Source organism: Chloroflexota bacterium (genome assembly GCA_016887485.1).
Classification (GTDB): domain Bacteria; phylum Chloroflexota; class Anaerolineae; order Anaerolineales; family Anaerolineaceae; genus Brevifilum.
On sequence record CP069395.1, the window covers coordinates 1 to 115,343 of the forward strand.

A 115,343-nucleotide genomic window follows, 5' to 3' on the forward strand; every position below is an offset into this window, starting at 1 on the left:
AGTGCCGGCGAAATGGTTAAACAGGTGTGTTTTGAGGTGGAAGAGTATTTTCATTGGGTAGACCTTGGTGAGTTCCAAGTCATGCCGAATCATCTTCACATCATTATAAAACTTGGACTTTCAGACTCGATAGAAAGTACTATTAGGACAAGAGCCAAAACATTGGTGGAAAATAGGGAAGGTCAAATCTCGTTAATTGATGTGGTTGGCCGGATTAAATCCATCACAACATACCGGTATATCCAAGGTGTACGGAATCGCCAATGGCTCAGCTTTTCTGAGCGATTATGGCAGCGAAGTTTTTATGATCATGTGATCCGAGATGAACGGGATTATGAGAGGATTATGGATTATATTGCGTCCAATCCGATGAATTGGGCAGATGATGAAGAAAATCGTGAGGAATAGCAATGGAGATAATTCGGAGTAATTAAAAAGGGTGCCTACTTTCGGGCACCCTTAGGATATTTATTTTTAAGTGGCTTTACACTTCTCCTGCCTTCACCAATTGATCCAACCGGTCCACATAACTTGCCATGACCTCAAAAGCCTTTTCCACAGGTTCTGAACTGGTCATATCCACACCGGCGGCTTTGAGTGCCTCCAGAGGGTAAACCGAACCGCCGGCGCTGAGGAAGCCCAGATAGCGTTCCACTTCCGCCGGGCCGCCTTCCTGGACGCCCTTGGCGAGTGCGTGGGCGGCAGAAATCCCCGTGGCATATTGATAGACGTAGAAATTCATGTACATATGCTGGAACTGCGCCCAGGTGATGCCCACGCGGTCGTGATCATAAACCACGCCATCACCGTAGCCTTCACCGAACAGATTGGCGCACATATCGGTCATGATATCCGCGGTAAGCGGCTTGCCGGCCTCGGCTCGTTCATGAACGGCCAACTCCCAGCGTGCCAGGGTGGGCATGATGAAGAAGTAGCGGTGGAAGTTGGACATGGCTTCTTCGATCAGGGCCAGCTGGAAGGCGGGGTCGGTTTGGGTCTTGAAGAGATAATCCCGCACCATCGCCTGGTTGAAATTGCTGGCAACCTCTGCCACGAAGAGCGAGTAGTGACTGTAGATAAAGGGCTGATGCTTCCGGCTGTAGAGGGAGTGCATCGAATGGCCTAACTCATGCGCCAGGGTGCTCAGACTGAACACATCGTTGGCATAGCTCATCATCACAAAGGGGTTGGTATCATAAACACCGCTTGAGAAGGCACCCAGACGTTTGCCCTTATTGCGGGCCCGGTCCACCCAGCGGTCTTCCAGCGCACCCTTACGTACGGCTGCGACATATTCCTCACCGAGAGGCGCCATCCCTTCGCAGATCCAGCCGATGGCCTGTTCAAAGGGGACATCAGGTGAATTTTCTGAGAGGGGCGCTTTGATATCGTAGACATGGAACTTATCGAGCTTGAGAGCCTCTTTGCGCACCTTCCAATAGCGGTGCCAGGTGGGGAGGTGCTTCTTGAAGGTCTCAATCAGCGCATAGAACACGTCGGTGGGGATATTACTGTTGGCCAGTGAGGCGGATAGCGAGGAGCCGTAGTTGCGGGAACGGGCGTTGAAGACATCGTTGTGGATGCCGCCAACCTGAATAGCTGCGATGGTGTTCTTGAACGCCAGATAGCCATCGGCATAATTCTCGAACCCGGTCTGGCGGACCTTGCGGTCCTTGTGCGTGATCAGGGAGTTGATGCTGCTCTGGCCGACTTCCAGTGAGCGACCATCCTCAGCGGTGGCGTCCTGGAACTTCAGGTCAGCATTGACAATAGCGTTGTAGGCCCGGTAGAAATCGCTCAGGGGCTCTCTGGCCATCGCTAGTACCTGTTCCACCTCGTCGGAGCGAATATGTTCCTTCTGCCGCTCCAGTTCATCAATATAGTGCCCCAAATCGGCCAATTGGAGGTTCTCCGTCATCCACTGGCGGAGAGTATTGAAGCCTATGCCCATCAGTTCAGGCTCCAGAAACGCACAGGCTGAACTCAACTGCACAATCACGCTCTGTCCTTCACCGGCCCGGGCTTGGGCTTCCTGGTTGGTGTTATCCACCGAAATTTCCATGTTGCCGTAGAGCATCACCCGCAAAGCCAGGCGCAGGGCGGTTTCATAGGCATCAAAAAACTCGCCCAGGACGGCAGGGCTCTCCGCGAGCCGGCCCTTATAGGCTGCCAGCAGGGGGATTTCGGCTAAAACCTGCTCCTTGCCTACTTCCCAGGCGTCAATGTCAGTGAATATTGAGGTGAGGCTCCATGTTTCTTCAACAGGAACATCCGAGCGGGGAGGTAATGTTTTTTTCTCCATGTGTGGATCTCCTAAATCCAAAGGTGAGGTGTTGTTTGAGTTAATTTTCTCTCATTACGAAGTAAATGCAAACTTTGTTAACTGATCCGATCTTTAAGTGCTTCTTTGACATCCTCTTGCGCCTTAAACACGCCATGAACGGTGATGGATTGGATCGTGTCGAGAGCCAATTGGGGGGTGATGTCGTCGGCCAGGATCAACATGCCGACCACCCGGATATTAACCATCTCGTTGGCCTCTTTTTTCTCCATCAAATCTCGGTTGGTGTAGATTTGGGTACCGATCACCATTGATTTCCTGGATTTAATCGAGTCCACCGTATTGCTCTGCCGTTCCAATTGATTGCGGATAGCGGTCCGAATGAAATCAGCCCGGTTGGAATAAAAACCTTCTTCAACGAGCAGGTCAATCCGTCCGAGGTCAACGCTCCCGATATTGATTGTAATTTTCTCTGTATCTGTCATCTTTCACTCCTTTTTTGCTAATAACCATCCATATGGATGGTCTATGGATGTTCTTAGTATATATTGGTTGGAGATGGAAGTCAAGGGGAGAAAAGAAATCATCAGTGATAATCGCATTCTGGACTTGAGATAAAACGAAATATCCCTTCCACAGGGTAGGGATTGGACCGAAGATGAAATAACTAAAAACAATCGTTGAAGGTGAGATTACAAATCGTTTTTGGGACTTTTCCGCAGCCTTAAGATTACCAACGCGATCAGGATCAGGCCGCTGCCCAGCAGTTCCGGTGCCGTGAGCCGTTCTTTCAGCAGAAAGAAGGCCGTGAATGCGGTGAAAACCGGTTCAATAGTCACGATCAGGTTCGTTGTGCTGGAGGGCAGCATGCTCAGGCTGACGTTATAGAGCCCAAAGCCCAGCAGGGTAGGACCGGCAGCCAGTAATAAGAGCAGCAGCCAGCCTGCCCAACGATCACCCAACAGGAACATCTCGGCGGGAGTGGCGGCGGTACCGGGAATGACATTGCCAGGGATTAGGTTCACCACCAACATGAAAAAGGAGGCGAAAAGGAAGGTGTAGAAGAGTGCCGTCCAGGGGTTGATTCCGCGCTGGGTGGCGGATCGGCCGATCAGAGAATAAAACGCGTACATTAGGCCGGACAAGATCCCGGTGATGATCCCGAGGGCATTCGCTTCCCAGGCTGATGGCTGCGCAGCGCCGGAGACGAAAACTGCCCCGACCAGGCAGAGGATCACGGCAATGATCTTCTGCCACCCCAGGCTTTCCTTGAGCAGCCACCACCCGAGGATGGCGGTGAACGCACCAGAGCAGTAGACCAGGACGGTGGCCACAGAAGCGCCGATCAGGGTGACGGAGAGTGTCCAAAGCATGTTGAAAAGTGCTAAAACCAGACCAAACAGGACCATAAAAGATAAGTGACGCTTCTCCAGCTTCAGGAGGGCGGGTTTCACAATTAGAAGGACCGGGAGCAGGCAGAGCGCGACGAAGATCTCCCGCCAATAGGCGAGGATCAGGGCTGGTAACTGATAATTCTGCGAGATCAGCCGGATCAGGATGGCCGTGAACGAGAGCACGATGGCGCTTGATAGGGCCACCAGGAAGCCGCGGTTGAGCTGTTTTTGCGAATTGGATTTGAGGGTCATCAACACTCCTTGATCGATCAAGGCTTGATTGTAACAGAATGAGGCAAAAAATAGCAGGGATGGATTTTGCGAGGTCTTACTGCGCAATTGAAATTAGAAGAATTTATCAGCTTTCGTGTAGCCAATTATTATATAAATAATAATTGGCTGAAGAATAAGAAAATGGCCGTTGAATTTTATCTGAGATAAGGATCAACGGCCTGTTTTTTTGACAAGTTAATCTGACCCCTTATTACGGTAAAGTGCTGCCCTCAGTGATCTCGCCATAAAGGGTGATGTTACCTTCCCAGTCGATACTCCCGGATTGTTCCTCCACAGTCACATGATAGGACGCAACCAGCGGGGAGGTAGGTTCAAATTCGAGAACGACTACCCAGCTATTGGCTGAAAAGGTTCTCACCGTTGTGGGGTGATCGTTGAGGGTACCCTGTGTACTGCCCTCATCAGACCAATTACTGAGAATCGGTGTGCCATAGGCCTGGTTCAGGTACGCAAACACGGCATCCCTAGCTTCTTCAACACTTTTGATGGTGCCAGGCAGATGGACTTCATCGGTGAGGACGGTGCCGTTATAACTTAGTGTGCCTCGCCAAATGAATCCATTGGTCAGATTGGACACTTCATTGATGATATAGTCGTTGGCAGGCGCCGAGGCCATAGTCGAGATCACAACTGTCAGCGGTCCGGAAACGTAACGATGGGTGGTTGTGGCAGTGGTGTTATCGGTTGTGATGTCCGTTTCTGTCCAGGGTTCTGAGGCTCTAAAGTCATATTGATCCTGCATATACTCAAGAATGTAGCTTAAGGCGTCATTAAAGCCCTGAATCTCAATATCAACAAGTGCGATTTCCGGATCGACAGGGTAACTTCCCTCGTTTTCGGCTGAAATGGAGGCTTCCTCGGGGTTGTCGCCCTTTGCGCACTCACCTGTCAGGAAAGCGTATTCGTCACAGTAGGAGCCATCGGCAAAACGACAAATACCGACATTACCGCCTTCTTCCAAGGTGCCGCCCTGTTGTTCACAGTAACTGAAGGGCTGGCCGCAGCGCCCGGCGAGAAAGTCCCACTGTGCACATTGAGAGCCGTTTGAAAAGACACAGTCAGCATCTTCGCCACCATTGCGTTCCACACTTAACAGTGTGTATCCCAAGTTTTCGCAGTAAACCGCTGCTGGATTGGCAAGGGTGAGGTTGTCATTGGGCTCCTGGGTCTTATCCAGGGCAGGTGAACAGGCGGCCATTAGCAGCGCCAGGGCACCGAATATCGTGATTATGGTGAGCTTGTTGGTTCTTTTCATTTGAACTCCAAATCCTAATTTGTTTTTCTTAGATTGTGTTTTCTTTCACAATAGGAACGCCTTTTCATAGGGATTGGTTCCAAATAATTTGAATGAATTATCGTATTTCGCTCAGGAATCGATCTGTGAGGGGATGAGTGCGTGCTTTTTTATGAGTAAATTACTAATGGGAGCTGGTTTAGCTTATTTTTGGAGGAGTTTATTCCTCAGGGAAGGGGACATCTAGGCGATCAACAGCTTCCTGCATCACCTTATCCGGGCGGCGATCGTAGCGGCGGGTGGTGTTGGTGTCCTCGTGTCCCGCCATCTTCGAGACGGTGGATAGGTCCACGCCGGCCTCCAGCAGGTCGCTGACAAAAGTCCGCCGCAGGTCGTGGGGGGTGGTTTTCTTTACCAGACCTGCTTCGAGGGCACGCCGGTCGATGATGTGATAGATGATCTGGTCGGTTAACCGGGCCTCAATCCATCCGGGTACCCGTCCGGCTGCCTTTTGGGCATCCGTGAGGCGCTCTTTGCGCTTGCGGACGACCTTCCCGCTCTTATTCACCGGATAAAACAGCGGTCCGGGCTGGTTTCCCCGTACTTCCAGCCATTTTTCAATTGCCCTAACAGCGCCTGCAGCCAGAAAAGCCAGCCGTTCCTTGTTGCGCTTGCCGATCACCCGCAGTTGCCCCTTCGCCAGATCCAGGTCCTCCAGGCTCAGCGCAACCACTTCAGAGCGGCGCAGGCCAGAAGAATACATCAGACTGATGATAGCGGCATCCCTAAGGCCTAATTTGGGGTTTTTTTCGTCCTCCAGGCAGGCCGCAATCAGTCCCCGCAGCTCATCCGAGGCCAATTCCCGGCCTGTGGGGAGCCGCTGGGCATTCACCGACTGAACATCCGTCGCCCGTTGATAGGCTTCCGCACTGATCAGATGGTGCCGCCAGGCCTCCTTAATCACCCGCCGGATCGCCACCAGGTAGCGATTGACGGTCGCGGGGGCATAACGGTCGTCCAGCCAGGCTTTCACGGCCGTGACGGTGCCGTAATCCAGCTTTTCCCAGGGGAAATTCAGGCAGTCCGTGATCTCACCGTTGGAGAGCAGTTCAGCGATCTTATCCAACGCAGCCCGCTGCACCCGGCGGCTGCTGGCGCTGCCGAGGCTTGCCAGGTAAGAAACAGCCGGATTCTGACTGGGTGGGCGTTCCACCCGGGTCTGCAGGGCTTTTTCGTGGTCCCGGTCTTCTTGCGGGGGAAGGATTTCCATCATCATTTTGTCATTTTACTCGTTTTCTATCATAATCTGCAGGATTTCATCCGCCTGATATAGCCGGTTGCGGTGCTGTCCGGTGATCTCATGTACGATTCCCAGGGCTGCCAGCTTCTCAATCTGGCGCTGGATGGTGGTGTAACTGCCCATTTTCAGACTTTCCTGGGCCTGCTGGATGCTCGTGATCGGTGTACCGATCAGAAAATCGACCAATTCCGCCAGTTTTTGCCGGCTTCGTTGATCGGCAAACCGGCGGTGATAGGTCTGGCGCAGGTCGGTCAGGCGCTGGATTCGGTGCGTTGCACCTTCCGCCTGGCTGGCGACGCCCTGGAGGAAGAAAATCAGCCATTTCTCCCAGGCGCTTTTTTGCGTTACGTCCAGCAGGTGGTCGTAATAGTCCAGTTGATGCGTTTCAAAATAAGCGCTAAGAGTGAGCAGGGGTTGCGAAAGTTTGCCCCAGGCAGCCAGCAGCAGGGGAATCAACAGTCGTCCGATCCGTCCGTTACCGTCCAGGAAGGGGTGGATTGCCTCGAATTGGTAGTTAATCAGCCCAATCCGGATCAGTTCGGGTAGGTCAGAGCCGCTGTGGATGAAGTTTTCCAGTTCAACCAGCGCAATTTTCATCTCCGGCACTGGTGGAGGAATGTAACGGGTGTTTTCCAAGGTCGTACCGGGTCCGCCGATCCAGTTTTGCGCCTCACGGAACTCCCTGGGTGTCCGCCACTCTCCCCGAATGCCTTCAAATAATTGAGTATGAAGTTCGCGGATTAGGCCCGTGCTGAATGGCTGAGAAAGAATTTGATCCAGCCCGTTTTCCATTGCCTGGACGGTGTTTTGAACATCTCGGGCGTCCAGCAGGTCCCTGCCGAGACTACGGAGCCCGGCTTCGTAAGATAAAAGGCTCTCAAAAGAGGTGCGAATACCCTCAATTCGGCAGGAATGCATCGCTTCCTTGCGGATGAAGGGACGGGCAAGCATTTTTGGGGCGAGGAAGGCCTTGCCGATTTCCTCGAGCGCTGCCAGCCGCGCCTCAGCCTGCGATAGGGCGGACATCAGCCGGTTTGACCCGTCTAACACGGGTGGGAGCGGGTTTGGGAGGTAGGCGGCGTGGCCTGCGGGGGTCTCGATGAGCCTGCCGGGGGCTTGGTGGGTGAAATCAGAGGGATTCATAGGGATGAAAGAAGTGGATAAGATAATAGGTTTATATTTTCATTATAGATGATTAATGATAATAATACAAACAGTATTTTCAAAATAGGATGAAAATGATAATAAAATCTGACTTTCCTAGGAAATAAAAACGCCCTGGCGTAAAACCAGGGCGTCATATATTCATCAAATATCTAAGGTATTACTCTTCCGGATCAACAACACATTCCTCATTCCACTCCTCCAGCGGCACGGACTCATACCAGTCTTTGGTGTGGGTGTAGCTCTCATCGGGCAGATATTCGATATCCGTCCCGAAATAGGTGTTGAAGATGGTCGGGAAGACGTTCACCAGGGTCATGTGGCCATCCAGACCCTCGGTGCCGCCATCTGGTAGGTAAAGCGCCAGCAGGGTGGAAGTTACATACTTCTTACCGAAGGCGTGGTCGCCTTCGATGATAATGATTGGCGGCTCCTCGGAAGTCGCTAAAATCTGCGCCACGATATTCAAAATACGGGGCTCCAAATAGGCCAGTTGGGCGGGATAACCCTCTCGTTCCGAGGTATCTTCCGCATTCTCATTGATCGTCCCATCTGCATTGAATACATAAGGTGGGTGAGGGTTGATGATATGGGCGTAGACGAACTTTGGCCCGGCCAGTTGGGGCACTTCCGGCAGGACGTCCAGGATCAGGGTGGTGCGGGCAGCCTTGCGCTCGATATCCGTCAGGGTCACCTGCGCGCCCAGGTCGGTGGACTGGGTGAAGAGCAGCCGTCCCAGGGTGCTGTTGAGATACATCAGCTCAAAGGGGTCCATTTCCCAGGTGTCAATATCCTCCGGGTAGCTGACAAAATAATAGTCCGACCCCTTCATATTGCCCCAGGAATAGCCCATATTGAAAGCAATGGTGCTATAGCCTACTTCCTCGAAGGCCTGGAACACCTTGTTTTTCTGGATCAGGGCGGAAGTTGTCTTCAGATCTGGGGTGTCCGTCAGGTTGTAGACGTAATCCATGTTCAATTCCGATGACAACGACATCACGGTGAAGGCGTAGTTTGAGCGGCTGCAATCCGCTACCCAGAAGCCCAAATCCTCCAGCCCTGCGATGAATTCGCTGTTGTCATAGTCAAAATAGTCTTCCAGGGCATCCGAGCGGCCGTATTTGTCCAATAGAATGAAGTAGACATCCGGCATATTGTTCGGGTCCACCGGCTGCAGGAAGGTCGTCTCTCCCGAATCCTGTCCGGTTTGCGCTTTGGCGATGGCCACCTGGACTTCAAAAACGCCAATTCGGCCCAGTTGGAACGCAAATAAGGCCAGAATAACGATATTCAAGATCTGTGTAAGTGCCTGAGTGCTCTTTGGCAGGATCATCAGGAGGTAAATTGCCAGGGCAAACAGCAGCGCCCAGATGATGACGGTGTAGAACGGCGTACCGATGACCCAGGAACCGATCACCCGTCCTTCCATTACCTCGTAAAAGTGCCCATAAGTGAGCGCGAAAAAGGAGAGGATGAATGCCAGCAAACCGGCCCTGGTGGTGGAGCGGAATATCACCCACGCCACCAGAAAGACGGCCAACGCGAACAAAGTGCTGAGCCACAGGGGCCGCCAGGCCACACTGAGCTCCATTTGGCCCAAATTATTCGCCACCAGCATTAAAACCGTGATGGCGGGTAACAAAAAGGTATATATTGGGAAGGTTTGTAAGGCTTTTTTCATGGTTTACCGTGGTTGTGATGATATGGGCGATGAAATTTGCTCCTCCCAGGCACTTAGGAGAAAAAAGGGTACTAGAATCGCCGGCGCAAGGGGTTGACCAAAGATTATACTGCGCTTTATAGGGGGATGCGATTGGGTTAAAAGGTAGCGTACTCGAATAGGGGCTTTAAGCGGGAATCAAAACAGCCTGTGAATCGCTCGCAGGCTGTTAGAGTGGGTTGATTAGTGCAGCATTTCGGTGTGATCGGTCAGGCTGCCCTTGAGGTATTCTTCCAAGGCTTTGTCGATTTCAAATTCCTGGGCCACCACAGGTGTGATACCTACGGTTTCCATACTTTGATAAGCGCCCCGGCCCATCCCGCCGCAAACCAGGGTCTGGCAGTCGCTGATCGCTTCGGCCATGCTCAAATGCTTGCCGTGGGATTCAGCTCCCATGCCAGAGCCGCCGCTTGAGTTGTGGTCATGCTGCTCATCCTGCTGGGAAAAATGGCTGTGACTCATTTTATCCCGCATTTCACGGGAGATTTCTTTGCCGTCTTCAATTTCGATGACCAGGTAGTGGCCTGCCCGGCCAAAATGCCGGCTGATGGTCTTGCCGTCATCGGTGATAAATGCTATTTTCAAGATTAAAACTCCTTCTAGAGGCTCATTTCTGGAATTATACTCCTAAATCTTTCCGAGTTAATTCCATTAGGCATATCTTTAGGTTGGTTTCTTCTGTTTTTGGTAAGAAGGTGGACGCCTTTGGGGGTGATAAAGGCTATACAGATTCATCTGAATTTGCGATATACTGATTACAGGGGCCCTTTCTTGGGGAGATGATTGGGAGATCATAAGGGATGATGTAAATCATCCAGCCATGTCAGATTCTATGTAGCCGAAATTTTATTCTTTTGGAACTATTCGCAGCTTGATAGCGTCATAGAGGATGAAAGGACTAATAAGATGAAGAGAATGTCTAAACCCTCAAGAATGCATATATTACTTAGCCTGACAGCGTTATTCCTTGTCATGGTGACGATCTCAGCCTGCACAGGCCGGAATGAGCCTGCTGTTCAGGATCAGGTCGCAACTTACGCTGCGCAGACCCTTCAAGCGTTCCAGGCGGAACAAACCCTGAGCGCTATTGAAGCTCAGGCCACCCAAATGGCTGCCAACCCGACCGCCACAGCCGTTCCGCCCACTGCCACGACCCAGCCGACTGAGGAACCGCCTCAGGTGGATTGCAACATGGCAGAATTCGTCAAAGATCTGTCGCTCGCGGATGGCACCACCGTCAGCACCGGTGAAGCGATCACCAAAGGCTGGCGCTTGAAGAACGTTGGCTCCTGCACTTGGACCACCAGTTATGACCTGGTCTTTGTGGAGGGGAAGACAATGGGGGCGGCCACTCGGATTGGTTTGACTGAATCTGTAAAACCTGGCGAGACAGTTGACCTGTATGTCCTGATGGAAGCGCCGACCACCATGGGGTTTTATCAGGGCTTCTGGATGCTCGAAGATGCCAGTGGTAACCGGTTTGGGATTGGCGACGATGGCGAAGGCCCCTTCTGGGTCAAGATCAATGTTGCGCCAAAGGTTGTTTACAACTTTGTAGATGAATACTGCAAAGCCGAATGGTCCAGCAGCAACACGGATACCCTGCCATGCCCCGGCACGGAGAATGACAACCAGACTGGGTTTGTTTACCGGGTCAATACGCCCACTCGGGAGAACGGTACCTATGAAAATGAGGCCGCAATCTTCACCAGCCCGGACCATATCTCCGATGGTGGCGAGATCGTAGGCGTGTATCCGCCGTTTGAAGTGCAGGATGGCGATGTTTTCAAGGCTGTGATCGGCTGTATGAATGGGTTTGATAAATGTAACCTGCGTTTTGAGCTACGTTATCAGATCGGAGACGGCACGGTGAAAACATTGGCATATTGGTATGAGGTTTATGAAGGCAAGATGAACTCGGTCGTCGTGGACCTTTCTGACCTGGCCGGCGAAGAAGTGACCTTCATTTTACGGGTCCGCAACCATGTCACCGCTGCTGAGAATGTTGGGATGTGGATCCAGCCCCGGATCATCCGCTAAACCCTGTAGCAGAAAAAATTAACCGCCAGCCAAAGGCTGGCGGTTCTTCTTTAATAATGAGGTGGAACGAAGGTTTCTTGTGAGATTTTCTAATTATTTTCGTGTTTCGCGTAGCCAATTAATTTATTGCTTCTCTTCTTGTCCGCCCTGACAGCGACCGGCCCGCTTACAGAGGATATCGTATGCCTCATCGGGGTCAACGACGTCTTTGAGGAGCTCTTCGGTTTGGCAGTCAATTTGAGGCACCAGGTTGTCAAACGAGTGGGCAACACCTGCCTTTTCAAGTGTTTTTGCAGCCAATTCGCTCATCAAAACGCCATGAATCCGGTTACCGCCCATCCGCAGGATCAGTAAGGCAGCTGCTTTGCCGATAACCTTGTCCCAAACAGTCGCATTTTTGAGCAGTCCAGGATGCTCCTGCAGGTAATCTTCCAGGTCAAATAGGGGATAAAGCCATTTACCGGTACTGGTAAATAGAACCTGGTCATCAAGAAGGACCTGCATAGAAGGGGAGTCGGTCATAATTGTGTTCTCGTCTCGGTGTGGACCCAAATGGGATGCTTTTCTTACCGGCAGGATTGTACCACATCCGAATCAGGCATGATATGAGGTTCCTGGGTTTGAAAGTAGCTGATTTGGGCCTGTAATGCGACGTAAATCGGGGGTGCCAAGAGGCTGCTGAAGGGATCCCTTATTCTGTTAACAAACCAATTTGCCGGAAAATTCGCATGGTAAAACGTTTTATCTATTGTTTTATGTATTATAAAGCAGTGCCAGAATTCAATAATTTCGCAAAAAACAGTATATATTGCGTAATAGAATGTAAATTTGAAAATTTTAACTTGCAAAAAGGACTATTTTTAGATTACAATATAATATATAGGAGTGGAATGAGGCAATATTGAAGAAAGAAAAGGTTGTATACCCCAACCCTCCTGGCGTATAAGCGCTGTTAGTAAAACGATTTATCAACCTTTATTAACATCCTATTGATGTTCGGTTAATAGTGGTTGTAAACCTAATCAACTTTTCAACCTTTTAAGGAGGCAAAATAAATGAAGAAGCACGCATTTACCATTCTCTCTGTGTTAATGGTCTTCGTGTTCGTTTTGGCCGCTTGCGCACCCAAAACAACTGAGACCGCCGCTCCGACTGAGGATATGGCAGAAACAGAGGAAGTAGCTGTTGAACCCACTGAAGAAGTCGTAGAAACAGAAGTTGTTGCTTCTGATATCGACTGCATGGGTGCAGAGCCTGGTGATACGATCACAATGCTCTATCAATGGTCCGGTGTTGAGGAAGAGAACCTCAATAAGATTCTCGCTCCCTTCGTTGAGGCCTGCGGTGTGGTCATTGAACCCGAATCAACACGTGACCAGGCATTGTTGGACACCCGTGTCCAGGCTGGTACGCCGCCAGACATCACATTCTGGAACGTGACCCAATTGACCCAATATCAAGACCTCCTGGTTCCGATGACAGATTTGGGCGTTCATGGTGAAAACTATGCTGACTACTGGAAGACAATTGGCACCGTCAACGGCGCATGGCTTGGTCTCCCTGTCAAGGCTGACCCCAAGACTCTGGTCTGGTACAGCCCCGCTAACTTCACTGCCGCCGGCTACGAAGTTCCCACCACATGGGACGAACTGGATGCTCTGGTTGAGCAGATGGTTGCCGATGGCGTGACCCCCTGGTCCCTCGGTATGGAATCCGGTGACGCCACTGGCTGGACCGGTACGGACTTCGTTCAGGACATCATGCTGGTTCAACAGGGCCCCGACTACGTTTTGGGCATCATTGACGGCTCGATTCCTTACAATGATCCTGGTGTGAAACAAGCCTGGGAAACCTACGGCAAGTGGGCTATGGGCGATGAATACACCGTTGGTGGCGCAGCTGGCACCGTTTCAATCGGTTTCAACGACGCTATCCTCAAAGTATTCTCCGATCCTGCAGAGGCCATGATGGTCAAACAGTCTGGCTTTGCTGGCGGCACGATCCTGGAAACCTATCCCGACCTGGTCTTTGGCGAGGATTACGCCTTCTTTGGCGTCCCCGGTGCCCAGGGCCTGCAGGGTGGTTCTGACTGGATGATGTCCTTCAGCGACTCCAATGCCGTCAAGGCGCTGGTAGCCTTCCTGAGCAGCACGCTGGGTGGCGAAAAATGGGCGCAAGTTGGCTTCGACCTGACCCCGAACATGGCCGGCGAAACCGCTTACACCGATGCAGCTTTATTGATGAAGGCTGCAATTCTGGCCAATGCATCCGGCTTCACCCCCGATATTGGCGACTCCATCCCCGGTGGCTTCGGCAGTGCTGAATTCTCTGGCATCACCGAATACGTCAATGGCGGCACCCTGGACTCCATCCTGGACAACCTGACACAAGTACAAGCTGACGCCTTAGCTGAGTAAAAACGCTATTTGAACAAAATATCAGAGGTGCTGTGACCCAGCACCTCTGATTGTAATTGGAGGAACTATGGCAAAACCCAGAGCGTCTGCGGTGATGAAGCAGGGAAAACTGACCCCTTGGTTTTACTTGCTTCCCGCACTAATCGTAATGAGTTTTTTTATTGTCTATCCAATGATCAACACCCTCGCCCTAAGTTTTCAAAACAAGGACAGCACAGCCTCCGCTGCGACGACTTGTCGAGAAGGGCAGCCCTGTTGGGGCGTTTTTGAGAATTACCGCTACGCACTAACTGCGGAATTGGATACGACGGATTTTCAAACAACCTGGCAATCTTTTTGGACCTCTTCTTACGGCAATACCCTGAAATGGATCGTATTCATGGTCTCCGGCACGGTCATCCTTGGCCTCTTGGTCGCTGTCCTGGTGGACCGGGTGAAGTATGAATCGCTGGCGAAATCCATGATTTTCCTGCCAATGGCGATCTCATTTGTCGGTGCCGGTGTGATCTGGAAGTTTATGTATAGTTATGGCACAGGACAAGTGCAAATCGGGCTCCTCAATGCCATTATCACCGCCATGGGTTTCGATCCGGTGCCCTTCCTCTCCAAAGTGGGGCTGAATACCTTCATGCTGATCATCGTCGGGGTCTGGATGTGGACCGGTTTCTGTATGACCGTCCTCTCTTCGGCCTTAAAATCGGTGCCCCAGGAGCTTCTGGAGGCTTCCCGGATTGACGGTGCGAACGAATTCCAGGTCTTTTTCAAAATCATGCTGCCGATCATTTCGCCTACGGTGGTCGTTGTGATTACCACGATGGTGATCAATGTCCTAAAGCTTTTTGATATCGTGTACGTAATGACAGGGGGTAACTTCAAGACCCAGGTCATTGCAAACCGCATGTACACGGAGATGTATAAGAACTTTCAGACGGGAAGAGGGACGGCTATTGCCGTGGTTCTCATCCTGGCGATCATTCCCTTCATCTTCATGAACGTCAAACGCTTTATGGCACAGGAGGCAATGCGATGAAACGGGCAAAAATCAATCACGTCTTGAACAAGATCCCGCTCCATGCCATTACTATCCTGATTCTGATCATCTGGATTGTCCCGACATTGGGGCTGTTGATTACTTCTTTCCGTCCTGTGACCTTGATCAATACCACCGGCTGGTGGACTTTCCTGTCTGCTGATACCGGTGAGTCCGAGAGGTTCACATTTAATAACTACATCGATGCCCTGGTGGGCTATCGCGGCAATAAAACCTATGTGGAGGACTGCGCCGCTGGGACCCAGTCCCTTGACTTGAAGTGTAATATCTCAGATTTGCTCAATCCCCGAGGGATGGGCAGGGCATTCCTAAACAGTCTATTGGTCACCTTACCGGCCACGGTTCTCCCGATCCTTTTTGCGGCATTCGCGGGGTATGCCTTTGCCTGGCTGGATTTCAAAGGGCGCTACCTTCTCTTTGCCATATTGGTGGGGCTGCAGGTCGTCCCGCTGCAGATGACGTTGGTGCCAATCCTCAGGGTTTATGCCAAATTACACTTAAATGGCACTTTCTGGGGCGTTTGGCTCTTCCACACGGGCTTTGGCATGCCTTACGCTATCTATTTGATGCGGAATTTCCTGGGCGGCCTGCCTAAGGACCTGTTTGAATCAGCTTATCTGGATGGCGCGAACCATTGGACAGCCTTCCGCAAGCTGGCTATCCCTCTGGCGATGCCCGCCATTGCTTCGCTGACGATTTTCCAGTTTCTTTGGGTCTGGAACGATTTGTTGGTGGCCTTGGTCTTCCTGGGCGGCACTAAACCTGTAATGACTTACCAGATCAGCAATATGGTCACCTCACTCGGTGCCGGCTGGCACCTTCTGACGGCTGCGGCTTTCCTTTCGATGCTGCTCCCGATGATCATCTTCTTCGCCCTGCAACGTTTCTTCGTGCGGGGGATGCTCGCTGGGGCCGTCAAAGGATAAAAAACTTACGATTGAATATGGAACAACCCAACCAGTTTCGGCTGGTTGGGTTTCTTTTTTCCAACAACTTTTATAAGGATATTGGGTTACAATCTATATCAACTTAATTACTTTATTGACGTTTATTGGGCCCCCAATTTTTTCTGAAAAGGATTCATAATGCCAAAGACTGCCATTATAACAGATACAAATTCCAGCCTATCTAAGACCCTTTGTGAGTCACTTGGCATCATTCAGGTGCCGATTCAAATCATGTTTGGTGAAGAAACTTACCTAACGGGTGAAGAAATTGGCGATGAAAAGCTTTTTGAGATGATCGATGAGCGTCAGATCCTGCCAACCACCGCTGCACCATCACCAGGCGCTTTTCAAATGGCCTTTCAGAACGCTTTTGACCAGGGTGCAGACGAAATTGTCTGTGTGTGCTGCTCCAGCAAGGTCAGCGCGACTTATGATGCTGCCTGTATGGCTGCCAAGGATTTCCCCGGAAAGAAAATTGGCGTTATAGATTCGCTCCAATTGTCCCTGGCTGAAGGGTTTCAGGTGCTGAAAGCCACTGAGGCTGCCGCTGAGGGCGCAGGAGTGGATGAAATTATGGCGCTGATCGAGGATTTGAAGCCCCGGCTGCATATTTATGGCGCCCTTCCAACCTTGAAATACCTTGTAATGGGGGGCAGGGTAGGGAAATTATCCGCCGGAATGGCTGAAACCTTCAACATCAAGCCGATTATGACCAATATAGATGGTAAATTGGCCTCACTGGAGAAGGTGCGCACCTGGCGCAAGGCGCGTGCCCGCTTGGTGAAAATCGCGATTGAAAAAGCTGAGGGTACCGTTATTACCAAAATTGGGCTGTTCCATGTTAATAATACGGAAGGGGCAATGGAGCTGTATGAGGATTTGAAAGCAGTGTTACCAGTTCCAGAGGATTACATCTTGGAAGAATTCACCCCAGGCCTCTCCGTTCATGCCGGTTCCGGTGTGATAGGTTATGTCCTGGAGACAGAGAAATAAGAAACGTACCTAAGTTAAGCGAAAAATATATAACTAACTATTAAAAATTATATATTATATCTTTCGCGTAGTCATTAATCATTCAAATTTCTCCAACAATATTATCCCAACAAAAAAACCTGAGCCAATCCTAAAAAAGACAGTGCTTAGGTTTTTTGATGTTTTTTCAGCTGATGGGGGACGGAGAATCGGTCCTACAGCTCTTTGATATAGCAGCGCCGACGCTTGTGCTGGCGTTTTTCAAACGTTTTCCATTGCGATTGGACGTTTAAATTGTCTTCCAGCTCCGGATTTGTCTCAATTTTCTTGATCCCGCGCCTGATAAAAGCCTCCCAGACCTGATTCATCAAGACCATATTAACACCCAGACCCTGATATTTCTTCCGCACTGCGATGAGATAAAGGTCCGCACGGTCGTTGTGAGAAAGGGCATACAAAATTCGAGCCCAGCCAAAGACGAAGAGTTTTCCCCGGCTTTTTTGCAGGGCTTTAGAGAGGGAGGGAAAAGTGACACCAAAAGCAACCATCTGGTCGTTCTCATCGAGGATCACAGGCACAAAATCCGGATGCGCAAAGCCGAAATATGCTTTCGTATAGTGCTGAATTTCTTCAGGTGAGAGCGGCGTCGCTCCATAAAGGTGGCTGTATTCGTCATTGATCAGCCCAAAAAGCTGAGATGCGTACGGGAGAAGCTCTCTCTTGTTTTTTGCCTCAAGAAGATGCAGATTATTGCGTTTCAGCACGATCTTAGCGGCTTTGGCGATCTTTTCATCCAGTTTTATAGGCATTTTCAGCTCATATTCCACCCAGTCTGTGTCCTTCCGGTAGCCCAGCCGGTCCATGTGCTCTGGATAATAGGGGTAATTGTAGAGTGTCGCCAGGGTGGCCACTTCGGTGAAACCTTCCACCAGCATGGCTTCCCGGTCCAGATCTGAAAAGCCCAAAGGACCGTGGATGGCTTCCAAGCCTTTTTCCCGCCCCCAGGCCTCAACAGCGTCAAGTAGGGCAGCAGAAACTTCGGGATCGTCCTCAAAATCTAACCAGCCAAAGCGGATGTAAGGCGCATCCCACTTCTCGTTGTGTCTGGGATTGATAATGCCGGCAATTCGACCAACCAGGTGATTATCTCTGTAGGCGAGCCAGTAGCGAGCCTCACAGTACTCCAATGCCGGATTTTTCGTAGGATCCAGGGTGTTTCTTTCGTCAGAAGCCAACGCAGGGACGTAATAGGGGTTGTTCTTATAAAGCTTCAGAGGATAATTGATGAATTCTGCCAAATCCCGCTTGGTTTGGACTTCCTTGAGACGAAGTGCCATGTTTTCTCCAATTCTAGCTGTGATGATGCTAAATAAATTTACCACTGATAATAACACTAAAATAAAGGTGTGGTTTCACCTCTTACTGAAAGAAGGGGGATAGCTGGAGGTGAATTGATGGTAAGATTGGTTTGGAAAAACAAACCAAGGCACGGCGATATACTACACGAAATATTAACAGAATAATTCATTGTTATTGTAAATGCTTATTCACATAAACTATAATAGGGTTTTTAGGACCAATTCTACGCCAATTTCATAGGGTTTTGATCCAATGGATCACTGTAAATCGCTCCAGAGCCTTTCTGATGAACTTACCTTTTTACACTTTGTGATAACTTTTCTGCGCTGTTCTTTTTCGTGACCAGAGTTACAACATTCTATAGAGTACAAGCCAATATTTCCATAGAAAATAACGAGGAAATCCAGTAATAAGCCGGTTTTTGATGGACAAGCCATTCTTGGGCACAATCAAAGATAGAACTCCCCCAGTGATATTATTCTTACTAGAAGCCCTAGTATTCAAGTTACTTCAACAGTCGCTTATTTCCAATAATCCGCTATTAAGGATATATAATATAATTAAATATATTATATAATATTATACTAATATAAATTACCATATCCTATGGCATACCTCCCTGCAGTTGCAAAATATACACGCCATATGGCTCAATCAGCGGGGTATCCAGCAAATGGAATATTACACCATCTTCATTAACCTTCAACGGGTTGAAATACCCCGAACCAATAATCGGTGCAAGCTGATAGATCCCTTCTGAAAGGCCGCTATTCCCTTTAGCCAACCAAACTTCATCCACCGGCTGGTCACTGAGATTAACGAGGACCAGAACGGCCTCACCCTCACTCATGCGTAGAAAGCTGATTATTGCTTCATCTGTAGTGGTCAGCATTATCAGGCCCCCTACCCTCAACGCGGCATGCTGGTTGCGGATTCGGATCAAATCTCGATAGTTGGACCAGATAGAATCGGGGTCCGCCATTTCATCCGCCACATTCGTGACCATCCACCCCTCACCTAAGGCCTGCCAGGGCGATCCAGGTGTGAAACCGGCAAAAGCCGCGTCTCCAGTCCATTGCATGGGCCGCCGAATCCTTTCATGGATTTGGCTCCCCGTCATGCCAATTTCCTCACCATAATAAATAAATGGAACGCCTGGTGATGTCAGCAGCAATGCGCTGGCTACCGCCATCCGTTTTTCATCGCTGTTTACCTGATTCAACACCCTATCCTGATCATGGTTGGTCAGAAAAGTGGCATATTGCATATTGGGTATTTGTGAATAAGAATATCCCATTTGATATTCAAGAGCCTGGTTGTTTCCGGAATTAACCGCCCCAATTACAGTGTCAGCCAGTAAAAACTCAAAAGACAGATCCAACTCGTCCCCTTGCAGGTATGCGGATGTGATGGATGTATCATCCCAGACCTCACCCACAACAAGCGAATCAGGACTGATTTGTTTGTAAAATGGTCTAAAATCCTTCCACCAATTATGCGTGGAATCCGAGTTTGCCTGAATCGCACCCTCTTCGATAAGGTGTTTTGCAGCGTCCATCCGGAATCCATCCACGCCCACGTCTTCCAGCCAAAACTGAACCACGTCCTCCATTTGGGCGGTCACTTCCAGGTTGTTGTAATTCAAATCAGGCATCCCAGAGGTAAAAGTCGAATAATAATATTGGCCATAAATAGGGAACCAAACCTGTTGGCCCCAGGAACCTGTATAGCCCGGGTTAGTCTCTGACCAGATATACCAGTCATGATATGGGGAAGATGGGTCTTTTGCCTGCGTGAACCAGGGGTGCTTATTGGATGTATGATTAACGACCAGGTCTATGATGACCCGGATACCACGAGAATGAGCTTCTTCAAGCAAGATCTTGAAATCATCCATTGTTCCATATTCAGGATTGATATCATAATAATCGGTCACATCATAGCCATGATATGAGGGCGAAGGGAAAATCGGCATCAGCCAGATTCCGGTAATGCCTAAATCAGAATCAGTATTCGGATCACCATCATTGAGGTAATCCAGTTTCTGGATGATTCCATTAATATCACCGATACCATCCCCATCGCTGTCATAAAAGGACCGCACGAAAATCTCATAAAAAACACTGTCATTCCACCAGGGATACCCATCTGTCCCCTCCGGAAGTCCCGGGATCGGATCAACCGTGGTCATTTCAGGTATTAGCTGAGGTGTAGGCGTTTCTGTGGGTAATGCAGCCGCATTTGGGGTAAGTGAACTATATATTTCACTGGCTATCTGGGTTGAGAGTTGATTGATTTGTGCCTGTGAAGGACCGCAGGCAGGCAACAGTGCGCCAATTATTACAAGCATCAGGCCTAAAAAGATGATTCTTTTCATACCAGCGTCCATTCTGGAATATTAGAAAGCCAATATAGAGTTCCCCCTTCAGTATACAAGTAGAAAGAATCATTGGAAAGACTGAATAAATAAAATTCAGAGTTTGAACGCACTTCTGGATAATTTTATTCTGAATGGACAATTAGCAAAGGTTACACAATCATCCCTGCGTTTCTTCATCCATTAAACGCCACTAAAGGAACCCCTTTTGCCACAAAATAGGCTTTCTTCTCCTCCAGATAGTCCGGTGATGCCTTCGGAAGGTCGATAAGGGCATATTCCCGCCCTGTGCAGCGATATTTGGTCGTCCCCAACGTGTGGTAGGACAGTAAACTAAGCCCCATCACAGAGGGCAGTGATTTTACTAACTTCGCCAGGTTATCCAAATTTTCCTCGGAGTCGTTAAGCCCCGGAATTAACGGAACCTGGATCACTATAGGCGTCCCGGACGAATTGATATACGAAAGATTATCCAGTATCTGGCCGTTGGGCACCCCAGTCAGCTTTTGATGGGTTTTGTTATCCATGTGTTTGATATCAAAGATCACCAGGTCCAGATATGGGAGCACCTGCTGGAGGTTTTTCAGCGGCGCCTGGCCGCTGGTTTGTATGGCGGTGTGGATCCCCTTGGCCTGACAGAGCCGCAGGACTTCGGCTGAAAACGCCGGCTGAGCCAAAGCCTCCCCACCTGAGAGCGTGACGCCCCCTTGAGAGTGCTTATAGAAAGGCCAATCGCGCTCAATGATCGATACCACTTCCTCGGCTGTCATTTTCTCCCCGGCCAGGGTCAGCGCCTCAACGTAACATGAGTCAATACACTTCCCGCAGCCGTCACAGCGGTCAAAGAGCACAGTTACCGGTTCTCCGGGCTTTTCCTGAACGATGGCATCCTGCGGACAAACGCCCACACAGCGCCCACAACCGATGCATTTATCCTCAAAATAGACAATTTCCGGACTTCCCATCTGAGATTCAGGGTTACTGCACCATAAACAGCGCAGCGGGCAGCCCTTCAGAAAGACCGTGGTCCGAATTCCCGGGCCGTCATGGAGGGTGTAGCGCTCAATATTGAGCACCCAGCCCTCTATTTTGTCATTTTTCGGCGTTTCCTGAGTTGTCATCGACTTAGAGGGCATGTTCCATCCGCTCGATAATATCCCGCTGCAAACCGGGAGCCAAAGCCACAAATAAGGCGCTGTAACCGGCCACCCGTACGATCAGGTCCTTGTAATTCTCTGGGTGGGCCATGGCATCCCGCAGGATCTCGGTGGAAACCGTGTTGAACTGAACGTGCCAACCCTTCATATCGACGAAACCGCGCAGCATAGCGGAGAGTTTACGCACACCCTCGCTGGTGGAGAGCGAATCCGGCGTCAGGCGGATATTCAGCAGTTGTCCGCCGGTCACTTTGAGTGTCGGGAGCTTGGAGACGGAGTGGAAAATCGCCGTGGGGCCCTTGCGGCCGTTGCCCTGGGAGGGTGAAATGCCATCCGCCGTCGGCTCATGGCTCTTGCGGCCATCCGGGGTCGCACCGATCACATCCCCGGCGGTGATATTGGCCGAAATGGTCACGGTGGAGGGGTAGAAATTACCGCCAATCGGACCCCGTCCATAGCGCATGTTCTTGTATTGCGGGATGATATCGCAGTAGGAATTCAAGGCCTCAGCGGTCAGTTCATCCACATAATCCTCATCTTCGCCGTATTTCGGTACCCGATTCATCAGGATTTGGCGGATTTCCTCGCCGCGTTTACCTTCAAAGTTCGTGTCAATGGCCTGTTTGACCTCTTCCTGGGTCAAAACCTTATCCTCATAGACCAGTTTCTTGAGGGCTGCCAGGGCATTCCCAACATTCGGAATGCCAACCAGCGCGCCGCTGGTCATGTCATAGATCGCCCCACCCTGGTTAAGGTGCTTGCCACGCTCCAAACAGTCATTTACCAGCAGCGAGCAGAAGGCATTGGGCGTCAATTTCTCCAAAGTCCAGTCGTTGATATTATCGGCCGTGACATGGACTCGGGTGTAATACTGAATTTGTTGGTTCCAGGCCGCCAGAAGGTCCTCAAAGGTCTTCATTTGGGTGATATCACCAGAGCCCGGCAGCGGACAAAGCCCGGTTTCAGGGTCCTTGCCACCGTTGAGGGTCAGTTCTAGCACCTTGAGCACATTGACCTTGCTCTTGCCGTTCGCGCGGTAGCCCCATTTTCCCGGCACCTGGACTTCCAGACAGCCCATAGTCGAATAATCCAGGGCGTCCTCGTGCGAAACACCCCGGCCCTCCAGTGAGGGTACAATGATCGCATCGTTGACGAAGGCGGGCATTCCAAAGCCCAGCCGGACCACCCGAAGGGCTTCTTGCAGGAAATCCTCATCAATTGTGGGATGCAGCCGGATGTAAAAATTAGGCTCAGAAAGGCGCACCTCGGCCAGCGCAGAGAGGCACAGCCAGCTTAATGGGTTGACCGCGTCCTCGCCATCCCCTAACTGGCCGCCAACGACCAAATTTTGGTACATTGGATATCCGGATTGGGTGCGGGAATGCTTCTCGGGGCGAATTTTAATGATGGTGAACAGCTTCAAATAGAAGTGCTCCAGCAGTTCAAGGGCATCATCTTCGGTGAGAATACCCTTTTCCAGGTCATATTTGAGATAAGGATATAGATATTGATCGAAGCGACCCAGCGAAACGGAATGCCCATTGCTCTCAATTTGTTCGATCAGGTGGAGCAACCAGACGGTAATCAAGGCCTGCCGGAAATTTTGAGCCGGTTTGGCGGGGACTACGCGCAAATCGCTTGAAATTTGGGCCAATTCCTGGCGCCGCTTCTCATCTTTGACGTCTTTAGCCTGCCGTTCCGCCTCACTGGCCAGCCGCTCTGCGTAATTTATCACACCGCTACAGACGGTCTCCACAGCTTCATAGAAATCACGTTTATCCAGTGACTCGGGCTCATATAAAGGAAGGGCAGCCTTCAGCTCTGAGGCCCGTTTCCATAGGGCCTCAAACCCGTTTTTCAGCACCATCCGGTGATCCACGATAATGTGGCCCTCACCGGAGGTTGCTTGCCCGGTCCAACTGGTGACCCCAATCTTGCTGGCGTCCTTTACAAAATCGGGCTGGCGGGTTTCGATGCGATCTAGCAGGGATTCGCCATCCCACCAGGGTAAAAGCTCTCGCAGTTCTTCCCGTGTCTCGGAGGAAATCGTGAACTTATCATAACGACGCTTTTCGAACCGATCCAGCTCATCATAGACCCATTTCCAGGAATATTCCGGGAAAACGGAGGCCCACCTGGGATGAGAAGCGCCAATACCCGGGATTAGATCATTTTCACCCAGATAAACGGTTTTGTTTTCCAGATAAGACTTCAGGGCTTTTGCCCGTTTGATGATCGGCGGATATTGCTTGAAATCCTGATAAACCTGGGTATAAATGCGTACCCTCTCCGAACAAATGCCAGGGGGATTACTGATAAGGGAGTCTTTGATCTGCTTTACGCGTGCCTGTTTTTCATCCGACAATTGGGTCAACATAATATCTCTCCGAGTACTTAATAATAAACTCACCCACGCTTATTGAAAACCATGGCACCCGCACCAATAACACCTGCTTCATCACCTAGCTGCCACGGTTTCAATTCAAAACTATCCAATAGCTGCGGCTGAATGCTCTCCCGCAGCCCTTTCATGGCTGGCTCAAACACCCTCTCGCCCATCCGGGTTAGCCCGCCGCCATAAACGATCAGCTCCGGATTCACAATTTGGGCGATAATGGATAAGCCTACACCAAAATAATACCCTGAAGTATCAATAATTTCATTCGCAATTCGGTCCCCTTGCTGGGCGGCTTCCAAAATCAGGCTGCCATGGATCCGCTTACGGTCAGGTGTGGCATATTGGGTCAGGAGGGTCTCCTCACCAGCATCAATCTGCTCGTAGGCCATACGGGAGATGCCCACCCCACTGGCATAAGCCATCAGGCATCCATTCTTACCGCAAGTGCAGGGCGGCCCGCCGACATCCACCACGATATGCGCAATTTCACCGGCTGTGCCAGTCGCGCCCACATAAAGCCCGCCATCTATAATAATTCCGAGGCCATAACCTGTGCTATAGGTCGCATAGCACATATTCCGGCTGCCGCGGCCTGCGCCATAGTGATATTCGCCCAAAGCACATAAATTGGTGTCGTTTTCCAGGATCACCGGCCTGCCAATCTTGCTGGCAACGGTATCCCTGAGGGGCACTTTATGCCAGGCTGGCAGGTTCGAACTGATCAAAACCAGCCCATCCGGGCCATTAACTGTGCCTGCAAATCCGATGCAGACACCCTCAATCTCGTCCGGATCGATCCCACAATCATCAATCAGGGCAAAATAAGCTTTTTCAATCGCATCAATAACATATTGGGGTTCTTTTTCAGAATGGGCGCGGGTCTTGTAACAAGACGTGACTTCACCATCCCGATTAATAATACCTGCAGCTATTTTGGTGCCCCCCACATCAATACCTACAGCGTACTCTTTCATAAAATCCTCTTATACTTTTAATTTAGCCTGATCGCATCATCTACGGCTTGTTTGAACGCCGCAACATTCTCAACCAGGTCACTTTGAGGTTTGAAGATGCTGGATGTGCCACAAATAAAATGATTACATCCAGCATCCAGGAATGTCGCTAATCGACCCTCAGAAACCGACCCATCAGCAGCTATTTCCATCTCCAAACCAAGTTGCGCCACCACGTCACGGATTTTCTTCATGTTCGTGACGCCATGTGGATTGAAAGGCTGACCTGCGTAGGCCGGGCCCACCAGATTAACCACCACCTGAGAGACTATACCCAGGGCCTTATCAATATCCTCAGGCACTTCAGAAGTCGGTAAAATGCCTAATCCAGCCTCCAGACCCAGATCTCGGACCCGTTGAATGGCTTCAAGATAGTCCTCGCCCCGCGTTTCCAGCTGGATCACCACAACATCCGCCCCACCCTGCTTCAATTCTTCCAGGTATTTCGACGGGTAATGGCAATACAGATGCACATCGAATCGCTTTGTTGATAAAGGGCGAAGCGCTTTGATCAGCGCCGGGCTGAGGAGGAATGTCGGTGCGAACACCCCATCGCAAAGATCAAAGTGATAGGTATCGGATACCGAACGTTCCAGTCGTTCAAAATCATGGCTTATGCAAATTGGATTTGCACAAGCCACGGATGCAGAAATGCGAAAGGTCATAGTTGTAATAAATGGCTATACGAAATTAGTTAAATTTCTTTAGCCAGCCATTTCAGAATATTGGTGAACAGGATCTCGTAACCTTCCCAATCCAGGAATTCCTTCGTGCCCCAATGCGGCGCGAGGTCGGAAGCAAAGGCAAATGACCTGCCCTGTCCATAATCCCAGGCTGCCATGAAGGTGTCGCCATCAATTTTGGCAATCTCGTCAGCCTCATCCTTGGCCATGATCTTGTTATAGCCCAGGAACTCAGGCCAGGCGCTGTTTTCAATACCCTTCAGGACGGGATGATCAGCCTTGGTGACCACCGGCGTAACACCTTCAGGGTGTTCCATCCGGTCATCCCAATTGAGCATATCCACCGGTAACACATCGGCGATGGGGGTCATGGCATAGCGGGCCTTATTTTCCAGACCGGCAAAGCTCAAATAACCACCGCACATCAACAAGCCGCCCCCCGCTTTGACATAATCCTGAATGGCCAGTAGACGGTTCCCCTTGCGCACGCCATTGAACTGCATCTCAGGATCAAGAAGCAATGTGTTACTGCCGCAGTCACTGATGATCACGGCATCGTATTGGCTCAATTCCTCCGCTTTTTGCGGGAATTTTGATTGGGCAATATGGTTTGGATAATAGTCCAACTCAACGCCTGTGTCTTTGAGAACCTCAAAGAACCGATCGGCGAAAAAGTCTTCATAGCGATTCAATACCGCAGTATCAAAGCCCTTCATATGGGTTTCTGCAACGATCCAAGACTCGCCTGCCATTATGATCTTCATGATGTTCCTTTCTTGATTAGATCCTAATCAAAATCTGCGAGGTTATTTCTTTTGCCTCATGATGAATGTATCCAATGACACGGCTGCGATAATAAGGGCACCCATAACGACCTGCTGATAGAACGAGTCAATCCGCATCATGTTCAAACCGTTGTTGATCAAACCAATAACCAGACCACCAATAACCACATTCCAGACTCGGCCTTTACCGCCGAAGAAGCTGGTCCCACCGATGATGGCGGCTGCGATAGCGAAGGTCTCATAACCAGAAGCGGCCAGAGGTTCAGCAGCACCGGTCTTTGCTGTGATGACCATACCGGCGATACCGGCACAAATCCCGGAGATGATGAAAACGATCAGCGTATAGAACTTGATATTGATGCCGGAGAACCAGGCAGCTTCTTTGTTGCCACCGAAGGCATAGATGTTCCGACCCAATTTTGTCCGGGTCGTCACGAACCACAGGATGACCGCCAGGAACAAGGCAATGATAATGGCCATTGGTATTTGGCCAAACAACCTGTAGTTGATGATCGCCTTGAATTGGGGCGGGAAACCGGAAACAGCTCGAGCGTCTGAGATGATCATGATCAGGCCGCGGAAGATCCAGTTTGTGCCCAGGGTAATAATAAAGGGATGCACACCGGTGAAGTTCACCAGAAGACCATTGATTGCGCCCAGCACACCACCGCCGACAATACAACCCAGAAAAACCGCCAACAGAACAGGCATCCCGGCGTTCATCAATTTGCCGGCGAGGAGGCCGGTCAGCGCGAGGATCGAACCTACAGAAAGGTCAATCCCGGCGATCAGGATGGCAAAGAACTCACCCAGGCCGATGATGATCTTATCGGAACTCTGATAAAGGATGTTGATCAGGTTCGTTGGGGTAAGGAAATTGCTGTTGTCAGCAGAAAATACAGCAATAAAGCCAACAAGGAGCAGCAAAATCGCCGCTGTTCCAAAATTCTCCCAAATTTGGCTAAAACTCTTCTTCGGTTTAACAACTTTTGTATTATCCATTTCCAGATCTTCCATTTCTTATGTTGCTGCTAGAATAATTTTCTCTTCAGTTGCTTCTGAACTATCCAGCCTGGCGCTGATCTCACCCTTCTTGAATACCAGGATCCGATCACACACACTTAACAGCTCCGGCAGCTCAGAAGACACCATAATGACACCCTTCCCCTCATCAACCAGTTCCCGCATGATCTTATAGATTTCGCTCTTGGAACCAACATCAATCCCTCTGGTGGGCTCATCAAACAGAATCACTTCTGCATCCGCACAAAGCCATTTACCAATAATGACTTTTTGCTGGTTGCCGCCAGAGAGCTTGGTGATATTTTGAAATACTGAGGTGCACTTAATCGCCAGTTTGTTTTTCTGCGTTTCAGCCTTCTTCTTTTCATCGGCTGAGTTAATCCGACCCGTTGCTCCTTTTAGCTTCGAGTGCTTCAGATGCTCCACAATGGAAACATTCTTATAAATCTCAAAGTTATGGAAGAAGCCGGTCTCTCTACGGTTTTCTGTCAACAGAGCAAGGCCTTTTTTCACAGCATCATAAGTATCATTGATCTTGATCTCTTCCCCATTGAGATAAACTGTGCCGCTTTCTTTCGGTTCTGCGCCAAAGAGCGCATTCAACAACTCAGTCCTACCCGCCCCCATCAGACCGGCAAAGCCCAGAATCTCATGTCGTCGAAGCTGGAAGCTGACATCCCTGACCTTATTGTCAGGTGTTGTGAGGTTTTTGACCTCAAAGACAATTTCCTCCGTGCCTTCACTTTTATTTCTCGTAGAGAAATATTTGTCTTTGAGCTCTCGTCCGACCATCATCAGGACGATCTCTTCTTTGGACTTGATCTCTGAGAGCGCTTTTGTTCCAACCAGTTTTCCGTCTTTTAACACCGTTATACGATCGCCAACCTGATTGATTTCATCAAGTTTGTGCGAGATATAAATAATGCCGACACCTTCATCCCGAAGATTCCGAATAATTTTAAAGAGCCTATTGATTTCCTCAGGTGTAAGGGATGAGGTAGGTTCGTCCATGATTAGGATTTTGGCTTCCATCACAAGCGCTTTGGCAATTTCGACAAGCTGCTTTTCCGAGATGGAGAGTTCCTGGACGAAAGTTGACGGGGGTTTCTTCAAGCCAACCATTTGTAACATCTCAGCCGCTTTGTTATTGATGTATTTCCAATCAACAACGGAAGCGCCCAAAACCTTCTTGGTAGGTAATCTTCCAATGAATAAATTTTCTGCGATCGAAAGCTCGTTGATAACGCTAAGTTCCTGATAAATGATACTGATACCCAATTCCTGGGATAAGGTCGGGTTGAGCTGTGAGTAGGTCTTCTCACCAATAATGATCTTTCCGCTGGTGGGGGTATATACACCGCTCAAGATCTTCATCAGGGTAGATTTACCTGCACCATTTTCACCGACCAGAACGTGCACTTCCCCTTCATTCAAGTCAAATGAAATATCATCAAGGGCAGTCACCCCAGGGAATTCCTTGGTTATGTTCTGCACTTCAATTAGTTTTGTCATAGCGTTTCATTTCTAATCAAGGATAGTTGATTTTGCTATAGTGAATAATAAACGAAAATTCCAGAGTTGTACGGCCGTTCCATAAAGGAACGGCCGTACATTTCAACTACTAATAACTACTCTACGTATTCACCAACATTCTCAGGTGAAATCAGAACGGAATCAACATATTGGAAGGCAGGTTCCGCATCAACGGAGCCAGCGTTGCCATTTTGAACAGCTTCGAGGAGCATATTGAAACAAACCACGCCGATTTGGGCGGGGTCCTGAGCCACTGTGGCGGACATGCGGCCTTCAGCGACAGAGGTGAATGCATCCGGAATACCATCGGTGCCGACGACCATGATCTGGTCAGCCAGACCGGCGTTTTCCACAGCTTCCTGAACACCGAGTGCCATGGTGTCATTGGCGCAGTAGAAAGCCTTGAGGTCAGGATATTGGCTGATGATGTTGGTGGCAACATCGAGGGCCTTGTTGCGGTCCCAGTCAGCGGGCTGTGAGGAAACGATTTCATAACCGGCAGCCAGGAAGGCTTCTTCAGCGCCCTGTTTGCGGTCTTCACCACTTGCATTGCCAGCTTTACCTTCGATGATGGCAACCTGACCGGGTTCGGTGTTCTCAATGATGTAAGCAGCGCCTGTGCCGCCAACCTGGACATTGTCCGTGGTGGCGAAGCCAACAACATAACCGCCGGCTGCGGCGAGTTCATCTGCATCGATTTTCTCATCCAGGTCAACAACAGGGATGCCGGCTGCATTGGCTGCAACCACACCCTCGATGGCGTTGGTGGGGGAAATCGGGGCGATACCAATGCCGTCATAACCCTGGCCAGCAGCTGTGAGCAATTTGTCCAGCTGTCCGGACAGTTCATCTTCGGAGTTCATGGCATCAACGTAAACTTCCACGCCAGCTTCTGCTGCCGCGGCTTCAATACCTTCCTTCATCGCAACCCAGTGCGGGTTGGAGAGGGTTTTCAGCAGGAAGTAAAAGCTCAGAGGTTCAGCGTCAACTTCTTCAGCCTCGGTATCTTCAACATATTCACCAACATTCTCAGGTGAAATCAGAACGGAATCAACATACTGGAAGGCAGGTTCCGCATCAACGGAGCCAGCGTTGCCATTTTGAACAGCTTCGAGGAGCATATTGAAGCAAACCACGCCGATTTGGGCGGGGTCCTGAGCCACTGTGGCGGACATACGGCCATCAGCAACAGAGGTGAATGCATCCGGGATACCATCGGTGCCGACGACCATGATCTGGTCAGCCAGACCGGCGTTTTCCACAGCTTCCTGAACACCGAGTGCCATGGTGTCATTGGCGCAGTAGAAAGCCTTGAGGTCAGGATATTGGCTGATGATGTTGGTAGCAACATCGAGGGCCTTGTTGCGGTCCCAGTCAGCGGGCTGTGAGGAGACGATTTCATAACCGGCAGCCAGGAAAGCTTCTTCAGCGCCCTGTTTGCGGTCTTCACCACTTGCATTGCCAGCTTTACCTTCGATGATGGCAACCTGACCGGGTTCGGTGTTCTCGATGATGTAAGCAGCGCCTGTGCCGCCAACCTGGACATTGTCCGTGGTGGCGAAGCCAACAACATAACCGCCGGCTGCGGCGAGTTCATCTGCATCGATTTTCTCATCCAGGTCAACAACAGGGATGCCGGCTGCATTGGCTGCAACCACACCCTCGATGGCGTTGGTGGGGGAAATCGGGGCGATACCGATGCCGTCATAGCCCTGACCAGCAGCTGTGAGCAATTTGTCCAGCTGACCGGACAGTTCATCTTCGGAGTTCATGGCATCAACGAAAACTTCCACACCGGCTTCTGCTGCCGCGGCTTCAATACCTTCCTTCATCGCAACCCAGTGCGGGTTGGAGAGGGTCTTCAGCAGGAAGTAAAAGCTCAGGCCTTCGCCTGCGGCGGCTTCTTCAGTGGGTTCTGTCGCTGGGGTTGTACAACCTGTGATAACGGTGGTCATCATAACAGCGATAACCAAAATCAATAGAAATTTCTTCTTACCCATTTAATATTCTCCTTATAAGGTTAATTTTGGAACTTGTCATCCTTCAAACCTATTCAGCAGTTTTTCAATCTTCCGGCCGGAGCCGTTGTGGCGTCAGTGATCTGACCTTATAGATTGGCTTTTGAGACTTTCAACCATCTCCCTTCCGGGTAATGGTTTACTCATTGGACAGACGTGTTCCATTTGACTGTAAGTGAAATCGCCCTTTTTTGGGCCCTTTTTCCTCGAATATGTATAGTGCCTCCTTCTCTTCTTTCCTGGTCAAGTGATTACTCTCCCACCATATCAGCATCAAGAACAAGGGTTCTGTCCTTGTCAATCATCATAATTTGTTCAACTCGCTTGGCGTGCCGCCCACCTTCAAATTCACCATCTAGCCAGGTCCTCACGATCATCTTGGCCAACTCTGTGCCCACCACCCTGCTGCCCATTGCCAGCATATTGGTGTCATTATGCTGCCTGGAAAGAAGGGCTGAATAAGGTTCACTGCAGACAACGCACCGGATGCCTTCAACTTTGTTTGCGGCAAGCGAGATCCCAATACCGGACCCGCAGCAGATAATCCCTTTTTCACATTCACCACTGGCCACGGCCACCGCTGCTTTATAGCCAAATTCAGGATAATTACATCGTTCTTCGCTGTAGGTGCCATAATCCTTAAAAACGATGCCCATCTCATCCAGAAGTTGAGCGATGGCCTTTTTTAAAGGAAGCCCTGCGTGATCACTGCCCAGAGCTATCATTTTCCTGCTCCTTCCAGCTGCTTGCGAGCGAACAGCCCCGCACCAATCACACCATTATAGGGATTGGAAAAATCGGAACGGATGATATTCAACGAATCACCGGGTAAGGGTTTACGGGTGAATTGATGGATATAATCAATCAGTAAGTCATAGGGGAAGTCTGTCATCCCAATCACGCCACCGCCCAGGATGATGTAGTCCGGGTTGAGAATATTGATCTCGGTGACGATGATCTTCGCCATGCTTTCGATGAAGTAACGGATCTCTTCGGTCTGGCCCTGCACAGTGAAAATCTTGGCAATGGGGGTTTCTGAGAAGCGTTCTCGTTGAAGCCTTTCCAAGCCTAGGCCAGCGACATACAGCTCAGAGCATCCTTCCAACCCGCAGCCGCACTTATCGTGCCGGTCGAGGATCGGAATATGACCAAGTTCTCCAGCCACACCATCCTTGCCAACGATGACCTTGCCATCAATGAGGATGATATTGCCCAGGCCAGTACCGATGTAGTAGCCGATCAAAATGCCATCGGAGATATCATGCCGGTCCAGATCATAGTGCATGAGCATACAGGTGTCTTTTTCGATCAGGACTGGAACCTGGAGTTTTTCTTCAAACTGGTCAATAATATCCAGGTTATCAAACCCTTCGATATTGGGGGTTGAAAGCACTACCGTCCGATCCCGGTTGATCGTGGATGGGAAACCCATCGCAATGGCGTCAACATCATAAGGTAAGTTTTTCTTATATTGATAAATGACATCCAGAAGGCGGTCGGCGGCGTCTGCACCGGCAATCTGCTTTGTGGAGAAAATTTCAGCGTTCTCCAAAGTGGAATCAGGCGTGACTACACCAAGACGGACATTGGTGCCGCCAATATCAATACCCAGGAAATTATCAGACCGCTTTATAATGCCACCCCCGTCGCCTCGGTGAATTCTGCTTTCATCAACTTACAACCTTCTTCCAATTCGATACCTGGTTTGAATAAACCGCTGGTCCCTACAACAAAAGCCCGTGCCCCAGCTTCATAAAGCGGTTGATAGTTTTTCTTCCCGATTGCGCCATCCACCTGGATGACATAGTGATAATCACGGTCAAGGCAAAGGTCCCTGGCCTCAGCGATCTTCTCGAACATTCTGGGGATGAATTTCTGACCGGCATAGCCAACCTCAACCGTCATGATGGTGAGGATATCAATCTGATCCAAATACCAATCCGCCATCGAAAGCGGAGTCGCCGGGCATAGTACGATCCCAACCTTGATGCCAAGGTCTTTAATCCTGCGGATGATCCGGTAGGATTCCCTCTGAATGGTCTCCGCATGAAGGGAGATTGTCTCAACGCCAGCCTCAGCCAGGGCATCAATATAATCGTTTGGCGAGGTCACCATCAGATGCGCCTCAACAGGAATAGTCGCCACACTCTTGATGGCTTTGACAATATCAACGGAGAGGGTGATATTCTTGGCAAAATGCCCATCCATGATGTCGGCATGCAGCATATCACAATGCCGGTTGAGGATCTCGATTTGTTTTCCAACCTCAAGAAAATCGAGACACATCAGCGAAGGTGAGAAAAGGGGTTTGCTATCCATAACTTTATCCATTAATGACAATTCTTTCGTTATACAGGCTGAAGCAGAAAAAATCAGAGTTGGGTTGAGCCTCTGACGACGACATTGATTGGAAACTTTATATAAGACTTCTCTACCGGGTTTCCATCCATCATTGAAACAAGGTTTTTGACGGCCAACTCAGCGATCATATCCACGGACTGGTGAATGGTCGTCAGTTGCGGAATACTTCTGGTGCAGGCGGCAATATCATCAAAACCAATGATCTTGAGGTCCTCAGGAACGTTGACATTTCTCTTTAGACAATATTGCAGTGCGCCAAGGGCCAGAATATCGGCTGTGTAAAAAATACCATCCACATCGGGATGTTCTCTCAGCAGCTCATCTGTGACTTCAAAACCGTCTTCATAGGTCACGGCCTTGGTGCAATAGATCAGGCTTTCATCAACCGAGATCCCAGATTCCCGTAAGCCTCGTTTATAGCCTTCACACCGGTTATGGTGGGAGGAAATCTGTCCCTCAAGACAGACGAGTGCGATCCGCCGGCAACCCTGGTCAACCAGATGCCTTACCGCCTGGCGCCCCCCTTCCGTGTTTTCACTCTCGATGAAGACATTCTCTTCCTGAGAGCTGATGCATAAAGGTTCCCGGTCAATGTAGATTGTTGGGACGATCAGGGTGTGATTAGTGTCAATCGATTCATGCGTAATATAGATCAAGCCGCTCACCAGCATGGACTTCAACATGGAGAGATGGGCTCGTTCAATATCACCGGATTCATTGGTGTTGCAAATGATGGCCATATAATCTTCGTTGAGCAGCCGGTTTTGCATTTCAAGCGCCATCTTGGCAAAGAATTCATTGGTAACGTCCGGGACGATGATACCTACAACCTTCCCCCTATTTTTCCGCAGGCCCCTCGCCATCTGGTTCGGTCGATAATTGTATTTAGCGATAATTTCGTTAACGCGTTTTTCGGTTTCTTTTGAGAACCGTCCATTTTGGTTAATAACCCGAGAAACCGTTGCGATGGACACACCGGCCATGTGGGCTATTTCTTCTAAAGTAATTTTCTTCGTTGGCATCCTTGAAACCTTGGTTAACGTTGGGTAAAGGTTTACCCATATGATATATACACTTTAGAGATTTGTCAATATAATAGAGCCTAGTTTTAACAATGGATTAAGCATATTTTAAGGTTTCATGAGGTTTATCCATTATCATAGTATGACTTTTGTTATTATTCATTGCACAACGGGAGAGAATTCATCTTGATCACAATAGGCATTGATATCGGTGGGACGAAAATTGCTGCAGGTTATCTGGATAGCGAAAGAAAACTGAAGGGCTTTACAAAGGTCAATACAGCGGATGTCTTCGCTGCTGCGGATGATGCTGCAGACGCACTGCAGCTATTTATTAGCGAATACATTCAAGACCTTGGCTTTAATCGGGAATCAATCAAAGGTGTGGGCATCGGTGTCCCCTCCGTTCTGGATAGTCACACCCAGAAAGTCGTTTCAACCCCCTACATCCCCCTGCTCAACAATTACCCACTAAGCGTGCTTCTGGCTCCAAAAATCGGTGTGCCGATTTTTGTTGAAAATGATGTCAACCTGATCGCTATTGGTGAACACCTCTACGGGCGCGGCAAGGACCTGACCGATCTGGCCTGCGTTTTTGTGGGCACGGGGCTGGGCTGTGGCCTGATCTTGAATAACCAGCTCTATACCGGCGCGGATGGCGCCGCAGCCGAGTTTGGCCACTTAGTCCACAACGCTGAAGGCCGCATTTGTGGCTGTGGCGCGACGGACTGTTTCGAAACCTACTGCTCCGGATTTGCGCTGACCTATGAGGCCAAAAGGATCTTCCCCCAATCGGAGATAGACCTTTTTTATGCAACCGGCAGTAAGGGTGAATATTCCCTGGCGGAATATCTGATCAACAAAGCACGGAATGGTCATCTGCAAGCCAAAGCGGCAATCGAGAAGTCGTTCAATATTCTTGGCATCGCGATCACCGATCTGGTCAATCTGCTCAACCCCCAACTGGTTATCCTGGGCGGGGGGATCCTTGCGGGCTGGCCGGAAGCGCTGGATATCGTTAAAGAGATCGTTTATTCCCGGGCGCGAGCCGTCACAAGGAACCGTCTCGAAATTGACCGACCCATACTCAACGAAAAAGCCGGCTTATATGGCGCCGCAAGCCTGGTCAATTTAAAACTGGGAAATAATTAATTCGGAGTTCCATTATTTGGTATTTAAAAACCCACTGAGTCCGAGCTTCAGTGGGTTTTTATTATCATCAAAAGTGCTGATTAGGCACCTACTATTTTATTGACCTTTTCGCGGACCATTTGCACCGCCTTGCCAAGGTCATCATCCAGATTGAACAACCCGGAAGTGCCCACGACCAATACATTGGCGCCCGCCTGAATCACGCTCTCGAAGGTCTTGTCATTGATCTGACCGTCCACCTGAATATCGACATCAAGGTTGCGCGCCTCAATCATCTCCCGCAGCTTGCGAATCTTATCAAGCATCGGCATAAGGAAGCTCTGTCCGGCAAAACCAACATCCACAGTCATCACAGTCACCATTTGGAGGTCATCGAGCAGATATTCCAGATCGATCAGCGGGGTCTTGGGGGAGATCACCACACCGGCTTTTCGGCCTGCTTTATGGATTGTCTGCACCGCACGGAAGATGTGCGGGGTCGATTCAAATTGCAGGCTGATAATGTCCGAGCCGGTTGCCGCAATTTCGGGGATGAACCCGGCCGGGTCCGCAATGCACATATGAACATCAAAAGGTTTCTTGGTGAAAGGTCGGCAGGCGGTGATCAAATCGGGGGTGAGGCAGAAATTATGGACAAAAACGCCATCCATAACATCCCAGTGAAAGAGGTCCACGCCCGCTTCATCCAACAGCTTCACCTGATTACCCAACTGGCTAAGATCTGCACAAACAACTGAGGGACTGATTTTGATTTCGTTCATCATTACCATCATTTCTTTCTCGTTTCCAAAAAACCTGGTCATGCCGTAAGCTTATTCAGATTTTTGGGTCGGTGGAATATAACTTTATGTGAATAATTACCAATTTCTACCATTATATTGACTTGTTCAGCAAAAATCAGTTGGGATTATAACCTAAAAAACTGGGATTTTTGGCATTAATCCCAGTCAGAAACGAAAATTAGGGCTCCCCTCCTCTTTTTTTCCCAATTTTCCTTGGCGAAACTTTTTACAAGAAATTTACTTAATCAGAATGACAGGTATATGCAGACAGGTATAATACTTCTGGCTTAGGTAAACTTTTGTCACCAAGGCAACGAACATAAGCAGACTCAACCGTTGCCATATCACTCGTAGTCGTAACGATGGACCACTTCCGATGATTCCAAACATCAAACTTTTTTTCAAGACCATTTATATCAGTTTTTTCAAATCTGAAGGAACCCCAGGCAGGCTTTCTCCTAAACGTTTCTTCGTACTCCTTTTCATCTTCATCATCTATCCCCTCTGGCATTATAGTTTCCGCCTGGCCTACAGCCTTGATAATCTCTTTTTCCCCCATCTGAAAGAACAGGATATCAAACAGCCGATTTTCATTATCGGCAATTTCCGTTCTGGAACCACACTCCTGCATCGGCTGCTGGTTAAAGACGAACAAACAACCGGGATGCAAACCTGGGAGATCTATTTAGCACCCTCGGTGATCCAGCGCAAAATGATCCACTGGCTAATGAAAATCAACCGTCTGGTCGGCAATCCCATCGATCATGTCTTGAAAGCTTTTGATAAAGCCCTGCAGGAATACTCCTATATGCACCCAACCGGTCTCCAGGAAATTGAAGAGGACAGCCACGTCCTGCTGCATATCTGGTCCACTTATGACCTGTTCGCCTTCTTCCCCTTCCCCGAGCTGATCCGCAACTATATCTATTACGATGATGCTGTCCCCGAGGGACAGAAGAAAATTGATATGACCTACTATCGTGAGGTCCTCAAGCGGCACATCTATACGAATCCCGGGAAAAGGTACGTCTCAAAAAGCCCCAGTTTTTCCGCCAAAGTTCGCACGCTGCATGAACAGTTTCCGGATGCCAAGTTCATCAACCTGATGCGCTCCCCCAAGAGTGTTATCCCCTCCTCAGTCAGCATGTTTTCCAATCACTGGCGCACCTATGGCGACCCTGCAGAAGAATATCCTAAGCCAGCCTCAAAGGTGATCATGGAACAGGCCCGGCATTGGTACATTTACCCTCACCGCTACCTCAAGAACCTGCCCGACAGCCAATATATCCTGGTTCAATATGACGATTTGGTTAACGATCCGGAAAGCACCATAGAGCAGATCTACACTCAGTTCGGTATAGAAATGACACCCAAATTCCACCAAATCCTGCACACCGAATCGGAAAAGTCAAAACAATACAAAAGCCACCACCAGTATTCACTGGGTGACATGGGGCTTTCGGATCAGGGCATTGAAAAACAGGTCCGTCTCCCCGCCCTAAAGCAACATATCCCCCTTAAATAAGAATCAAGAAATATTGAAAAACAATTAGAGTTTCTTACAGCCCGACTAAAAAACCAAATCCAAGAAAATGGCTATGCGAATTTATATTAATTTTCCGCTGTCAGCAAGGTCTTGATGTCCTCAACCGCCCCGAGGATTCGTTTCTTTCGCCTCAGACTAAGCCAGGTAACATCCGCACTACCGAGTATCTTTCCGCCTCTTTCCCAACACAGGCCTTTCATAACCTCAATGGTTTGTGCTGCCCCCCACTTGCGGGGGAAGAAATGAGTCAATAAATAGGCCACTTGTTTCCCTTCCAGTGTCGGGATTTTTTCCAGAAAAGCCAGCATGGGTGCCGACATCCGGCCACCGTGAACCGGTGTTCCCAGGATTAGGACATCAAAACCCGACACATCAGGTTGGACTTTGAGAGGCACTGTGATGGCACTTAATTGAAGCGGGCTCTCGGGTTCCAGAACAATCTTGGAAACCTCCGCTCCTGACTCGTTCAAATCCGTTACAAGCTGGTCAACGACCAGCGCGGTGTGGCCGGAATAAGAATAGTAGATTACGCCAATTTTCATAACATTCCCTTCCCAATTAACAACTCCCTTTGATTGACAAATGTAGTTCAAAGGGAGTTCTATCTACCGAATCACTTAATATTAACCCGCATCCGCCTTGGGTGGGAAGAAGAGCTTCACCAAACGCTCCCTCCCCGCTTTAATATCATTCTTCTTTAGCTGCCAGGTGCCAACGATCCCATAGGGGATGAACATCACGAAGACAACATAAATTGCACCCGTGATAAAGCTTGCACTCTCACCAATGAACCGCCGCAGAGAGAAGTCCAGCAGGCGGAGCACAAAAGCGCCCACGACAGCACCGCTGAGCGTCCCCACCCCACCCAACAACACCATCAACAGCCCCACCACAGTGAAGCTTAGATCAGCCACACTCGGGCTGATGATGGGCTGATAAAGGGCATGGAGTACACCTGCCATTGATGCCGTAAGGGACGAAATGATCATCACAACAAACTTGAAAGTTGATGTATTGAAACCCAGCATTTTTGCGCGGGCTTCATTCTCACGAATGGCAACGCAGACCCGCCCAGTTGGCGAATCGACAAAGCGCCGGTAGAAGAGATAGATGGCCACCAACAGTACCGCTGCAATTGCATAGAATCGCAGCCGCTCCGTTGCCGGGTTCATGAATGCCGGTACAATGACACCTTGCAAGCCCACATCCGCCCCCGTCCATTTGACCATATCACTCGACATGACGATGATGTGGAACATGGATGCCAGGCCCAGGCTGACCAAAGTAAATGTGACGCCTTTGACCCGGGATAGAACCACGCTGAACAGTAACGCTTGGATGATCGCCGCTAAGATGACAAACAAGATTACAGCCCAGAATGGCAGTGCAGTCAATTTCAGGGTGATGCCTGTGATATAGGCAGCAACCGCAAAGAACATCGAATGGCCAAAAGAGAGCAGGCCGGTTACGCCAAAGAGCAAATCATAACTGAGGGCGAACAAACCGTAGATGAAGATCTCAATTCCCAGCCCTTCGATAAACTTGGAGATGCTGCCTTCATTGGACCAAACCATCCCCAGCGAGGAACCTTCAAAAAGGCCAACAATAAACGGCAGCGCTAACATAACCAAAAGGAATATCAGGGCGGAACCGTGTCTGCGAATAAATGAAGCCTTGGTGTTTTTCATAACTATTCCTTCTTCCCTAACAAACCACCGGGCAGGATCAACAGAACGATCACCATTAGCAGGACCGTAGATGCCGGGATGATGGGAGGTGACGGTTTGAAGAGGATGTCTGTGAATGGGATGGGAATCCCGATTTGTCCATACTTAATCAGGAACTGCTGGATCAGACCCACCAGCAAGGACCCGAGGGCCGCGCCTGGGTAACTGGTTAGGCCGCCGATCGCCAGCGCAATCAACGCGCTCAACAGTAACCGCTCTCCCATTGCGGTGGAAAGGCCCACCGATGGCGCCGATAGCACGCCGCCGAATGCTGCCAACCCCACACCCAGTGAAAAGACCATCGTGAACACCCGGCGCACATTAATGCCCAGCGCTTCCACCATTTCACGATCCTGAACGCCTGCCCGGATGATCATGCCAATCCGGGTGCGTTTCAATAGGATCCAAACCCCAATCAGCACTAAAATGCCGATAATTGGGATGAATATTTCATCATAGACCCGCACCCGACCACCGAGTATCAACACCGTCGAACAGTGGTTCTCCAGCCAGCCGGATAAACTGGTGGCAGGGCAGCCATCCCCAGTGCCGCGGAATAAGGCGGGCTTGGGGAATACAAATTCCGGCCGTCCCCAAATCGCCTGGACGATCTCGATACCAATCGTTCCAAGACCAATGGTAAGCATCAATTGGTAGATCGGGCGGTTATAAAGAGGCCGGATCAGCGTACTTTCCAACAGGGCTCCCAAACCAAAACCGCATAACACAGCCACGATGATGGATATCACGAAAAGCAGGTTGGTGTTGAGCCCTACAAGCCAACTGGAAAGAGGTGCGTTGAAAACCAAAGCCAACACACCAATCAGGGCGAGCACGCCAGATGCGATGAAGCTCTTCCATGAGAGGTTGGCATAGACATTTTCCCGCTTTTGAAGCAGCGAAAGCCCAAAAGCAATCATTGAACTTGAAAACAGCAATCCAATCAGCAGTAGAACTGGTGAAACAGCCTCAAAAACAGCCTCAACCGTTGCCACTCGCATGCCCTGATCAGCCATAAATGCAAATGTGATCGGACTTTGAGCGTAATTATCGAGGTTCCAAATTGCAAAAGGATACTTCGAAAAGGCCAAAACTAATAATCCACCACCGACAACGATCAGACCCCAGGCGAGCAGCCTGGTCCCTTTCTGCGCGAGCTTGATCTGCTTTGCCAGGAAGGCCCAGAGGGACTTTAAGGAAAATCCCGCCAGCACGATTAAAATTGGCGTGACCAGGTCAACGAAGGTGTCTGGGCGCACATACACTACCCAACCGATATAAGCCCCGATCATATACAAGGTCCCTTGGGCGAGGTTCAACACGTCCAGCAGGCCAAAGATCAGTGAAAAACCGGCGGCGACCAGGAACGTGACCGAGCCTGTTGAAAGGCTGCGCAGGGAGGTGATAACAAAATCCTGCGGGTCCATGCCACGAGCTGCCAGGAAGAGCAGCAGTCCTATGAAAAACAGGATGGTGATAGTCTTGTAGTTTTTCTTAATAAAAGTATTCATAGTATGTCCTATGCTGCCCCCAGATACCGTTGGATCATCGCTTTGTCCTGTTCCAGGTCTTTCATCCGGCCGGATTCAACAGACTGACCTTCTTCAATAATCACGAAGTATTCAGCCAATTTACTGGCGACCAGGAAGTTTTGTTCAACCAGCAGAACCGTGCTGTCCTTGGAAAGCTTCTGGATAACATCAATCATGTGCTCAATGATCACTGGGGCCAGGCCCTCACTTGGTTCATCAATCAGCAATAATTGGTTATCCGCCACCAAAGCCCGGGCGATTGCCAGCATCTGCTGCTGACCGCCGGAAAGACTGGTGCCCCTGATGGAGAGGAAGTTTTCCAAATCCGGGAAGGTTTCAAAAAGGAATTCCTTCTTCCGGTCATAATCCCCTTTTTCCCGCTCAGCTATCTTGAGGTTCTCCTCTACGGTGAGATTACTGAAAATAGCCCGGTGCTCTGGGACAAAACCTATTCCCAATGAGGCAATGTCATAAGGCGGCATCCCGTTCACTTCACGGCCGTTGAAAGCCACCTGGCCTCCACGGACGGAGGTCAACCCCAGGATGGATTTTAATGTGGTTGTCTTCCCTGCCCCGTTACGACCCAATAAAACGGTGATTGAACCTCTGGGTACGACAAAATCAACACCCTGGAGAATGTGATACTGTTTGATATAAGCTTGCAGGTTTCGGACTTCTAATATATTTTCCATAAGAACCTCAGATAACGGTCAACGATGGGGATGCGACTTGGCTAAAGGTCAAGGTCATATAAGCCTCCAAGATAAGCCGTCTGTACTTCTTTGTTGGCGGCAATCTCTGCTGGGGTGCCTTCCGCCAGGACCTGGCCCAGGTGCATCACGGTGATCATGTCGGAGATGCTCATAACCACGTTCATGTTATGTTCAACAAGAACGACCGTTTTCTCGCCCGCAAGTTGAATCTCCTGGATCAGAGCGATCAATTCTGGCACCTGTTCAGCTGCCATACCGGCCGTGGGCTCATCCAGCAGGAGGACCTCCGGGTCCGGCGCCAAGATCATCCCCAGCTCAAGTTTACGTTGATCGCCATGAGGGAGCGTACGAGCCAATAGCATCGCCTGACTTTGCAGACCCATCCTTTGGATCACTTCCTGCGTCCGCCGTTCACAATCTGCTAATTTGGTCACGTCCTCAACAATTCTGAAGTTTCCCGGCTCCATCGCTTGAGATGCCAGGCGGATATTCTCATAAACCGTCAGGTTGGGGAAAATATTCGTGATTTGGAAGGAACGCCCAATGCCGAGATGGATCATCCTGTGGACAGGCTGTTGTGTCAGGTCCAAGCCTTTATAAAAAACCTTGCCTGCTGTCGGTTTCAAAGTTCCGCTCAGGAGGTTGAATAGCGTGGTTTTTCCAGCCCCGTTGGGACCGATGATGGCATGGAGACTATTCTTCTTGATCTTAATGCTGACATCATTTACGGCAGCCAGTGAGCCAAAATTCTTACTCAAATGCTGGGTTTCAATTGCAAATTCATCTGCCATGTTATTGTCTCGCCTTTTATTGGTGATAAAAAAGGATAATTACTAATATAATAATGTAATTTTGTCCCTAAGGGCCAAAAACCCTTAGGGACATTTTTATTAATCTAAGTTGGTATTACTCGCCTGAGAGGCTCCCCACGGGGAGGTCACCACAGCGGGCAACATTATCGCCGGTGAGCAAGCATGGCGGCACGGGGCGGGTTGTGCCCACATAGGAATAGAAATTGAAGGTCGGATCAGTCAGATTTTCCAGGGTCAGAATGTACATATCCTGAATGGCAACATGATCTTCGGGGCGAATTTCGATCAGGCCCTTGGGACCATCGAAGCTCAAACCTTCCATAGCGGCAACGAGTGTCGCGCCATCGGTATCACCATTGGTGGCCTTGAGGGCTTCCACAACCATGATGGCGGCGTTCATAGCATCGGCATCGAAGAGGTCAGGATATACACCATAGCGGGTGGACAGATTCTCAACGAGGAAGTCATTGATGACGTTGTCCGGTGCGGAATAGTGGTAGAGAATGCCAGCGGTGGTGCCAACGGCGTTGCTGTAGAACACAGGCATCAGGATATTGTCGATGAAGGTCGTACCCAATTCTTTGGTTTCATTGACACCCTGATCCTCAGCAGCCTGGACCAATGGAATGAAGCCTGAGCCTGCCCAAGCAACAATATAGGCTTCGGCATCGGTGTCAGCGATAATTTCCATGTAGGGTGTGAAGTCAGTCGTATCTGCAGGTGCGTAAATATCATCAGTTACGAATTCACCACCATCCAGGGTGCAGGCATCCCGGAAGGATTCAGCAGCACCCTTACCAAAGGTGTTGTCAATCGCGATTGTGACGAAGGTTGAATAATTTTCGGTCAGCGCGGCACATTCGTTAATGGAGTCCTGATAGTTGTTGCGGCTGGTGCGGAAAGTATATTCATTGAAGTCTTTGCCGGTGATGTCATTAGCGGCAGCAGGGGCAACGATCAACGGAATTTGATTGTCGAAGGCAATTTCCTGCAGAGTAGCGGTGCAGGATGAGGAGGTTGAACCAACGAGGAAATCAACACCCACAACGTCAATCAATTCGTTCGCAACGGCGGTTGTGTTCTCAGGGGAACCAGCGTCATCTCGAACATAGACCTGAATCTCACGGCCATCGAGCATGAAGGTGTTTTCCTGGGTGGCAGCGAAATCGAAGACATCGCCTGCGGTACCAGCAGCACCTGTGGCATATTCCATCCCCAGCATGAATGAACGGGGGATCATGACGCCATAGATGGCCAATGCACCGGTCAGGTCAGCAATAACGCCAACTTTGACGGGCTCTAGAACAACCTCAGTCTCGACTACCTCTTCGGTAGCGACAACTTCGGTTTCATCCACAACAGGTTCAGTAGTCTCGACAGCCGGAGTTGCGCAGGCTGACAGAACCATGGGAATGATGACCAATATGGCCAATACGGTTAAACTAGCTTTTTTCATCCTTTTTGCTCCTTCTAATAGGTTAGAAAACAGGTATTTTGTTTGGTTCTAGCGTTCGAATCGAGGATATAACACCTCCTTATTTTGAGTTTTTATAAACAAAACCCAGCAGCAGCGTATTTAACACCGCCGGCTTTTCCAGGCAGAGCGCATGGCCCGAACCAGGGACCATGACAAACTCACTGCCAGGGATCTGGGCAGCAATAATCTCGGCATATTCACGCCCCTTGATCAGATCTTCCTCTCCTGCAATAACCAATGTGGGCGCAGTGATCGCACTCAACTGGTCTGTCAGGTCCAGGGCGTAGAATGATTTCATCAATCGAACAAGGGCATCCATATCTAATGCGGCATAGCGATCCACCGATGAATCGATGAACGCCTGATTAACTCTAATCCAATCCTGTGCAAAATTCATATGATAGGATGTTTTAAGCAGCCATTCAGCATCGTGCTGTTCAGCGGCCATCAGCCACGGCATGGTTTGGGCACGCAATAGGGGATGGATTTCGCTGACCCCATCGATCACAACCAAAGACTGTGTCTTCTCAGGATATTGAAGCGCAAATGACATGCTGACTTCAGCTCCGTATGAAATACCGGCAATATGGGCTTTCTCAATCCCTAATGCATCAAGTAGACCCGCCAGGTCATCAGCGTGTTGGGACATTGAATATTCCTCTTCGGGATGGTCGGATTGCCACATACCGCGGCAATCATACAGCAGCACCCGCAGGTGCTGTTCAAGGGCAGCCTTTTGGAAAGCCCAACTGGCAGTACTCATCATCACACCATTGGAAAGCACCAACACCGGGGCATCTTCCGGCCCGGAAAGCTCATAATAGAGTTCAATCCCGCTCACACCAATCTTCGGCATGTCAGTCCCTTTCTATTAAGCAGGTTTGAAAGCCAAATAGGTTTTCTGAACGCCACCCTCTTCACGCTGAATGGTGGTCATCTGCAAATCCATCCCAATTTCAATTAATTCAGGATGGGTCAGGTCGACATCCAGGATCTGAGCTGAAATCCGGGGCCCTTCTGCCAATTCAACGATACCAACACAATAGGGGTTCTTACTGTCATAACCTGCTTCGGCCATCTTGACCGGCGGAACACTGATGACGGTATAGGCCACCAGTTTCCCTTTACCGGAGAAGGCCTCAACTTCAATCTTGTGGGAATAACAAACCGGACAAATCTCCCGTTGCGGAATGGAAACCTCACCACAATCCAGGCATTTGGAACCGATCAGTTCGCCGGCTTCCAGGGCACGGAAGAATTCTTTGTTGAATAATGCAAATTCACTCATCTCAGTCTCTCCGCTCGTAGATATTGACGACGCAGGTTTGCCCGGAGCCGCCGACGTTATGGGTCAGGCCAATGGTGGGGTTGTCAGGCAGTTGTCGCTCGCCCGCAATCCCGTGCAGCTGTTTCCAGACCTCAACCACCTGAGCCACACCGGAAGCACCCACTGGGTGTCCCTTGGCTTTCAGGCCGCCGGAAGTATTGATCGGATGTTCGCCATCGCGGGCAGTCTTGCCGTCCATGGCGGCTTTCCAACCTTCACCACGGGGGAAGAAGCCCAAATCTTCACTGGCCATGATCTCAGCTATTGTAAAGCAGTCATGCACTTCAGCCAGGTCAATGTCATAAGAGGTTAGACCGGCCATCTCATAGGCCTGTTTGCCGGCTTTTTCGGCTGCCGGGATGCCGGAAAGCGTTTCCCGCTCCGGCAGTGCCCCATCGCTGGCCTGCCCGCTGCCGATCAGATAGATAGGTGAATCGCTGAACGCTTTGGCAATGTCTTCCGAGACCAGCAAGATCATTGCCGCCCCATCGGACACCGGTGAACAATCAAAGAGGGTCATCGGCCAGGCGATATTAGGATTGCCTTTCGGGTCCTGAAGAAATTCGAGGTCGGTTTTCCAGGTAGGTTCCGGGCGGCCTTTCTTCACCGCACGGGCCTTCTTGGCTTCCATGATCTGTTCAATCGTTTGTTCGAATTGCGCCTTGTCATTTAGCGCGCCATTCTTGTGATTCTTGATCGCGACATCGAAAAAGGCATTGCGATCTGCGCCATATTCATGCATATAAGCGGTTGCCATTGCGGCATAGAAACCGGGGAAAGTGAAACCGGCCGGGATTTCAAACTGGGTGTCTGCTGCGGTGCCCAGGGCCTCGGTGATCTCGGCGATCTGCAGGTCGGTCATCTTTTCCAGCCCGCCCACCAGCACGACATCATATTCACCGGAAGCAATAGCCAGAGCAGCCTGGCGAATCGCCACACCACCACTGGCACAGGCATCTTCCACCCGCACGGCGCTGATGGGAGAAAGCCCTAACCAGCTAGCCAGGATAGGTGCAAAGTGGGCCTGCTTTTCGAACTGGTCACTGCTGAAATTCCCAAGATAGAAGGCTTCAATTTTCTTCGGATCCAAAGGCTTATTCATGCTTTTCTTCAGATCTTTGAAAGCTTCCACCGCCAGATCGCGGGAGGTCTTATTGGGAAATGCACCGAACTTGCTCATGCCGACGCCAACAACTGCGACGCCTCTGGACCATTTTGATTTACTCATTCAAATCCTCTTATCGCTACTTATGCTTTGATGTAAACCCGAGCTTCTGAAAGGTCTGCCGGGCGGTCCTCACCTGGACCGGCGGCCAGCGCCATCTTCAACTCAGAGCCTTCAACCTGGAACAAGCCCTTGAACTCGCCAAGCATGCCGAGGGTATGTTCATTTTGTTGCATTGTGATCTGGCCGCCATCGGTCTCATATGTTCCGCCGGAGCTAATCCCCATTGGTTCATATAGAGCCTCAAAAGTGCCATCCTCACGAAATTCAAACCAGAGCCCTGCGAAGGGCTGGCCTTCTTTTTGGGCCCACTTGCCAATCAGTTCACTCATCTAAACCTCCCACAAAGAAATGGGCTTTAGGGACAATACCCAAACGGTCAGCTTCATCACGGATCCAATCCCGGAAATTGGGATGGGCCACCCTGATCAACGCTTCCATCCGATCCTGAACTGACCGGCCGCGCAACTCTGCCACGCCAAACTCTGTGATGATCGTATCCACATCCTGGCTGGGCACAGTCACGCCGGCGCCGGGGGCCAGGGTGGGAACAATCGTGGAAATGCTGCCGTTCTTCGCTGTCGAGCGCAGGGCAATGATGCCGCGCCCACCTTCGGACATCTGCGCGCCGCGGTGAGTATCCAGCTGGCCGCCGGTCCCACTGAACTGGCGGGTGCCGATGCTCTGGGAGCAGACCTGGCCGAGGATATCAACCTGCAGTGCCGTGTTGACGCTGATCATCTTGTTATTCTTGGCGATCACATAGGGGTCATTGGTATAACGGCCCCGGTACATTTCGACATCCGGGTTGTGATCAAGAAAATCATAGAGTTTTTTACTGCCCAAGGCGAAAGCGCCGATCATCTTGCCGGGGTGCAGTGTTTTCTTTGCGTTAGTGACCACACCGGCCTCTAAGAGGTCCACGAAACCATCCACGATCATCTCAGTATGCACACCGAGGTCTTTGCGTTCCATAATGAAAGCGGTGATCGCATTCGGAATGCCGCCGATCCCCAATTGGATCGTTGAGCCATCTTCGATCAGATCAGCAATAAAGCCGCCGATCTGCTGTTCGGTTTCAGTTGGGGCAACAACGGGCAGTTCCACCAGGGGGACGTTGTTCTCTACCAGATAATCCACCTCGGAGACATGGACGAGTGTATCGCCATAGGTCCAGGGCAGGTTTTCATTCACTTCCAGGATTTTTAGGTCAGCCGCTTCAAGCAGGTCTTTTTGGACGATCAGGCCCAGCGAAAGGGACATATACCCTTCCTCATTAGGCGGTGTGGCCGTCCCCATGAAGACATCCAGGTGACCACCGGTGGCATAGAGCTTATCGGTGGCTGCCCGGTGCAGGTTATTGGGAATATAGGAGACCCGCCCTTCCGGGTGCACCTGGCGGTCCGTAGCGCTATAGAACCAGTTCTCATTAAAGATATGGCCGCCCATTTCAGGCTTGGTGAAGATGTCATAAGGTCGCATGGGCAGGCAGGTCCAAAAATGGACGCCTTCCAGCTCCGTGGCATAATCCGCCATAGCGCGCATAAGGCCCACCGGTTCGGAACCTGCAATGCCGACCCCAATTGTCTGGTGTGGCTTGACCAGCCGAACGGCTTCTTCAGCCGTCAGGTATTTATCGATAAATCGCTTGGTGGTTGGCATACAATTATTTCTCCAATTCTTAGGGCATTCGAATGGCGACGCCAGCCTGGTTGTAGCCCACACCGGAACCGATGAAGACCACCAGATCACCGGATTTGATCTTGCCCAACTTGCGGGCGTCATCAAATGCCATCGGCAGACAAGCGGAACCGGTGTAGCCCCATTTATCCATGATCCAATGGGCTTTCTCAATCGGCAGACCGAGTTCATCCATCACCAGCTTGATGCTGGTAAGGCGAACCTGGGTGAAGATCACAAAATCAATATCGGAGATTTCAAAACCGCCGTTTTTCGCCACTTCACGCACTCGCTGCGGCCAGCCTTCATTATTAACCTCTGGCGGGAAAGCCGTCACAAGGTGCACTTGGGACTTGCCGCTCTGCACGTTCTCAACCGTGGCAGGTTCTGCTGTGCCGCCGGCATAAATGCCCCAGTGCTTGTAATAGGCACCATCGGCAAAGAAGGTGGAGGAAATGAAGCCTGGTTTGTCACTGGGTGCCAGAACGGCCGCCCCAGCGCCATCACCATAGAAAAAGGCCATCACATCGTGCTTGTAATCGGCCAGTTTGTGCATCATATAGGCGCCGATCACCAGAACGTATTTCAGGTTCGCGTTGGCAGCGATCAGACCGGAGGCCAGGGACAGCCCTGTCGGGAAGCTGGCGCAGGCGCAGCCCACATCAAATGTGCCGGCATTCTTTGCGCCCAGTTTTTCCTGCACCACCACAGAGGTGGCAGGTGTGATGTAATCCGGTGAGTCAGTGCCCAGGATGATCAGATCCAGATCTTCGGGTTTGATCCCGGCATCTTCAAGAGCAGCCTTGGCCGCTTCAACGGCCAGGTCAGAAGTGGCCATGCCCTCATCGGCATAGAAGCGAGTCTTGATATTCGAGCTTTCTTCAAACTTACCGACCACATCCGCCAGCTTGGGGCTGACCTCGCCCATCCATTCGGCAAAGGTTGCATTCGTGATTTCGTTCTTCGGGACGTAACGACCGGTACCGATAATATTGGCATATCGTTCCATCTAATACCTCGTTTCTAATAAATGAATGATGATGTTCGCTGCAGTGTTGGATTAGGTACCCAGTACCATGCCGCCGTCAATGCTGATGGCTGTACCGCTGATATAGGAAGCCTCGTCGCTGGCCAGCCAGCTGTAGAGGTTGGCGATTTCTTCCGGTTTGCCCATCCGGCCCAGAGGTGTCTTGGCAGCCAAACCTTCGAGGATCTTCTCGGGCATCTTCTGAACCATTTCGGTCAGGATGAAACCGGGGCAAACTGCGTTCACCCGGATATTATAGCGTCCCAACTCACGGGACCAGGTCTTGGTCATGCCGATCACACCGAACTTGGTGGCGGCATAGTTGGTCTGGCCGAAGTTGCCATAGAGGCCCACGATGGAGGAAGCGTTGAGGATCACACCGCCGCCCTGTTTGATCATCTGGGGTGTCACGGCCTGAGCGCAGTTGAAAACGCCTTTGAGGTTCACTTTGATCACCAGATCGAAAGCATCTTCCGACATCTGGCTGACCACTTCGCCGTTCTTATACTTAACAAAAAGACCGTCCCGAGTGATCCCGGCGTTATTGACCAGCACATCGACCCGGCCGAAATTGTCAATAACATCGTCAACCCACTCCTGGACGGCATCCCGATCGGTCACATCGACCTTATAGAAAACCGCACCGTTACCAAGTTCCTTGGCAAGGGCTTCGCCGGCTTCGGGGTCCACATCGCAAAGCACAACCTTCGCGCCTTCATTAGCGAATTTAATTGCGGTGGCCTTACCAATCCCCGCGGCACCACCCGTGATCAGACACACTTTGTCCTTTAAACGCATTGAGAATCTCCTGTTTGGTATAAAATTGTTATCCATTGCGCGGAAAAAATTAACGCAAGGGGCTCTTTTCCAACTGAAGTATAGCAAGATGAGATTACAAAACGGTTACGGGGCGGTAACAAAAGTGAGGGAATTTAGGGAATTTACGAATTTCATGAATGGTGTACAATTGTGTGAATGGAGGGATTGATGAACAAACAGACCACAAAGTTCTTCGCTACAGTCCTATTTTCTCTGGTTTTTCTCTCAGGTTGTACTGAGGTTATACAAACTCAGATTGCGACTGAAAGAGAAGCTCAACCAACGGCCACGGTTGAAATCAACACGGCAACCCCGGAACCCACTCACACCCCAACCCTGGCCCCAACCCCCACCCCGACCGCGACGGATGAACCCGCTGACGGGACACCGGAAAAATACCTGCAAATTCTCAACGAAATTTATGAGTATTATGACAATACCATGCCATCAGCAGCGACACGTCCATATTATGCTGATGACTTTCTCTCGCCGGATGGCAGATACCTTGCCCTTCAATTTATTTTATCTGATGGGGAATTCTCCACCTATTCTATCTATGATTTTTTGGATAATCAGCAAGTGGATATCCCACTTAACCTCCAGGAAAAGGCTGAGATATATGATATTAGTATGGATAGCTGGTCGTCGGATGGATCAACATTATTTATGAGAATTTCTCCCACAAGGGGCCTTCGTCTAGACACGTCCCTACTTATCGTAAAATCCATTGATGAATCAAATTACGTTAACTATGTAGTCCCCTATCCAGAGGATACTTATGGAAATTCATTCATTTTAAGCCAGGATAACAACCATATAATTCTTAGGGGGTCCACCGATTTCTTTGTTATTACTTTTCAAACAAATCAAACATTAAAATACATCTTCCCTGAAGGATTCTTTATACAAAGGATTCTTCCTTATGAAGGAACCAACTACTTAATAATGGGTTATTATCCAACTCTATTGCAGGGAACTTCTTATTCCGAAATGCGAATTGTCTATGGAAGTTCAGGGGAATCGGTAGTAGTTTATAGTGCGATTGGATATGATGATATTGTTGATTATGATCCTGAGAGAAAATTAGTCTTGATCAAAACTGACTATGGTAAGTTTATCTTTCTTGACACAGAAACCTGGACAGAAACGACTTTTCTGGAGGAAGATGCACTTTTTGGGCAAAAGACAAAGTTAATTGGGCATTGCATACCCTACAATTTTCAAGGTGAAGATGGGAGGAGACAATCCGGTCTGTATAATTTAATAACCGGCGAAACACAAAGAATTGGTGATCCCTTTTATTTGGGATGGTATCCGTTTTTTAAAAACCATCTCATCGCAGTCCACGATGAAGAATATACAAGGTGGATTGAATTTCTTGATGTGGTTTGCGAGTAGTGAGTGAACCCCCTAAACCTCTTACCCCTCGCCGATCAGCCCCTCATACAGCTCCACCGTCGCGGGTGAGACGTCACTGTCCATCTGCTGGCGGAAGACGTCCTGACACTGCTTATACACTTCCCGGACCATCGAACTCCGTCCCATCTTGTGGAAGATGGTCATCTGGGCGCGGTAAGCCGATTCCCAAAGTGGGTCCTCCCCCAGGGTCTTATAGGTCACTTCCAGCGCTCGTTCATAATCCCCCTCATCCAGCAATTGAGCGGTCAGCCGCTCCGCAGCCAGCAGAAACTGCTGGTGGAAGTACTGCACATCGATCATCAGCCATTCCTGGGCGTAACACCCATCAAAGTACCGTCCCCGATAGAGGTTGACGGCACTCTCCAAAGCCGGCAGCGAGCCATCCCCGATCTGCTGAGTGAATAGTTCCGCATCCACCATGACCCGCGCCCGGGGGTTCAGCCGGTAGAGCTCCTGGCGGCGCTCGACAAAGAAAGCCGTCTCACCCCGCGGCCGGTCAGGTTCCAGCACCTGGTTGAGGGTATTGAGGATCACTTTCAGGTAGTTATTGGCGTTTTCCAGCGGCGTATCGGGCCAGAGCATCGAGATGATCTGATCTCGGTGCAGCCATTTATCACGGTGACCCACCAAAAGCTGGAACAATAACCGGGCTTTCTCCCGCTTCCACTCCTCCGGGTCGACAGGCTGGTCACCCCGCCAGACCTTGAAACCGCCGAAGGTCTGCACCCAAAGCGAATATCCCGGATGGTAGGTTTCGGGTTCCAGCCCGCGTGCTTTGAGCAATTTGGCAATGAAAGGCTGTTCAATGTTGTTCTCCGCCGCTGCCAGCAGCAAGGGGTAGATCATTTCGCGATCCTTGAGGCCCATAAGGCTCTCCCGGGTCAGCAGGAATTCATAACCATGTTCCTGCACAATCGGCAGCATCTTCTCCAGATAGCCAAAAGCCGTGTTCTGATAACCCTGCTGCCAGGCCCGCAACGCCAGCCACATCCGTGCCGCACTGAGGGCGAAGGGGTCGCCGACCTTGATCGACAAGGTTTCCGCTGTGGTCAGATATTGTTGAGCAGCTTCGTAGTTACCGGTCAACACCTCGCCGGCGCCCAGTGAGAGCTGGATCAGAATGCTGATCCACTCGTCACCGGCTTTCTTGGCGATCTCCAACGATTCAAGCGCCATTTGTTCGGCCTGCTGGATGTGATGCGAGTAACCCAGCGCACGGCACATGCCCCATAAAGGCTCGACATGGATCCGGGTCACATCCACCCTGTCGATCGCCTCCTGATACAACTTCATCGCCTGTTCCAGCCCGTCCTCGTTGAAGGGATGCTGGGCATAAAGCAAGACGGCATGTCCCAGGCGCATATAGCCCACGGATTGCACAAAAGTGGATTGCAGCAGCTTGCCCAGTTCAATGCCCAAACGGGCATAGCGGTCAGCTTTTTCAATTTCGCCGGTGATGGCATAGAAGAGCGACAGCAGCAAGGTGCTCTCACGGTGAAAGCGCTGCGGTCGGGATGGCGGGACCACGCCGGGGTTATTCGCTTCACGATCTTGCAGCAAGTCGATCCCATCCTGCAGGCGTCCAGTCCGCAGCAAGATGCGAGCCTGGATCAGGTCAGTTTCTTTATCAAGGACCGGCCGGAGCTGGCTGGCTTGCTTCAACAGAGATTCAGCACTATCCGGCAGCCCGAGGTTTAGCTGATTTTCCGCAGTCAGCACCAACAGATCCGCCACTTCCTCCTTCATCTCCACCGGGTCCAGCAGCTTGAGGGCATCCTGCAGCAGTTGGTTGGCATTATTAGGCCGGATCGTATCCAAGAAGACCCGGGCCTGTCCCGTCAGTGCCTGCGAAACGCCCAGGTGGTTGTCCCGTTTGCGATAGATGCGCTCAGCCGCATGATAGTATTCCAGTGCTTCCTCAAAATGCCCGAGATAGCGGTTGACCTCAGCCAACAGAAAGACCATATAAGGGTAGTTCCTGCGGATGCTGGCCGGGACCTGCGTGATCCAGTAATTGATCGATTCATGCCGGCCATCCCGAACCATCTTCTTGCCAATGCTTTCCAGAATCTGATTGATCTGGTGATAGTCACTGGCCAGCAGGAGGTGGTTCATCGCCTCTTCCCAATACTCATGAGCATAGAAATAGCTGGCGATCTTGCGGTGCAGGTCCACCACCCGCCGGGTGTCCTGTTGAAGCCGGTTGAGCAGGAATTCGCGGAATATTTGATGATAGCGATAAACACCAGGGCGCAGTTCCTCGATGAACAGGCCGCTGCTGTGCAGGTCCATCAGGATCTTATCGCTGGTATCGATCATCAGCAGGAAGTCACAGGTGCTGCTATCCAGTTTGGAGAGGATTGAAGTCGCCAGGAGGAAGTCCTGCCGTTCGGGGGTCTGCCCTGCCAGCACTTCCTCAGCCAGGTAATCAAATAAGGCCGTGCGGGATTGCCGGTCATCTTCCAGCACCTGTTGGATGGTCATCCCGGGGTTATTCTGGAGCGTCTGCCAAACCATCTGCAGCCCAATCGCCCAACCCTCCGTTTTCTGGAGCAGTTGAGTGATCGTCTCCTCATCAAGTTGGATATCGTATTGACTGGCAAAAAGTTGGCCGATCTCCTCCCCGGTGAAGGTCAACTCATCCTTGCTGATCTCCAACAGCTCGCCCTTGACCCGCCATTTGTTCATCGAGGGGAATTCGAGCGTGTGACGCGTGGCGATGACCACATGCAGCTTTGGCGGCAGGTTCTCGACCATCCAGTCAATGAAGCCCATCACCTCGGGTACATTCACCATCCGGTGGAAATCATCCAGAATGAACAGGGCATCCTCGGTCAGGTGAACAGCCAGCGCGTTCAGGAAGGCGATCATTGCTTCCTGCTGGGTGGAATCCGGCATATCGAGGATCCGCAGCGCTTCCTCACCGATCTGCGAACCACGCTGGTTGAACGCAGTGAACAGCTTCGCCAGGAAGAGCTTGGGGTCACGGTCCGTGCCGGAGAGAGTGAACCAATAGATCGGCAGGTCCTTCTCCCGCAGGAAAGAAAGGATTGCGGTGCTCTTGCCGTAACCGGTACCGGCCTCCAGGATGGTCAGGGGGTAATGCAACATCCCTTCCAGCCGCTGGTTGATGCGCTCACGCACCAAAACCCGGCTGCGCTGGGCAGGCGGGTTGATCTGGCTGAGGATGATGAGGTTGCGAATGGACATATTAGCGCTTTGGGCCGGTTCGCCGTGTGGGTTGGTGTGATGGTGAGAGGGCTAACCGGTGGGATATTGGTAGTTCAATCGGTAATTATAACGGGGAACCGCGCGAGATTCAATTTAATTTAGGCATATCAACTGTAGGGTGCGCATCGCTCTTATGAGCACTTTTTTGGTGGTGCGCTCAACTACGGAGCGCACCCTACAATTGCATTATTTGGCAGAAGATTGAACTTGGTTCATCATCTGATGTACTTAAAATCAAGAAATATCCCGAAACAATTTTTCGTAGGGTGCGCAACTCTTTTATGCGCACCATTATTATTCGGTGCGCTCAACTACGGAGTGCACCCTACAATTAATTTATTTGGCAGAAGATTCAACTTGGTTCATCGTCATATGTACTTAAGATCAGGAAATATCCCGAAACAATTTTCGTAGGGTGCGCATCGCTCATATGCGCACCATTATTTATTCGGTGCGCTCAACTTCGGAGCACACCCTACTGATTACTCTCCAAAATTGTACTTATTCTCATTTCGTTGATCATCCCAGCCCCAACTATCATCATAAATTCCTGATTTTACATACTCATGGAAACTCGAATCCGGCCAATCATCCAAATTTTCCACCAGCCCGTGTTTGATTGGGTTGTAATGAATGTAATTAATATGACGTTCCAGATCCTGTTCATCACGGATTAAATGCTCCCAAAATCGACGTTGCCAGATAGCAGCTTCACGACGTTTGGTGCGTGAGATATCTGGAGGTCCTGGCTGCCCACCGTTAAGACGATATTGTTTTGTAAATCTCGCCTTGATTAACCCAACCCGCAAAGAGTAATCATGATCACTCTCTAGCAGGGTCCAAATTAGGTGAATGTGATCCGGGAGAATACAATAAGCCACCATTGTAAATGGATGAAAAGTCCTTACGTGCATTATTGTGTCCAATAATAATGATCGATTCTCAGGATTGCTGAAAATCTTATACCTTTGGAAAGTCACCAACGTGAAGAAATATGTTCCACCCTTAATGTAAATGCGGCGATATTCAGACATTAATGGACAACCCCTTCATTGTGTGGATCTTACATTATTTTCGTAGGGTGCGCATCTCTTTTATGCGCACCTTTTTTGTGGAGCGCTCAAATCCGGAGCGCACCCTACATGGTTTTATTCCCAATTGATTTGATAGAAAATGATTTGTACTTCGTCAAATGAAAAACCCACATTCTCAGAAATCATGTCGAGGTAAAAATCTTCATCGGCTTCTATACCAGAATCATCCATGATTTGGTCCAGGTAAGCAACACAAGGATTTTTAAGCGACTGATTGATAATATCAAAATGCAACATGGTATTTAGAGACAAAGGGTCTGCCACTACTCCCCCTGTTTGCGGATTGTATTCAATATCAATGTATCGATCAAGTCCTTCAATCGATTCATCCATAAATAGGATATATTCATCAAGCTGTTGACTTCTATTGAATAAACCCAATTCAACTAAATAATATTTTTCACGCTCACCTGAATAATCATGCTCACTTAGATAGTAACTTGATAAATAATAATTTTCGTCAATCCATTCAACAAGAATAATTGAAAACAAGTCTACATCTAAACCTTCAACCTCAGTAAATGCTCCATCTTCATAGAGAAGCATTCTCTGAAGCATCTGTAATAAATAACGATCCGGATCATTTTCGTCTGGAACCCACCATAGGTTTCTCAAAAACCAGACTGATTCATCGGGGACTGTCACAGAGCCCAAATATTCCAATGACGGAACGGAATACAACTTAAATAATATAATCTGTGGCGGCTCGCCAGCATATTCAAAAGAGGGATCGCATATTCCACGTGGTAATGGAACGGCAATCGTACTCTCGTCCCACGACCATCTTATGGTTTGACTATGCGGCGTCATTTTGCCAACAATTTGTTGCAAATCGACATCAAATAACGAAACGAATGTTGGATAGATCAGCGCGATATATTTCCCTGACGGCGATAATTCAACCTGATAAGATCTCAGTTCAGTAAAATCACTCGCATAAACTATCTCCCATTGATCGCCAAGCGTCTTATCCAAAATCGTGATCCGGGTGTAACCTTCACGCTGTTCACTAATGACTAGCCTGTCATAAGTGTCATTAAAATGCGGCCGCCAGGAATTTTCACCATCTATACCAACTTTCGAGATATCAATGCTTGAGAGGACCTCCATGGATGCCTGGCAGAGTGGAAGGTCAGCGATGGTTCCATTCGCCATGGCTCTACCCTGCTCCATGAAGCTCAGCTCTTCCGTTTCTTCCAACACAGGCATTTCGGTGGCAGTCTCAGCAATTTCCTCCGTTTGATCAGGAGCTTCCGTTTCAGATGGAGAATATTCTGTTCCAGTATCCACTTTGGAAGGAACCTGATCAATTGGCGTAGTCTGACAAGAAGCAATCATCAAGACGAATAGGAGTGCAAGAAAGGCTTTTCTTAGTCGATTATTCATTTTTCTCCTTTACGAAGAATTTCGCGGACTATCAACTGGTATGTAATGATCCCAATGATCACCGGATGCGCTTAACACCAGATCTTTTTTGGTTGGTGTGCATCTCTTTTATGCGCACCTTTTTGGTTGGTGCGCTCAACTACGGAGCGCACCCTACATAACAATTTTCGTTAATCAAAAATCCCCGACGATCACCAAGTATCGCTGATCGCCACGATTGGCGAAAAAGACCATCCGATCCTCCAGACCATGCGGATTAGCCAGGCCGCTGCTACAGCAGGCGTGATTTGATATCCTGTCATAGTCCAGGGGATATTCGACGCCATCATATGAATAGCCAAGCGCGTCATCCCGAATGAAGAAATAAAACGGCTTGCCGGATAAAATGTGAAAACCAAAGGATTGTTGATAGCCCTCCAGCTCGTTCAGCGATTCGCCATTCTTGATAATGTCACCCAAATTGGTAGCTTCAATAGATCCATCTCCACGGTCAATTCGCTCCCCCCGGTTGATTTCCAGATACCAGGAATCCTCAGTGGCCACGAAACCCCAGACGGCCGGCAAGGGGCCATTATCTCCCAGGGTAATGGTCATGAAAAGCTCATCATTTTTGTAAAGCCTGACGTCAACCTGATACTCCGTCATCCCATCAGGATCAGTGTTCAACAAAATATGCTCTTCTTTGAAAGAATAGACGTCATCACCAATGGTGACCCGGTGAGGAACGGATTGGGGTTCAGTCCATTCGGCATCCTCATATTCGGCCCAGACCACATCAATATCCTCACGCTGAGTTAAAGGATGTTCCTCAATCGTCAGCGCGCCGCCCGTTCCAGGTGTGAGCGTGACCCGCTCCTGAATGGTCAGCGTGGGTAAAATTGTCAGTTGGGGTTGAGTGGATAAGGCTGGTGCCTCGGTTGATGTTGCCGTTTCAGCCACCTCAGTCTGGGTGGCAGCGGTGCAACCGACCAAAAATGTCATCAGTATTACGGTCAGTAATGTTGCTTTACGAACCATCCTGTCCCCTTTCATGACCAATTTCAACTTTGTTATTAACGGCTATACGAACTGTTTAGAGACTTCCCACCATTATACACCCACTCGATGATTTGATTACCCCACTAGAAAAAAGCACGCAAAGACAAATACACCTCAGTACCCAAGTTCTTCGTGAGGAGAGGAACAACTATTTAATTAACTGAATTCCCCTGGGACTGACTTGAAGTGTTACGGCTCCATGCCTCTTTGCGGTAGAGTACTCTGAGGTTTGTATGGAACATGCGCTAAACTTTTAAATCATTTACCTTCTTCTACCATCTTGATATAGGCCAAACATCGCAGGTATTCATCACGTGAAAATGTCTTCTGCAGTGTTTCCATAATATTTGGGACCCTGAGTTTGACCAGCTCATGAGCCGAGGCAAATCGGACGGTACCCTCATCGTCCTTCAATGCGGCCTTTAGGGCCTTGATTGCCCTGTTATTGCCAATTTTCCCCAAGCCCATAATCGCCGTTAGACGAATCACCATATCCCCACCGTTTGGCGGTTTGCTATGGTATTTTGAGGCCTTTATCAGGCCATTCAAATCTCCTGTCTCATGCCACTTTGCTACTTTTTCAATCATGCCATCAGATTTTTGCATTTCAACACTCCTCTTTACATGCCTTAATGGGTGATCAAGAGAATATTCTTAATATGAGTTCCTGCCTCCTTGACGGATAAGAATCAATTATTTCTTAAACATTACAGAAAGATTTTCCAATTCCTCAGCACTGATCTGCAGATCAGAATCCACCGGGAACGCGGCATTTAGAGCTCGTACTGAGTTTTCAGCCTTACTCACCTCGCCAATTCCACGATATCTCCCAGCGATGGCCCGCGCAATGGCATCACACCAGGCAAAGAAGGATGTGAAGAATTTTCGATATTCATCCTCTGATAGCTTTGCTCGCAAGAATGCCCGGAACTTTATCGCTGGATAGAGCAGTTTATTCCCTGCGTTAGGTGTTGGGATTGGCAAGCCGCCAACCTGACCTAGGCCTCCCCGCTCACCCACCTTTTCATCAAGCCCTTTATTGAATAACTCCGGGAGAACCTTAGTAAAGATCGAATCTTTCATTTTTTGATTTTGCGCCCAATGTATATTAAAGTCAGCCAATTCACGCCGGGATATCTGCGATTTTGATTCAGCCAAAAACATAAATACTAAGATCAGCAACTCTTCAAAGGCGTCCAGTTCAGCTTCGGAGAATAAGATCCTGCCCACTTGGCTGTCTTTCTTGCTCCCCGATTGCTGCATGAGATAAAATGGCATTTCTTCAAGATCCGGGTATTCCAAACGCAGAAAATGAACCAGGCCCAGGTTCTCACCGGCGACGAGAGTTTTTCCATCAGTGGTAATCTTCTCAGAGAACAACTCACTATCGCCATAAAAGGACATTTCGATCGTTCCACTTTCGATATCCCACACCCGAATTGTCCTATCCAAAGAGCATGAAACAATACTCTGACTGTCCGGCGTCACAATAACACTTTCAACCGATTTAGTGTGTCCGGAGAAAGTTCGAACGTCGGACAATTTCTCCATATTCCAGACTTTTATTGTTCCATTTTCGTGGGCTGAGACGAATTTTCTTCCATCCGGAGCAACTGCCAATGACAACACGCCGCCCAGGCCAGCAAACAGGGCAGGCAGGCCCTGGTTCTTCGCCAGATCCCAGGCCCTGATTTCACCATCGGCCGATCCGGATATGGCTAACCTGCCATTAGGCGTCACTGTAACGGTTTCGACCGGTCCGCCATGGCCAGGCAAGATCAGAATACATTTCTTACGTTTTAAATCCCAAAGCCGAAGCGTATGATCATGAGATGCTGAGATGATTTGATTGCGATGGGGAACAAATTTCAGATCCCAAATAATCCCATCGTGCCCCCTTAATGTGCCAATCTGCTTTTTGCGTTGTAAGTCCCAGATCTTGATTAAGGAATCGCCTGCGCCGGTGGCCGCCAGTTGTCCATCTTCAGAAATCGCCACACAGGCTATAGACCCTTCGTGATCGGTTTGGATAGTGGAAAGCAGATTTCCATCTTGCGGATTCCACACTTTTAACGTTTTATCGGCTGAAACCGAAACTGCTATCCTGTTATCCGCAGAGATACCAACATCCCAGACCGTCAACGAATGGGCGACAGCATCCTGCTTATCAAATGTCTGGGTGAGATCCCATTCCTGAATAGGTCCATTGGAGGAGGCGGAGAACAGACTTTCCCCATCCGGGGACACCGCAAGGCTTTCAATTGAGCCGGCAATCCCTGAAATGGTATAGACCTCAACGCCACGCTCAATATCCCAAACCTTGATTGTCCGGTCTCTGGAACCCGAAAATGCCAACCGACCGTCCCTGCTTACCGCCAGGGCTGTGACCATGCCGTTATGCCCGGTCAGCTTATGGATCGTTTTGCCATTGGCCAAATCCCAGACCCGAATTTCCCCTTTGACGTCGCTTGAAACCACCTTGCGGCCATCCGGTGTTACGGCAACTGCCAGGATTAAATCCTTGTGCCCTTTCAAGAATTCGGGCTGAGAATTGTGCAAATTCCATACGCCCAGGGATTTATCATCTGAACCTGAAATGAGATATTGCCCATTAGGCGTTATCGTCATCGCCCTGACCCAATCATCATGCCCCGATTGATGAGGTCTGCCCTTTTTCCCCAGAACAGGCCGGGACAGGGTGCCATGCCGCGTCAACCTATCCAAATTCCATATCAGAATTTCGTTCGATGCGCCCCCTGAATACGCCTTACGCCCATCCTTTGAGACGGCGAGAGCGTAAATATTCTTGTCGAAGATATTCGACCCTTGGGGAGCGAAGTACTGAATTTCGGAACCTTTTTGCAGGTCCCAAACCCTAATACCGCCATTAGAAGAACCTGATATCAACAAATGACCATCCGGCGAAATGGTCAATGACTGGACTGAACCGGTATGACCCACCAATGTGTCCTGCTTTATCCCCTTGATTCTGTCCCAGACGATAATGGTCTGGTCCTCAGAACCTGAGATCACATACCGGCCATCCGGAGTGATAACCAGGGATTTCGCGGCCATCCTGTGACCAATAAAGGTCCGCTTCAGCAGTCCACCGGGTTGCGTCAGGCTGACGGAAATCGGCCGCAGCCAGGGGGCGATGTTCGACTGCCTGGCTTTTGCCAGGAGGGCTTTAATTTCTTCTTTTCCATTTTCACGGATTCGCCCAAGCATTTGAGAAGGGAACATATATGGATCTTCGATAAGAACACCCGCAGAGAGTTGAAGGGCGTCTTTTATCAGAGACAAGAGCTTCCCGCCATAACCCGAACTTTCGGCTTCATCGTAATCCTCAATCAGCAGATAGGGGCCAAATGCCCAAATCTTGACTTGCAGGAAATCATAATCTGTCAAAGTCTTCTCCAGGCCATCCCAGTCATTGGCATGGGCCTGTTGGTAAGGCAACTCGACTAATTTCCGAACATTGGCGAATTTAGTCTGTCCGTCAACTTTATTAAGGGGCTGATCGAGGAAATAATCCGCAAGCAAGCTATGCCATTTTCTTTTGGGGCGATTTTCCTTGACCTCATTGGGTATTATTGAACAATATCGCTCTCGAACGCCGATCTCAAGGCTTTCAAAGAAAATATTATATCGTCCCTCACGCATCCCTAAATAAGGCTTGACCTGCCTGATGAATAGATTAACGGCTTCATTCACTTGACCCATATCCAAATCTGATTGGGGAATATTCCTGATAAACAAGCCACTCAATTCATCAGGAGAGAGGCCTTGCCTGGAATTCAGCAGGAGGCCAAAGAGTAAGGGCACCCCATTTTCCGGGTCAATTATCGAATAACTTGGGTCCTGTTCGAGCCGTCGCAGCACTGCCTTGAATGCTGAAACCGGCGTATCGCCAAAATCGCTTTCTATCCGGTCCTTTAATTGCTGAAAGGCACCAAAAACCCGAAGCTCTGCAAGGACAACCTTCAAGAACAAAGGGTTATTTGCCCCTTTGATTGAAATAAGCTGTTCGATATGATTCTGATCCAGCTCCTTTAGGTATTGGGAAAGGTAGGTTCTAACCAGTTGGCGGCGGTGTTCCGGATTATTGAATGGTTCGACGCTCACCATCGTGACATGATTGTTCGTTTTCAATCCTGCCAACAATTCATTCGCCGTCTGATCGCCAGTGCGAAAACTGACAATTATTTTTACATTTTTGGGCAGCCCGGACATCGGCAGCCAGGATAAATCGCCCAAGCCTCGTTCCAATTGATTCAAGGCATCAATGACAATAACTGTCTTCCCACGCTTACCCAGTTCCAATAACTGTTCGCGCCAAAAACTTCGAAGGGCCTGCGTCTCCTTGGGAATCTCAATCGGTGGGATCTTGCCAGCAACCTCCTGAAATTCTCGCAGCAGGTAATATAAAAGTCCTGATAATGTATTGGAGCGATCGCTTTTGCCAATAAACCGCACATGGTATGAGATTTCCTGATCTTTATTGGGCAGATTCCGGCAGCGGTCAACCCATTTTGCCAGAAGCATGGATTTGCCCATGCCGCCTTCAGCCGCAACAACCAGCAAATCGTCACTTTCCCCATTCACATAATTATCAAGGGCCTCGTAATCATGGCCCCGTTCAATAAAACCCTCACTATTGATAAATAAGAATGCTTCGTGCTGATCAATTTCCTGCTGGAGATCGGTTTTCTCGCCAATCACCATATGCTCAGGGAAGCGCTTCGCAATCGCCTCTTTGAGGTCATTAAGGACAACCTCATGGAGAGTCTCATCCCCCACTCGGAAGTCACCGAGTCTTCCACCGGTCAGCTTATGGTTATATGCATTCCCAGCCGCCAGGAGATCCGCTGGCAGCTCCCTCCCCATAATGGGTTCATTAAGATTGAGGGCTTTCATCCACTCTCTTTGCCAGCGTGCGATATTGTCATCAAGCAAAGCTGGGCACAAAACAGGCATAGCAATTTCCGGTGTCAGACTCTGACTATCCCAGGTGGCCTGATAATGGCGAATAGGCCGCCCCGTGTTGGGAATAATCTCTTCCTTTAGCGTGCTCATTTTCGAAAGCAGGAAATCTCGATAGCCAGAATCGATTTCTTCATTATCTGAATAAATCCGTTTTAATTGATTCGGCTCTTTTGGAAGGTTAACAACATAATCATCATCCCGGAAGTAGAAAAATGTGTGCTCACTGTGATCCATCCCGCCCGAACCATCCCCATTCTTCATGAAAGGTCTGACGATGGCGTGCAGAATCTCGAGCTCTGTCACAGAGGTATCATTTTCCATTTTGCGATTTAGGCCGGGGAAATTCGAGAAAGTCTCCTCGGAGACATCTGAACTTTTCGGGATCCAACCATAGCGCTGCCCCAGGAAGCAGAGGAAAAACGGGCGGCAATCATCTATACGTTTCAGACAAGTTTGGACAACATTGGCATTCGCAGTGGCATCTTCTTCAGTAACCCCCCAACGCAAATCGACATCTACCAATCTTAGTTTGCGTTCTTCACACCAATCGCTCAGTTCCGGAAAAACACGCTTGACAAGGTAATCCCTTTCAGCGTGCATGTCATTGAAGGTGCTGCTAATGAAAATATGGACTTTCTCCCAATTCAAAGTCACTTTTCAATCCTCCATAGTTCCCCCGAAATATAAAATTGTCGATTGAGGTTATTACCTAGCCATAATCCTTCAGTAAATTCTCAATTTTGCCTTCTGCCTCTTTATTCTTTTTGATCTCATCCATGTTCTTCAGGAAATAAAGGCATTGAAGCTTTTCCCTATCCGAGAAAGGTGCAATTAGTGACTCTAAGGGAAGGCCAAAACCCATTAGTTGCAAAACCGCAGAATTTCTTACAGTGCTATCACGGTCACTCAATACCTTTTGGAGTGGTTTAATCGCCCGTTCATCACCTATCTCCCCCAAATCTGCAACCGCCATCAAGCGAATGGCCATATCCTGATGTGACAACATCTTAATCAGCCCTTTGACATCCTTATTCTTTTTCAGTTTCATCATGGTAGCTTTGATATCTTTTGGATCTTCTTTTGAGCCGAATAACTTTTTCATCACACATCTCCTTAGGGTCAAAGGGGTCACATGATTCAAATGTCATAAAACTGAGAACTAATTCACTATAGCATAATTAATTTTCAAATCCGATACCTATTATGAGTATAACATTAGATGGATAATCTAATAATACAAAATTCTGAAATAAACGCGCGGTATTTGGAGAAAGGGTTGGGGAATGTGTTTGTGGGTTGTAACTCTGTACTATTCTTCAGATTCCGGCCTGCTTAAGTCGAAATCTTAGCCCGGAATAACGTTCTGAAACTTTGTTCTGCCGAATAGCTATACCAATCGCTTTCGTGTTACCCACCAAGACGCACCTTTGTGCAGCCCGGGTCACCCCCGTATAGAGTAAATTGCGCTGGAGCATCACATAATGCTGGGTCAGCACCGGCATCACGACCGCGGGGAATTCGGAGCCCTGGGCCTTATGCACAGAGACGGCATAAGCCAACACCAGCTCATCCGCTTCCGTGAAATCATATACCACCTCGCGCATCTCGTCCATCCGCACAGTCAGGGTATGATCAATCCGGTTGATGCTCGTCAACAGGCCAATGTCCCCGTTATACACATCCTTATCATAATTATTTCGGATCTGCATTACCTTATCCCCTACACGGAAGGTCCCACCGGCCAGCTTCTGCTCGATCTTGTCCTTTGCGGGCGGGTTGAGTGTGGCCTGCAACTTTTGATTGAGCGCGTCTACCCCAGCCGCACCCCGATACATCGGTGATAACACCTGTACATCCGTCATCGCGTTCAGATCAAAGGTGGTTGGAACCCGATGTGCGACCAGGTCCACCACCCATTCCGCTGCCTTATCCGCCGAATCCGCCGGGAAGAGGAAGAAATCGCCCAGCTCAGAGCCTGAGAATTCAGGCATCTGGCCCTGATTAATGCGATGGGCATTGGTGATGATGGCCGAATCCCCCGCCTGGCGATAGATCGTCCGCAGCCGTGAGACCGGTACTACCCCTGAACGAATAATATCCCGCAACACATCCCCCGCCCCCACGGAGGGCAGCTGGTCCACATCCCCAACCAGCAGCACCTGAGTGCCGGGCTTGAGCGCGCGCAGTAGTTGGTGCGTGAGCAACAGGTCCAGCATGGAAGCCTCATCGACCACCAGAAATTCAATTGCCAATGGATTTTTCTCGTAATGGCGGAAACCGCCTTCCGGGGAATAACCCAACAGCCGATGGATCGTGCTGGCAGGCCGGCCGGTCGTCTCGGTCAGCCGTTTGGCAGCCCGTCCCGTTGGTGAGGCCAGCGCATAACGCACCCCCCAACCTTCCAGCAATTCGATCAGAGCCCGCATGCAGGTGGTCTTGCCGGTGCCGGGACCGCCGGTGAGTACGCTGACCGGGCTTTGTAGGGTGTGCTCCAGCGCGGTGAGCTGCTCTTCTGAAAGCGTGTCGGATGCCAGGTTGAATTGCCCCTGGCGAGTAGGCACCGGCACAGCCAGCAGGGCTCTTAAGCGAGCCGCCACACCCTTCTCCGCTTTCAGGAAAGCCCGCAGGTAGATCGCATCCACCGTTTCAGCATCCGATTCACCCTCCTTCAGCACCACCGGTTCGCGCTGGATGCGCTCCTCATTGATCAGGCGTTCCACGCCGCCATAGAACAGCCCCGAATCCACCCCTAGCAGGTCAGTCGCCTTTTCCTGCAGCAGCGCTTCCGGCAGGAAAACATGCCCGTCGGATTGGCTTTGTTCCAACACATAGGCAATGCCGGCTTCAATCCGCGAGGGGTGATCCGCCGGCAGCCCCAAGTCACGGGCAATCCGGTCAGCCGTTTTGAAGCCAACGCCATAAATATCCTGCTCCAGCCGGTAGGGATTTTCTCGCAGCACGGCCAGCGCATCATTGCCATAGGTTTTGAATATTTTGACCGCAAGGTTGGTGGTGATTTTATGACTATGCAGGAAGATCATGATCGCGTTGACCTGTTTCTGCGCTTCCCAGGCTGTGATGATCTTTTCCATCCGGTCAGGGCCAATTCCGGGCACCTCCCGCAGCCGCCAGGAATCCTTTTCGATCACTTCTAGGGTTTCGGTCTTGAAATACTGCACAATCCGGTGGGCCATCTCCGGGCCAATCCCCTTGATCATCCCCGAACCAAGATAGCGCTCGATACCTTCGAGCGTGACAGGTTTCAATTTTTCCAAATGAGAGGCTTTGAATTGCAGGCCATGTTTGGGATGGCTGGTGAAGTCCCCTTCCAGCCTGAGCTGCTCTCCTGCAGCCACGTCCGGCAGGTTACCGACTACAGTAACCAGCCCATCCAACCGGATCCCCGGCAGGCTCTCGCCGGGCTCCAATACCGGCCGCAGACGCAGCACAGTGTAACCGTTCTCTGCGTTGGTGTAGGTAATGCGTTCAACAGTGCCGGCGAGTGTGGTCATAGGGAAAGTATAACGGAATTTCAGCCCAGCACTGGCACGATTATCGCACCTGCCATACAATAAAAGCAACATTTTTTCACCCACCCATCACACAGGAACAGTTCTCTGCCATGAATGATCGCTTGAAACTCTTCGGACAGCGAAACCCATATGACCTCAAAAAATCACGGGGGGCATTCCTGCGCCTGATGCGGGATAACATTCGTTTTCAGCGTGAGCACTGCTCCGCCTATAGCAAGATGCTGGATGAAGCTGGATTTCAGCCGGATGACATCGTCGCCGAAGAGGATCTCGCTCGACTCCCGGTCATCCCCACGCTCTACTTCAAGCGCAACCGGCTTTTCTCAATGCCCGAGGATAAACTGGTCATCAAGGCCACCTCTTCCGGGACCAAAGGCACCCAAAGCCAGGTCGGTTTTGACCGCAAGTCACTGTTCAGCGGCATCCTGATGATGATCCGCTTCTTCTCCTACCATCACATCCTCTCACTGAGGCCAACCAATTACATCATCCTGGGCTATGAACCCAGCGACCACACGCAGATGGGCGCAATCAAGACTGCCTATCACACCACGAAGTTCGCCCCTGCTCTCCATCGGGCTTATGCCCTGCGGGATACCGGTACGGGGTATGAGTTGAATATTGAAGGACTGCAGCAGGCCCTTCACCGCTATGTCAGACAGGGACTGCCGGTCCGCTTCGTGGGCTTTCCCTCCCATATGTACTTCCTGGCTAACCACCTCAAAGAGAGTAAGATCCAACTCAAGCTCAACCGCCACTCCAAGATCCTGTTGGGCGGCGGGTGGAAACAATTTTCGAATGAAGAAATTGACCGGGAAAGCTTTTATGCACTCATCCATGAGACCCTGGGGATAGAAAAGGACCATTGTTACGAGTTCTTCAGCGCGGTGGAACATCCCCTGCCCTATTGCAAGTGCATGAACGGGCATTTCCACGTGCCGATCTACAGCCGGGTGATCATTCGTGATGTGCAAACTTTACAGCCTGTCCCAAACGGCCAGCTTGGACTGTTGAGCTTCGTCTCTCCCCTGGTCCTGAGCATGCCCATTGCCAGCGTGGTAACGGATGACCTGGCGATCCTGCATGATGGTGAGCGCTGCGGCTGTGGGAACAAGACCCCCTATTTTGACCTGCATGGCCGGGCTGGCGTGAGCCAAATCCGCACCTGTACGACCGATGCCGCCTCACTCCTGGGAGGGAAAACGAAATGAACCTGATTTCTGGCCGAATCATATCGGATGAAGAAAGCAAGTCACAACTAAACAAGCTTCCTAAACTGATTCTTGAAACTCACCTGGGAGCCCCTCTCTCTATCCCCCGCGTGATTAAGGCTTGTGACACCCTCTCGCAAATGCTGAACCCGGAGGAACACCTGAGCTTGATGGTCAGCCTGGGGATGTCCGAAGAAAAGGCTAAGCGGGAACTATCCACTGTTAAATTGATGCTCTCACGAGGGTATCTTGAGAACCGGTTGAAGGCTGAATTTGGGTCACCTTATGACACCCCCTTCACGCCCTACGGTCACGACCGAACCGTTCGGCAAGCCTGGCATCCCTTGGGCACGCTCTTCCACATCGCCGCCGGCAACATGGACGCCCTGCCGGTGTTCAGTGTTCTGGAAGGGCTGTTGACCGGCAATGTCAATATCCTCAAGCTCCCGGGAAGCGATAATGGGCTCTCAATCCTGCTCCTGCAGCAACTCATCAGCGCCTATCCCGAGATCGCCAATTATGTCTTCGTATTCGACACGCCCTCAACCGACCTGGCGGCGATGGAAAGTATGGCCGCCTGTGCGGATGCCATCGTGGTCTGGGGCGGTGACGCAGCCGTCAGTGCCGTACGGCAGATGGCCAAACCGGACACCCGGATCATCGAATGGGGCCACAAGATCAGCTTTGCCTATATCTCCGGGTCAGATATCCCGGATACCGAGTTGGAGGGCATCGCTTTTAATATCTGCGACACCAACCAGCTTTTATGCAATGCCTGCCAGGGGATTTATATAGACTCGGACAATTACGAGGACGTTACTGCCTTCGCGGAGCACTTCCTGCAAATTCTGGATGCCAAGGCGGCGAGTATGCCCCAGCCGGAAGACCCTTTCCTGACGGCGCAGAAGGCGCTTGAACTCCATACGGAAGAGCTTGAAGCGCCTCGGTCAAAGAAGAAAGTGTTTCGAGGTGAGAATAGCAGCGTGATCGCTTATGAAGACCCGACCCTGCACCCATCCTATATGTTCCGCAACTGCTGGGTCAAGCCGCTGCCGAAAAGTAAACTGCTGGCAGAATTATTGAAGTACAAAAACCACCTGCAAACAGTCGCCCTGGTTTGCCCACCGGAACAAAAGGCTGCGTTGGAAGCCCTTTTGGCCCAAACGGGTATCGTCCGGATCACCACAGGCGATCGCATGTCCACAAGTTACTGCGGCATGCCCCACGATGGTGAATTCCCTCTGCGGCGGTATATGAAACTGGTCTCTTATGAGGATTGAATTACAGCAAGGGAGAGTTGTTTGGTAAATCCACCAACTAGAAATTTAAATATTTCGTATTTTTATTAATTTTAAGTCCTAATACTCCGGCCAGGGAATGATCACTGGCTCTGAGAAGCCATGTTTTTCAACCGTATAAAGCTTGCCTGAGGAGGGCATGCTGCAGGTGTTGTCGTCCGTGACGGTGTAACTGGTGGTGTATTGATCCGGGAAGCCAGCCGTCCACCAGAGATAAGCCCCATTCTGGCATACCCAGGCTTCAATCAGGTATCCGCGATCGTCGTCTTCGGTCATCCAGACCTTACTCCAGCTGATCGTCACCTGATCCCCCTTGCGCGAGGCCCGCACATATTTGGGCGGTCCATACATATTGGAACCTACCCGCTCCAGATGCAGGTCAACATAGAATAAGGGAGAGAGATCGCCAGTCACCTCCACCACTGAGGGTGAAACCCAACAGTGATAGCTCAGTTTATCGAATTTAACATACAGCCAATTGCTATATGGCCAGCGGCCATCCACAATCCCGCGATCGCCCTCATAGAGATCAGCGGCATGTAAATAGGCTTTGGATGGGCCATAACGGCAGTGCGCCGCGGCCACACTGACGACCACATCCGGGAAGTCATAGGTTGGGCTCGGGGTAATCGTTGGGGTACTGGTAATGGTAGGCGTCAGCGTGATGGTCGGCGTGAATGTGGCCGTCGGGCTGGGGGTGATGGTAGGCGTGCTTGTCGCCGTGACCGTGGGCGTGACGGTCCAGGCGGCCGCTGTCTCGGTTTGTTGCAGGGCAACCTGGGTTTGTTGGTGGTGTTCCCAGGGTGCACAACCTGACAAGAAGATTATGACCAGCAGGAGGCCCTGCCATCCGTGGAGCCGCGCTTTTCTCATGCCCTAAGTTTACTGGGGAGCAGTCCCAAAATGGTTTCGCATGTTACCCGCCATCTTCTGAGCAAGGCTTGCTATAATGGAGGGCAGACCAATTTCTTGGAGGGAACCCTATGGCTGAGACTTTCCATTTTTCCAACATATCCATCACCGGCGGATTTTGGGATCAAATCCTGAAATTAAATTCAGATACCGCCATCTTTCACCAGTGGGATGAGTTGAAAAAATCCGGATCGATCGAAAATTTTCGCATCGCTGCCGGACTAAGCGAACACTTCCGCACAGGGTTCTTCTTCTCCGATTCAGATGTCTACAAATGGCTGGATGCTGCCTGCCGGATCAGCGTCCACCGACCCTCCCCTGCCCTCGAGGGTCGCATTGATCAGTTTGCCTCATTGATTCGCCAGGCTCAGGAACCGGATGGCTACCTTTTTACTTATAATCAGATACTCTTCCCCGAGGAGCGGTGGATTGCCCTGCAGATTGAACATGAACTCTATTGCCATGGGCACCTGATCGAGGCCTGCCTCTCCCATGACACAGCTTTCCCCGAAGAATCGCTGCTCCCCGTTGCCACCAAAGCCGCGGACCTGATATGCGACGCTTTTCTGGATCAGCCTGCCCACCGTCAGCCTGGCCATCAGGAAATCGAACTGGCCCTCCTTAGCCTATACGAAAGAACAAACGAGGAACGCTACTTTGAGATGGCCAGCCAGTTCCTCGACCGGCGCGGTCGAGTCCACGGGCATGGCTGGCGGCTGCTGGATACCACAATCCGCTCGGGGAAGCGCGGAAAATCGGTGACAAAGCGGGAAAAAGCCCACCAAACCGCCCATCCTGAGCTGACACCTTTCAATCTTCCGCCAATGAATGAAGCCCCAGCCTCACTCGGGATCAACCTGCGTTTCATGGGCAGCGCACTCAGTGGAAAATACTTCCAGACCCATCAGCCCATTGCAGACCAAAAGGAAGCCGTGGGGCATTCGGTGCGTTTTGGTTACACCATGGCAGCAGAAACCCGCCGCCTGCGAATTGGCAATCACGAAAAAGCGGATTTTGCCCCCCAAGAAGCCCTCTGGCAGGAGATGGTCACCCGCCGGATGTACATCACCGGTGGATTGGGGTCACTGCCGGTGTTGGAAGGCTTTGGCAAGGATTTCGAACTGGACCCTAAACTGGCTTATGCCGAAACTTGTGCGACCCTGGCCAGTTTATTTTGGGATTGGGAACTGCTGACCGCCACCGGGAAAGCCTGTTATGCGGACCTGTTTGAATGGCAGCTTTATAATGCCGCTCTGGTTGGCGTCGGGCAAAACGGGCAATGCTACCTGTATAACAACCCCCTGGCCGCGGATGGCAGCCTGACGCGCGAACCCTGGTTCCGAATTCCCTGCTGTCCCTCGAATATCTCCAGGGTCTTGGCTGCCCTTGGCGGATATCTCTATTCTTTTGATGAAACCACCTTAACAATTCACCAATACATCACCAGCCGGATGGAGAGCAACACCCCCTCACCTTTGCAAATTCATGTGGAAAGCAGGCTGCCCTTTGAGCCATCGGTCACACTGTCCATCCTCGCGAGCCAAGCGAATACCGCCCTCCGATTACGCCTTCCCGGGTGGGCGGAGGGTGTCGATATTCGACATAATCGCACCCCGGTTGATGTACCTAGGACGCCCAGCGAGCCCGTCAACACTGCCGGTGGCTACTCACCTTTCGATGGTCGTTATGTCACCCTGCCCGGTCCATTCAAAGTCGGTGACCAGATCTCCCTCCAATTTCACCAGTCCGTTGTGGCCCACCAGGTGGACCCACGGGTGGGTTTGGGAACACAGAACACCGCCCTGAGCCTGGGGCCTGTGGTTTACTGCGCTGAGGATTTAGATAATTGTGAGCTTGACCTGGATCAGATCACTCTGGATATTCATTCTTTCTATCCCCAACCAACTTCCGGAGTTCCCGGCATCCCCTCGCTGGTGGGAAAAGACCTCGAAGGCAATACCATCCGCCTGATCCCCTATTTTGCCTGGGCCAACCGAGGGTCATCGAAAATGCGGGTGTTCTTCCATGCGAAATAGGTTTTGAGAGTAATTAAACAGAAAATCCCCGGACACAACTAAACCGGGGATTATTTTGATTAATCAAAACCGTTTTTAGACCGGTGCCAGGGTGCCGGTGAAGATCATCCAGGCTAAAGTGGTCTTGGCGGCCAGGCTGAGGATAATATAGACCTTTTCGCCAAAGAGGTAATCCTTCCACGGGCCCACCTTCTTATATTGCAGCACCATATTGACTGCAAAAATGTTGAAGAACACGAAGATGGTTGGAATGATGGCATAGACGAAGGCCGGGGGCTTGGCTCCAGCAGAATTGACCGCACTCAAGAAGTAGATCAAGATCACCACCCAGGGGACGATGCCGGCCAAGCTGCCAAAGATGAACGAAGTCCAGTTGGTCTTTTTGGTATATTGGTTGTGGAATTCCATCATGATACCAAACAAGTTCATGGTGGCATTCACAGCAAAGATCAAGATCACCGCGCCCAGGTCCCAAATGCCAACCAGTAAGCCTATGAGCACGATCATCAGGGATGAACTCAACGCATATTCATAGAAGCGTACGGGATTCATACCCATCTTCAGGTTGCGGACATACCACTGATAGCCAAAGGTCGCCAAAGAGAAGTGCGCCACTGCTGAGAGCAGCAGGAATAAGGCCACTGCCGGCCCAAAAGGCACCTCGTAGAACAACTGCGGATCGGGGTTCAAGGAAAAGGTGCTGGTATTGAAGGTGAGAAAGTTGGAATAGATCGGATAGGTCGTGTCATTGCTGATCAGGAACATGAAAACGCCCTGCACCAGGTGCAAAAAGCCCATAATCAAGTTGAAACGACGTAAACCTTTCAGTTTTTTATCCATTTTTTCATTGGTTTGTTCTGACATAATAAATTCTCCATTTGATTTTTAATTTCTTTTCTATATCATACCGAATTCCGTACCATTATTAAAATTTTTGTATAACCTTTAAGGCTGAACTGCCCTTTCTTTGATACTGTTGAATATTGAAATAAAAAATCCCGAACTTTACAAGTTCGGGATTTTATTAAGAGATTTATTTAGTAACTACTGCGGGCCAACCGAGACCAGCACCGCTCGCACCAGCAGGCGGTTGATGTACTCACCCTTGGCCGGGCTGAAGTCCGTACAGGTCATCAGAGTCACCCAATCCAGACGCTGCTCCTTGAAGGCGGCAGCCAGGTTCGACTGACTGACCACAAGACTCTCTCGCACTTCGTAGACATAGGTTTGACCGTAGGCCTGGATTACAATTTGATCACCGTAGGAAAGGTCTCCCAGATCAGCAAAAAGACCCGGTTCATTATAGGCGGTGGTGTTATGGGCGGTCAGGACGGTATTACCGGACCAGGTTGGATAGGCGGAACCTTCCAGATAACCTACCTGATTGCCCAACCAGGTCACATCCCAGGCGCCATCACGGAATGGGACAGTCGTCACATAGGTGCTGACGCCCAATTTTGAAATTTGAATGGCCATACCGGTCGTGCTGTAGGCTAATGAGTCTGGCTGGCTGGGCATGATGGTCAAATAACCGGGTGCAAAACCAGTCTGAGGCAGTTCCTCAGCAGTCCAAGTCCTAGAAACTGTCACAGTTTCTTCCTCAACAGCAGTTATGCCCCCGTCACCATCCAGGTCAACACCGAGGACAGCGTTATTTCGGACAGAACCAGCATTTGCACTAACCCTGACGGCATAATCAATAACCATTTCATTGATAGCTTGTTCAGCATTTGAAGCGCCCAGGTCTGGCCCCAAAGTTCCTTCCCAAATAATCCGGCCGCGTGGATATTCCAAAGTCGGTCCTTCATAATAACAATAGGTTGTGGTGGTCAGAACGGACAAGGGATCAGCCGTACAAGAGACGCCACTGGCCGTACTGCCCTCCGGCAGATCACCTGTCGGTAAATCATAGCCACTTGAAACGCCGTCATTGAGGAAAGTTGAGCCGGAGGGAATCGGGTCACTCATCCGGGTTTGAATCGGGACGATGTTTGAATCGTTGATCCAAACAATGGACCATCCCAGCTTGGGCTGACCGGCATTATTATAGGTCTTGATACCCTTAGGCGGGTTAAAGAGGTTTCCATCAAATTCTAATGGCGTTGGGACATCATTGTTCGTTGGATCATAATCTGCATCCGGATCAGGATCGACCCCATTTTGTGAATCGTCGGTGACTGAAGTGCCTCTTTGGGTTTCACCGGTTCCAACAGCAGAATTCAGGAACGGGCCTGCATTCACAGGCACCAACTCAACCGTTACTGTCAGGGTGCCGCTTTCGCCGACATCGAGGCCGTTTAGGCCGCTGGCTAATAGGTTTGTATCGCCACCAGGACCGGAAATGCCGTTATAGAGCGGATTTACATCAAAGTCCGTGCTGCTGACATCAATAACAGAGAACACGTGCGGGAGGGGGAAGACCGCAGAGAGATTATCCGTAATCTGAAGATTTGTCAGAGCAACGTTCCCCATATTGGCGATTTCGATCTCATAGGTGAATTGCCAGATGCCGGTACTAATCAGAACCGGTGAACTGCTCACAGTCTTGGCAACACCCAGCAAGCCACCTTCGGGAATATCCTGTGTGTCTTCATCGGAATCGGTCAACGGGTTTTCATCAGGATCTTCCGCCATCACATCAGCATAATTGGTAAATGTACCCGCATTGATATCATCCTGGGTCACGGCATAAACACCCGTACAGCTGGTACTATCCACCTCACCTACTTCCAGAGTGCCGATGGTGCAACCCGTCAGGACTACATCGGGATCGGCATCCGTCACCTCGACATTGACCAAGGTCACATTACCGGTGTTTTCAACAGTGAATTGATAGCTGATCTGATCACCGGCATTCACCATGCCCGCAGGAAGAACAACATCGTCCACAATCGTACCCGTCTTCTCGAGGGAGATCATGGGATCAGACGATAGTTCAATTTCCTCGGTATCCGAATCGGTAACTTCCTCATCATCCGTGGTCAGCGCTTTGGCATGCGCAGTATTGGCATAAGTGCCGGAATCGATATCAGCCTGGGTCAGCGTGTAGGTCCCGGTGATTGTTGAATTTGCCTGCCCGGGAGCCAGATTGATGGTGACCGGGCTATTTGCCAGCGTGACACCGAGGTCCTCAACAGTGAGTTCGTGCAGGGTCACATTCCCGGTATTGGTAATCGTAAAGATATAGGTAATCGTGTCACCCACATTGACCTGACCACTCGGAGCAACCACATCATCGTGCAGCGTGCCAGTCTTGGTCAGGGCTAGTGATGGGTCGGGGGTTATTGAAACAGTCGTGTCGTCCGTATCGGTCACGGTGCCATTGGTTGGCGTCGTGCCGGATACATTAGCGGTGTTATAGACTGAACCGCTGTCGATCATGGCCTGGGTCAAAGGTAGTGACCCTGTAATGGTTGTGCTGTCCGATTCGCCCGGTTCCAGCGAAGCGATGGGATTACCTGCAACCGTCACCAAGGCATCGGTTACGGAGATGTTGGTCAGGGTCACATTACCTGTGTTAGTAACGGTAAAGGTGTATTCAATGGAATCGCCGACATTAGCCTGATCGGTTGGTGCGATGGTATCCATCTTGACCGAACCTGACTTAACCAGGGCAATATCCGGCTCGCGGGTAATGGTTTGGGTATCCGTATCGAAATCTGTCACCTCTGTCGTATCCGGTGCTGTCCCGGTCACGGTTGCTTCATTGGTGAACGATCCTGCATCAATATCCGCCTGGAGAAGAGTATAACTGCCTGTAAAGGTCAGTGTATCACTCTCGCCTGGGCCTAGGTCGATCGGCCCGCCCAGAATGGTGGCATCATCATCAGTGATCATTACGCCTGTGAGGGTCACATTGCCGGTATTTTCGACGGTGAATTCATAGGTGATCTTATCACCCGCATCCGTTCTATCGGTCGGTGATACCTCGTCTTCAACGAGGGTACCCGTCTTGGTCAGTGAAATGGATGGCACAGCGGTAAAGGATTTCGAATCCGTATCGCTGTCTGAAATCGTGGCATTATTCGGGTCTTTGGCGGAAACGGTCGCATTATTCTCAAAGGTCCCGGCATCAACATCTGCCTGAGAAAGGGAATACAACCCGGTAATAGTTGTGCTGTCGGTGGCACCGGGGGCCAGGGTAGCTATGGATCCACCAATGATCTGCACGCCAGCGACTTCGTCAGTAATCACCAGGTCATGCAGAGTGACATTACCTGTATTCGTAATGGTGAAAATATAGGAGATCGTATCACCTGCATCCACCCGATCATTCGGTGCAATCGTATCCTGATGCAAGGCGCCCACCTTGGTCAGTTCGACCAAGGGGATTTGAACCATCTGAACCACGGCGGTGCCGGTTTCAGGGGGTGTTTGGTCATTGGAGACAATAGCGGTATTGGTGTAATCCCCATTGTCAATATCCGCCTGAGTCACACTATGATAGGCTTCGCAATAGAGGATATCGCCCACCGCCAATTCGGCCGGCAAGGGAATAATTGTCGGATCTTCATTGAGCGTGCATGGCCCAAGGGGCAACTCTGTACCGGTGTCATCGACCGTGACGTTCGTCAAAGTGATATTTCCGGTGTTTTGAGTCACAATATCAAATGTCACCGTATCGCCCACAGCATAAACGCCCGTGGAGGTCTCAAATTTATAGACCGCTATTGAAGGATATTGCGCCAACTGAAGGCTGACATCATCCGAGACAGGTTCCACCTCATCCGCATCCGCAGAAGCAACATTGGTGAAAGTGCCCAGATCAAGGTCATCCTGGGTGACCACATAAGAAGCCGCACAGGTCATCATTTCGCCCGCAGCCAGGGTGGAACCCTGGACAGGAGTGCAGCTATCAATGACCACACCGGCGGTCTCTTCAGTCACCAGAACGTTGTTTAAATTGACTGTGCCGATATTGTTGACTTTAATACTGAATGTAATCGTGTCATCAACCTCGAAAGGTCCAACCGAGGTCAGGATCTTCTTAATGCTGATCGCCGGGCCGCCACTCAGCGGGACAGTCTCTTCATCGGACACCGGATCGGTACGATCCGAATCGGCATTCGCAGTATTGATATATTCACCGGCTGCGATATCTGCCGCTGTCACAGTGTGAGTTGCAGAACAAATCATCACATCGCCAGGATTGAGGGTGGAGCCCAAAACCGGATTACAGGCCCCGAGTACCGCGCCTTCGCCTGCATCTGTCACCTGAACATCGTTCAGTTTCATATCGCCCGTGTTGGTGACTTCCAATTCATAGGTAATAACATCGTCCTCATTGTAAGGACCAGTGCTAGTTACCGATTTCACGATCTGCATATCAGGGGTACCGTAAACTTCGAGGGTATCCTCAGCAGGATCAGGATTGGTCACATTCGCATCACTGGAGGTGATTGAACCTTCAGGAATCACATTGCGATAGGTTGCCCTGTCATCCGCTTTGACCGCAACGGTCATTGTACAATCCTCAGGCTGCGGGTCATCGGGGTCAAGGACGCCGGAGAGGTATCCACCGCTGAGGGTCACCTGCGATTCGCCGACATTCGCCGTGAAGGTCCCACCGCAGGTATTGGTCGGGGGATCCAATGGCGCATCAACGATCACAACCCCAGTCGGGAAGGTATCCACCAATCCCAGATCATGCACAGCGGCATTACTGGTATTGGTAAGTTCAATCGTCAGAACCGAGTATTCATCTGATTCAGCCAGGATACGATTCGGTGTGAAGTATTTGCGCACACTGACACCTGGCAGGTTGGTCAATGTGGAACTGGCTGCGTCTTCATTGGAAACACCAATAAATGAAGAGACCGCACCAGCGGGAATTGTATTAATCAAGTTGCCGTTTACCCGGATAGTCGCATTCAAGGAAATCGTGCAGCGCCGCCCGGCAGCCAGGTAGCCGCCGCTGTAGTAGAAGCTTTGGCGATCTGGCGCAATAACAACCTCACCGCCACAAGTACTGGTATCAATATTGGTCGGCATGGTGATTTTCATCCCTGCGGGCATGACATCCGTGAAGCTGATTTCCGGGATCGGTACGTCATTGGGATTGATTAACAAAACGGTCAACCGTGAAGATGATCCACCGGAAACGGAAGAGGGGTCAAATTTCTTGACCATCTCAATACTCATATCCTGAATATATAAGCGATCAGTGGCTGAGTAGCGTGGATAGGAGGGAGAAGCAGCACCGGAAACCGTTCCATAGGAATCGGTCGTACTGATGGTATTATCGCTGGTATTTGCATTACTATTGGCTTTGATCGTCACAGTAATCGTACAGGAGCCATCGACGCTACCCACCCGACCCGGAATAGAACCTCCATTGAGAACAATTGTGGAAGATCCAGGATCGGCGGTAAGCGCACCGCCACAGGTCGTGCTGGCGTTCGGTTCATCAGCAACTACGAATTCAGTGGTCCCCATCGTTGCTAGACGATCCTGCAGCCAGACCCCCGTCATTGGCCTCTCATCCTCATTGGTCAATGTGATGGTCAGAACACTTCTGCCACCCCAGGTAATGATATCGGGTGCAAAGGTTTTTGAAACCAGATAGTCAGAGAAACGCATGTTGTCACTGACCGAGCTTGGGAAAGTCTGATTCTGGTCGTTGGTCAGGTCGATCGGTGAAATGGCATTGGTATAGGTGCCGGGATCATTTGCCGTGACATATACATACACATAACAGGTCACACCGGCTGAAATCTCCCCATCAATCAGGGAGAAACTGCTGTCCCCCGCCACCCCGGTGACTGAAGCTTCAGCACCACAGTTTGTAAGTGAATAAGTCATCGGCGAAGAAATAACCATGCCGAAGGGTAGGTTATCCGTGAGAGTCACACCTGTGAGGTTCTTGTCCTCAGGCGCTTTAAGCTGAAGCCGTATCCGAATAGCTGTTCCGGTAGGCTGAGGCTGATTGCTGTCTTCAAATGTCTTGGAAAGGGTGGCTCCCAACCCTACTGGATAAACGTAAACGTCACGATAAGTGCTGCTATTGTTAGTGATCCCCGAGCCGATGATTGCCTGAGCGGGAATGGTATTCCGATATGTGCCGGCTGAACCGCCTGCCGTAGTTGTCACAAGGGCAGAAAATGTACAGGATGAGTTCGCACCGATGGTACCGTTTGTCAAAGTGATTGAAGAAGCGGTTACAGTGACCGTGCCGCCGCAGGTTGTGGTGACATCAGGGATCGCAGCTGGGGTAAGTGGAGAGGGTAAATCATCCGTTAGGTTAACGTTGGTAATTTCTGTGGCAGTGGGATTGGTCAACCGAATCGAAACCCGAGTCTGGCCGCCCAATTCAAAGCGCGTGGGCGAAAAATACTTATAGACATCTATGCTTTGCGGGTCCACAACAATATAGTCCGAAGCACTGTTGGTGTTGGATACACTCTGATCATTCGTCAGTGTGTTCGTCGGAATGGAATTCCACATCGTTCCGCCGGCGGAGTTGCCCGGGGCAGTTACTGAAGCCGTAATCGTACAGGTTCCAAGCGTGACTGTTGAGCCATTGTCAACCCCTGCCGGGATTGTCCCCGAGGAGAGCGTCAGGGTTTGATCATTGTTGGAGAGTGTCAAAGAAGCCGCTGTTTCGCCGGTTTCACAGGTTGTGGAGAGTGTACCCGGGACAAAGACCAGGTCATAGGTACTCATATCATCCACCAATCCAGCATTGGTCAGGGTTTGTGTATGTGGATTCGAAATTGTCAGAGTCACTAACGAAGAATCCTCACCCGCCAGAATCGAACTGGCAGCGAAGTATTTCGATATCTGCACCCCTCTAACAGTCAGATCATCCTGGGTAGAATTTGGATTGGTCACACCTTCATAAGTTGTCAGCTCATTCGCTGGAATGTTATTAATGTAGTAACCTGGTGTTGTCCCTTCAACATAATAGTAAGCATAGCAGGAACTATTGGCAGGGATCTCTGCATTTTGTACAGTGAAGCTGGTTCCTCCGACTTCACCAACCAAACTCACCTCGGAGCCGCAATTCGATGTATAGGGGCTCCCCGTACCGGCAACCACCAGGCCAGTTGGCAAGTTATCGGTAATGCTCACCTGATGGAGAGCATAATTGGTGTCACGGTTATAGATTCTGATGGTGACTCGGGATTCCTGCCCAAGCCAAACACTGGTATCCGCGAAATATTTATAAACATAGGGGTCGGTCAATGTGACCACATTCAGGGTTTCGTTCACGCCGCTGGTGTTGGCAAAATAGAGCGTCTCATCTTCAGGCGGAGTATATTGCGCAGTGAGATCGCCGGGGACTAATTCATTATCCAGATTACCGGTCGTAAAGGAAGTCACGTTGACGGAAACCTGACAGGAGCCATTAATAGAGCCAACCTTCGCGCCGACGGTGCCGCCAGTCAGTGAGAGGGTCGTTCCCCCAGCTACTGCTGTGACCGAACCGCCACAGGTGGAAGCCGCCTGGGGACTATCCGCAATGATGATCCCTTCTTGCACCTTATCCAAAACATCAGTGAAGGCGACGCTGCTCAAGGCATAATCATTGGGATTGTAGATATACACCGTCAGACGGGATGTACCACCCGGGGGAATGGAAACCGGCACAAATTTCTTATTAATTTCAGGGGGGATTTGAACGATTTGTTGGAGAGGAGCGCCTTCTCCATCCTCAGCCTGAACGGGCTGGATGGCAAAGATCAGTGAGAATAAGACAAGAATGATCGTGAAGCAGGCAAATTGAAACGACTTAGAAAATTTGGCAGAGTGCATCGGCGTCTTCTCCATTTTTCGTATTAATATATTAATAATGTCTATATTAGTAAATTATTTCAGTTAAATAAAACTATTTCAACTCCAATCGTAAGTATATCATGCCGTGGTTTAATACCTAGCTCCAATATATTTAATATTAAATTATCTTTTGATTATTTCCAAAATTAGCGAATTATTAATTATCAGTCTATGAATAATCCCATTTTTCAAGTTTTAAGCCGAACTTCAACACCTTCCCGGTAGGGTAAAGCTGGGATAACACCCAATTTTGTGCAGCAAAGGCCACCCGCCACAACTGCGAAACGAGCTGCCTCTACCAGGCTGCGGCCTTCACCCAACGCCGTCCCTAAGGCGGCATTGAAAGCGTCTCCTGCTCCGGTCGTATCCACCACATCCACCTTAATACCTGGCACTTCAGTCACTTCCCCATCCGGGTGCACCACCAACGCACCAGCCTCACCACGGGTAACCACAACAGAACCCACACCCCGTTTTTGGATTGCCCGGGCCAGATCAATGACATTGCCAGGCTCATCCGGCGCCAAACCCAATAAAATTTTCAACTCAGTCTCGTTTGGTGTGAGGACATCCACATCCTTGTAAATGGATTCAGGCAAAGGTCTGGCTGGTGCACAGTTCAGAATGGTGATCGCGCCGGCCGCCTTTCCCAGTGCCATCGCCCTGGCCGCGGTTTCGGCTTTGATTTCCAAAACGGTCATCACGACATCGCTATCCGCGATCACCGGTTGGAACGCATCCACATCCTCCGGTGAAAGCTCCTCATTTGCCCCAACATCCACCACGATCAGGTTTTCACCTGCCGGATTCAAGGTGATAAAGGCGACGCCGGTATAAGAATCCGGATCCTGAATGATATATTGCGTATCTATTCCCTCTGAAGCATAGAAGTTCATTGCTTCCTGGGCAAAGACATCCTTTCCGATCTTTTCAAGCAGGTTGACCTGTGCCCCTAACCGAGCTGCACCGATCGCTTGATTGGAGCCCTTACCACCCGGCCCCATATCAAAATCTGTCCCGATCAGGCTCTCCCCTACCACTGCGAAACGAGGTGCTCGCATGGTCATGCCAACGACGTAACTGCCAATTACGGTAATTTTTGGGGATGTCATCTACGCTCCTTCAAGGTCTGGAATTTTTATTCATTATACACAGGTTCTCTCCTTAAAACCCCAATCCAAAAGTGCTTTTTCGGCCAATTATGTCAATGTGACAACCAGTTCTGTTATTGGGGGCTTATTATTAGTTTTGTCTTCCGGTATAACAAATATACGAAATAGAATTCAGAGAATTAAACAGTATCTGTTCAGGCGCTACACAAGCTGAACCTTATTCAATCTACAATATCCTTCATCCATCATTAATGAAAGGCAATTAATGACTCCAGAAGATAAAGGTAAATTTATAATTGGCCAATGGATTATTCACCATCATTTTGGGGTCGGGGAAATAAAGGACATCAAGAAAAAAGGATTGGGGGACGAGCGTAAGGCCTATTATGAGGTCGAGACCAAGAAGAATACTTATTGGCTTCCAGTCGGCGATGAAGACAGCAACCGAGTTGAGCCCATACGAAATAAGAATGATTTTAAAGAAGCGCTAGAAATCTTGGCGGAAAAACCAATAGAAATTGAAACGAATCACAAATCCCGGATAAATCAATCCGATGAACGCTGGAATGAGGGCACCCTTGATTCACGGGCCCGGTTACTGCGGGACCTTAATGGCCAATCAAATTGGAAAAGCTTGAATTTTAATGAACGGCAGCTGTTCAATAAGATTCGCAGCCAGTTCATTGACGAATGGCTGCTTGTGAAGCCATCACTTGACCGAAACGAAGCTAAGCAGATCATCCAACAAGCTTTACTTCAAAGCGCAGAGAAAGACGACAGAAATTAAGGGGAATTGTTAGCGCGCCGGATTATTTATTTTTCATGCAAAGTTTAGCCTTGGCGTTGACAAAAAACGTCAAGGGACTTATTTCAACCAACCCCGGCAAAAAAAATCAGCCTCCCAACCGGCAGCAGGATCATGATGCCCAGAATGACTTGGAAAACGGTAAAGCCCGTCCATGTCGCCGCGCCCATGACCGGTTGAAAAAATCTCATCCCAAAGAAACTGATCAAGCATGAGATCAGGTTGAACTCCCCCTGTGTATCCACATCTCGATTATATTGACCGCGACAAGGCCCAAAAATTCGCGTATAATCCATTGGATTGCCTTTACAAAGAAAGCCAGACCAGAGAAATAGCCTATGAACACCATCATTGCCAACATTGCAAATCGTCTTTATATAATGAAATCCAACCGACTTTCACTGGGAGGCCACCAATGAGCAAATCCATCATTCTCTTTGATATGGATGGCGTCCTATTGGAGCAAGTCGGATACCACACCGCCTTGATCGCCGCTGTCAAGCGGATCGGCGCAGCCCTCGGGATGCCCAATGCCGTGATCACCCCAGGTGAAATCGGCCGCTTCGAAGCCATGAGCGTGACCAATGAATGGGATTCCCAATCCATTTGTGCCGCCCTGATGCTGATTGACCTTTGGAAACTGGATGGCTCCATCCGGTATGACCAAATCACCCCCCGCAATCCTATCATCACCGAGGAATCACCGGACATTTCCTCTTTTTTAGACCGCTTCACCGAAATTGGCGACGATCCCGGCCCCAGAGCTTATGAGATCCTGGCCGGGGAAAATCCCTGGCTGGACGCCGCTCAACGGGAATACCTCGAATTGGTCCTGTTCAATACCCGCAACATTTATAAATCTCCCCTCCTGCCGGCCTATCAGGAAACCATTTTGGGTAGCGAAGTCTTTCAACAGCATTACGGGTTGACCCCTCGGCTCAACGCGGAAAGTTTCCTGATGACCCAGGATAAACAGGTGATGACTGAATCCAAGCTGGCAGAACTGCAGGACTGGCTTGATATGCCCGAACACCAGGCCGGTATTCTAACCAACCGCCCCTGCAAGACCCCGCCCGGTTACCTCAGCTCACCTGAAGCCGAAATTGGCGCTCAATTTGTTGGCCTGCCGGATCTGCCCCTGATGGGCTCCGGCACCCTGGCCTGGTTTGCAGAAACCCAACTCCACGTTGCAGATCACCTTCTTTTTAAGCCCCATCCACTCCATGCCCTCGGACTTTTACAGTTGATTCTGGGGCAGACGGTGGAAGAATCCCTGCGGATCTCCAATGACCTGTTGGAAGGTCACGGAGAACGGACAGCCTGGGAGGCATTGGATGGTGCACGGGTTACGGTGATTGAAGACACTTTCAAGGGCCTGGCCTGTGGTCTGGCATCTCAAAAAGCGCTTGCTGAAATTGACATTCCCATTCATTTACAGCTAATTGGCATTTCCAAACATCCTGAAAAACGGGCAACACTGGCTCGTTATACCAACTGGCTTGTGGATGACCTCAACGCCATCTCCTGGGATGCCATTTAGGTCAGAATAAAAAGAGATACAATTAGATATCACCCGCCTGAGATCTAACTGGAGGAAACCTTGGCTGACGAAAAGAACAATTCCCCGGAAAATGATAAATCTGCTCCTGCCCCCACCCCGGTGGCAGAGACCACAGCCCAAACCCACCACTCGATCACGCTGAACGGTCAAAAGGTTGACTACACCGTCACCACCGGCACGATCATCCTCAAGGAAGAGGACGTTGAAGAGGGCGAAAAACAAAAAGCCAGCATCTTTTATGTGGCCTATACGAAAGAAAACCCGGAGCCCAATCGCCCCCTGACCTTTTCGTTCAATGGCGGGCCGGGGTCTTCTTCCGTTTGGATGCATCTGGGCCTGGTTGGGCCCAAACGGGTCCTGATGACCGAAGAAGGCGAACCCGTTGGCCCACCCCACAAACTCGTGGATAACGAATTTTCCCTGTTCGATGTGACCGATCTGGTCTTCATTGATCCGGTCAGCACCGGTTACAGCCGTCCCGTCCCCAAGGAAAAACCCGATCAATTCCATAACGTCCGCAAGGACATCGAATCGGTTGGCGAATTTATCCGAATCTGGACCACGCGCAACCAACGCTGGACCTCGCCCAAGTTCCTGATCGGTGAAAGTTACGGTACCACGCGGGCAGCTGGTTTGGCCGGGTACCTGCACCAGCGCCACGGCATGTACCTGAACGGGATCATGTTCGTCTCCTCCATACTGAATTTTATGACCGCCAAATTCGATGAGGGGAATGACCTGCCTTTCATCCTGTTCCTCCCCTCCTACACGGCCACGGCCTGGTATCATCACAAACTCCCGGCTGACCTGCAGGAAGACCTGGAAAAAGCCGTTGCCGAATCTCGGGAATTTGCAATGACAGATTACACCCTGGCATTAATGAAAGGCAACGACCTCAAAGGTGAAGAAAAACAGCAGATTGTGGAGAAACTGGTCCGGCTGACCGGGCTCTCGAAGAATTACCTCGAACAGACAAATCTGCGGATCAACATCCACCGGTTCTGCAAGGAGTTGCTGCGGGATGAGGGCCTGACCATCGGCCGTCTCGACAGCCGCTATAAAGGCTTCGATACCGATTCGGTTGGCGAGGTCCATGAGGTAGATCCCAGTTATTCAGCCATCCTCGGCCCCTATACCGCCACAATGTATGACTATTTGCGGCGTGACCTGGAATACGAGACCGATCTGCCCTATGAGATCCTAAAATCGCTCTATGAAACCTGGAAGTATGAGAGCTATCAGAACCACTATGTGAACACCGCGGCTGACCTGCGGCGCGGCTTCCAACTCCATCCCGGGCTGAAAGTGATCGTCTGCAATGGGTATTACGACCTGGCAACCCCCTTCCTGGCCACGGAATACACCTATAAGCACATTCCACTGCCGGAAATGCAGCAAGCCAATATCAAGATGACCTATTACCCTGCGGGCCACATGATGTACCTGCACCTGCCGTCATTGGCTAAGGTGTCAAAGGATTTGCATGCTTTCATCGCAGATGCAGTGTAAATTTCGATAGAAGATTATATAAAAACGCTCTTCGGGTTTGCCGGGGAGCGTTTTTAATTCTTAGAGTGATTCCAACTTCGAATAATACCCCATCCCCAGCCCTTCCTCTCTCGAGGGGAAGGGTGCCGAAGACGGGAAGGGGTCACCATTCCGCATTTTCGCCCCATAAATCCATCGTCATGTCTCTTGCACGGCCATGACCTACAAAAATATCCTCCATCCTCATTACCCATACCCTCCTGCAGCACTGGTCAAAATACCCCTCGGGGGGCAGGTCAGCCGACAGCCCATTAGCTATACTAAGATTGTCTAAATATTGTTACCCACTTATTCACCGGAGCGGCAGCATGGCCGAAAAATACCCATTAATCATATTCTCCAACCTGAAAGATACGGTGGATGTCACCTCCAAAGCCCTGGCCGGGACACCCTTTGGATTGGCGGGAATCACCGATTCATTCATCAACGCGCGGACCCTCCTCAGCCAATATGCCCCTGAATTCCTACTGATCCACCTAAATGAGAACTGCCAGGAAACCAATGTTCTGGTCCAGCGACTGAAAACCGTCAGTCCTCGCACCCGAATCCTGGTTATCCCTAATAGCTGGGACTGCAATACTGTCTTTGATACAATCCGGGCCGGCGCTGACGTCATCATCCCTGACCGCGGCGAACTGACAAAGCTGCCCAGGATCCTGCAAACGCTTCTGGATGATGAAATCTACCTGCCCAGTTTCGTAGCCAGCAGTCTGCTGGAACGCAGTCGCCAGGAAGTTCAATCACCATCCGAATTCCCCTTCCTTCTGACGGATAAAGAAAAGGAGATTTTAGAACAATTTTCTCAAGGTACCTGCCCAACAACGGTCGCCGACAATTTGGGCCTCAGCCATGAGCTTGTTCGGGCCTATGCGGATAATGTCATCAAGAAAATCCACTTTGTGGATATCGCCCGCAAGCAATATGAAGAGATCATGTCGGGCCTGTTGGGCTATCACACTCATTTCAAATATTAACTACCGGACAAAAAAACCCTACCAGAGTATGGTGTGGGGATTAATTCGGCATGTTAATATTTAATATGTCGTCTATTTTGGTGAAAACGAAACTCTTTATTCCCTATCTCCGCACAAAACTGGTGGAACGCACCCGGCTTTTAGAAAAACTCTCGCTGGGGCATAAAAACCATCACCGACTGCTCCTGGTGAATGCACCGGCTGGGTTTGGCAAAACCACTCTGGTCCGCTCCTGGATTGAAATGATTCATTCTCCAACAGCCTGGTTCACCATCGAGTCCGCAGATTCCCACCCTCGGCAGTTTCTCAACTACCTCGTCACAGCTGTTTGCCATGCACTACCGGAGCTGGAAGAAAGCCTCCTGCCCGTCACCACAGCCAGTCCACCTCTCCCCATTGATTACATTCAGACCCTATTGGTCAATAAAATCGCCGACACCCGGCAGCCTCTGATCATCGTGCTAGATGATTATCACAATGTCGATTCTCCCGAAATTGACACCGTTCTGGCTTTCCTGCTCGATCACCTTCCCACAACGACTACTTTAGTGGTGGTTACCCGGACCGAACCTAAATTCTCCCAGGCTCGTCAGCGCGCTCGTGGGCAGATGACCGAGATCACGATTCGAGACTTGCGGTTCACCTCCGCTGAGACGGAGAACTTCTTCGATATCAACTTTGGCCTGCACCTCGACAGCGAAGTCCTCAGCTATTTGAAACGGATCACCGAGGGCTGGGTGGCTGGGCTGCAGTTACTTGCTATGAACCTGCATGCGGACACCGCCCTGAAGGATATCCTCCACAGCCTCAAGCAGAATCGGGTCTACACCCTGGATTATCTGACCTGGGAAGTGCTGGAAGGACAGCCGGAAGAGATCCAATCCATCCTCTATTGTGCTTCGGCACTCGAAAAGATCAATCCTGAATTGGCTGCTGCCATGCTGTTGATTGATAAAACCTCGGCCCGCCAATCACTTGCAATCATTCAAAAACAAAATTTATTCCTCTTCCCCTTGGATTCCCAGTCTTTGTGGTATCAAATCCATCCTTTGTTCCGCGAAGTTCTCCAAAAGAAAGCTGAAGGATTCCTGCCAGGCCAAAAACGCATCCTCCACGGCCGGGCCAGCATGTGGTTTGAGAACAATGGCATGATAAAGGAAGCCATCCAACATGCCCTCACTGCAGGGGATCAACGTCGGGCCATCACTTTGCTCGAATCGCATGCCGAATCCCTGCTGCTTTCGGGGAAATATGACGCCTTCCTGCAATTCATTGCCGCCCTGGACGCTGACTATGGCAGACAAGCGCCCATTTTGATGGTTTACCGGGTTGTGGCAATGCTCTTCAGTGAATATTCCCAGCAATCCATTTTGGACGCGCTCAAACAAGCTGAAGACCAGATATCCAGGGGCAAACTAACAGGCGAGATTGGCGCGATCAAAGCCGTCATTCAAGGCTATACCGCGGACCCGCTGGAAGGGATCGCCCTTTCAAAAAAGGCCCTCGAAAAGATCAGCAGTAAACACACCTTTTTCCGCAACCTCGTCGAACGCAACCTGGGTGTGGCCTATCTCCTACGGAATGACCTGGTGAATGCCATCCCCTGGTTCGAGCAATTGCTGCTCTCCAGCTACGAGTTGGGAGATTGGGGCGGCGTTTTGGCAGCCTACAACTACCTAACCTTCATCCGGAAGGTGCAGGGTCGGTTGAAAGAAGCCGGAGTGATTTACCAAAAAGCGCTGGCATTCATCGAAGAGAACAACCTTGAACTGATGCCCCATGCCATCAAGATCATTGCGGGCTACGGTCAGCTGTTGCTGAGCTGGCATCAAATGGAGAGAGCCAAGTCATTCTTCAAGCGCGCCATCCAGATGGGTAAGAAAACAGATATTTATTATGCCCACAGCGCCTATCACGGCCTGAGCGAAGTCTATATTCTTGAAAATGACACCCGCAGCGCCTTGAAGAACATTCAGGAACTGCGTTATCTGACCCAGGGCAAACTGGGACTATATCAAGACATGCATGACCAGATGACCTTGGCGATGGAAGCCCGAATCCACCTGGAGGAAAGGCGGATCGAAAGAGCGAATATCTGGTTGATCTCCAGTGGGATCGATAAACTCGCCCCCGATCAGCTCCTGACTCGTTTTGGCTTTGAACTGGGTCTGATCCTGCCAGTTGCGGCGCGGATCTACCTGGTTAAAAACCAACCGGAACGGGCGGCCGAAATTCTTGAAGGGATCATCCCCTATTTCATCCAGCAGAACGCTAATGCCTACCTGACCAGCGCTTTCTGCTCCCTGGCGATTGTCCACCAGTACCTGGGATGTCACGAAAAAGCCGTTCGAGCACTAACTAAGGCAATTGAACTGGCGGAATCTGAAGAGAATTTTGGGGATTTCATGATCGTAGGCGGCAAATTGATCCCTTTGCTCTATGAAACTCTCTCAGCGGGGATCGCGCCGGAATTCACCAGTCAACTGCTGGCCTACCTGGCCGCTCTAAACCCCAGCCAGAAAAATCCGGTCAATGATCTGGGCAATATTGATACCCTCAGCCATCGGGAGATGGATGTTCTGAAATTGATATCGGAAGGGCTGACAAATCAGGAAATTGCTCAAAAGTTGTATTTGTCCACCAATACGATTAAATCGCACAGTATCAAGATCTACCGCAAACTCAACGTGAATAACCGCAGCCAGGCTGTCTCAAAAGCCCGGCTTCTGGGCATCCTGCCCACTCAACAGCCACCAAACTTCTCACAGGAATTCGGCCACAACATGTCTTAATCGGCTTCATTTCTACCTCCTTCATACGAATGACCTCCGGCCTGTCCACCCGGAGGTCATTCATTATTCCTTTATATTAAATTTTGAGTTATTTCAGGCTTGTTTGCTGAAGACTAAGTTGCTGGCTGAAAATTGGAAGATCACCCCAAAGAATTGGGCGATATTGAGCGTCAAACCCTTACTTGGATTTAACTTGCCATTCTCAATTGAATTGATGATCAGTCAGGTCACCCCCACCGCGTTAGCAACTGCCTGTTAAGAGATCTGGTCACGGTCGAAACGTAATTATCGCAGTCAATTTTCGAGTTTCACAGCTTTCCTTCACACAATAATATATTCAATGCTATACAAATAGGTTTGTATACAGCTTGTCAAAACCGACAATATTTTCGTTAGGTGGATTATGAAATTAATCAGGGAGAAATTAAAGAGAGCGGTCCACATTCACCAGACCTGTGCTTTTTGCCATCTCAATCAAGTGGTCCATAACGACATCCGTAGGTGACTCCCAGCTTGAGGCAATGCCGTGGGTTCCATGCGGCCGGAAACGCAGCAGGCGGAGATGGATCTCAGGATTCAGTGAGGCCAAAAACCCGGCAATTTCAATTATTTGCGCCTCATCATCCGTGTAGCCGGGGGCAACCACCGTGCGGACCATGTGGAACTTTCCCGCTTCGGCCACCATCTTGATCGTCTCAAGCGTGCGGGCATTATCCTGACCGGTCAGCGCGAGGTGAACTTCAGGGTCAAAGGCTTTCAAGTCCACCATCACATAATCCAAGTATGGCAGCAAGGTCTCAATCACTTCAGGCCCCACCCCACCATTGGTCTCAATACAGGTGGTCAGATCGGACTGGGATTTAATCAGTCTCAGCAGTTCAGCGAGATATTCCGGCTGGCACCCGGGTTCACCACCCGTGACAGTGACACCGGAAATGAAGGGAACAAAGGCTTGAAGCGCTTTCCAGGTAGCTTGCGGTGTTTGGTTAAGAACTTTGGGGGAACTGCTGTTAGGGCAAATATCAATACAGGTGTCGCACTGCACACATTTCACTGCATCCCAAAGGACTTCGCCATCATCAAGCCTCAAAGCCCCGACCGGGCAGCTTTCCACACAGGTTCCACAGGCGTTGCAATAATTAATCGTATACGGATTATGGCAATAGAGACAGTTGAACTGGCAACCCTGTAAAAAGACGACACTCCGGTTTCCCGGACCGTCCACGAAACTCTGGGGGAGGATGTTATTGATCCGTCCCATCACCCTTTTCGTCATCAGACCTGCCGCTCCCGGCGATGGAGAGTATTAGGCTGAGAATTGAAGAATTCCCGGGCAATTTCCGCAGTGCCATAACGGAGCAGCTGCTCCTCCTGGCGGTGTTCCAGGTCAGCGCGCCGGACAAGATAGCCCGACACCCGGACAAACTCAGAATCGTTTGAACCAATTGAGATATCCCGCAGCCCGAGTTTCATCGCGCCGTTGATAATATCCAATACCGCCTCAGGATTTTGCCGGGCAGTCTGGTCAAATTCAAAAATATCACTCACGCCACCTTCCACCAAGGATTGCACAGGCGCGGTCGCCTGCAAATGCGTGTAGATCTCCGGTTCTGTACCGGCAGGGATTCGGCAGCCAGGGGTCGTTTCATCATCCTCGGAAATGCCGACCTGAGCGTGAAAAACCACCCGTTCACCGGTGCCGCGGCAATAAGGGGAAGGATGTTTACCTAATTCTTGTTTAAGCCGGGAAATGATCTGCACAGCTACGGCATTCGCCTCGGCGTCGTGCCCATACTTGGCTTCGGGTTTCCCGCTCCGGGACATCATTTCGTTGACCATTTCATTCAACCCAAGCACACCGGCATAAGCTGAGAATTTTTCTGGATCCAGCAGACCTTCCTGTACAAAAATGTTGCTCTCAAACCAGCCTATTTCTTCCACAATATGCTTGATGCGGCTGTTCATCACTTCCACCTGGAGCGCAGCCAGGCGGGGAATTTCGACATCCAGCAGTTTTTCCAGATTACCGGAAAAATGCCGTACTGCTTCCGCCAGGTTAAGCCGAACCAATGTGAAGATCCCACCCCGCAGCCACATGATGTTATAGCAGCTGGCAACGATGTAATCCGGTCCCCAGTCCGCCAGATGCAGGGGATGGTTGAGGAAATAGGGTTTGGAAAGCTGCAGAGCGTTGCGAACAGCTTTCAGGGCGAAATCCCGGGGGGTCACTTCCGAGTCATATCGCAGGGTCAGGTTAGTGATCGTCCCGGCTTCATGATCGATATCCAACAACATCTCGCCTGTGCGGGTCGCTTCCGGGCCAATATCGGCATGCACAAAAGCATCCGGATGGAGCCGGTCAATCAGAGTCCAGAAAGATTTCAGAACCGGGCGAGCCACATCTGTGGGCAAGTCTTGGACAAAAGGTTCCAATAGGGTATCCAGATTGCCAATATAAGGCGGGTCACCGGCAGTGGGCGAATAATTATAGAGCGTCAACAGGCTCGTCACCGCCTCATAAAGGTTGGTCGCGGGTTTGAGGTCAAAGAAATCAGAACCCTCATCGAGCAGCTTTTGAAAATCGGGGGCAACATAGCGGGGATGATAGGGCGCAGGCCCCTCTCCCAACAGACAGATGATACCCTCGCCCAGTGCTTCCAGGGCTGCATCGGAGGCCTGCGGATAGGATAAAGTCTTATAGGCAGCATCCGTCATTGCCAACCGCTTTTGTTCTTCCAAAAGCATTGGATCAGCAACCACTGAGCGGACCTGATCCTTAAACGCTTTCAGGTCATCCGCTTGCATGCCGTTTTCAAGGTGTTCAAAGGGATACGCGATTTTCGTTTGGGTCATAACATCCTCTAAATCAACAAATAAGTACAAGTTATTATATCCCAAACCTTATCGGGATGCTGCCCCGCGACCTTTTCTCAGTTCCTGCGTATAACTTAGTAAGAAAGGAAATTAAAAAATGAATCAACCAACCAGAAACCCACTAAGACGCTCCCGCCGCAACCGGGTCGTAGCCGGTGTGTGCGGTGGATTGGGCGAGTTCTTCGGAATTTCAGCCTTCTGGTTTCGCCTGCTGTTCTTCATCCTATTGATCCCCGGCGGGCTGCCAGGTCTGCTCCCCTATATCATCCTTTGGATCGTCGTCCCCAAAGCAAGTCGCTAGAAACAAAAAACCCCCGGCCATGTGTGACCGGGGATTATTTTTATATTGTGGGGGTTAGTCTGCGGCGAAGAAGATCATCCTCAGCGCAATATAGACAAAGTACAGGGCGATCAGATAGAACGCGCTCCACTTGCCCAGCTTACCCTTATTGAACCACAGGATCAGCCAGAGCACAGCACCGGTGATGGTTTCCCAGGGCAGGTCCCAAAGGACCAATGGACCAGGAACCCAATAGCGGCTGATCAGAGCACCACCGCCGATGGCAACCAGGGGGTTGGTGATGTTGCTGCCCACCAGTGTGCCGAGGGAAATCCCTGCATCCCCATGCCGAACGCCAGAGATGGCAGTAATCAATTCCGGGAGGGCTGATGCCACACCCAGCGTGATGACACCAATTAATGAACCGCCAACGCCTGTTTTGGCAACCACAACCTCGGTCGCCTTAAGGGCGATCATGGCGCTGCCAACAGTGAGAGCTAAGGCTGCTAAGGCAATTCCAGCATCCCGCAGAGCCTGCTTACCGTTTTCAGGAACCCCTTCCGGCTTTTCACCCTCTTCGGTGAAACCATGATCTTCTTCACGGTAGTGCTTGCGTTCATCTACATAAAGATAATACATATAGGCCAAAAAAGAGCCAAAAAGGATCACACCATCTAGACGGGAATAGACGCCATCAACACCCAGGATAATACACAGCACCGTAGTGGCAATCATAGGGATCATGCTTTTCCAGAGGAAATAGCGTTTAAATTGCAGCCCGCCGGCCATCAAGATCACAACCGCCATGATCAGGGTCTGCTGGATCACATCCGATCCGATATTCGCTCCCAGAACCACGGCCGAACTCACCTGGAAATCCAAGGCACCGCTGAGGATACCGAAGGACGCCGTATAGTGAGCTGCGATTTCAGGAATACTCGTCGCCAAAGAGACGACGGTGACGCCCATGAAAGTTGTAGATAACCGGAAATACCCCGCCAGTCCGGTCAATTTCTTCACAGCAACATTGGATGACAACACCAAAACTGCAATCGAGGCCACCCCAAAAACAATCAGGAGTGGAAAACTTTGGTCCAAATAATCTAGCATAATAGCAGGAACCTCTCTAAACAACATATTCTTCGCACAAAAAACCAGGGTCACAGAACTGCGATCCTGGTTATTGCAAAGTTGAAACTCAAGGAAGTTCTGGGCGCGTTTTTAGATCTGAAGGCACCCTTCAGGGTCGTCTTGAATCGGCGCTTGGAACTCTTGATACTTATCCATCAATATAAACTTCTTTTTATAAAAAATAATCAAACAGAAGGATTATACAACCCGAAATATCGACTGTCAATCTTAGAATTGATAGAACGGGCTAATATTTAATTAGGCTCAAACCCTTTATAATGTTTGCTTACTTATCCGAATTATATCCTTCTCTATGTTAATATTAACATTAATCTGAATATTTATCAGGAATTTATTGTAGATGCAGAATATTATCAAACGCTTTGGCAACTCAAGAGTGGTTCTCATGCTCTTGGTCCTGGTCCTGTTTAATGTAGCTTTGTTCTCCATCCCGGCCCTGGCAGGCAGCCGGCCCCGGATATTGGCATTGGCACCCAATTACTCCGTGCCGGACATGAAAGGCATCTATACGCCGGATTATGTCTATGACTTCCTGACAGCCATCGGGCCAGCAGGCCGCCAAGCTTATCAGATGATGCACTTTACCACAGACCTGGCCTTCCCCTTCCTTTATGGATTATTACTATTCGCAGGGCTCAGTCTGTTGGTAACACAAAATTCTGGGGAAAGCCGCCCTTTCCCGTTGATCGCCTTCCTGCCGTTTGTGAGTGATCTGGCAGAGAACTTCATTATGGTAGCGATCACGGCGAGTTATCCGAAATTCAAACCTGGGCTGATCTGGCTGGCGCAGGGTTTCACATTGCTTAAGTTCGGTGGAATCACTTTCTGTGTGGTAGTGATAGTCTTTTTATCCATCAAACACAGAAAAACTGGATAATTGAATTAATTCATCAACGTATCATCAAGATAAAAGTAAGCTCTAACTATTGATTAATGAACAGTAAACACTAAAGCTTTATAATCAACAAATCGAATTCAAAATAATTATCATTATTTGAAAGTGACTGGAAAATTACAAGAAGGGAGAACTTGAGTATTTATGGAAGAACTCTGGGGACTTTTCTGGTTAGGATTTATCTTAATTCCTGTTCTGTATTTAATTTCCAGGATATTCAATAAGCCCAAAGAGGATAACCAGGATAAATTTAGTAATGCACCTGGTAAAGCCTTTGCGGATTTCCTGATGCGGTCCTGGCGGGAATCCAAACAGATTCTGGCAAATACTGTATTCATCCTCTTAACAATCATTTTTATGGGGGTAATCATCGTCACTAATCAACTCGACCTGAAAGTGTCGATCCTGATTGTTGCGATCCTGCTTTGTGGCGGATTGGTTTCCTTTGGATATCTGATTTCCCTCTATCGGATCTTTGCGATGACCAACCGAAAGAACTATGATTTCATTATCCCGATTGGTCTGGGTAGTATCTCCATCCTGATTCTGATCTTCATGCTTACTCTCACCTTGATTTCAATGGTCAGCCAGAAGGCGATGCAATTTCAGATCAATTACCTCTGGATCCCTGTGGGCCTGGCGCCCTTTGGCTGGATGCTACGCGTCCTGATGGAAGGTATTGTTCCTGAGAAGACACCTCTCAAGAAGGCTATCTACGAACAACTCTTAGCCAACCCGACTAAATATCCATATTCAGACCCCCTTTCTCCCTGGGCTGTGCAGATGTTTAACGAACGTAAGCACTTCGATGGCGGGCGATATATCCCCGAAAACAGCAGCATGTATTTTGAAGCGGCAAAACGCGTTCAGGAATTGGTCGTCAATGGCTATTTGGGGGCCGGGGATTTCTCGGAAGGCTTTTTCTATGCCACCGAACGTCTGCTGCTGGCCTATCTAAAAGGTCAGCCAATCAAGATCACGATCCCAGGTGTCTCATATGCCGGAGCCGAACTCTTCAAAACCGCCAAAATGGTCTACCTCTACATCGCTCAGAAAAACAGGAACCTGACCATCCACCCTGAAATTTATAAAGCGTTAAGATAAAGTATTTATTTACCTATACGAAACGAGCCTCGTCGAATCGGGGCTCGTTTTTTTTATGTCAGTCAGCCTGGTTTGGCTGAATCAATCCTTTGAGTAAAAGCTGATACAGCCCCACCAAAAGGAACACCATCGCCAGCAAGGATGCCCACATGCCGGATTGTTCCCGGATAAACAATGTTCCCCGATTAAGATCTGATCCGATAAAAGTGTTGATCTGCCCAGCCATTCTGTCCTTTCCGGCCCAACCGGAAGAATAGAATGAAGTCAGAGGTCGCTCACCGTCGATAGTGGTCAGGACGACTCGGTAGCTGCACCCTTCATCATCACAGCTTTCTTCCACCTCAGCCCGATAAACATCCCGAAATTCATTGGTGGATAAGTGAATGATCCCCAGAAATTTCACTTCCACCGTACATTTCGTCGTACCGGTGTCCGTCTTATCGCAGGTCAAGTCCGTGATCTGGCCAAAGATGAACATGAAAACAATTCCCATGACCATGAAGATCAAACCAAACAATATCGATTTCTTATCGAATTTCATCAGGCTACTCACTTTTTCGCTTGAAAACTCTTCGAGTTATTATATCAATTTCCACTCCCCAAAAGCTGGCATTGGGCTTTACTTCTGGCGTAAAATTACTTATCAACCCAATTCACAGGAGATACCATGCCCCTGCGCGTTCATTTTTATCGTTTGACTTTTGGCGCTTACACTGACGAGTTCCGTTCCCTTCTGGACCCCAAGATCATCGTCACGGAAGGTCAGGAGATTCCCCAGAAACCTAATTTTGATATCCTGGTTTATCCCACACCTAAACCGGAGTGGATCGAAGCCAGCCCCAACCTCAAGGCGATAATCATCCCCTGGGCTGGGCTGCCCGAAGAGACCCGCACCTTGATGCTTAACTATCCGAAAGTAACCGTTCATAACCTGCACCATAATAACGTAAATACCGCTGAAATGGCTTTGACCTTACTTCTAGCCGCTGCCAAACGCCTGATCCCAATGGACCAGGCCCTTCGCAGGAATGACTGGCGGCCGCGCTATGAGGGACCTAAAGCCATCCTGCTGCGCGGTAAGCGAGCCCTGATCCTCGGCTTTGGTGAAGTCGGTCAGGCGCTGGCCGGTCTCTGTTTGGGATTAGGAATGAAAGTGATGGCGACCAAGAAACATCCGGAGGATTATCAAGGTCACCTGGATGTCGATATCTATCCCGACGAGCTGATGGCTGAACTGCTTTCAACGGCCGATATCCTGCTGATTGCCCTCCCCCTCACCTCCGAGACAGAAGGGCTGATCGGAGAAGCAGAACTCAACCGAATGCCGCGCGGCGGCCTGCTGGTCAACACCGGGCGCGGCCCAGTGGTCGATCAATGGGCGCTGTATAACGCCCTGAAGTCCGGCCAACTGCGCGCCGCCGGCAGTGACGTTTGGTACCATTACCCTGAATCGCATGAAGCCCGCGCCAACACTCCACCCACCGATGCACCCTTGGGTGAGTTGGATAATTTTGTCCTCAGTCCCCACCGTGGCGGAATGGTGGAAGAAGTCGAACATCAGCGGATCGTTGCGTTGGCGAAATTACTGAATGCCGCCAACCGCGGTCAGCCCATTCTCAATAAAGTCGATCTGGTATTGGGATATTAACCTTGAATCGCAGTACCCTATTGTTTGAAAGGTAAATCAAATGGCAAAATCAAGCCCCTATCAACAACCGATGACCCCCTGGCCCAGCCTGGCTGCTCTGGGGAAAACGGCAGCCCTCCCCAACCTCGGTTTTTCTATCTTCTATTTCGAAGCCGGCGACCCAAACCAACCCGCCATTGTGATGATTCACGGCCTGGGCGATGAAGCCGACACCTGGCGGCACCAAGTAGCACCCCTGGCGGAAGATCATCACGTGATCATTATGGACCTGCCCGGTTTTGGCCGCTCGGATCATATCAAACAAGCCTATTCCCCCGAATTGATGAAACAATCCATCCTAGAGTTGATGGATGTCCTGGGGTTGGAAAAGGCGATCCTGATGGGCAGTTCGCTGGGCGGAATCCTCTCCCAGGGCATTACGGTTGAATATCCGGAACGACTCAATGGCCTAGTGCTGGTGGATGGCGCGCTCTACCAACCGGACCGGATGGAAGATCGCGGCCTGAAAATGATGCAGCTCCCCTTGGTGGGCGAAGCGATTTATACCGGGTTACGTAAAGACCCCAAAGCTGCCTATGACTCCCTGCGGATTGTCTATCATGACCTGGACAGACTGCCGGACGCGGATCGGGAGTTCCTTTATACACGGGTGAACAAACGTGTTTGGAGCAACGGCCAACGCAAAGCCTACTTCTCCACCCTGCGCCATCTGACGCCCTGGGTTCGCAAGGTGCAGGCTGACCTGCCCGAGCAATTGGCGAAACTTGACGTTCCTACTCTGATCATCCGGGGTGAGCTGGACGATCTCTTCTCGGCGAACAACGTAGCTGCCATCCAGGCCGTCCAACTGGATGTGGAAGTCATGGACATTCCAGGGGTGGGACACCTGCCCCAGCAAGAAGATCCAACAGTGTTCAATGCCAGCCTGAAAAATTGGTTGAATCGAAAAGACCTTTAACTTCTATCCAAAGAAACAACCAAAAAGAGCGGCTCACGCCGCTCTTTTCTTTTTCTTGTTGTAACTTTATCTTAGATTTGGTGATTGAGCCAGACCTGGATGCTCATCTGTTCAATCTGGTCAAGTTGTTCTTCAATCCAATCGATGTGATCTTCTTCTTCGGTCAGGATGGATTCGACCAGTACCTTGGTGCCATTATCTGCCAGTTTGGTTGTCAGCGCAATGGCCTCGTTATAAAGTTTGACCGCTTCCAGTTCAGCAGCATGGTCATTCTCAAGTTGTTTCTGAACCGTGGAACCGATGTGCAGGGGTTCCAACTCAGACAGAATCGGCATACCTTCCAGGAAAAGGATCCGGCCGATCAACTTTTCTGCATGTTTCATTTCGGTGATGGCTCGAGCTTCGATCACTCCATGTAATTTCCCATAACCCCAGTCATCGCACATTTCGGAATGGAGCATATATTGATTGATGGATGTCAACTCTTCGGCCAAAGCTTTATTGAGGATGTCAATAACCTCTTGATGTCCTTTCATTGGTTTACTTCCTCCTAGTAATGGTAATTAAGCAAAGGAATTTGCCCTATACGTATTCTACATGATGGCACTATCAAAATCAAAATAGGCACAAGTATTCAACCATCACTCAAAATTCAATGCGTTTTGGAGAATCGTCTGGATCGCCGGGGTATTGGGTAATAAAACCGACGCGCCATCCGAGGTAGTCCAGTTCGTCACCTGATTTGGGCCAATGGTGTAATGATGGATTTTGTCCGCGCTGAATCCGATCCCTAATCGGCTCAGGATCAATAGATCACCAGGAGTGATGTTGCTCTGGACATTTTCTCCATAAATGTTCATCAAAACCGGCAGCTTGAACAGCCCAAGCGGACTCACCACTTTTTTCATCACCGCCTGAACCACTTCCTGCGTTCGGCGCATTCGATCAAAGTCGCTGGAGTTATAGCGCGCCCGGGCATACCACAACGCCCAGTCACTATCCAGCCTGACGGTCCCCGGCCCCACTTCACACCAGCGATCCGCTTCCAGCGACCCATCACAGGCATCATCTGTTAAAACATCCGTTTCGATTTTTATGCCACCCAGGGCATCGATCACTTCCAGAAATCCGGCCATATCGATCATGGCATAATCGGTGGGATAGATGCCAAAATTGGTTTGGAGGGTATCCGCCAACAAGGGAAAGCCGCCAACTTGCATCACCGTGTTGATCCGCTGTTCGTAATATCCGGGAATGGTCACCCACAGATCGCGCGGGAAGGAAACCAAACTGACCTGCCCGCTGATGGTATCCACCGCCGCGAGCATGATCACATCCGTCCGGAAACCGGATTGCGGCCGGTAGTCAGAACCGAGGATCACGAACAGCTTGGTGGTGACCGGAACTTGCAGATCCACCACCCCCCCATAAGGCGCGGGTTTCGGTCCGACCGTTTCAGCGACCGAAGCGGTTTGCTGATCGATCAACTGGAAGAACGGGATCTGCGAACGGAAGACCGTCGCTGCAGCCTGGATCATCAGAATGGCAACACAAAATATGATCACTGAAAATATTAGAAAGATAACCTGACAGAAAGTCCGGTTTTTGTTTTTACGCATAGATTCATCTCCAAGCGCATAATGGTTGATTTGACGCTTTTTTATAAGCCGTAGTTATACCTTAATTCGCTATTTTTACTAGATAATACCTATACGAAATAGTAGTCAGTAGAATAAGTTAGTTCTATTGACATAGACAAACGTAAACCAAGATAAACCATCACCAATATTTTTCCTCAAATGGATTTATTAACCATTCTTTGCAGATAAACGCCCATCCGTGACTTTCAAATTTGTTGTGGAACAGTCTGCCTTCGCCCAATTTCAGCGGTCAATTCAACCCCTTCTTAGAATGAATTTAAGGGCCCAGAAGGCAAATAATTAAGTACCCACCCAATCCCCCCCATTCAATATAAGGTTTGAATACGAGGCGTTTATTCTAGTGTATGTATATTACTTGATTATCTATATGTATAGCAATTGTATATATTCATTTTCATATTAATATACATTCTCTTTACACATTTTCAGAATCTTCCCATTTCTCACACTTTCCCCATGTCCTCCGGGTACAAAGTGGCAATTTGCTGCACCGGAACAGGGTCAAGAACCAGATCACCAGCCTTGAAACGCGCCACTCCCCGCTCAAATAAATGACGCGCCAGCTCTCCCTGGGTGACGCCCATGGCCTGACTTTTTTCCAGGACCGCCTGCACTACTTCACGCGGCACACCATAATAGGAACGCGGCTGCTGAGATTTCTTGGAGCGTTTCCGGCGGGTGCGGGATGCGTTCTGTTTCTCATCGGGATAAAGCGTGTAACCACCAGGCACGAAAGAGGGTGCTACTTCTTCCTTTCCTGTGCCTATCCGCGCCAGACCATTTTCCAAGAAGTAACGGGCCAGCTCGCCCGGCGCGATGCCGAGATCCGCGGCAATGGATTTTAGGGATTCATGCAACTTTAATGGGATGCCGCGAAATGTCGCGATGTGAACCTTGGTTGCTTTTTTTGAAGGCACTTTCTGCTCCTCACCCCCACCCTTCTGAGTCGGCATCGTAGCACTTTGGTCTTTTTTTTCCAGGTTTTCGATCTCGTCCTTAACCACCAGTAATCCTCACTCCCTAATCCATTCATCACACAACTTATAAAATTATTATAACCGAACTCGATCACACATTTTTGCCACGTGGCAAATCTTGTGAAAATCACAAATCCTTGAGCAGACTTATCCAACTCAAACATCGAAAACTCCGCATTGAAGTTCCAGGTAAAAGTCAATGATAAATTTGACACGTGACAAATCTATCGGACGAAGCGCATACTCAACAACATACTTTTATGGCTCTCGAAAAGTCCAACCAGTTCGTGGGAAAACAAATAAGACCAAGCGTTATTATATTTGCCACGTGGCAAATATCGCTTGGTAATTTCCGAACGGAAGGAAATAAAAAAGACCCGCTTTTTTGCGGGTCTCCATTTTTGCCACGTGGCAAATCTTATGCGTTTAGCGATTCTTATTACGGATATTGATCCGCTTGATCAGATCCTCCAGAACCGAGACAACTTCCTTGACCTCGTCGGGTTTCATTGAGCCGACAATCTCGGTAGCAGCTTTATCCAAGAATTTCGGATCGCTCGCCATTTCAGTTTTCATCTTGGTAACAGAGCGGTTGAAGGAGCTTGCCAGTTTAATAACAGGCGGCTTTGGTGCACGGGGTTTGCGCTTTTTGGCAGGCGTTTCATCCAGCGCGTCCTCGTCCAGCAGCCGCTGAAATTCACGAACGCTGGGCGGGTCTTCCTGTTTGAGATAATATTTGACCGCTTTTTTCTGTTCGTCCGCGGACATAGCCATCAGCTGACGCAGAATGCCCTCGGGGATATCGGCCTGGTCCGCCAGGTATTGCAGTTCAATCGGCAGTTCCAATAATTTCCGGAAACGGTAATACTGATACTGGCTGATACCCAGGGTTTCCTCAATTAATTGGGCGGTCTCTGCTGTGGTTTTGACATCAAACATCTTCTTGAAGTAGATATCCTCAGGCTCATCAGCCACAGGGAAAATATCGGCTTCTTCTAAAATAATCCGAGCAATTGCTCGAGCCTTGCCGATGGCGGTCAGGGGTTTATGGGTAATATTTTCCAGGATCTGTTTGCGTACGGTCGGATCCGAATCAACCAATGCCAACACCTGAGGTTCGTCTTCCTCGCCGGACATAACGGACCGGATGACGGTGGCCCAGAAACGACGTTCACCGGTCAGAATTAAAAATATCTGTTGGCCGGCCTTGTCTTTGATAAAGCTGCCGGTGATCGGTTTAATTTGGCCATCCTGATCCAGAGAGCGGCCCAGCTGCATCAATTCATCCAGTTCGTTACGAACCAAATTGTCTTTACGGGCCAGCTCCAACCATTTATTGGCTGTCTCACGCCAATCCAATTCATGATTAAAGAAAGGCTCTCGCAGCTGCCGCGGCAGTACATGGCGGGCCTGATAGCGGTCTGGCCGAACGGCGGAAATCTGAATGGAGTAAGTAGACTGACGGTTAACTTGAATTTTTGAAGCGGCGCGATGAGTTTGCTTTGGTTGAGCCAGCGCTTCACTTTCCTCGCCGGTGTCGGTCTGAGTGAAAACGTTCGTGAGGTCTACGCCTGAAAATGTCGGTCGCTTTGCCATGATTCACTTCTTTCTCTGTTGCTTCAATATCAGTTATCAATCCGCTCAACGACAGACCGGACAACTTTTAGGAACTGCCGATAGGGCTGTGATTGGGGCGTGGTATAGGAAAAAATATCTGAGCCAGACATGTTGGCATCTTCGACTTCGACGAGGTCTTTGATATAGGGCAGAACCAGATCGGGATAGCCCTGGTTGATCTCTTCGATGGCCTCCATGTAACGCTTGCGGGCGACACGGACCCGGGAAGGCACAACGCCAATCACCTGAAGCTCAGGATTGAAATCTCGCTTGACTCGATTGATCGTGGCAAAAATCGAAGAAAGACCGATGATTGAAAGTGGGTCCGGTTCAATCGGTACCAACGTATACTGGCTGGCGATCAGCGATGCCACCGGGATGATGTTCAGGGAGGGGGGATTGTCAATAATGATGTGGCTGTAATAATCCAGGATCGGCTCCAGGAACCGGGCTAGCTGTGTTTCGCTTTGTGGCAAATTATGCAGCAGGAAGGGCAGCTCGATCATCTTCTCATGATTGGTTTTGAAGATATGGACTTTATGCTCCGAGTCACGTGGGATCTTGGACTCGGTGATCAGGTTGTCGTAATCGCCAAACCCATCCAGCAGCGCCTCCGGGAAGGAGTCTTCCACCGTGATGATCGGCATGTAGGACGAGCTGTCATGTGGACCGCCGCAGGCGATCATGGTCGCATTAAGTTGGTCATCAAGATCCAGCAGGAGGACCGGCTTGGGGTCCTTGTGTTTGCGCTCTTCATTGATTGAGAGGCCAGCGGCGAGGTTCACGCTGACCGTGGTCTTACCAACGCCCCCTTTATGGTTCAGCACCGAGATGATTGCCATGTTTTTTATTCTCCAATTTAATAGACTCAGGTTACCCCTATATTAGCATAATTATTTAATTTTCTCAAGTTTTTTATGCTGATTTCGTCGAAATAACCCCATTTTAGTGCTGATTTTGACGTATTGACATAGTCTACGGGATATGTTAGATTCTTGGTATGAGCGGTACCCTAACCTTCACTGACCTTAATAAGACTGCCGGTATCAACGACAACCCCTTTCTGCCGTATCCTGACCATCGCTTCTTTGTCCCTGTGATCCATGAACAAAATGAGGCGATCCGGATTATGAACAACTTCCTGGTAAGCGATGCGGAGAACGGGTTGATCGTTTTCACCGTCCCGACCGGTTGGGGCAAATCCACCATTTCGAAGCAGATCGTCAACAGCTTCACGCCCGGGTTTCAGCGCGGCGCGGACCGAGGGGTCTATATGGACGGTAATCTACTGCTCAATAACCGCCAATTCCTGATTGACCTCCTCGATCTCCTGAGCATTGAGGGTCACCGGTCGAATGCACAACGTCTAGAAAATTTTTACAACTATGTTGACCATTTGTCAAGCGGTCTGTTACTGCTGATCGATAACGAGCCCACGGATTTCGAATTGATCGGCCCAGCGCTATATGATTTCCTGGAATGGTCCAAAGACCATGGCAATAAAATCCGGATCGGTCTTTTCGCCCGCGACCTGATCGAACCGGCAGAATATCTCGGAAAGTTACAGGAGCACCTGGCGCATTATCAGCGCTTCACCGGAGCCACAGTGCCCGAACTGGTGCGCCTGTTAGTCGGCCGCTGTAAGATGGCCGGCATCCAGGATCCGATTCACGAACTCTTCAGCGAGTCGGCCTGGATTGAATTCGCTGAAAGAGGACAGCCATCCATCCCAGCGGTGATGCGCCATGCCAATGCCGCCTTTGAAAAGTGGGTGTCCGACAAGAAAGAGAGCATGAGCCACGAGTTCAACTTCTAGATTCTTGCCACGTGGCAAATATTCTCTCCATGCCGTTTCTGTACGACCTCCCAACAGCAGGGGAGGGGTAGATGTGCAGGACTATAGGAAAGGAACAGTAATGACGAGGGGTTGATCCGACAGAAAAGGTCGGTTTAAAGCGAAAAGCCCGCTGCAACGGGCTTTCCCTGGATTTCCCTACGTTTACTAGTGGTTGTAGGAGATGGGTGTGTTATTAACTTCACACAAACAAATTGTACATTATGAAACCCCGGCTGTCAAGTATCAGGCCTTCTATTGGGGAAGATTCTACGCAATTTCGTATAGATATCTTTCCCTCGAGACCGGATATGCATCAGCAGGACCAGGAAGGGGGCATCCGTGACGCTAACCCTCCTGGACTATGAAGTCTTCGATTCCCTCAAAACGAAACTGGCTGAAAAAGATCCTAAGCACGCGGCATCCTTCTCGGAACGGGTGTTAGGCTATGGATTCACCACGCAGGATGATCCCTTGTCGGCTTTCGTTCTCATTTGCGGTCCCCATTTTCGAGATTCTCTGACTGAGTCACTCTCCGCTGCTCTGCCGGAATCCCTCCTGACAGTCCAAGAAACTACGATCAAAGTCCTCATCAGTGACTCGACCAACCAGCATGACCTGCAGCACAACCTCCAGATCACAGAGAGCATCGATTCCACCCCTCAAGCCAATTCCGACAACATTGAGGACTGGGTGCAAATCTCACTTGGTCAGACCCTTCGACAGGCTGTCCTTCAGGAGAATCGGAAGATCATCCTGCCCGCTTATCTATTGCGTTACACACCCTTCACTTCACCCAACCTGATACTGTTGCGTGCCGCCCTCAGTCAGATCCATTTCCTGCACCAATCCAGAGCTCAGGCCGAGGATGAATTCGAGCAGCGCACCGTAACAGCCCGGATGAATGAGATTCAGCGCTGGAGCAGTTTCTCGCGCACATCCATTTACCGCCTGCTGCATGAAGACCCGCGCAGCGCCTGGCTGATCAGGGTGGAAAACCGGGGGGCCTACCAAAACAATCAGGGCCAGCAGATCTCGCTGCCCAACCAGTATCTGCTTGAGCCGCTCAAACTCACGCCCGGTGATGCCACCGATTTGGAGAATTACCTCCGCGAGCATCAAGCTGAATGGCAGGATCTGGATGACTGCTTGCTTGACCTTCTTAGAACGGACCGCCGCCAAATGCTGGCCTATCCTTACCGTACACCACAGCCTGATGACCGCACTGAGCCTGCCTCGGTTCTGGAAATCCTGCAAAGTATGTTCAATGGATTTGAACTCACCGCTTCCCGGCTGACCCTGATTGACAAGCTACGAGATCACCTGATGGGTGACGATTTCGTGGCCGCCCCCTGGTATCTACTGCGGCGTTTATTACCCGTCTATGGTGCATCCATCGTTGTAGCCTGGCTGATGTGCCAGCCGCTGCTCTTCAAGCACAATGGCATTGAGCGGGACAATTTCTGGCTGCCGGGTGGGGCGGAATCATTGGTAGCATGGACCAACGATCGGTCATTTGGTAAGTATTTTCCTAAAGCCAACGCCAAAGGGCGGGGGCGCCCCGCTTCGGGCAAAGGAACTACAGACACCGAGTGGCGGAAGAATAAACAGGAATTGTTAACCGATTTCTTCCTGCGGACACAAACCCGCCGCGATGGGGAAGGGATCACGCAATGGCAGATCAAGGTCTCTGAAATGCCTGTGCTGCCCGAGGATGCCCGCCTGATGTCATCGGTCTATACCCGGCTGGCGGAACTGATCCGCTATGACAGGTTGGATCAACTCATAACGCTTTTGGATAAGGTAGATCCGAGTCAAAATCCCCAACCGAGTAAAACTGTTCTCGATCGGATATACCGTTTACCCGTAGTTGATGAGACAACCGAGGTCCTAACTTATCTAGTCAATAGTTTAATTTCCGATTTTGGAACACCGGTAAAGGCTGATATTTCCAAATTTGAAACACCGGTTGACCGATTAATTTCCCTTTTTGAAACACCGGAAAGTGGATTAATTTCCAAAAATGCAACACCGGTGATAGAAATAATTTCCGATCTTGAAACCCATTTAAAGATTCTAGAGAGCATTAAAGATTCAATTAGGATCATTAAAAATTCCAATACTCCACCAGATTCCAACATTCCGCAAGAGCATTCTGACCTTTCGGAGGGGGAGGATTGGTATTTTAAAAGCATTCTTGAATCTGTATCAGAGCAATTCAGGCAAGAAATCCTGAATGACAGCGCAAAATCAAGGGTATTCAAAGCCTGGTTAGTGCATAATGCGCTGAACAGTCGGGTGAATCAGCCGCTCAACCTGGCTTTGAACAAGGCCATGCAAAATGCTGCACCACCGGACACGGCTGCAATGCGCCTGGCTGATCTGGCGCTGCCGGATTTAGTACGCTTGCTGGAGAATAGCACTAGTCCTGCCGGGGAATGGGGATACCAGGTTGATGAGGTCAATCAACAGCGGGCGCGCGATCTGGAATTACTGCTGGTCGGTGAAGCGTCGAACATGCGAGCCGTGTTGATCCAGCGGCTTTTGGATTTGATCAGTTGAACCGAGTGGGAAAATAAAAACACAGGATTATGTTTGGCATAATCCTGTGTTTTAAAAGTCAAATCTGGGCAGTTACTGATCGGACGAATAGGTTTCCTGAGTGATGATTTCATCCGTTGCCAGGGGAAGATCAAAACCAAAGAACTGGTCAAGGACCACTCTGAAGGAATTGACCGGTGTGATGGCGGGGTTTAAATTCGTATAGTCCTCGCCCGGGAAGTAATAGAGGTTCAGAATTTGATGGCGGTTTGCACCCTTCCAACCATGATCACCTTGAATGATGATGATGGGTGGATTGTCAGAATTATCAATGATCTCTTGCGAAATTTGGGCAATCGCCTGGCTGATGAATTCCACCTGATTAGTATAGCCGTCCTGACTATATTCATCATTAACAGCGCCCGCCATGTCTCCGGTGAAGTAGCCCGGATCCTGCAGCAAGGTCCCATCCGCACCGAAAACAAAAGGTACATGAGGAATCAGGATGTGAGCGAAGGTGAAGGTCGGATTTGTATTGAAGGGAATCTCTGGAAGGGTATCTAGAATGTTGTACTGGGTCTCGATATGCAGGCTGTGATACACTCCGGCCTGGCCATAGTCCTCGGTTGTTGGGGTGGGGAGGTACTTGAGATAATATCCCCGGAAGGGAAAAATCAGGGTGTTTTCATAAAGCATATTCTCGAAGGGGGTCAGCGCTCCTAAGGGATTTGTGGATCGGATCTGGTAATAAAGATCCGCATCCGTCCATTCGCTCCAGCGATAACCGGTGGAGAAGGCGATCGTCTGGTAGCCCATCGATTCGAAATCCTGGCGAACCTCATTGTGGATGAGCAGGTCACCACCCTCCACACTGCTGGCCTCAATTCCGTGTGAATCCATATAGGGTCCAATCAAGTCCATGTTTAATGCTGTCGAGATGGAGGTGTAGGTTTCACCGTAATTGCTCTCGCTCTCACTGGCATAATAGAACCCCAAATCAGTCATCCTAGCAACGAAATCCCAGACATCAATGCCATAAGTCTCATCAAGTGCGTCGGGCCTAGTGAACATATCGAGGATGATGTAATAGACATCCGGCTGATAACTCAGTTTCTTCTCCCCTGAAGGGACTTCAATTGGGTTATCATGAAATTGGTTTTGGGCCAGCGTTTCGCTTAGATAAAAGTGTCCCATTTGGAAAAGGGGGAGGCTGACCAAAATGATGCCAAAGATATTGAGCAGTTTGGTAAGATCTGGTCCAATGTTGTTTCGGATGGCAATGATCAACAAAACCAGCCAAATCAACCCAAACATAACAACCACATAGGGGTGCCTTCCCAGGAGTGGGTTCAGCCATGCTGAGGACTGAATTAGATTGAAGATATGCCCATAGGAAAAGAACAGCAGCAAGGATCCCCCAGCTAACAGGGCTGCTTTACCGGCTTTCTTATGGAATATTATGTAAAGCAGGCCATACAGTAAACTGCCAAACAGTAGAGTTAACAGCAGGGGGCGGAAAATATTGGCGAACTGGGTTTCAAACTTGTTATAGGCAAAGAGCGCCAGAACAGGAAAAACTGCCAATAGGAATGGATAAAAGGGGAAGATGTGTTTTTTCATATGGTTTCCTGAAGGATGTTGAGTTGAGAAGTATACCCTGACCGTTTGGAAATAAAAAATCCCCGGCACATACCGGGGATTTTATCATGATTGGTATTTGAGCGCTAACTGCGCAGACAGATGACCAAAACGTGATCAATGATCATGTGGAAATCTTCCACCATTTCGATTGAATCGGAAGGGATCACAATGGCATGGTCTACGACTTTGGCCAGCTCACCGCCATGAAAACCGGTCAGGCCAAGTGTGGTTGCACCGAGTTCATTGGCTGTCTCAACCGCTTTGAGCACATTGGGGGAATTCCCGCTGCCGCTGATGGCGATCAGGACATCCCCCGGTTTCATCAGAGTGATGATTGGTTCGGCAAAAACCCGATCATAGCCTTCGTCGTTGGCATAGGCGGTCAGGCTGGGGACGTTATCGCCCAGGCCAATCACTTTGAGCCGCTTCTGGCCTGGCATGCGGGTGTTCTTGCTGAAGTCCGCAGCCATATGAGCAGCTGTAGCCCAGCTGCCGCCGTTGCCACAGGTGAAGACGGTGTTTCCATTTTCGCGGGCTTTCTCAACCGCTGCCAGGATGGTTTCCAGGTCCGCGACTGGGAAGTTATCAATGACTGCTTTGAGGGAAAGTAAGTATTTTTCAATAGTATGGGTATGCTTTGACATTTCTATTCCTGTTCAAGTTGTTTTTGATACTGATAATGACGGTTAATTAAATCATCCTGGGTGGCGATTCCAGTAGTGCCAATCTGCTGGATCGTGATTGAGCCAACCAGGTTGCCGATAAAGGCGGCTTCCCGGGATGTGGCACCGGCACACAGGGCCAGGCCAATTCCGGCCAACACGGAGTCACCAGCGCCGACGATATCTATCGGTCCTTCGATCCGGACGCCCGGATGATGGAAGGACTGACCTTCCGCGGTACCGGTGATTCCATCGGCACCCATTGTAACAAATATTGGGCGATTGTTCTTCTCCCATAGAATTTTGGTGCAGCGTTCAACTGTTTGAGGGTCATCGCAATCTGCAAAGGAGTCAATCCCGAGCGCGTTGACGGCTTTGATGGCCTCAGAAATGTTCATCTTCAGTGAGACCCCCTCATAATTGGCCGCGAAATGGCGGGAATCGATCATCACGGGTTTTTCGGGGTGCAGGGCGGAGGCTTTGGTCAATGCCTTGCGAACGGTGGGTGAGAGAGTGCCGTAGCCATCCTTTTGGACCTGCTCAACCACCAAAATGCCATCGTAGGCCTCAATCGCATTGAGGACATTTTCCGCCAGAGCCTGATTCAGCGATTCCGGGTTGGGTGAGCGGTTGATGAGGTCCATTCGGTTCAATTCAATATTGGCATTATCCAATTCACGCATCATTGGCTTGGTGTAGGTGGGAGTGAAACGGTCGGGTGTCTCTAGGAAATAATCCAGGCTGACCTGACCAGCTTTAAGGGCTTGCCGGAGAGTGAAGCCGTTGCCATCCTGCCCGGTATAGCCTATAGCGGCTGCCTGCGCGCCCAACGCCACCAGGTTATTGGTGACCACACCTGCCGCCCCTGGCTGGCCGCGCCAATCCACTGCCTGGAAGGCCTCTTTATGAGTCTCAATTGAAAATTCCGAGAGGGATCGCTCCAATTGGATATAGAGATCTAGGAAAAAATCGCCCAAAACGGCCACTTTACAGCCGGAGAAATTCGAGAGGATGGCCTCAAAGCGTTTGGTTTCCATAGCTTATGCCCCTTCTTTTTCAGCTTCAAGTATCAACCGGTGCAAATTGGTGATCGTGGAGCGGTGGTCACCACGGATATAGTGACTCTCGCCGCCATCCGCCACCGTGCGCACCAGAACGGTCTTATAGGGCCGGAAATAATAAATGGCGTTGGATTTGGAGGCTTCTGCGTGGGGGTCATCGCCCAAATCAAGCATATCGAAAACGGCAGTGGTGAAATGTTTGATCACCTGTCCGTTCTGGTGGGCGACGTTACGGGCCATGGAGAGGGCTTTAAGGTATACCTCCGGTCCCATCACAGCCGTGCCGACATTCAGCATCACGCCGTCTTCCAGGTTCTCAACGAAATGAGCCAGGGTCAGGAAGTCATGGTATGAGGCTTCGCCAACCGCTGCACCGTCGAAATTTGGGTGTTCGTGGACAATGTCCTGGCCGATGCCGACATGCACGGTCAGTGGAATCCCGAGGCGATACCCAGCTGCGAACAGACTGGAATCCCGAAAGGGAAATTCCATTGGGCTTTCAAAAATCATTTTGCCAATTGATTCGCCCAGGCCATAGCCGTTTTCTTTCGCATAGATAGCGGCATCATTGACCCGGCCGGTCTCATTCCACAGCCCAAACTGGCCCTCCTGAATGTACTTCGCCACAGATTCGGTTGTTTGGCCGATCATGGCGAATTCCATATCATGAATGGTGCAAGCGCCGTTAGTCCCGATCAGGGAGATATAGCCGCGTTCCATCAGGTCAATCAGAAAGCGGTTGACCCCACTGCGGATCACATGAGCGCCGATCATCAGCATCACGGTGGCGCCACGTTTCTTGGCGGCCACGATGCGTTCAGCCAGAATTTTCAATCGGGGGTTGTTATAAGCCGGAATGGGGTCGGTCAGATCGAGGATCACATCCCGGGTCAGGTCATGTTCACGTTCGGCCAGGGGTTTGAGGTGCAGCCGGCTGCGATCAAAGGTGGGATAAGGCATAGATTATTCCTCCTCCATCAGATAGGACCAAAGGTCGGAAAACGGGGTGAAATCCGGAAGGATCACATCCGCACCGGAGGCGATCAAGCGGTCGCGTTTCCAGTCATCCACCCCGGAACGCCCGGCTTCATCGGTAGCCAGGCCAATGGCGATGCCGCCGACCGCTTTGGTATCTTCAATTTCAACATAGCCATCCCCAAAAGCGACCAGTTCCGGCCCGCTAAGATTATTTTCTCGGATGATCTTTTGAATCACCATCCGTTTGGAGAAATTCAAATAATCATCCTGAGCGCCGTAGATGCCCTTGAAATAGGGCTTGAGGCCCAGGAGGTCAGTTTCATCGAATACGTACTTCTCATCCGTCCCAGAGGCCAGAAAACAGGTGATACCGGCTTCTGCGATCCTTTTCAGAGCCTCCAGAGCGCCGGGAACGGTCATTTCTTCGGGGGTCAGAGTGCCATTTCGCAGTCCTTCCAGCCGGTGAATGATGCGATCCATCAGAAGGTCATGGTAGCGGTTTTTATATTCAAGCGGTTCCAGAGGGGTGCCGCCGCGTTTTTGGATCTCTTCCACCAGGCGGATCATCTGGTAAATGGTCTGTTTACCGGTCGTATTGGCAACATAGGTCCGCACGACCTGTTCCACAACGGCCTGGCTTTCATGGTCAGGGGTTTCCATCAGGATCTCGACCATCATTGGGATCATGATCTGCTGCCAGCCCTCGCGGATCAGTGAAATGGTGCCATCAAAGTCGAAAATGGCGAATTGGATGTTGCCCCGGATAAAATCGGGATTGATAATTTCAATATTAGGATTTTTCAATGCGGTCATTTTGCTTCGTGTTTTTCCGTGAATAAATTGGGTTAAAAATTCAAATGGAGAGCCTCTTTGGCTCTCCATTTTTCTTGGTCCGTTTTATTTGATGATCTGAGAGACCCGGCCGGTTTCTTTATCCTGCAGGATGTATTTGTGGGTGCCATCCGGCATGATCTCATCCTTGATGAGGATATGCTTCTCATCATAATCCTTGGTGGTCTTGACCTTCTCATAGTGGCCGCCGCGCCAATCATCAATTTGGACGGGTTCCCATTTACCGGTTTCACCGGATTTATAGAGCGCGTCCAGGATGCAGTTGACAATATAGCCATCATAGAAGGTCTCGGTGGGTTCTTTATCCTCTTCCATCGAGTCGAACATGTCGTTGAACATTTCGATATAACCGAGAGAATCTTCCTCGTTGCCAACCGGGAAGAGCCAGCCTTTGTCTGCTTCAGATTTTTCAGCAACATAACCTTCAGCGCCGCCCGCTGTGAAGACCTCGAATCCAGTCCGTAGCCAGTGGTTTAGCCAGATGGTGCCTTCGGTGCCGGAGATTTCATCACGCAGATCCATGCCACCTCGGAAGGTCCAGGAGGCCTCGATCTGGGCCACAGCGCCATTCTCGAAGCGCACCAGGCCGATGGCGAAGTCTTCAGCGGCGATCGGATGCACGAGGGTGTCAATGTGTGCCAGCGCTTCCACAGGACGGACGTCTTTGCCGATGAAAGACCGGCAAATTTCCGCACAGTGGCAGCCCATGTCGATCAGTGCGCCGCCGCCAGCCTTTTCCTTATCGAAAAAGTGGGGGGAGTGCGGGCCGGGATGGGTCTCACGGGAACGTGCCCAGAGGATGCGGCCCAGCGCACCTTTATGGACATAATCCAGAGCCTTGAGAGTCTTGGGATTATAGACCAGGTCCTCAAGATAGCCATTGAAAACCCCGGCTTCTTCCACAGCTTCGAGGATTTCTTTGGCTTCCTTGCTGTTGCGGCCCAGCGGCTTGGTGCAGACTACGCCTTTGCCGGCTTTGGCAGCTTTGAGGATGGCCTCTTTATGCAGGAAGTTGGGCAGCGCCACCACGACCAGATCGGTCTCGGGGTCATTGATGGCCTCATCCATATCGCTGGTCCAGCGGGCGATGTTGAATTTCTTGGCGAATTCCTGTGCGGTTTCAGGAGTCCGGTTATAGACCACTGTGACAACATCTTTCGAGCGGCTGCGCTGGATGGTGTTTGTGTAGAAAGCACCGATAAAACCGGCGCCAATCATAGTGATTTTGTGCATTTTATCTCCTTATGGCATGTTTGTGGATGGCAAGTGTGTCAGGCCCGCAGGCTCTTATCGCGGCCATAAATGACCAGGATACCCAGCAGCAGTGAACCGAAAATGATCTGCTGGAGTGCCTGAGGGAGCTGCATGGTAGTGAGTAAGCTGGTGATCAATTGGATCACAATCGCACCAGCAATTGTGCCGAAATAGGACCCCTTACCGCCGGACATCTGCGTGCCACCAATGGCCACTGCGATAATTGAGGGGAATAAGTACTGGTTGCCAAGGTTCGGGCCGGCATTTTGGGTGTAGCCTACCAGTAGGAAGCCAGCGAAAGCGGCCATTGCACCCGCAATCACGTAGGTGAGAACGACCATCCGGGTCACCCGCACACCTGATAGACGGGCAGTCATCCGGTTCACGCCAATGGCGAAGAGCTGCTTGCCATATTTGGTTCGCTCGAGCAGGATTGTCATTAATCCGCCAATGAGGATCCAGACGAAGATCATCCCGGGAACATCGGGGATCAGATCGCGGGCGATGATCTGGGTCATGATGTCGGCTACTTTGCCGTCGTAATAGCCCTTAGTCACCAGGATGACGGCGCCCTGAACGACGCCAGCCATACCCAGGGTCATCACGAAGGGGGAGATCTTTAAATACATGATTCCCAGGCCGTTCAGCAGACCGACAAAAGCACCCGTAACGATCACTAATAACAGCACAGGGAGGATTAAATTGTTGTTACCGTTGATCAGAATGTAGGTGATCAGAGCCCCCACGCTCACCAGCGATCCGGCGGAAAGATCAATGCCTTCGCTGCCGCTGATGATGACAAGAGTCTGGCCCGCACCGATGATGGCAATGAAGGAAGCCAGCCGCAGGATGTTCATCCCCTGGCGGATAGCAGAGGAAAAATCGTTGAACCCATTGGGCAGCAGTCCGCTGAGTAGGAAAAGCACCAGGGCGATGATCAGAGCTGTTGCCGGGGGCGATATTCTGAATTTTTTTCTGGTTTTGAGATTGGTATCGTTCATGCTTACTTCTTCTTCCCGCGGATGAGGTTGATTAACCCTGGACCGGCCAGCACCAAAACAATTAACGAGGCGTTGACCAGGGTGCGCCACCAGGAATCTAGTTTGAGGGACGAGATAATATTACGGATGTTGCCTAGGATGATGCCGCCAAAGACCGCACCAACCACCGATCCTGCGCCGCCGCTCATCGAGATGCCACCCAGAACGCCCGCCGTGATGGAGGCCAGGGTCATTTCATCACCACTGGAGCTGAGCCCTGAGCCGGTTAGAAGGGAATAGC

General features: G+C 50.2%; 91 protein-coding genes (1 of these 91 running past the window's edge). 24 read left to right on the forward strand and 67 right to left on the reverse strand.

Annotated elements, in window-relative coordinates:
• The first annotated feature begins 12 nt into the window (after positions 1 to 12).
• Positions 13 to 408 carry a transposase gene (locus JR338_12380; protein ID QRN84529.1) on the forward strand — a complete coding sequence of 132 codons (396 nt, stop codon included), beginning with the start codon at positions 13 to 15 and terminating at the stop codon, positions 406 to 408.
• 76 nt (positions 409 to 484) lie between these two features.
• Here JR338_12380 and pepF read toward each other — a convergent pair whose 3' ends face one another.
• From pepF to JR338_12420, 8 genes are all read right to left on the reverse strand, one after another.
• Positions 485 to 2,302 carry an oligoendopeptidase F gene (pepF, locus tag JR338_12385; protein QRN84530.1) on the reverse strand — a complete coding sequence of 606 codons (1,818 nt, stop codon included), beginning with the start codon at positions 2,300 to 2,302 and terminating at the stop codon, positions 485 to 487.
• Between the two features lie 77 nt (positions 2,303 to 2,379).
• Positions 2,380 to 2,766 (reverse strand): CopG family transcriptional regulator, encoded by a 387-nt coding sequence (locus tag JR338_12390; protein QRN84531.1) that lies wholly within the window; start codon positions 2,764 to 2,766, stop codon positions 2,380 to 2,382.
• A 207-nt stretch (positions 2,767 to 2,973) separates the two neighbouring features.
• Complete coding sequence (locus JR338_12395) at positions 2,974 to 3,927, reverse strand: DMT family transporter (protein ID QRN84532.1); 954 nt, start codon at positions 3,925 to 3,927, stop codon at positions 2,974 to 2,976.
• Between the two features lie 232 nt (positions 3,928 to 4,159).
• Positions 4,160 to 5,224, reverse strand: coding sequence for a DUF333 domain-containing protein (locus tag JR338_12400; GenBank protein QRN84533.1), 1,065 nt, complete (start codon positions 5,222 to 5,224; stop codon positions 4,160 to 4,162).
• A 199-nt stretch (positions 5,225 to 5,423) separates the two neighbouring features.
• A complete protein-coding gene (locus JR338_12405) occupies positions 5,424 to 6,479 on the reverse strand; it encodes a tyrosine-type recombinase/integrase (protein ID QRN84534.1) in 1,056 nt (351 codons plus the stop codon).
• 9 nt (positions 6,480 to 6,488) lie between these two features.
• Positions 6,489 to 7,646, reverse strand: a complete 1,158-nt coding sequence (locus JR338_12410) for a Fic family protein (GenBank protein ID QRN84535.1) — start codon at positions 7,644 to 7,646, stop codon at positions 6,489 to 6,491.
• Positions 7,647 to 7,827: 181 nt separating this feature from the next.
• Positions 7,828 to 9,348 carry a hypothetical protein gene (locus tag JR338_12415; GenBank protein QRN84536.1) on the reverse strand — a complete coding sequence of 507 codons (1,521 nt, stop codon included), beginning with the start codon at positions 9,346 to 9,348 and terminating at the stop codon, positions 7,828 to 7,830.
• Positions 9,349 to 9,570: 222 nt separating this feature from the next.
• The gene (locus JR338_12420) at positions 9,571 to 9,972 is read right to left on the reverse strand and encodes a dinitrogenase iron-molybdenum cofactor biosynthesis protein (protein QRN84537.1); all 402 of its coding nucleotides are present in this window, start codon (positions 9,970 to 9,972) and stop codon (positions 9,571 to 9,573) included.
• A 348-nt stretch (positions 9,973 to 10,320) separates the two neighbouring features.
• Between JR338_12420 and JR338_12425 the strand changes: the two genes are divergently transcribed.
• Positions 10,321 to 11,427: a hypothetical protein gene (locus tag JR338_12425; protein ID QRN84538.1), complete on the forward strand. Its 1,107-nt coding sequence runs from the start codon at positions 10,321 to 10,323 to the stop codon at positions 11,425 to 11,427.
• 123 nt (positions 11,428 to 11,550) lie between these two features.
• On the opposite strand, the gene JR338_12430 is transcribed toward JR338_12425, so the two are convergent.
• A complete protein-coding gene (locus tag JR338_12430) occupies positions 11,551 to 11,949 on the reverse strand; it encodes a DUF1893 domain-containing protein (GenBank protein ID QRN84539.1) in 399 nt (132 codons plus the stop codon).
• 533 nt (positions 11,950 to 12,482) lie between these two features.
• Here JR338_12430 and JR338_12435 point away from each other — a divergent pair.
• The 4 genes from JR338_12435 (at position 12,483) to JR338_12450 (ending at position 16,835) form a co-directional block, all read left to right on the forward strand.
• Positions 12,483 to 13,844, forward strand: a complete 1,362-nt coding sequence (locus JR338_12435; protein QRN84540.1) for a carbohydrate ABC transporter substrate-binding protein — start codon at positions 12,483 to 12,485, stop codon at positions 13,842 to 13,844.
• 94 nt (positions 13,845 to 13,938) lie between these two features.
• Positions 13,939 to 14,874: a sugar ABC transporter permease gene (locus tag JR338_12440; protein ID QRN84590.1), complete on the forward strand. Its 936-nt coding sequence runs from the start codon at positions 13,939 to 13,941 to the stop codon at positions 14,872 to 14,874.
• Positions 14,871 to 15,821: a carbohydrate ABC transporter permease gene (locus JR338_12445; protein QRN84541.1), complete on the forward strand. Its 951-nt coding sequence runs from the start codon at positions 14,871 to 14,873 to the stop codon at positions 15,819 to 15,821. The genes JR338_12440 and JR338_12445 overlap by 4 nt, the downstream gene beginning before the upstream one ends.
• 159 nt (positions 15,822 to 15,980) lie before the next feature.
• A complete protein-coding gene (locus JR338_12450; protein ID QRN84542.1) occupies positions 15,981 to 16,835 on the forward strand; it encodes a DegV family protein in 855 nt (284 codons plus the stop codon).
• Positions 16,836 to 17,029: 194 nt separating this feature from the next.
• On the opposite strand, the gene JR338_12455 is transcribed toward JR338_12450, so the two are convergent.
• The 14 genes from JR338_12455 to JR338_12520 all read right to left on the reverse strand — a co-directional run bounded on the left by JR338_12455 (position 17,030) and on the right by JR338_12520 (position 34,543).
• Entirely contained in the window at positions 17,030 to 18,151 is a 1,122-nt protein-coding gene (locus tag JR338_12455; GenBank protein ID QRN84543.1) for a GNAT family N-acetyltransferase, read from the reverse strand.
• A 626-nt stretch (positions 18,152 to 18,777) separates the two neighbouring features.
• On the reverse strand, positions 18,778 to 20,550 hold the full coding sequence (locus JR338_12460; GenBank protein QRN84544.1) for a DUF3459 domain-containing protein: 1,773 nt from the start codon (positions 20,548 to 20,550) through the stop codon (positions 18,778 to 18,780).
• 176 nt (positions 20,551 to 20,726) lie between these two features.
• Positions 20,727 to 21,686 (reverse strand): glycyl-radical enzyme activating protein, encoded by a 960-nt coding sequence (locus JR338_12465; protein QRN84545.1) that lies wholly within the window; start codon positions 21,684 to 21,686, stop codon positions 20,727 to 20,729.
• Complete coding sequence (locus JR338_12470) at positions 21,676 to 24,084, reverse strand: glycyl radical protein (protein ID QRN84546.1); 2,409 nt, start codon at positions 24,082 to 24,084, stop codon at positions 21,676 to 21,678. The genes JR338_12465 and JR338_12470 overlap by 11 nt, the downstream gene beginning before the upstream one ends.
• A gap of 29 nt (positions 24,085 to 24,113) precedes the next feature.
• Positions 24,114 to 25,079 carry an ROK family protein gene (locus tag JR338_12475; GenBank protein QRN84547.1) on the reverse strand — a complete coding sequence of 322 codons (966 nt, stop codon included), beginning with the start codon at positions 25,077 to 25,079 and terminating at the stop codon, positions 24,114 to 24,116.
• Positions 25,080 to 25,096: 17 nt separating this feature from the next.
• Positions 25,097 to 25,783, reverse strand: a complete 687-nt coding sequence (locus tag JR338_12480) for a hypothetical protein (protein QRN84548.1) — start codon at positions 25,781 to 25,783, stop codon at positions 25,097 to 25,099.
• Positions 25,784 to 25,812: 29 nt separating this feature from the next.
• Positions 25,813 to 26,568, reverse strand: a complete 756-nt coding sequence (locus tag JR338_12485) for a cytoplasmic protein (GenBank protein QRN84591.1) — start codon at positions 26,566 to 26,568, stop codon at positions 25,813 to 25,815.
• A gap of 39 nt (positions 26,569 to 26,607) precedes the next feature.
• The gene (gene alsC / locus JR338_12490; GenBank protein ID QRN84549.1) at positions 26,608 to 27,588 is read right to left on the reverse strand and encodes a D-allose ABC transporter permease; all 981 of its coding nucleotides are present in this window, start codon (positions 27,586 to 27,588) and stop codon (positions 26,608 to 26,610) included.
• 18 nt (positions 27,589 to 27,606) lie between these two features.
• The gene (locus JR338_12495; GenBank protein ID QRN84550.1) at positions 27,607 to 29,121 is read right to left on the reverse strand and encodes an ATP-binding cassette domain-containing protein; all 1,515 of its coding nucleotides are present in this window, start codon (positions 29,119 to 29,121) and stop codon (positions 27,607 to 27,609) included.
• Between the two features lie 116 nt (positions 29,122 to 29,237).
• Positions 29,238 to 30,263 carry a D-allose transporter substrate-binding protein gene (gene alsB / locus JR338_12500; GenBank protein QRN84592.1) on the reverse strand — a complete coding sequence of 342 codons (1,026 nt, stop codon included), beginning with the start codon at positions 30,261 to 30,263 and terminating at the stop codon, positions 29,238 to 29,240.
• A gap of 1,148 nt (positions 30,264 to 31,411) precedes the next feature.
• A complete protein-coding gene (gene rpiB, locus JR338_12505; protein QRN84551.1) occupies positions 31,412 to 31,885 on the reverse strand; it encodes a ribose 5-phosphate isomerase B in 474 nt (157 codons plus the stop codon).
• Positions 31,882 to 32,820: an allose kinase gene (gene alsK / locus JR338_12510; GenBank protein ID QRN84593.1), complete on the reverse strand. Its 939-nt coding sequence runs from the start codon at positions 32,818 to 32,820 to the stop codon at positions 31,882 to 31,884. The genes rpiB and alsK overlap by 4 nt, the downstream gene beginning before the upstream one ends.
• Positions 32,790 to 33,479 carry a ribulose-phosphate 3-epimerase gene (locus JR338_12515; GenBank protein QRN84552.1) on the reverse strand — a complete coding sequence of 230 codons (690 nt, stop codon included), beginning with the start codon at positions 33,477 to 33,479 and terminating at the stop codon, positions 32,790 to 32,792. Before JR338_12515 ends, alsK begins: the two co-directional genes overlap by 31 nt.
• 53 nt (positions 33,480 to 33,532) lie before the next feature.
• Positions 33,533 to 34,543, reverse strand: a complete 1,011-nt coding sequence (locus JR338_12520) for a LacI family DNA-binding transcriptional regulator (GenBank protein ID QRN84553.1) — start codon at positions 34,541 to 34,543, stop codon at positions 33,533 to 33,535.
• Between the two features lie 186 nt (positions 34,544 to 34,729).
• On the opposite strand from JR338_12520, the gene JR338_12525 reads away from it, so the two are divergent.
• On the forward strand, positions 34,730 to 35,695 hold the full coding sequence (locus tag JR338_12525; GenBank protein QRN84554.1) for an ROK family protein: 966 nt from the start codon (positions 34,730 to 34,732) through the stop codon (positions 35,693 to 35,695).
• A gap of 80 nt (positions 35,696 to 35,775) precedes the next feature.
• On the opposite strand, the gene JR338_12530 is transcribed toward JR338_12525, so the two are convergent.
• A complete protein-coding gene (locus JR338_12530) occupies positions 35,776 to 36,459 on the reverse strand; it encodes a ribulose-phosphate 3-epimerase (protein QRN84555.1) in 684 nt (227 codons plus the stop codon).
• Positions 36,460 to 36,853: 394 nt separating this feature from the next.
• Here JR338_12530 and JR338_12535 point away from each other — a divergent pair, with 394 nt between their 5' ends.
• A complete protein-coding gene (locus tag JR338_12535) occupies positions 36,854 to 38,002 on the forward strand; it encodes a sulfotransferase (protein QRN84556.1) in 1,149 nt (382 codons plus the stop codon).
• A gap of 86 nt (positions 38,003 to 38,088) precedes the next feature.
• On the opposite strand, the gene JR338_12540 is transcribed toward JR338_12535, so the two are convergent.
• From JR338_12540 to JR338_12600, 13 genes are all read right to left on the reverse strand, one after another.
• A complete protein-coding gene (locus JR338_12540; GenBank protein ID QRN84557.1) occupies positions 38,089 to 38,565 on the reverse strand; it encodes a flavodoxin family protein in 477 nt (158 codons plus the stop codon).
• An 81-nt stretch (positions 38,566 to 38,646) separates the two neighbouring features.
• Positions 38,647 to 39,711 (reverse strand): branched-chain amino acid ABC transporter permease, encoded by a 1,065-nt coding sequence (locus JR338_12545; GenBank protein QRN84558.1) that lies wholly within the window; start codon positions 39,709 to 39,711, stop codon positions 38,647 to 38,649.
• A gap of 2 nt (positions 39,712 to 39,713) precedes the next feature.
• Positions 39,714 to 41,261, reverse strand: a complete 1,548-nt coding sequence (locus JR338_12550) for a hypothetical protein (protein QRN84559.1) — start codon at positions 41,259 to 41,261, stop codon at positions 39,714 to 39,716.
• A gap of 8 nt (positions 41,262 to 41,269) precedes the next feature.
• Positions 41,270 to 41,974 carry an ABC transporter ATP-binding protein gene (locus JR338_12555; GenBank protein ID QRN84560.1) on the reverse strand — a complete coding sequence of 235 codons (705 nt, stop codon included), beginning with the start codon at positions 41,972 to 41,974 and terminating at the stop codon, positions 41,270 to 41,272.
• A gap of 41 nt (positions 41,975 to 42,015) precedes the next feature.
• On the reverse strand, positions 42,016 to 42,786 hold the full coding sequence (locus JR338_12560; GenBank protein QRN84561.1) for an ABC transporter ATP-binding protein: 771 nt from the start codon (positions 42,784 to 42,786) through the stop codon (positions 42,016 to 42,018).
• A 115-nt stretch (positions 42,787 to 42,901) separates the two neighbouring features.
• The gene (locus tag JR338_12565) at positions 42,902 to 44,263 is read right to left on the reverse strand and encodes a substrate-binding domain-containing protein (protein ID QRN84562.1); all 1,362 of its coding nucleotides are present in this window, start codon (positions 44,261 to 44,263) and stop codon (positions 42,902 to 42,904) included.
• Between the two features lie 79 nt (positions 44,264 to 44,342).
• Positions 44,343 to 45,140, reverse strand: coding sequence for an alpha/beta fold hydrolase (locus JR338_12570; protein QRN84563.1), 798 nt, complete (start codon positions 45,138 to 45,140; stop codon positions 44,343 to 44,345).
• 15 nt (positions 45,141 to 45,155) lie between these two features.
• Entirely contained in the window at positions 45,156 to 45,572 is a 417-nt protein-coding gene (locus JR338_12575; protein QRN84564.1) for a Zn-ribbon domain-containing OB-fold protein, read from the reverse strand.
• 1 nt (position 45,573) lies between these two features.
• A complete protein-coding gene (locus tag JR338_12580; GenBank protein QRN84565.1) occupies positions 45,574 to 46,839 on the reverse strand; it encodes a hypothetical protein in 1,266 nt (421 codons plus the stop codon).
• Between the two features lie 20 nt (positions 46,840 to 46,859).
• Positions 46,860 to 47,168 (reverse strand): hypothetical protein, encoded by a 309-nt coding sequence (locus tag JR338_12585; GenBank protein ID QRN84566.1) that lies wholly within the window; start codon positions 47,166 to 47,168, stop codon positions 46,860 to 46,862.
• On the reverse strand, positions 47,161 to 48,498 hold the full coding sequence (locus JR338_12590; GenBank protein ID QRN84567.1) for an acetyl-CoA hydrolase/transferase family protein: 1,338 nt from the start codon (positions 48,496 to 48,498) through the stop codon (positions 47,161 to 47,163). Before JR338_12590 ends, JR338_12585 begins: the two co-directional genes overlap by 8 nt.
• A 19-nt stretch (positions 48,499 to 48,517) precedes the next feature.
• Positions 48,518 to 49,525 (reverse strand): ketoacyl-ACP synthase III, encoded by a 1,008-nt coding sequence (locus tag JR338_12595; GenBank protein QRN84568.1) that lies wholly within the window; start codon positions 49,523 to 49,525, stop codon positions 48,518 to 48,520.
• A gap of 51 nt (positions 49,526 to 49,576) precedes the next feature.
• On the reverse strand, positions 49,577 to 50,341 hold the full coding sequence (locus tag JR338_12600) for a beta-ketoacyl-ACP reductase (protein ID QRN84569.1): 765 nt from the start codon (positions 50,339 to 50,341) through the stop codon (positions 49,577 to 49,579).
• Between the two features lie 189 nt (positions 50,342 to 50,530).
• On the opposite strand from JR338_12600, the gene JR338_12605 reads away from it, so the two are divergent.
• Positions 50,531 to 51,760 carry a hypothetical protein gene (locus tag JR338_12605; GenBank protein ID QRN84598.1) on the forward strand — a complete coding sequence of 410 codons (1,230 nt, stop codon included), beginning with the start codon at positions 50,531 to 50,533 and terminating at the stop codon, positions 51,758 to 51,760.
• A 21-nt stretch (positions 51,761 to 51,781) separates the two neighbouring features.
• On the opposite strand, the gene JR338_12610 is transcribed toward JR338_12605, so the two are convergent.
• From JR338_12610 to JR338_12645, 8 genes are all read right to left on the reverse strand, one after another.
• Positions 51,782 to 54,991, reverse strand: a complete 3,210-nt coding sequence (locus JR338_12610) for a tetratricopeptide repeat protein (protein ID QRN84570.1) — start codon at positions 54,989 to 54,991, stop codon at positions 51,782 to 51,784.
• Positions 54,992 to 55,494: 503 nt separating this feature from the next.
• Positions 55,495 to 56,046, reverse strand: a complete 552-nt coding sequence (locus tag JR338_12615) for a transposase (GenBank protein QRN84571.1) — start codon at positions 56,044 to 56,046, stop codon at positions 55,495 to 55,497.
• Between the two features lie 114 nt (positions 56,047 to 56,160).
• On the reverse strand, positions 56,161 to 57,492 hold the full coding sequence (locus JR338_12620) for a hypothetical protein (protein QRN84572.1): 1,332 nt from the start codon (positions 57,490 to 57,492) through the stop codon (positions 56,161 to 56,163).
• Positions 57,493 to 57,666: 174 nt separating this feature from the next.
• Entirely contained in the window at positions 57,667 to 58,509 is an 843-nt protein-coding gene (locus JR338_12625; protein ID QRN84573.1) for a hypothetical protein, read from the reverse strand.
• A gap of 279 nt (positions 58,510 to 58,788) precedes the next feature.
• The gene (locus JR338_12630) at positions 58,789 to 59,136 is read right to left on the reverse strand and encodes a HEAT repeat domain-containing protein (protein QRN84574.1); all 348 of its coding nucleotides are present in this window, start codon (positions 59,134 to 59,136) and stop codon (positions 58,789 to 58,791) included.
• Positions 59,137 to 59,223: 87 nt separating this feature from the next.
• Positions 59,224 to 64,170 carry a DUF4062 domain-containing protein gene (locus tag JR338_12635; GenBank protein ID QRN84575.1) on the reverse strand — a complete coding sequence of 1,649 codons (4,947 nt, stop codon included), beginning with the start codon at positions 64,168 to 64,170 and terminating at the stop codon, positions 59,224 to 59,226.
• A gap of 55 nt (positions 64,171 to 64,225) precedes the next feature.
• On the reverse strand, positions 64,226 to 64,618 hold the full coding sequence (locus JR338_12640; GenBank protein QRN84576.1) for a HEAT repeat domain-containing protein: 393 nt from the start codon (positions 64,616 to 64,618) through the stop codon (positions 64,226 to 64,228).
• Between the two features lie 214 nt (positions 64,619 to 64,832).
• Positions 64,833 to 67,028, reverse strand: a complete 2,196-nt coding sequence (locus JR338_12645; protein ID QRN84577.1) for an ATP-dependent RecD-like DNA helicase — start codon at positions 67,026 to 67,028, stop codon at positions 64,833 to 64,835.
• Between the two features lie 110 nt (positions 67,029 to 67,138).
• Between JR338_12645 and JR338_12650 the strand changes: the two genes are divergently transcribed.
• Together JR338_12650 and JR338_12655 are read left to right on the forward strand one after the other, a co-directional pair.
• Positions 67,139 to 68,260: an acyl-protein synthetase gene (locus JR338_12650; protein ID QRN84578.1), complete on the forward strand. Its 1,122-nt coding sequence runs from the start codon at positions 67,139 to 67,141 to the stop codon at positions 68,258 to 68,260.
• Entirely contained in the window at positions 68,257 to 69,540 is a 1,284-nt protein-coding gene (locus JR338_12655) for an acyl-CoA reductase (GenBank protein ID QRN84579.1), read from the forward strand. Before JR338_12650 ends, JR338_12655 begins: the two co-directional genes overlap by 4 nt.
• 78 nt (positions 69,541 to 69,618) lie before the next feature.
• On the opposite strand, the gene JR338_12660 is transcribed toward JR338_12655, so the two are convergent.
• Positions 69,619 to 70,431, reverse strand: a complete 813-nt coding sequence (locus tag JR338_12660; protein QRN84580.1) for a hypothetical protein — start codon at positions 70,429 to 70,431, stop codon at positions 69,619 to 69,621.
• 110 nt (positions 70,432 to 70,541) lie between these two features.
• On the opposite strand from JR338_12660, the gene JR338_12665 reads away from it, so the two are divergent.
• Positions 70,542 to 72,506, forward strand: coding sequence for a glycoside hydrolase family 127 protein (locus tag JR338_12665; GenBank protein QRN84581.1), 1,965 nt, complete (start codon positions 70,542 to 70,544; stop codon positions 72,504 to 72,506).
• Positions 72,507 to 72,581: 75 nt separating this feature from the next.
• Here JR338_12665 and heR read toward each other — a convergent pair whose 3' ends face one another.
• The 3 genes from heR to JR338_12680 form a co-directional block, all read right to left on the reverse strand.
• Positions 72,582 to 73,346, reverse strand: coding sequence for a heliorhodopsin HeR (heR, locus tag JR338_12670; protein QRN84594.1), 765 nt, complete (start codon positions 73,344 to 73,346; stop codon positions 72,582 to 72,584).
• Between the two features lie 204 nt (positions 73,347 to 73,550).
• Positions 73,551 to 81,260 (reverse strand): DUF11 domain-containing protein, encoded by a 7,710-nt coding sequence (locus JR338_12675; GenBank protein QRN84582.1) that lies wholly within the window; start codon positions 81,258 to 81,260, stop codon positions 73,551 to 73,553.
• 209 nt (positions 81,261 to 81,469) lie between these two features.
• On the reverse strand, positions 81,470 to 82,393 hold the full coding sequence (locus tag JR338_12680) for a ribokinase (protein ID QRN84583.1): 924 nt from the start codon (positions 82,391 to 82,393) through the stop codon (positions 81,470 to 81,472).
• 265 nt (positions 82,394 to 82,658) lie between these two features.
• On the opposite strand from JR338_12680, the gene JR338_12685 reads away from it, so the two are divergent.
• Positions 82,659 to 83,180 carry a hypothetical protein gene (locus tag JR338_12685; protein QRN84584.1) on the forward strand — a complete coding sequence of 174 codons (522 nt, stop codon included), beginning with the start codon at positions 82,659 to 82,661 and terminating at the stop codon, positions 83,178 to 83,180.
• Positions 83,181 to 83,263: 83 nt separating this feature from the next.
• Here JR338_12685 and JR338_12690 read toward each other — a convergent pair whose 3' ends face one another.
• Entirely contained in the window at positions 83,264 to 83,494 is a 231-nt protein-coding gene (locus JR338_12690) for a hypothetical protein (protein ID QRN84585.1), read from the reverse strand.
• A 119-nt stretch (positions 83,495 to 83,613) separates the two neighbouring features.
• Here JR338_12690 and JR338_12695 point away from each other — a divergent pair, with 119 nt between their 5' ends.
• The 4 genes from JR338_12695 (at position 83,614) to JR338_12710 (ending at position 90,073) form a co-directional block, all read left to right on the forward strand.
• Complete coding sequence (locus JR338_12695; GenBank protein ID QRN84586.1) at positions 83,614 to 84,738, forward strand: hypothetical protein; 1,125 nt, start codon at positions 83,614 to 83,616, stop codon at positions 84,736 to 84,738.
• Positions 84,739 to 84,798: 60 nt separating this feature from the next.
• Positions 84,799 to 86,268 carry a peptidase S10 gene (locus JR338_12700; protein QRN84587.1) on the forward strand — a complete coding sequence of 490 codons (1,470 nt, stop codon included), beginning with the start codon at positions 84,799 to 84,801 and terminating at the stop codon, positions 86,266 to 86,268.
• Between the two features lie 347 nt (positions 86,269 to 86,615).
• A complete protein-coding gene (locus tag JR338_12705; GenBank protein ID QRN84588.1) occupies positions 86,616 to 87,281 on the forward strand; it encodes a response regulator transcription factor in 666 nt (221 codons plus the stop codon).
• 80 nt (positions 87,282 to 87,361) lie between these two features.
• Complete coding sequence (locus tag JR338_12710; protein ID QRN84589.1) at positions 87,362 to 90,073, forward strand: AAA family ATPase; 2,712 nt, start codon at positions 87,362 to 87,364, stop codon at positions 90,071 to 90,073.
• 424 nt (positions 90,074 to 90,497) lie between these two features.
• Here the strand turns inward: JR338_12710 and JR338_12715 are convergent, their stop codons facing one another.
• Both JR338_12715 and JR338_12720 read right to left on the reverse strand, forming a co-directional pair.
• Entirely contained in the window at positions 90,498 to 91,349 is an 852-nt protein-coding gene (locus JR338_12715) for a YjjW family glycine radical enzyme activase (GenBank protein ID QRN84441.1), read from the reverse strand.
• On the reverse strand, positions 91,349 to 92,926 hold the full coding sequence (locus tag JR338_12720; GenBank protein ID QRN84442.1) for a YjjI family glycine radical enzyme: 1,578 nt from the start codon (positions 92,924 to 92,926) through the stop codon (positions 91,349 to 91,351). Before JR338_12720 ends, JR338_12715 begins: the two co-directional genes overlap by 1 nt.
• A gap of 118 nt (positions 92,927 to 93,044) precedes the next feature.
• Here JR338_12720 and JR338_12725 point away from each other — a divergent pair, with 118 nt between their 5' ends.
• The gene (locus JR338_12725) at positions 93,045 to 93,248 is read left to right on the forward strand and encodes a PspC domain-containing protein (GenBank protein ID QRN84443.1); all 204 of its coding nucleotides are present in this window, start codon (positions 93,045 to 93,047) and stop codon (positions 93,246 to 93,248) included.
• A 54-nt stretch (positions 93,249 to 93,302) separates the two neighbouring features.
• On the opposite strand, the gene JR338_12730 is transcribed toward JR338_12725, so the two are convergent.
• Positions 93,303 to 94,337 carry a sodium:calcium antiporter gene (locus JR338_12730; GenBank protein ID QRN84444.1) on the reverse strand — a complete coding sequence of 345 codons (1,035 nt, stop codon included), beginning with the start codon at positions 94,335 to 94,337 and terminating at the stop codon, positions 93,303 to 93,305.
• 382 nt (positions 94,338 to 94,719) lie between these two features.
• Here JR338_12730 and JR338_12735 point away from each other — a divergent pair, with 382 nt between their 5' ends.
• Together JR338_12735 and JR338_12740 are read left to right on the forward strand one after the other, a co-directional pair.
• On the forward strand, positions 94,720 to 95,256 hold the full coding sequence (locus JR338_12735; GenBank protein ID QRN84445.1) for a hypothetical protein: 537 nt from the start codon (positions 94,720 to 94,722) through the stop codon (positions 95,254 to 95,256).
• A gap of 162 nt (positions 95,257 to 95,418) precedes the next feature.
• The gene (locus JR338_12740; protein ID QRN84446.1) at positions 95,419 to 96,378 is read left to right on the forward strand and encodes a hypothetical protein; all 960 of its coding nucleotides are present in this window, start codon (positions 95,419 to 95,421) and stop codon (positions 96,376 to 96,378) included.
• Between the two features lie 58 nt (positions 96,379 to 96,436).
• On the opposite strand, the gene JR338_12745 is transcribed toward JR338_12740, so the two are convergent.
• Positions 96,437 to 96,919: a hypothetical protein gene (locus tag JR338_12745; GenBank protein ID QRN84447.1), complete on the reverse strand. Its 483-nt coding sequence runs from the start codon at positions 96,917 to 96,919 to the stop codon at positions 96,437 to 96,439.
• 126 nt (positions 96,920 to 97,045) lie between these two features.
• On the opposite strand from JR338_12745, the gene JR338_12750 reads away from it, so the two are divergent.
• Positions 97,046 to 98,026, forward strand: coding sequence for a hydroxyacid dehydrogenase (locus tag JR338_12750; protein ID QRN84448.1), 981 nt, complete (start codon positions 97,046 to 97,048; stop codon positions 98,024 to 98,026).
• A gap of 40 nt (positions 98,027 to 98,066) precedes the next feature.
• Positions 98,067 to 98,984 carry an alpha/beta hydrolase gene (locus tag JR338_12755; protein ID QRN84449.1) on the forward strand — a complete coding sequence of 306 codons (918 nt, stop codon included), beginning with the start codon at positions 98,067 to 98,069 and terminating at the stop codon, positions 98,982 to 98,984.
• 71 nt (positions 98,985 to 99,055) lie between these two features.
• Here the strand turns inward: JR338_12755 and bfr are convergent, their stop codons facing one another.
• The 5 genes from bfr to JR338_12780 all read right to left on the reverse strand — a co-directional run bounded on the left by bfr (position 99,056) and on the right by JR338_12780 (position 104,081).
• Positions 99,056 to 99,520 (reverse strand): bacterioferritin, encoded by a 465-nt coding sequence (gene bfr, locus JR338_12760; GenBank protein ID QRN84450.1) that lies wholly within the window; start codon positions 99,518 to 99,520, stop codon positions 99,056 to 99,058.
• Positions 99,521 to 99,625: 105 nt separating this feature from the next.
• The gene (locus JR338_12765; protein ID QRN84451.1) at positions 99,626 to 100,603 is read right to left on the reverse strand and encodes an LCP family protein; all 978 of its coding nucleotides are present in this window, start codon (positions 100,601 to 100,603) and stop codon (positions 99,626 to 99,628) included.
• 485 nt (positions 100,604 to 101,088) lie between these two features.
• On the reverse strand, positions 101,089 to 101,649 hold the full coding sequence (locus JR338_12770) for a hypothetical protein (GenBank protein ID QRN84452.1): 561 nt from the start codon (positions 101,647 to 101,649) through the stop codon (positions 101,089 to 101,091).
• 399 nt (positions 101,650 to 102,048) lie between these two features.
• Positions 102,049 to 103,218, reverse strand: coding sequence for a ParB N-terminal domain-containing protein (locus JR338_12775; GenBank protein QRN84453.1), 1,170 nt, complete (start codon positions 103,216 to 103,218; stop codon positions 102,049 to 102,051).
• Between the two features lie 29 nt (positions 103,219 to 103,247).
• Positions 103,248 to 104,081, reverse strand: a complete 834-nt coding sequence (locus tag JR338_12780) for a ParA family protein (protein ID QRN84454.1) — start codon at positions 104,079 to 104,081, stop codon at positions 103,248 to 103,250.
• 158 nt (positions 104,082 to 104,239) lie between these two features.
• Here JR338_12780 and JR338_12785 point away from each other — a divergent pair, with 158 nt between their 5' ends.
• Complete coding sequence (locus tag JR338_12785) at positions 104,240 to 105,055, forward strand: hypothetical protein (protein ID QRN84455.1); 816 nt, start codon at positions 104,240 to 104,242, stop codon at positions 105,053 to 105,055.
• Between the two features lie 360 nt (positions 105,056 to 105,415).
• On the forward strand, positions 105,416 to 107,635 hold the full coding sequence (locus JR338_12790; protein ID QRN84456.1) for a hypothetical protein: 2,220 nt from the start codon (positions 105,416 to 105,418) through the stop codon (positions 107,633 to 107,635).
• Positions 107,636 to 107,707: 72 nt separating this feature from the next.
• Here JR338_12790 and JR338_12795 read toward each other — a convergent pair whose 3' ends face one another.
• The 8 genes from JR338_12795 to JR338_12830 all read right to left on the reverse strand — a co-directional run.
• Positions 107,708 to 109,234 (reverse strand): hypothetical protein, encoded by a 1,527-nt coding sequence (locus JR338_12795; GenBank protein ID QRN84457.1) that lies wholly within the window; start codon positions 109,232 to 109,234, stop codon positions 107,708 to 107,710.
• Between the two features lie 104 nt (positions 109,235 to 109,338).
• Positions 109,339 to 109,899 carry an SIS domain-containing protein gene (locus tag JR338_12800; GenBank protein QRN84458.1) on the reverse strand — a complete coding sequence of 187 codons (561 nt, stop codon included), beginning with the start codon at positions 109,897 to 109,899 and terminating at the stop codon, positions 109,339 to 109,341.
• Positions 109,900 to 109,901: 2 nt separating this feature from the next.
• A complete protein-coding gene (locus tag JR338_12805) occupies positions 109,902 to 110,954 on the reverse strand; it encodes a hypothetical protein (protein ID QRN84459.1) in 1,053 nt (350 codons plus the stop codon).
• A gap of 3 nt (positions 110,955 to 110,957) precedes the next feature.
• On the reverse strand, positions 110,958 to 111,938 hold the full coding sequence (locus JR338_12810) for a hypothetical protein (GenBank protein QRN84460.1): 981 nt from the start codon (positions 111,936 to 111,938) through the stop codon (positions 110,958 to 110,960).
• Positions 111,939 to 111,941: 3 nt separating this feature from the next.
• Positions 111,942 to 112,769: an HAD family hydrolase gene (locus JR338_12815; protein QRN84461.1), complete on the reverse strand. Its 828-nt coding sequence runs from the start codon at positions 112,767 to 112,769 to the stop codon at positions 111,942 to 111,944.
• Positions 112,770 to 112,853: 84 nt separating this feature from the next.
• Positions 112,854 to 114,041 carry a Gfo/Idh/MocA family oxidoreductase gene (locus tag JR338_12820; protein ID QRN84462.1) on the reverse strand — a complete coding sequence of 396 codons (1,188 nt, stop codon included), beginning with the start codon at positions 114,039 to 114,041 and terminating at the stop codon, positions 112,854 to 112,856.
• Between the two features lie 38 nt (positions 114,042 to 114,079).
• Positions 114,080 to 115,063, reverse strand: coding sequence for an ABC transporter permease (locus JR338_12825; GenBank protein QRN84463.1), 984 nt, complete (start codon positions 115,061 to 115,063; stop codon positions 114,080 to 114,082).
• A gap of 2 nt (positions 115,064 to 115,065) precedes the next feature.
• Positions 115,066 to 115,343: the end of an ABC transporter permease gene (locus JR338_12830; protein ID QRN84464.1), read on the reverse strand. Its footprint extends 724 nt past the window's final position; only the last 278 of its 1,002 coding nucleotides appear in the window; its start codon lies off the right edge, out of view — the gene reads right to left on this strand; the stop codon is at positions 115,066 to 115,068.

Excerpts from the sequence above, each read along its gene's own strand:
- JR338_12550 (QRN84559.1), bottom strand. The coding sequence starts at position 41,261 with ATGAATACTTTTATTAAGAAAAACTACAAGACTATCACCATCCTGTTT.
- JR338_12740 (QRN84446.1), top strand. The coding sequence starts at position 95,419 with ATGGAAGAACTCTGGGGACTTTTCTGGTTAGGATTTATCTTAATTCCT.
- JR338_12735 (QRN84445.1), top strand. The coding sequence starts at position 94,720 with ATGCAGAATATTATCAAACGCTTTGGCAACTCAAGAGTGGTTCTCATG.
- JR338_12695 (QRN84586.1), top strand. The coding sequence starts at position 83,614 with ATGAGCAAATCCATCATTCTCTTTGATATGGATGGCGTCCTATTGGAG.
- JR338_12595 (QRN84568.1), bottom strand. The coding sequence starts at position 49,525 with ATGGAACGATATGCCAATATTATCGGTACCGGTCGTTACGTCCCGAAG.
- JR338_12645 (QRN84577.1), bottom strand. The coding sequence starts at position 67,028 with ATGACCACACTCGCCGGCACTGTTGAACGCATTACCTACACCAACGCA.
- bfr (QRN84450.1), bottom strand. The coding sequence starts at position 99,520 with ATGAAAGGACATCAAGAGGTTATTGACATCCTCAATAAAGCTTTGGCC.
- JR338_12570 (QRN84563.1), bottom strand. The coding sequence starts at position 45,140 with ATGCCGAAGATTGGTGTGAGCGGGATTGAACTCTATTATGAGCTTTCC.
- JR338_12520 (QRN84553.1), bottom strand. The coding sequence starts at position 34,543 with ATGCCAACGAAGAAAATTACTTTAGAAGAAATAGCCCACATGGCCGGT.
- JR338_12445 (QRN84541.1), top strand. The coding sequence starts at position 14,871 with ATGAAACGGGCAAAAATCAATCACGTCTTGAACAAGATCCCGCTCCAT.
- JR338_12725 (QRN84443.1), top strand. The coding sequence starts at position 93,045 with ATGAATCAACCAACCAGAAACCCACTAAGACGCTCCCGCCGCAACCGG.
- JR338_12715 (QRN84441.1), bottom strand. The coding sequence starts at position 91,349 with ATGACGAAAAGGGTGATGGGACGGATCAATAACATCCTCCCCCAGAGT.
- JR338_12565 (QRN84562.1), bottom strand. The coding sequence starts at position 44,263 with ATGAAAAAAGCTAGTTTAACCGTATTGGCCATATTGGTCATCATTCCC.
- JR338_12575 (QRN84564.1), bottom strand. The coding sequence starts at position 45,572 with ATGAGTGAATTTGCATTATTCAACAAAGAATTCTTCCGTGCCCTGGAA.
- JR338_12400 (QRN84533.1), bottom strand. The coding sequence starts at position 5,224 with ATGAAAAGAACCAACAAGCTCACCATAATCACGATATTCGGTGCCCTG.
- JR338_12590 (QRN84567.1), bottom strand. The coding sequence starts at position 48,498 with ATGCCAACCACCAAGCGATTTATCGATAAATACCTGACGGCTGAAGAA.
- JR338_12480 (QRN84548.1), bottom strand. The coding sequence starts at position 25,783 with ATGACCTTTCGCATTTCTGCATCCGTGGCTTGTGCAAATCCAATTTGC.
- JR338_12580 (QRN84565.1), bottom strand. The coding sequence starts at position 46,839 with ATGAGTAAATCAAAATGGTCCAGAGGCGTCGCAGTTGTTGGCGTCGGC.
- JR338_12440 (QRN84590.1), top strand. The coding sequence starts at position 13,939 with ATGAAGCAGGGAAAACTGACCCCTTGGTTTTACTTGCTTCCCGCACTA.
- JR338_12555 (QRN84560.1), bottom strand. The coding sequence starts at position 41,974 with ATGGAAAATATATTAGAAGTCCGAAACCTGCAAGCTTATATCAAACAG.
- JR338_12560 (QRN84561.1), bottom strand. The coding sequence starts at position 42,786 with ATGGCAGATGAATTTGCAATTGAAACCCAGCATTTGAGTAAGAATTTT.
- JR338_12800 (QRN84458.1), bottom strand. The coding sequence starts at position 109,899 with ATGTCAAAGCATACCCATACTATTGAAAAATACTTACTTTCCCTCAAA.
- JR338_12390 (QRN84531.1), bottom strand. The coding sequence starts at position 2,766 with ATGACAGATACAGAGAAAATTACAATCAATATCGGGAGCGTTGACCTC.
- JR338_12810 (QRN84460.1), bottom strand. The coding sequence starts at position 111,938 with ATGCCTTATCCCACCTTTGATCGCAGCCGGCTGCACCTCAAACCCCTG.
- JR338_12620 (QRN84572.1), bottom strand. The coding sequence starts at position 57,492 with ATGAATAATCGACTAAGAAAAGCCTTTCTTGCACTCCTATTCGTCTTG.
- JR338_12720 (QRN84442.1), bottom strand. The coding sequence starts at position 92,926 with ATGACCCAAACGAAAATCGCGTATCCCTTTGAACACCTTGAAAACGGC.
- JR338_12535 (QRN84556.1), top strand. The coding sequence starts at position 36,854 with ATGATTCCAAACATCAAACTTTTTTTCAAGACCATTTATATCAGTTTT.
- JR338_12785 (QRN84455.1), top strand. The coding sequence starts at position 104,240 with ATGAGCGGTACCCTAACCTTCACTGACCTTAATAAGACTGCCGGTATC.
- heR (QRN84594.1), bottom strand. The coding sequence starts at position 73,346 with ATGGATAAAAAACTGAAAGGTTTACGTCGTTTCAACTTGATTATGGGC.
- JR338_12610 (QRN84570.1), bottom strand. The coding sequence starts at position 54,991 with ATGTCCATTCGCAACCTCATCATCCTCAGCCAGATCAACCCGCCTGCC.
- JR338_12475 (QRN84547.1), bottom strand. The coding sequence starts at position 25,079 with ATGAAAGAGTACGCTGTAGGTATTGATGTGGGGGGCACCAAAATAGCT.
- JR338_12450 (QRN84542.1), top strand. The coding sequence starts at position 15,981 with ATGCCAAAGACTGCCATTATAACAGATACAAATTCCAGCCTATCTAAG.
- JR338_12540 (QRN84557.1), bottom strand. The coding sequence starts at position 38,565 with ATGAAAATTGGCGTAATCTACTATTCTTATTCCGGCCACACCGCGCTG.
- JR338_12705 (QRN84588.1), top strand. The coding sequence starts at position 86,616 with ATGGCCGAAAAATACCCATTAATCATATTCTCCAACCTGAAAGATACG.
- JR338_12815 (QRN84461.1), bottom strand. The coding sequence starts at position 112,769 with ATGACCGCATTGAAAAATCCTAATATTGAAATTATCAATCCCGATTTT.
- pepF (QRN84530.1), bottom strand. The coding sequence starts at position 2,302 with ATGGAGAAAAAAACATTACCTCCCCGCTCGGATGTTCCTGTTGAAGAA.
- JR338_12730 (QRN84444.1), bottom strand. The coding sequence starts at position 94,337 with ATGCTAGATTATTTGGACCAAAGTTTTCCACTCCTGATTGTTTTTGGG.
- JR338_12625 (QRN84573.1), bottom strand. The coding sequence starts at position 58,509 with ATGGTTCGTAAAGCAACATTACTGACCGTAATACTGATGACATTTTTG.
- JR338_12630 (QRN84574.1), bottom strand. The coding sequence starts at position 59,136 with ATGCAAAAATCTGATGGCATGATTGAAAAAGTAGCAAAGTGGCATGAG.
- JR338_12805 (QRN84459.1), bottom strand. The coding sequence starts at position 110,954 with ATGGAAACCAAACGCTTTGAGGCCATCCTCTCGAATTTCTCCGGCTGT.
- JR338_12615 (QRN84571.1), bottom strand. The coding sequence starts at position 56,046 with ATGTCTGAATATCGCCGCATTTACATTAAGGGTGGAACATATTTCTTC.
- alsC (QRN84549.1), bottom strand. The coding sequence starts at position 27,588 with ATGGATAATACAAAAGTTGTTAAACCGAAGAAGAGTTTTAGCCAAATT.
- JR338_12750 (QRN84448.1), top strand. The coding sequence starts at position 97,046 with ATGCCCCTGCGCGTTCATTTTTATCGTTTGACTTTTGGCGCTTACACT.
- JR338_12415 (QRN84536.1), bottom strand. The coding sequence starts at position 9,348 with ATGAAAAAAGCCTTACAAACCTTCCCAATATATACCTTTTTGTTACCC.
- JR338_12495 (QRN84550.1), bottom strand. The coding sequence starts at position 29,121 with ATGACAAAACTAATTGAAGTGCAGAACATAACCAAGGAATTCCCTGGG.
- rpiB (QRN84551.1), bottom strand. The coding sequence starts at position 31,885 with ATGATAGCTCTGGGCAGTGATCACGCAGGGCTTCCTTTAAAAAAGGCC.
- JR338_12600 (QRN84569.1), bottom strand. The coding sequence starts at position 50,341 with ATGCGTTTAAAGGACAAAGTGTGTCTGATCACGGGTGGTGCCGCGGGG.
- JR338_12690 (QRN84585.1), bottom strand. The coding sequence starts at position 83,494 with ATGGATTATACGCGAATTTTTGGGCCTTGTCGCGGTCAATATAATCGA.
- JR338_12755 (QRN84449.1), top strand. The coding sequence starts at position 98,067 with ATGGCAAAATCAAGCCCCTATCAACAACCGATGACCCCCTGGCCCAGC.
- JR338_12405 (QRN84534.1), bottom strand. The coding sequence starts at position 6,479 with ATGATGATGGAAATCCTTCCCCCGCAAGAAGACCGGGACCACGAAAAA.
- JR338_12775 (QRN84453.1), bottom strand. The coding sequence starts at position 103,218 with ATGGCAAAGCGACCGACATTTTCAGGCGTAGACCTCACGAACGTTTTC.
- JR338_12795 (QRN84457.1), bottom strand. The coding sequence starts at position 109,234 with ATGAAAAAACACATCTTCCCCTTTTATCCATTCCTATTGGCAGTTTTT.
- JR338_12765 (QRN84451.1), bottom strand. The coding sequence starts at position 100,603 with ATGCGTAAAAACAAAAACCGGACTTTCTGTCAGGTTATCTTTCTAATA.
- JR338_12820 (QRN84462.1), bottom strand. The coding sequence starts at position 114,041 with ATGCACAAAATCACTATGATTGGCGCCGGTTTTATCGGTGCTTTCTAC.
- JR338_12455 (QRN84543.1), bottom strand. The coding sequence starts at position 18,151 with ATGGCACTTCGTCTCAAGGAAGTCCAAACCAAGCGGGATTTGGCAGAA.
- JR338_12655 (QRN84579.1), top strand. The coding sequence starts at position 68,257 with ATGAACCTGATTTCTGGCCGAATCATATCGGATGAAGAAAGCAAGTCA.
- JR338_12745 (QRN84447.1), bottom strand. The coding sequence starts at position 96,919 with ATGAAATTCGATAAGAAATCGATATTGTTTGGTTTGATCTTCATGGTC.
- JR338_12685 (QRN84584.1), top strand. The coding sequence starts at position 82,659 with ATGACTCCAGAAGATAAAGGTAAATTTATAATTGGCCAATGGATTATT.
- JR338_12650 (QRN84578.1), top strand. The coding sequence starts at position 67,139 with ATGAATGATCGCTTGAAACTCTTCGGACAGCGAAACCCATATGACCTC.
- JR338_12680 (QRN84583.1), bottom strand. The coding sequence starts at position 82,393 with ATGACATCCCCAAAAATTACCGTAATTGGCAGTTACGTCGTTGGCATG.
- JR338_12465 (QRN84545.1), bottom strand. The coding sequence starts at position 21,686 with ATGCCCTCTAAGTCGATGACAACTCAGGAAACGCCGAAAAATGACAAA.
- JR338_12585 (QRN84566.1), bottom strand. The coding sequence starts at position 47,168 with ATGAGTGAACTGATTGGCAAGTGGGCCCAAAAAGAAGGCCAGCCCTTC.
- JR338_12425 (QRN84538.1), top strand. The coding sequence starts at position 10,321 with ATGCATATATTACTTAGCCTGACAGCGTTATTCCTTGTCATGGTGACG.
- JR338_12410 (QRN84535.1), bottom strand. The coding sequence starts at position 7,646 with ATGAATCCCTCTGATTTCACCCACCAAGCCCCCGGCAGGCTCATCGAG.
- alsB (QRN84592.1), bottom strand. The coding sequence starts at position 30,263 with ATGCTCCTCGAAGCTGTTCAAAATGGCAACGCTGGCTCCGTTGATGCG.
- JR338_12430 (QRN84539.1), bottom strand. The coding sequence starts at position 11,949 with ATGACCGACTCCCCTTCTATGCAGGTCCTTCTTGATGACCAGGTTCTA.
- JR338_12380 (QRN84529.1), top strand. The coding sequence starts at position 13 with ATGGTTAAACAGGTGTGTTTTGAGGTGGAAGAGTATTTTCATTGGGTA.
- JR338_12435 (QRN84540.1), top strand. The coding sequence starts at position 12,483 with ATGAAGAAGCACGCATTTACCATTCTCTCTGTGTTAATGGTCTTCGTG.
- JR338_12640 (QRN84576.1), bottom strand. The coding sequence starts at position 64,618 with ATGAAAAAGTTATTCGGCTCAAAAGAAGATCCAAAAGATATCAAAGCT.
- JR338_12675 (QRN84582.1), bottom strand. The coding sequence starts at position 81,260 with ATGCACTCTGCCAAATTTTCTAAGTCGTTTCAATTTGCCTGCTTCACG.
- JR338_12605 (QRN84598.1), top strand. The coding sequence starts at position 50,531 with ATGAACAAACAGACCACAAAGTTCTTCGCTACAGTCCTATTTTCTCTG.
- JR338_12825 (QRN84463.1), bottom strand. The coding sequence starts at position 115,063 with ATGAACGATACCAATCTCAAAACCAGAAAAAAATTCAGAATATCGCCC.
- JR338_12545 (QRN84558.1), bottom strand. The coding sequence starts at position 39,711 with ATGAAAAACACCAAGGCTTCATTTATTCGCAGACACGGTTCCGCCCTG.
- JR338_12780 (QRN84454.1), bottom strand. The coding sequence starts at position 104,081 with ATGGCAATCATCTCGGTGCTGAACCATAAAGGGGGCGTTGGTAAGACC.
- JR338_12470 (QRN84546.1), bottom strand. The coding sequence starts at position 24,084 with ATGTTGACCCAATTGTCGGATGAAAAACAGGCACGCGTAAAGCAGATC.
- JR338_12530 (QRN84555.1), bottom strand. The coding sequence starts at position 36,459 with ATGATGAACGAAATCAAAATCAGTCCCTCAGTTGTTTGTGCAGATCTT.
- JR338_12395 (QRN84532.1), bottom strand. The coding sequence starts at position 3,927 with ATGACCCTCAAATCCAATTCGCAAAAACAGCTCAACCGCGGCTTCCTG.
- JR338_12515 (QRN84552.1), bottom strand. The coding sequence starts at position 33,479 with ATGGATAGCAAACCCCTTTTCTCACCTTCGCTGATGTGTCTCGATTTT.
- JR338_12665 (QRN84581.1), top strand. The coding sequence starts at position 70,542 with ATGGCTGAGACTTTCCATTTTTCCAACATATCCATCACCGGCGGATTT.
- JR338_12460 (QRN84544.1), bottom strand. The coding sequence starts at position 20,550 with ATGAAAAGAATCATCTTTTTAGGCCTGATGCTTGTAATAATTGGCGCA.
- JR338_12660 (QRN84580.1), bottom strand. The coding sequence starts at position 70,431 with ATGAGAAAAGCGCGGCTCCACGGATGGCAGGGCCTCCTGCTGGTCATA.